General features: G+C 60.9%; 93 protein-coding genes, 2 tRNA genes, 15 pseudogenes and 1 other annotated feature (1 of these 111 running past the window's edge). Of the genes and pseudogenes, 46 read left to right on the top strand and 64 right to left on the bottom strand.

Annotation, left to right across the window (positions count from 1 at the left end):
* The 3 genes from C7441_RS13735 to C7441_RS13725 form a co-directional block, all read left to right on the top strand.
* A protein-coding gene (locus C7441_RS13735) for a phosphatidylserine decarboxylase (protein ID WP_109613345.1) crosses the window boundary here: on the top strand, positions 1-549 show its 3' portion. It extends 150 nt beyond the left edge of the window; the window shows 549 of its 699 coding nt (coding positions 151-699); the start codon falls outside the window, past its left edge; its stop codon occupies positions 547-549.
* Between the two features lie 122 nt (positions 550-671).
* On the top strand, positions 672-908 hold the full coding sequence (locus C7441_RS13730) for a thioredoxin domain-containing protein (RefSeq protein WP_109613344.1): 237 nt from the start codon (positions 672-674) through the stop codon (positions 906-908).
* 22 nt (positions 909-930) lie between these two features.
* Positions 931-1,635, top strand: a complete 705-nt coding sequence (locus tag C7441_RS13725) for a glutamine amidotransferase (RefSeq protein ID WP_109613343.1) — start codon at positions 931-933, stop codon at positions 1,633-1,635.
* A 63-nt stretch (positions 1,636-1,698) separates the two neighbouring features.
* Here C7441_RS13725 and C7441_RS13720 read toward each other — a convergent pair whose 3' ends face one another.
* The 5 genes from C7441_RS13720 to C7441_RS13700 form a co-directional block, all read right to left on the bottom strand.
* Complete coding sequence (locus C7441_RS13720; protein WP_210205651.1) at positions 1,699-2,424, bottom strand: GntR family transcriptional regulator; 726 nt, start codon at positions 2,422-2,424, stop codon at positions 1,699-1,701.
* Between the two features lie 241 nt (positions 2,425-2,665).
* The gene (locus C7441_RS13715; protein WP_109613341.1) at positions 2,666-3,535 is read right to left on the bottom strand and encodes an alpha/beta hydrolase; all 870 of its coding nucleotides are present in this window, start codon (positions 3,533-3,535) and stop codon (positions 2,666-2,668) included.
* 10 nt (positions 3,536-3,545) lie between these two features.
* Positions 3,546-5,201 carry an MFS transporter gene (locus C7441_RS13710; RefSeq protein ID WP_109613340.1) on the bottom strand — a complete coding sequence of 552 codons (1,656 nt, stop codon included), beginning with the start codon at positions 5,199-5,201 and terminating at the stop codon, positions 3,546-3,548.
* A 2-nt stretch (positions 5,202-5,203) separates the two neighbouring features.
* Positions 5,204-5,830, bottom strand: a complete 627-nt coding sequence (locus tag C7441_RS13705; protein ID WP_170125128.1) for a 2-hydroxychromene-2-carboxylate isomerase — start codon at positions 5,828-5,830, stop codon at positions 5,204-5,206.
* A 172-nt stretch (positions 5,831-6,002) separates the two neighbouring features.
* Positions 6,003-6,494: a cupin domain-containing protein gene (locus tag C7441_RS13700; RefSeq protein ID WP_109613338.1), complete on the bottom strand. Its 492-nt coding sequence runs from the start codon at positions 6,492-6,494 to the stop codon at positions 6,003-6,005.
* Between the two features lie 298 nt (positions 6,495-6,792).
* On the opposite strand from C7441_RS13700, the gene ahpC reads away from it, so the two are divergent.
* Genes ahpC through C7441_RS24500 form a run of 3 tightly spaced genes read left to right on the top strand, consistent with a single transcriptional unit; the run spans position 6,793 to position 9,007 of the window.
* A complete protein-coding gene (gene ahpC, locus C7441_RS13695; protein ID WP_109613337.1) occupies positions 6,793-7,356 on the top strand; it encodes an alkyl hydroperoxide reductase subunit C in 564 nt (187 codons plus the stop codon).
* 50 nt (positions 7,357-7,406) lie between these two features.
* Positions 7,407-8,792, top strand: a complete 1,386-nt coding sequence (gene ahpF, locus C7441_RS13690) for an alkyl hydroperoxide reductase subunit F (protein WP_280523573.1) — start codon at positions 7,407-7,409, stop codon at positions 8,790-8,792.
* Positions 8,759-9,007, top strand: coding sequence for an FAD-dependent oxidoreductase (locus tag C7441_RS24500; RefSeq protein ID WP_280523572.1), 249 nt, complete (start codon positions 8,759-8,761; stop codon positions 9,005-9,007). The genes ahpF and C7441_RS24500 overlap by 34 nt, the downstream gene beginning before the upstream one ends.
* A 156-nt stretch (positions 9,008-9,163) precedes the next feature.
* On the opposite strand, the pseudogene C7441_RS13685 reads toward C7441_RS24500, so the two are convergent.
* The 6 genes and pseudogenes from C7441_RS13685 to pdxR all read right to left on the bottom strand — a co-directional run.
* Positions 9,164-9,309, bottom strand: a pseudogene (locus C7441_RS13685) (transposase); the annotation flags it as partial.
* A gap of 49 nt (positions 9,310-9,358) precedes the next feature.
* Complete coding sequence (locus C7441_RS13680; RefSeq protein ID WP_109613336.1) at positions 9,359-10,564, bottom strand: MFS transporter; 1,206 nt, start codon at positions 10,562-10,564, stop codon at positions 9,359-9,361.
* Positions 10,565-10,649: 85 nt separating this feature from the next.
* Positions 10,650-11,807 carry a DegT/DnrJ/EryC1/StrS family aminotransferase gene (locus C7441_RS13675; protein WP_109613335.1) on the bottom strand — a complete coding sequence of 386 codons (1,158 nt, stop codon included), beginning with the start codon at positions 11,805-11,807 and terminating at the stop codon, positions 10,650-10,652.
* On the bottom strand, positions 11,804-12,622 hold the full coding sequence (locus C7441_RS13670; protein WP_109613334.1) for a YggS family pyridoxal phosphate-dependent enzyme: 819 nt from the start codon (positions 12,620-12,622) through the stop codon (positions 11,804-11,806). Before C7441_RS13670 ends, C7441_RS13675 begins: the two co-directional genes overlap by 4 nt.
* Positions 12,623-12,639: 17 nt before the next feature.
* Complete coding sequence (glyA, locus tag C7441_RS13665; protein WP_109613333.1) at positions 12,640-13,944, bottom strand: serine hydroxymethyltransferase; 1,305 nt, start codon at positions 13,942-13,944, stop codon at positions 12,640-12,642.
* Positions 13,945-14,163: 219 nt separating this feature from the next.
* Positions 14,164-15,666 carry a MocR-like pyridoxine biosynthesis transcription factor PdxR gene (gene pdxR, locus C7441_RS13660; RefSeq protein ID WP_109613332.1) on the bottom strand — a complete coding sequence of 501 codons (1,503 nt, stop codon included), beginning with the start codon at positions 15,664-15,666 and terminating at the stop codon, positions 14,164-14,166.
* A 110-nt stretch (positions 15,667-15,776) separates the two neighbouring features.
* Between pdxR and C7441_RS13655 the strand changes: the two genes are divergently transcribed.
* Genes C7441_RS13655 through C7441_RS24495 form a run of 4 tightly spaced genes read left to right on the top strand, consistent with a single transcriptional unit; the run spans position 15,777 to position 19,314 of the window.
* On the top strand, positions 15,777-17,021 hold the full coding sequence (locus tag C7441_RS13655; RefSeq protein WP_109613331.1) for a benzoate/H(+) symporter BenE family transporter: 1,245 nt from the start codon (positions 15,777-15,779) through the stop codon (positions 17,019-17,021).
* A gap of 5 nt (positions 17,022-17,026) precedes the next feature.
* A complete protein-coding gene (gene pdxY / locus C7441_RS13650; protein WP_244916152.1) occupies positions 17,027-17,869 on the top strand; it encodes a pyridoxal kinase in 843 nt (280 codons plus the stop codon).
* Positions 17,869-19,131 carry a 5-aminolevulinate synthase gene (gene hemA / locus C7441_RS13645; RefSeq protein WP_109613329.1) on the top strand — a complete coding sequence of 421 codons (1,263 nt, stop codon included), beginning with the start codon at positions 17,869-17,871 and terminating at the stop codon, positions 19,129-19,131. The genes pdxY and hemA overlap by 1 nt, the downstream gene beginning before the upstream one ends.
* Before the next feature lie 48 nt (positions 19,132-19,179).
* Entirely contained in the window at positions 19,180-19,314 is a 135-nt protein-coding gene (locus C7441_RS24495; protein WP_280523571.1) for a hypothetical protein, read from the top strand.
* A gap of 331 nt (positions 19,315-19,645) precedes the next feature.
* On the opposite strand, the gene C7441_RS13640 is transcribed toward C7441_RS24495, so the two are convergent.
* The 5 genes and pseudogenes from C7441_RS13640 to C7441_RS13620 form a co-directional block, all read right to left on the bottom strand.
* Positions 19,646-24,100 carry an autotransporter domain-containing protein gene (locus C7441_RS13640; RefSeq protein WP_170125127.1) on the bottom strand — a complete coding sequence of 1,485 codons (4,455 nt, stop codon included), beginning with the start codon at positions 24,098-24,100 and terminating at the stop codon, positions 19,646-19,648.
* Between the two features lie 437 nt (positions 24,101-24,537).
* Positions 24,538-25,914 carry a hypothetical protein gene (locus C7441_RS13635; protein WP_146201470.1) on the bottom strand — a complete coding sequence of 459 codons (1,377 nt, stop codon included), beginning with the start codon at positions 25,912-25,914 and terminating at the stop codon, positions 24,538-24,540.
* A gap of 283 nt (positions 25,915-26,197) precedes the next feature.
* Positions 26,198-27,806: pseudogene (tnpC, locus tag C7441_RS13630) on the bottom strand (IS66 family transposase).
* A 76-nt stretch (positions 27,807-27,882) separates the two neighbouring features.
* A complete protein-coding gene (tnpB, locus tag C7441_RS13625) occupies positions 27,883-28,227 on the bottom strand; it encodes an IS66 family insertion sequence element accessory protein TnpB (protein ID WP_109613326.1) in 345 nt (114 codons plus the stop codon).
* Between the two features lie 206 nt (positions 28,228-28,433).
* Positions 28,434-29,363, bottom strand: a pseudogene (locus C7441_RS13620) (IS110 family RNA-guided transposase); the annotation flags it as partial.
* 71 nt (positions 29,364-29,434) lie between these two features.
* Here C7441_RS13620 and C7441_RS13615 point away from each other — a divergent pair.
* A pseudogene (locus C7441_RS13615) lies at positions 29,435-29,704 on the top strand (integrase core domain-containing protein); the annotation flags it as partial.
* A gap of 123 nt (positions 29,705-29,827) precedes the next feature.
* Here C7441_RS13615 and C7441_RS13610 read toward each other — a convergent pair.
* The 4 genes from C7441_RS13610 to C7441_RS13600 form a co-directional block, all read right to left on the bottom strand.
* Positions 29,828-30,901, bottom strand: a complete 1,074-nt coding sequence (locus C7441_RS13610) for an AraC family transcriptional regulator (RefSeq protein ID WP_244916159.1) — start codon at positions 30,899-30,901, stop codon at positions 29,828-29,830.
* A gap of 512 nt (positions 30,902-31,413) precedes the next feature.
* A complete protein-coding gene (locus C7441_RS24270) occupies positions 31,414-31,545 on the bottom strand; it encodes a putative transporter small subunit (protein WP_210205648.1) in 132 nt (43 codons plus the stop codon).
* 11 nt (positions 31,546-31,556) lie between these two features.
* Positions 31,557-33,245, bottom strand: coding sequence for a sodium:solute symporter family protein (locus tag C7441_RS13605; RefSeq protein ID WP_019170029.1), 1,689 nt, complete (start codon positions 33,243-33,245; stop codon positions 31,557-31,559).
* Between the two features lie 167 nt (positions 33,246-33,412).
* Positions 33,413-35,785: a trimethylamine N-oxide demethylase gene (locus C7441_RS13600; protein ID WP_109613323.1), complete on the bottom strand. Its 2,373-nt coding sequence runs from the start codon at positions 35,783-35,785 to the stop codon at positions 33,413-33,415.
* 90 nt (positions 35,786-35,875) lie between these two features.
* Here C7441_RS13600 and C7441_RS13595 point away from each other — a divergent pair, with 90 nt between their 5' ends.
* Complete coding sequence (locus C7441_RS13595) at positions 35,876-36,787, top strand: LysR substrate-binding domain-containing protein (protein ID WP_109613322.1); 912 nt, start codon at positions 35,876-35,878, stop codon at positions 36,785-36,787.
* Between the two features lie 62 nt (positions 36,788-36,849).
* Here the strand turns inward: C7441_RS13595 and C7441_RS24610 are convergent.
* From C7441_RS24610 to C7441_RS13560, 7 genes and pseudogenes are all read right to left on the bottom strand, one after another.
* A pseudogene (locus tag C7441_RS24610) lies at positions 36,850-36,993 on the bottom strand (LysR family transcriptional regulator); the annotation flags it as partial.
* 345 nt (positions 36,994-37,338) lie between these two features.
* Positions 37,339-38,333 (bottom strand): annotated as a pseudogene (locus C7441_RS13585) (ribonucleotide-diphosphate reductase subunit beta); the annotation flags it as partial.
* A 246-nt stretch (positions 38,334-38,579) separates the two neighbouring features.
* Positions 38,580-39,815, bottom strand: a complete 1,236-nt coding sequence (locus C7441_RS13580) for an NAD(P)/FAD-dependent oxidoreductase (protein ID WP_146201469.1) — start codon at positions 39,813-39,815, stop codon at positions 38,580-38,582.
* Between the two features lie 35 nt (positions 39,816-39,850).
* Positions 39,851-40,645 carry an amino acid ABC transporter ATP-binding protein gene (locus C7441_RS13575; RefSeq protein WP_280523570.1) on the bottom strand — a complete coding sequence of 265 codons (795 nt, stop codon included), beginning with the start codon at positions 40,643-40,645 and terminating at the stop codon, positions 39,851-39,853.
* Positions 40,642-41,562 carry an amino acid ABC transporter permease gene (locus C7441_RS13570; RefSeq protein ID WP_109613320.1) on the bottom strand — a complete coding sequence of 307 codons (921 nt, stop codon included), beginning with the start codon at positions 41,560-41,562 and terminating at the stop codon, positions 40,642-40,644. The genes C7441_RS13575 and C7441_RS13570 overlap by 4 nt, the downstream gene beginning before the upstream one ends.
* Before the next feature lie 14 nt (positions 41,563-41,576).
* Positions 41,577-42,434: an ABC transporter substrate-binding protein gene (locus C7441_RS13565; RefSeq protein ID WP_109613319.1), complete on the bottom strand. Its 858-nt coding sequence runs from the start codon at positions 42,432-42,434 to the stop codon at positions 41,577-41,579.
* A gap of 39 nt (positions 42,435-42,473) precedes the next feature.
* Positions 42,474-42,851 carry a RidA family protein gene (locus tag C7441_RS13560; RefSeq protein WP_019170121.1) on the bottom strand — a complete coding sequence of 126 codons (378 nt, stop codon included), beginning with the start codon at positions 42,849-42,851 and terminating at the stop codon, positions 42,474-42,476.
* Between the two features lie 55 nt (positions 42,852-42,906).
* Between C7441_RS13560 and C7441_RS13555 the strand changes: the two genes are divergently transcribed.
* Entirely contained in the window at positions 42,907-44,013 is a 1,107-nt protein-coding gene (locus C7441_RS13555) for a LysR substrate-binding domain-containing protein (RefSeq protein ID WP_210205647.1), read from the top strand.
* 230 nt (positions 44,014-44,243) lie between these two features.
* On the top strand, positions 44,244-45,443 hold the full coding sequence (chrA, locus tag C7441_RS13550) for a chromate efflux transporter (RefSeq protein ID WP_109613317.1): 1,200 nt from the start codon (positions 44,244-44,246) through the stop codon (positions 45,441-45,443).
* A 110-nt stretch (positions 45,444-45,553) separates the two neighbouring features.
* Here the strand turns inward: chrA and C7441_RS13545 are convergent, their stop codons facing one another.
* Positions 45,554-46,156, bottom strand: coding sequence for an invasion associated locus B family protein (locus C7441_RS13545; protein WP_244916150.1), 603 nt, complete (start codon positions 46,154-46,156; stop codon positions 45,554-45,556).
* Positions 46,157-46,240: 84 nt separating this feature from the next.
* Positions 46,241-57,793 carry an autotransporter-associated beta strand repeat-containing protein gene (locus C7441_RS13540; RefSeq protein ID WP_210205646.1) on the bottom strand — a complete coding sequence of 3,851 codons (11,553 nt, stop codon included), beginning with the start codon at positions 57,791-57,793 and terminating at the stop codon, positions 46,241-46,243.
* A 517-nt stretch (positions 57,794-58,310) separates the two neighbouring features.
* Here C7441_RS13540 and C7441_RS13535 point away from each other — a divergent pair.
* The gene (locus C7441_RS13535; RefSeq protein WP_146201467.1) at positions 58,311-59,402 is read left to right on the top strand and encodes a helix-turn-helix transcriptional regulator; all 1,092 of its coding nucleotides are present in this window, start codon (positions 58,311-58,313) and stop codon (positions 59,400-59,402) included.
* 43 nt (positions 59,403-59,445) lie between these two features.
* Here C7441_RS13535 and C7441_RS13530 read toward each other — a convergent pair whose 3' ends face one another.
* The 3 genes from C7441_RS13530 to C7441_RS13520 all read right to left on the bottom strand — a co-directional run bounded on the left by C7441_RS13530 (position 59,446) and on the right by C7441_RS13520 (position 61,155).
* Positions 59,446-59,859, bottom strand: a complete 414-nt coding sequence (locus tag C7441_RS13530) for a VOC family protein (protein WP_109613313.1) — start codon at positions 59,857-59,859, stop codon at positions 59,446-59,448.
* A 23-nt stretch (positions 59,860-59,882) separates the two neighbouring features.
* Positions 59,883-60,758: an alpha/beta fold hydrolase gene (locus tag C7441_RS13525; protein WP_109613312.1), complete on the bottom strand. Its 876-nt coding sequence runs from the start codon at positions 60,756-60,758 to the stop codon at positions 59,883-59,885.
* A gap of 61 nt (positions 60,759-60,819) precedes the next feature.
* Positions 60,820-61,155, bottom strand: coding sequence for a cupin domain-containing protein (locus C7441_RS13520; protein WP_109613311.1), 336 nt, complete (start codon positions 61,153-61,155; stop codon positions 60,820-60,822).
* 158 nt (positions 61,156-61,313) lie between these two features.
* Here C7441_RS13520 and C7441_RS13515 point away from each other — a divergent pair, with 158 nt between their 5' ends.
* Positions 61,314-61,883, top strand: coding sequence for a MarR family winged helix-turn-helix transcriptional regulator (locus tag C7441_RS13515; protein WP_109613310.1), 570 nt, complete (start codon positions 61,314-61,316; stop codon positions 61,881-61,883).
* 92 nt (positions 61,884-61,975) lie between these two features.
* On the opposite strand, the gene C7441_RS13510 is transcribed toward C7441_RS13515, so the two are convergent.
* Together C7441_RS13510 and C7441_RS13505 are read right to left on the bottom strand one after the other, a co-directional pair.
* The gene (locus C7441_RS13510) at positions 61,976-62,452 is read right to left on the bottom strand and encodes an anthrone oxygenase family protein (protein WP_109613309.1); all 477 of its coding nucleotides are present in this window, start codon (positions 62,450-62,452) and stop codon (positions 61,976-61,978) included.
* A gap of 47 nt (positions 62,453-62,499) precedes the next feature.
* The gene (locus C7441_RS13505; protein WP_109613308.1) at positions 62,500-63,336 is read right to left on the bottom strand and encodes an NmrA family NAD(P)-binding protein; all 837 of its coding nucleotides are present in this window, start codon (positions 63,334-63,336) and stop codon (positions 62,500-62,502) included.
* Between the two features lie 100 nt (positions 63,337-63,436).
* On the opposite strand from C7441_RS13505, the gene C7441_RS13500 reads away from it, so the two are divergent.
* The 5 genes from C7441_RS13500 to C7441_RS13480 all read left to right on the top strand — a co-directional run bounded on the left by C7441_RS13500 (position 63,437) and on the right by C7441_RS13480 (position 66,344).
* Positions 63,437-64,087 (top strand): TetR/AcrR family transcriptional regulator, encoded by a 651-nt coding sequence (locus C7441_RS13500; RefSeq protein ID WP_109613307.1) that lies wholly within the window; start codon positions 63,437-63,439, stop codon positions 64,085-64,087.
* A gap of 289 nt (positions 64,088-64,376) precedes the next feature.
* The gene (locus C7441_RS13495) at positions 64,377-64,955 is read left to right on the top strand and encodes a TetR/AcrR family transcriptional regulator (protein WP_170125125.1); all 579 of its coding nucleotides are present in this window, start codon (positions 64,377-64,379) and stop codon (positions 64,953-64,955) included.
* A 41-nt stretch (positions 64,956-64,996) separates the two neighbouring features.
* Positions 64,997-65,497 carry a hypothetical protein gene (locus C7441_RS13490; RefSeq protein ID WP_244916149.1) on the top strand — a complete coding sequence of 167 codons (501 nt, stop codon included), beginning with the start codon at positions 64,997-64,999 and terminating at the stop codon, positions 65,495-65,497.
* On the top strand, positions 65,494-66,087 hold the full coding sequence (locus C7441_RS13485) for an OmpA family protein (RefSeq protein ID WP_244916148.1): 594 nt from the start codon (positions 65,494-65,496) through the stop codon (positions 66,085-66,087). Before C7441_RS13490 ends, C7441_RS13485 begins: the two co-directional genes overlap by 4 nt.
* 41 nt (positions 66,088-66,128) lie before the next feature.
* Positions 66,129-66,344 carry a DUF4287 domain-containing protein gene (locus C7441_RS13480; protein WP_109613439.1) on the top strand — a complete coding sequence of 72 codons (216 nt, stop codon included), beginning with the start codon at positions 66,129-66,131 and terminating at the stop codon, positions 66,342-66,344.
* 155 nt (positions 66,345-66,499) lie between these two features.
* Here C7441_RS13480 and C7441_RS13475 read toward each other — a convergent pair whose 3' ends face one another.
* Positions 66,500-67,981 carry a multicopper oxidase family protein gene (locus tag C7441_RS13475; protein ID WP_109613305.1) on the bottom strand — a complete coding sequence of 494 codons (1,482 nt, stop codon included), beginning with the start codon at positions 67,979-67,981 and terminating at the stop codon, positions 66,500-66,502.
* A gap of 638 nt (positions 67,982-68,619) precedes the next feature.
* Here C7441_RS13475 and C7441_RS13470 point away from each other — a divergent pair.
* The 4 genes from C7441_RS13470 to C7441_RS13455 all read left to right on the top strand — a co-directional run bounded on the left by C7441_RS13470 (position 68,620) and on the right by C7441_RS13455 (position 71,933).
* The gene (locus tag C7441_RS13470; RefSeq protein WP_109613304.1) at positions 68,620-69,012 is read left to right on the top strand and encodes a GFA family protein; all 393 of its coding nucleotides are present in this window, start codon (positions 68,620-68,622) and stop codon (positions 69,010-69,012) included.
* Positions 69,013-69,202: 190 nt separating this feature from the next.
* Positions 69,203-70,144 (top strand): nucleoside hydrolase, encoded by a 942-nt coding sequence (locus C7441_RS13465; RefSeq protein ID WP_109613303.1) that lies wholly within the window; start codon positions 69,203-69,205, stop codon positions 70,142-70,144.
* Between the two features lie 12 nt (positions 70,145-70,156).
* Complete coding sequence (locus C7441_RS13460; RefSeq protein ID WP_109613302.1) at positions 70,157-70,780, top strand: TetR/AcrR family transcriptional regulator; 624 nt, start codon at positions 70,157-70,159, stop codon at positions 70,778-70,780.
* 37 nt (positions 70,781-70,817) lie between these two features.
* Positions 70,818-71,933 (top strand): pyridoxal phosphate-dependent aminotransferase, encoded by a 1,116-nt coding sequence (locus C7441_RS13455; protein ID WP_109613301.1) that lies wholly within the window; start codon positions 70,818-70,820, stop codon positions 71,931-71,933.
* An 80-nt stretch (positions 71,934-72,013) separates the two neighbouring features.
* On the opposite strand, the gene C7441_RS13450 is transcribed toward C7441_RS13455, so the two are convergent.
* From C7441_RS13450 to C7441_RS13420, 7 genes are all read right to left on the bottom strand, one after another.
* The gene (locus C7441_RS13450) at positions 72,014-72,817 is read right to left on the bottom strand and encodes an amino acid ABC transporter ATP-binding protein (protein ID WP_109613300.1); all 804 of its coding nucleotides are present in this window, start codon (positions 72,815-72,817) and stop codon (positions 72,014-72,016) included.
* Positions 72,814-73,731: an amino acid ABC transporter permease gene (locus C7441_RS13445; protein ID WP_109613299.1), complete on the bottom strand. Its 918-nt coding sequence runs from the start codon at positions 73,729-73,731 to the stop codon at positions 72,814-72,816. Before C7441_RS13445 ends, C7441_RS13450 begins: the two co-directional genes overlap by 4 nt.
* Before the next feature lie 70 nt (positions 73,732-73,801).
* Complete coding sequence (locus C7441_RS13440) at positions 73,802-74,662, bottom strand: ABC transporter substrate-binding protein (protein WP_109613298.1); 861 nt, start codon at positions 74,660-74,662, stop codon at positions 73,802-73,804.
* Positions 74,663-74,880: 218 nt separating this feature from the next.
* Positions 74,881-75,693, bottom strand: a complete 813-nt coding sequence (locus C7441_RS13435) for an ABC transporter permease (RefSeq protein WP_109613297.1) — start codon at positions 75,691-75,693, stop codon at positions 74,881-74,883.
* The gene (locus C7441_RS13430; RefSeq protein WP_109613296.1) at positions 75,690-76,586 is read right to left on the bottom strand and encodes an ABC transporter permease; all 897 of its coding nucleotides are present in this window, start codon (positions 76,584-76,586) and stop codon (positions 75,690-75,692) included. Before C7441_RS13430 ends, C7441_RS13435 begins: the two co-directional genes overlap by 4 nt.
* Positions 76,583-77,665, bottom strand: a complete 1,083-nt coding sequence (locus tag C7441_RS13425; protein WP_109613295.1) for an ABC transporter ATP-binding protein — start codon at positions 77,663-77,665, stop codon at positions 76,583-76,585. The genes C7441_RS13430 and C7441_RS13425 overlap by 4 nt, the downstream gene beginning before the upstream one ends.
* A 66-nt stretch (positions 77,666-77,731) precedes the next feature.
* Positions 77,732-78,766 (bottom strand): extracellular solute-binding protein, encoded by a 1,035-nt coding sequence (locus C7441_RS13420; protein WP_109613294.1) that lies wholly within the window; start codon positions 78,764-78,766, stop codon positions 77,732-77,734.
* A gap of 159 nt (positions 78,767-78,925) precedes the next feature.
* Between C7441_RS13420 and C7441_RS13415 the strand changes: the two genes are divergently transcribed.
* Both C7441_RS13415 and C7441_RS13410 read left to right on the top strand, forming a co-directional pair.
* Positions 78,926-79,687 (top strand): FadR/GntR family transcriptional regulator, encoded by a 762-nt coding sequence (locus C7441_RS13415; protein WP_109613293.1) that lies wholly within the window; start codon positions 78,926-78,928, stop codon positions 79,685-79,687.
* Entirely contained in the window at positions 79,684-81,393 is a 1,710-nt protein-coding gene (locus C7441_RS13410) for an AMP-binding protein (RefSeq protein WP_146201466.1), read from the top strand. Before C7441_RS13415 ends, C7441_RS13410 begins: the two co-directional genes overlap by 4 nt.
* 12 nt (positions 81,394-81,405) lie before the next feature.
* On the opposite strand, the gene C7441_RS13405 is transcribed toward C7441_RS13410, so the two are convergent.
* The 3 genes from C7441_RS13405 to C7441_RS13395 are packed head-to-tail and all read right to left on the bottom strand — an operon-like array spanning position 81,406 to position 84,016.
* The gene (locus C7441_RS13405) at positions 81,406-82,212 is read right to left on the bottom strand and encodes an enoyl-CoA hydratase/isomerase family protein (RefSeq protein ID WP_210205645.1); all 807 of its coding nucleotides are present in this window, start codon (positions 82,210-82,212) and stop codon (positions 81,406-81,408) included.
* 15 nt (positions 82,213-82,227) lie between these two features.
* A complete protein-coding gene (locus tag C7441_RS13400) occupies positions 82,228-83,220 on the bottom strand; it encodes an MDR family oxidoreductase (RefSeq protein ID WP_109613290.1) in 993 nt (330 codons plus the stop codon).
* Between the two features lie 40 nt (positions 83,221-83,260).
* The gene (locus tag C7441_RS13395; protein WP_109613289.1) at positions 83,261-84,016 is read right to left on the bottom strand and encodes a FadR/GntR family transcriptional regulator; all 756 of its coding nucleotides are present in this window, start codon (positions 84,014-84,016) and stop codon (positions 83,261-83,263) included.
* Positions 84,017-84,181: 165 nt separating this feature from the next.
* On the opposite strand from C7441_RS13395, the gene C7441_RS24265 reads away from it, so the two are divergent.
* On the top strand, positions 84,182-84,319 hold the full coding sequence (locus C7441_RS24265; protein ID WP_210205644.1) for a hypothetical protein: 138 nt from the start codon (positions 84,182-84,184) through the stop codon (positions 84,317-84,319).
* Between the two features lie 25 nt (positions 84,320-84,344).
* On the top strand, positions 84,345-87,833 hold the full coding sequence (locus C7441_RS13390; protein WP_109613288.1) for an indolepyruvate ferredoxin oxidoreductase family protein: 3,489 nt from the start codon (positions 84,345-84,347) through the stop codon (positions 87,831-87,833).
* A gap of 210 nt (positions 87,834-88,043) precedes the next feature.
* Here C7441_RS13390 and C7441_RS13385 read toward each other — a convergent pair whose 3' ends face one another.
* The 7 genes and pseudogenes from C7441_RS13385 to C7441_RS13350 form a co-directional block, all read right to left on the bottom strand.
* Positions 88,044-89,363 (bottom strand): HlyD family type I secretion periplasmic adaptor subunit, encoded by a 1,320-nt coding sequence (locus tag C7441_RS13385; protein ID WP_109613287.1) that lies wholly within the window; start codon positions 89,361-89,363, stop codon positions 88,044-88,046.
* Complete coding sequence (locus C7441_RS13380) at positions 89,360-91,126, bottom strand: type I secretion system permease/ATPase (protein WP_109613286.1); 1,767 nt, start codon at positions 91,124-91,126, stop codon at positions 89,360-89,362. Before C7441_RS13380 ends, C7441_RS13385 begins: the two co-directional genes overlap by 4 nt.
* Positions 91,127-91,258: 132 nt before the next feature.
* Positions 91,259-92,683: an endo-1,3-1,4-beta-glycanase EglC gene (gene eglC, locus C7441_RS13375; RefSeq protein WP_109613285.1), complete on the bottom strand. Its 1,425-nt coding sequence runs from the start codon at positions 92,681-92,683 to the stop codon at positions 91,259-91,261.
* Between the two features lie 753 nt (positions 92,684-93,436).
* Positions 93,437-94,963, bottom strand: coding sequence for a SulP family inorganic anion transporter (locus C7441_RS13360; RefSeq protein ID WP_244916146.1), 1,527 nt, complete (start codon positions 94,961-94,963; stop codon positions 93,437-93,439).
* A 67-nt stretch (positions 94,964-95,030) separates the two neighbouring features.
* Positions 95,031-95,086 (bottom strand) — a sequence feature (sul1 is cis-regulatory element that is thought to sense ions involved in sulfur or methionine metabolism; They are found in Alphaproteobacteria).
* A gap of 226 nt (positions 95,087-95,312) precedes the next feature.
* Positions 95,313-95,709: pseudogene (locus tag C7441_RS24390) on the bottom strand (IS110 family transposase); the annotation flags it as partial.
* Positions 95,710-95,749: 40 nt separating this feature from the next.
* Positions 95,750-95,995 (bottom strand): annotated as a pseudogene (locus C7441_RS24605) (Gfo/Idh/MocA family protein); the annotation flags it as partial.
* A gap of 321 nt (positions 95,996-96,316) precedes the next feature.
* A complete protein-coding gene (locus C7441_RS13350) occupies positions 96,317-97,069 on the bottom strand; it encodes an IS110 family RNA-guided transposase (protein WP_244916156.1) in 753 nt (250 codons plus the stop codon).
* Positions 97,070-97,098: 29 nt separating this feature from the next.
* Here C7441_RS13350 and C7441_RS24385 point away from each other — a divergent pair.
* The 6 genes and pseudogenes from C7441_RS24385 to C7441_RS13315 all read left to right on the top strand — a co-directional run.
* Positions 97,099-97,354: pseudogene (locus C7441_RS24385) on the top strand (tyrosine-type recombinase/integrase); the annotation flags it as partial.
* Between the two features lie 149 nt (positions 97,355-97,503).
* Positions 97,504-98,607 carry a protein adenylyltransferase Fic gene (gene fic, locus C7441_RS13340; RefSeq protein WP_109613438.1) on the top strand — a complete coding sequence of 368 codons (1,104 nt, stop codon included), beginning with the start codon at positions 97,504-97,506 and terminating at the stop codon, positions 98,605-98,607.
* Positions 98,604-98,759, top strand: a pseudogene (locus tag C7441_RS13335) (recombinase family protein); the annotation flags it as partial. The gene fic and the pseudogene C7441_RS13335, both read left to right, overlap by 4 nt.
* Before the next feature lie 154 nt (positions 98,760-98,913).
* The gene (locus tag C7441_RS13330; RefSeq protein ID WP_109613281.1) at positions 98,914-99,117 is read left to right on the top strand and encodes a hypothetical protein; all 204 of its coding nucleotides are present in this window, start codon (positions 98,914-98,916) and stop codon (positions 99,115-99,117) included.
* Positions 99,095-99,168: transfer RNA gene (locus C7441_RS13325), tRNA-Arg, on the top strand. Before C7441_RS13330 ends, C7441_RS13325 begins: the two co-directional genes overlap by 23 nt.
* 302 nt (positions 99,169-99,470) lie before the next feature.
* Complete coding sequence (locus C7441_RS13315; protein ID WP_109613437.1) at positions 99,471-99,779, top strand: BrnA antitoxin family protein; 309 nt, start codon at positions 99,471-99,473, stop codon at positions 99,777-99,779.
* Positions 99,780-100,394: 615 nt separating this feature from the next.
* On the opposite strand, the gene C7441_RS13310 is transcribed toward C7441_RS13315, so the two are convergent.
* The 5 genes and pseudogenes from C7441_RS13310 to C7441_RS13295 all read right to left on the bottom strand — a co-directional run bounded on the left by C7441_RS13310 (position 100,395) and on the right by C7441_RS13295 (position 102,785).
* Positions 100,395-100,470, bottom strand: a tRNA-Met gene (locus C7441_RS13310).
* A gap of 10 nt (positions 100,471-100,480) precedes the next feature.
* Positions 100,481-101,281: a class I SAM-dependent methyltransferase gene (locus tag C7441_RS13305; protein ID WP_109613280.1), complete on the bottom strand. Its 801-nt coding sequence runs from the start codon at positions 101,279-101,281 to the stop codon at positions 100,481-100,483.
* A gap of 395 nt (positions 101,282-101,676) precedes the next feature.
* A complete protein-coding gene (locus tag C7441_RS24070) occupies positions 101,677-101,937 on the bottom strand; it encodes a hypothetical protein (RefSeq protein WP_170125121.1) in 261 nt (86 codons plus the stop codon).
* Positions 101,885-102,160: pseudogene (locus tag C7441_RS13300) on the bottom strand (ParB N-terminal domain-containing protein); the annotation flags it as partial. The gene C7441_RS24070 and the pseudogene C7441_RS13300, both read right to left, overlap by 53 nt.
* Before the next feature lie 88 nt (positions 102,161-102,248).
* Complete coding sequence (locus C7441_RS13295; protein ID WP_109613279.1) at positions 102,249-102,785, bottom strand: DsrE family protein; 537 nt, start codon at positions 102,783-102,785, stop codon at positions 102,249-102,251.
* A 519-nt stretch (positions 102,786-103,304) separates the two neighbouring features.
* Between C7441_RS13295 and C7441_RS13290 the strand changes: the two genes are divergently transcribed.
* The 4 genes from C7441_RS13290 (at position 103,305) to C7441_RS23775 (ending at position 106,113) form a co-directional block, all read left to right on the top strand.
* Positions 103,305-104,297 carry an SPFH domain-containing protein gene (locus C7441_RS13290; protein WP_109613278.1) on the top strand — a complete coding sequence of 331 codons (993 nt, stop codon included), beginning with the start codon at positions 103,305-103,307 and terminating at the stop codon, positions 104,295-104,297.
* Positions 104,298-104,348: 51 nt separating this feature from the next.
* The gene (locus C7441_RS13285; protein WP_109613277.1) at positions 104,349-104,993 is read left to right on the top strand and encodes a DUF3617 domain-containing protein; all 645 of its coding nucleotides are present in this window, start codon (positions 104,349-104,351) and stop codon (positions 104,991-104,993) included.
* Complete coding sequence (locus C7441_RS13280; RefSeq protein ID WP_109613276.1) at positions 104,990-105,634, top strand: DUF3617 family protein; 645 nt, start codon at positions 104,990-104,992, stop codon at positions 105,632-105,634. The genes C7441_RS13285 and C7441_RS13280 overlap by 4 nt, the downstream gene beginning before the upstream one ends.
* Before the next feature lie 248 nt (positions 105,635-105,882).
* Complete coding sequence (locus tag C7441_RS23775) at positions 105,883-106,113, top strand: hypothetical protein (protein WP_146201465.1); 231 nt, start codon at positions 105,883-105,885, stop codon at positions 106,111-106,113.
* A gap of 251 nt (positions 106,114-106,364) precedes the next feature.
* On the opposite strand, the gene C7441_RS13275 is transcribed toward C7441_RS23775, so the two are convergent.
* Positions 106,365-106,616 (bottom strand): hypothetical protein, encoded by a 252-nt coding sequence (locus tag C7441_RS13275; protein ID WP_146201464.1) that lies wholly within the window; start codon positions 106,614-106,616, stop codon positions 106,365-106,367.
* A 32-nt stretch (positions 106,617-106,648) separates the two neighbouring features.
* Here C7441_RS13275 and C7441_RS24255 point away from each other — a divergent pair, with 32 nt between their 5' ends.
* The 3 genes from C7441_RS24255 to C7441_RS13260 all read left to right on the top strand — a co-directional run bounded on the left by C7441_RS24255 (position 106,649) and on the right by C7441_RS13260 (position 108,001).
* Positions 106,649-106,954, top strand: a complete 306-nt coding sequence (locus tag C7441_RS24255; protein WP_210205642.1) for a hypothetical protein — start codon at positions 106,649-106,651, stop codon at positions 106,952-106,954.
* 528 nt (positions 106,955-107,482) lie between these two features.
* Positions 107,483-107,692: a cold-shock protein gene (locus C7441_RS13265; protein ID WP_109613274.1), complete on the top strand. Its 210-nt coding sequence runs from the start codon at positions 107,483-107,485 to the stop codon at positions 107,690-107,692.
* Positions 107,693-107,800: 108 nt separating this feature from the next.
* A complete protein-coding gene (locus C7441_RS13260) occupies positions 107,801-108,001 on the top strand; it encodes a hypothetical protein (protein ID WP_109613273.1) in 201 nt (66 codons plus the stop codon).
* A 326-nt stretch (positions 108,002-108,327) separates the two neighbouring features.
* Here C7441_RS13260 and C7441_RS23770 read toward each other — a convergent pair whose 3' ends face one another.
* A complete protein-coding gene (locus tag C7441_RS23770) occupies positions 108,328-108,591 on the bottom strand; it encodes a hypothetical protein (RefSeq protein ID WP_146201463.1) in 264 nt (87 codons plus the stop codon).
* A gap of 27 nt (positions 108,592-108,618) precedes the next feature.
* On the opposite strand from C7441_RS23770, the gene C7441_RS23765 reads away from it, so the two are divergent.
* The gene (locus tag C7441_RS23765) at positions 108,619-108,966 is read left to right on the top strand and encodes a hypothetical protein (RefSeq protein WP_146201462.1); all 348 of its coding nucleotides are present in this window, start codon (positions 108,619-108,621) and stop codon (positions 108,964-108,966) included.
* 84 nt (positions 108,967-109,050) lie between these two features.
* On the opposite strand, the gene C7441_RS13255 is transcribed toward C7441_RS23765, so the two are convergent.
* The 4 genes and pseudogenes from C7441_RS13255 to C7441_RS13245 form a co-directional block, all read right to left on the bottom strand.
* Positions 109,051-109,722 (bottom strand): DUF1236 domain-containing protein, encoded by a 672-nt coding sequence (locus tag C7441_RS13255; protein ID WP_109613272.1) that lies wholly within the window; start codon positions 109,720-109,722, stop codon positions 109,051-109,053.
* Between the two features lie 224 nt (positions 109,723-109,946).
* Entirely contained in the window at positions 109,947-110,168 is a 222-nt protein-coding gene (locus tag C7441_RS24380) for an autotransporter outer membrane beta-barrel domain-containing protein (RefSeq protein WP_244916144.1), read from the bottom strand.
* Positions 110,169-110,190: 22 nt separating this feature from the next.
* Positions 110,191-110,286: pseudogene (locus tag C7441_RS24375) on the bottom strand (hypothetical protein); the annotation flags it as partial.
* An 88-nt stretch (positions 110,287-110,374) separates the two neighbouring features.
* The gene (locus C7441_RS13245) at positions 110,375-111,616 is read right to left on the bottom strand and encodes an MFS transporter (RefSeq protein ID WP_170125123.1); all 1,242 of its coding nucleotides are present in this window, start codon (positions 111,614-111,616) and stop codon (positions 110,375-110,377) included.
* Positions 111,617-111,818: 202 nt separating this feature from the next.
* On the opposite strand from C7441_RS13245, the gene C7441_RS13240 reads away from it, so the two are divergent.
* The 3 genes and pseudogenes from C7441_RS13240 to C7441_RS13225 all read left to right on the top strand — a co-directional run bounded on the left by C7441_RS13240 (position 111,819) and on the right by C7441_RS13225 (position 114,968).
* Positions 111,819-112,265 (top strand): YtoQ family protein, encoded by a 447-nt coding sequence (locus tag C7441_RS13240; protein WP_109613270.1) that lies wholly within the window; start codon positions 111,819-111,821, stop codon positions 112,263-112,265.
* A gap of 977 nt (positions 112,266-113,242) precedes the next feature.
* Positions 113,243-113,868, top strand: a pseudogene (locus tag C7441_RS24600) (DUF938 domain-containing protein).
* Between the two features lie 52 nt (positions 113,869-113,920).
* A pseudogene (locus C7441_RS13225) lies at positions 113,921-114,968 on the top strand (NADP-dependent oxidoreductase).
* A 220-nt stretch (positions 114,969-115,188) separates the two neighbouring features.
* Here the strand turns inward: C7441_RS13225 and C7441_RS13215 are convergent.
* Positions 115,189-115,343 (bottom strand): annotated as a pseudogene (locus C7441_RS13215) (IS630 family transposase); the annotation flags it as partial.

Genomic DNA, 115,343 nt, shown 5'->3' with positions numbered 1-115,343 from the left:
TGCTACTTCTTCCGTGACCCGCCACGTACGACGCCCGTTCAAGACGGGCTCGTCGTGGCCCCCGCCGACGGACGGGTCAGCATGATCACTGAGATTTTGCCGCCGCCCGAGCTCGATATGCCGGCTGAGCGGATGTTACGGATCTCGATCTTCCTGAGTATCTTCGACTGCCACGTGAACCGCGCGCCGATCGCGGGCCGGATTGCGCGCATCGCCTATACACCCGGCCGATTCTTCAATGCGGATCTGGACAAGGCGAGTGAATACAATGAACGAAACGCCATCGCGCTCGACACAATTCACGGCCCCGTCGTCGTTGTGCAGATAGCAGGGTTTATCGCGCGTCGCATCGTACACTGGGTGGCCGAGGACCATCGCCTCGAGATGGGCCATAGATTCGGGCTTGTCCGCTTCGGTTCGCGTCTCGACGTCTACCTTCCGGTCGGGACACCCGTCCTCGTCGCAGTCGGCCAGATCGCAACGGCGGGCGAAACGGTCCTCGCCGATTTTCGCGGGCCAATGTCCGAACGGGGATACAGCACCACGTAAAGGTGCAGGAGCCGGCCCATTCGCATTGGGATATCCGGCACGTCACAGCACATCGTGATCTGACTACGCTTTCAACTGAGATCGGCGCAATGCCGCGCCGGTCTGGACTGGAGAAAATTGAAATGACAGAAAAAGCCATTTTCTATCATGCAGGCTGCTCCGTGTGTGTGGATGCCGAACAGCGTTTTGCCGGCGCCCTCGACAAGAGCCGGTTCGATGTCGAGATCGTCCATCTCGGCGAGCAGAAGGGGCGACTGGCCGAAGCCAAGGCGGCCGGTGTCAGGTCTGTGCCCGCCTTTGTCATCGGCGAGGACGTCTATCACATCAATCATGGTGCCGACATCTCGGCGGTTGGCTAAGAGCGCACGAGGGTCTACCGTTATGCTGAAGACGGCGGTCGTTATCAGGCATGTCGAATTCGAAGACCTGGGAACATTCGAGGCCGTTTTAACGGCCGCGGGCTACAGGATTCATTACTACGATCTCGGCATAAACGATCTGTGGACGCTCGATCCGCTACTTCCCAGCCTTCTCGTCGTCCTCGGCGGGCCAGTAGGCGTCTATGAAGACGACGCCTACCCCTTTCTCGCCGAGGAGCGGGGGCTCCTCGAGGCACGGCTGGCGGCGAACTTGCCGACCCTCGGAATATGCCTGGGCGCGCAGCAGATCGCGGCCACGCTCGGCGCCAGGGTCGCACCGACTGGTGTCAAGGAAATCGGGTTCTCCGAACTCACACTCACGGAGGACGGGTGCGGAAGCCCCTTGCGTCATCTCGACGGAGTATCGGTTCTGCATTGGCATGGCGATGCCTTCGAAATCCCCGAGGGGGCCGTCAATCTGGCGTCGACCTCGCTGTGTGGGACGCAGGGATTTGCGCTTGGACGCAACATCCTGGGGCTGCAGTTCCATCCGGAGGTCAACGCTTGTGCGGGCATGGAGCGATGGCTCGTCGGTCATGCAGTCGAACTGGCGGCCGCAGGCATCGACCCGTGCACCTTGCGTGCCGATGCTCGGCGCTTCGGACCGCCATTGCGTGCGGGCGCACGAAAGATGCTTACCGAGTGGCTGCAGGAACTGGCGGTCTGAATTCGAGCCTGACTTTCCGGTGTCGGGTGTGAGGCGTGGAACACAAACGCCGCAACCTACGTCCTATCCGGCTTCCATCCATCGTGTGACAATGTCAGTCGTCCGCAGGATATGGTTGCTCATAGCCGCGCGGGCTACCTTGCCATCCCGGCGTTCGAGCGCGGACAGGATTTCCTCGTGTTGCTTGATGTTCTCTTCCATCAAGCTGTGAGGCATCTGCGATGCATAGCCGAGTATCGGGCCGACCGCATCGTTCTGCATCTCGGAGATGAATTCCATCAGCCGTTCGTTGTGGCTGGCCGTGGCGATTATGGTGTGGAATGTCTCGTTGTATGACAGCCACTTGGAGGCCTTGCCCTCGGTCGTTTGCCGCCGCAGGGCATGGGCGTATCCATCCTGGCAGGTACGGAGATTTTTTAGATCCTTGTCAGTCAGCCAGTCTACCGCCAGTTCGGCCGCCAGCCCTTCGAGTTCCGCCCGGATCTGAAAGGCCTCGCGCACACCACGCAGGGTTGGCGTCGCCACCTCGGCCCGGCCGGAAGCCGTGAGGGAGATGACGCGTTTTGCTTCCAGAAAGCGAAGCGCCTCGCGGATCGGCGTCCTGCTGGTCGCAAATTCCGCAGCCAGTTCGTACTGGCTGAGGGTGTCACCGGGCGCATATTTTCCCGCCCTTATGCGCTTGAGTATCTCTTCCGAAATCTCGATCGAAGAACGGGCACCCGCTCCGGCTTTTGCAGACAATTGCTGACTCCTCTTTGTGTTTCCCGGTCTCTGCACCCAGTTTGCCACCCGCCATGCGAAATGAACGCTTGGCCGACAAACCACTTGATCACGGTGCGCAAACGCTAAGCCCAATATGGGAGGCTTCAAGGAAACCACCCATACTGACGACCATCGAAAACCGCACGTATCGATCTGCCCACAAGGTGGGGTCATGTAAGGAGCCGTCGCTTCCACTCCGCGCGTTTGCGGGCCCTTTGCCGGATACAGGCTGCAATCCCATCGTTGCAACTTGTATTTGACCTGCTCGCTAGAGATTAACCTGTAGCGGTGCCGACGGATAATTGGCCATATCGCTGCAATGGCGAAGAATGGCCTGAACCAGCGAGCCATTTTCCTTGAAGGCGTCACATGCTTCGAAGTGGTTCCGACCTTCCAGCGGCAGCAATGACGCGATGTATTCCGGCCAGGCGTCGGCCAGGTTTTGCGTTTGCCAGACAAAGGCTTCCGACTCGTTTGTGCCATAGGACAAATGAATGGGGATCTCGGGATTTGGCCGGCTCAGAATGGGCGAGTTTCTAACTGCGCTCTCACAATCAAGCCGCAGATCGCCCAGAAAGGGCAAGGTTACCAGCGGCCTTAGGTCATAAACCCCACTGGTCGCGAACACCGCGCTCGTCAAGGCCGACGGCAAGTCACCGCGATGGTGTTGCCCATAGGTCAGCGCCATCATGACCGCCAGATGAGCGCCGGCCGAATGACCCGCAGTGATGATGCGACGTCGGTCAATTCCCAATTCCTCTGCATTATCATGCAGCCAGATATGTGCTCGCACGACCTGATCATACATTTGCTCCAGGTAGTAGTCGGGCGCCAGACCGTAATCCAGCACAGCAACCGAGACGCCCTGTTCTACAAAGCGGCTTGCGACCCAGGCGAATTCGCTACGCTCACGCGATTTCCAGTAGCCTCCATGAATGAACACGAGCAGGGGAGCCTGATCTCTTCCGCATGAGAAGAAATCCAGCGTCTCCACCACGCAGTTTCCATATGATTTCCCTTGAAGTATCGGGGGATGCTTTGCCAGCGCGGCGGCAGACCAATCCTGCCAGTGCCGGATGTGGTCGGTAAAGTTCGGCACATGCAGATGAGTGTTATAGTTGAACACGGAATCCATCATTGTCTCTCCGTCAATTAATTTCGCTTCCACGCGTTTCCGGCATGAAAAACAGGGCTATCAGTGCGGTTCCGGAGGCAATGATGATCGGATACCATAGGCCTGCATAAATATCGCCGGTGTGCTGGGTGATCATGAAAGTGATGGTTGGCAGCAGGCCTCCAAACCATCCGTTTCCGATATTGAATGGTAGCGACAAGCCGGAATACCTGATTTTGGTCGGGAAAATTTCCACCAATTGCGCTCCCAACGGTCCCAAAGTCATCGCCCCCAGCGCAACAATCACCATCAGCAGGAATATGATCCGAGGCATGTTTGCTTTTGTCATATCCGCCTTGGCCGGATAGTTCTCCGCGTTCAGGTGGTCTTGTATTTCCTTTGCGAATTGCGTTCGCGCAACTTCGTCCTCCGGGGCGGCATCGGGAAATGGGACGGTGCGATCTCCGATTTGCACATGGGCCGGGCCATCCTCGGCTTCGATCATGCGAAACGCCACACCGCGACCGTTGAGCGTATTTTTCGCGACGTTACAGAGCCCGTCTCGATTGCCCGAGTTGAGGAAAGGCAACCCGCTCGCGCAATCTGCCTTCCCGGCCACGAGCGTTACGGGCGAATTTTCGTGAGCAAGAACCAGGGCCGGATTGGCGCTGATCGCAAGAGAGTTGAATATCGGGAAATACAGAAGCGCTGCGGCAACGCATCCCGTTATAATTACCGGCTTTCTTCCGATGAAGTCCGAAATCCAGGCGAAGAAAAGCAGAAATACCACCCCGGATACCATAAGGAGTATCATGAGGTTGTTCGTTGTCGAGGATTCAACGCCCAAGGTTTTGTTCATGAAGAACATTACGTAGAGCGTCGCGGTTTGCCACACGACCGCTTGCCCGGCAACGCCTCCCAGGAGGGCAATAACGGAAATGCGCAAGTTCGCCCGTGTCGCAAATGCTTCCTTGAGCGGAGACCGGGATTCGGTGCCTTCGGATTTCATCTGCAGGAACACGGGGGACTCTTCCATCTTGGTTCGAACCCAGATGGCGAGTATCAGGAATGGTCCCGCCAGCAGGAAAGGTATGCGCCAACCCCAATCGTTGAACGCCGCATCGCCCAAGCCGCCCTGCGTCAAGGAAATGACCCCAACGGACATAAGCAGGCCGATAGGGACGGTGATCTGAATGAAGCCGGTGAACAGTCCGCGCCGTTTGCGAGGCGCATGTTCCGCTACGTAGACGAGAGCGCCCCCATATTCGCCGCCGATCGCCAATCCTTGAATGACTCTCAGCATTACCAGCATGATCGGAGCGGCAAGTCCGACCTGCGCGTGGGTGGGCAGCAGTCCCACGGCCACCGTTGAGAGCCCCATCAGAACCAGCGTGATGAGGAAAGTGCGTTTTCTGCCGACCGTGTCCCCCAGGCGTCCGAAAACGAGCCCGCCGATGGGCCGGACCAAAAAGCCGATTGCGAATGTTATCAGCGCAAACAGAAAGCCCAGCGTTTCATTGACGCCGGAGAAAAATTTCACGGCGATGATTTGGGACAGATAGGCATAGAGGAAAAATTCGTACCACTCGATAATGGTCCCGAGGGAGGACGCGACAACAACCTTAATGCGCTCCCTGTTGAAATGCCTTGATGTGTGAATGGCTGGAGAGGATATGTCGGTGGCGCCCATGATCAACCCGCCGCCTTCTCGTAGCTGTTGACGATCTGCTCCTCGAGCATGTCGAGGCGATCCTGACCCCAGTATATTTCTCCGTCATAGATGTAAAAAGGCGAGCCGAAGACGCCGTTGTCCGCTGCCTCCTTTGTGAAGCCATCCAATATATTGGAGTGGTATTCGGACTTGGAATCCTCGAGCAGAACGCGGCCGTCCGGCGTACCCATTCCTTCCATGATCTGCAGCAAGGTGCTGTCCTGGGCAATGTCTCGCTCTTCCAGCCAAACTGCCCTGTGAATTCGGCGAACGAGCGTTCCCGTATCAAGCCCACGCTCCTGAAACAGCGCGATCAGCCTCGAGGCGGGCTTATCGTCTGTCGTGGAGTATTTGGGGAAATGGTTTACCGGAATGCCCAGCCGTTTGCTCCAGCGGCGCAACTCTGCGACGCGGTAGGCTTGTCGCTGAGGCGAGCGCTTGGAAAGCAAGATGCCGCCGGTGCTCGAATATAGGCGCTCCAAAATAAAGGGCCTGTAGGCCACATCCAAATTGTGCCGGTTAACCAACTGGGCAAATTGCGCGCCTCCCATATATGCCCAGTCGGAGATTACCGAAAAATAATATGTGACGCGTTGATTGGATTTCATTGAATATCTCCTCCTGCATGATGAATCCCGAGACGTGATCCAGGGTTTCGCTTGTTTCATCGCAGATTTTGCAAGGTTCCTGTCTTCGCCCAGCGCTGCGGTCGTGGGATCCTCGGCCCGCACGAAAAGGACTGCATCAGGCGCGGCCGTTGGACCGGGCCTGATGCGTCGATCAGTACGCGGTCGTTTCGTCTTCGAGCTTTTTGCGCTCGGTCACGTTGAAACGTCCGTCATATATTGGCCCCTGACGGGTGGTCGGTCCCATATATTGCACATAGAGGATGACGCCACCGGTTTGAGTCGTGAGCTCGTGTTCGAAATGCGGGTCGGGATGAAAGATCATGGTGTCGGGACCGTAGATCGCCCCGTCGATCAGGAATGTGCCCTCAAGGATATACCAGACCTGAGCGAAGTAGTGACTGTGCAGGGGATGCCCTGAACCTGCCTCATAGCGGACGAGACCCGCATTCGGAACGGTGGGATCATCCTTGGTGGGATGAAACATCATCTTCGCCGTTTGTCCGTCATAGCGCAGCATGCTCCATTCGATGTCATCCGGATGGCTGACACGCATTGCCTGATGCGCATCGGTCAGCGGCCGGGTCTTGTCGCTTGATACTTCCAGTTTTGTGATCGGATCGATCTTGGTCGCGCGAGCATTCATGAATTCACCTCATATAACAGTATCCCATTTTATAATAATGGGATCCCGTTTTTAGGATCACATCCAATCGCTGTCAAGATATCCGGGCTGCCGAGAAGTCTGGAACGATGAAAGGCTCGTGTAGCCGCCGATGGCCCCCATGGGATGGCCGGCGGGCTTTGGGATCGGGAAGAAACCGCTCGCGGTGAGAGCCGGGACCACCTCCACCGGCCCATCAGGCTAGTTGAAACCGGCCCTGCCTGGTCATCCGCATCGACCCTATTTCTGCGTGGTTTCTTCCCGAGACTGCGGAGTTATCATGGCAATCATCAATACAGCTATTAAGCCGTTCAGGGCCGAAGCCTACAAGAACGGCAAGTTCATTACCGTCACTGAAGCAGATTTGTCTGGCAAATGGGCGGTCTTCTTCTTTTACCCGGCAGATTTCACCTTTGTCTGCCCTACGGAACTGGAGGATATTGCAGACAATTACGATGAGTTCGTTCGGCTTGGCGTCGAGATCTTCGGCGTATCGACAGATACTCACTTTTCGCACAAGGCCTGGCATGACACCTCGCCGGCGATCGGCAAGATCCGGTACGCCCTGCTGGGCGATCCGACGGCGACTCTCTCGCGCAACTTCGACGTATTGCGCGTCGATGAAGGTCTGGCCGATCGCGCGACATTTCTCGTGGACCCCGACGGCGTGATCCAGTTTACCGAAGTGACGGCTGAAGGTGTCGGCCGCAATGCCCAGGAGCTTCTGCGCAAAATTCGCTCCGCCCAGTATGTTCGCGCACATCCTGGCGAGGTTTGCCCGGCGAAATGGGAGGAGGGTGAAATAACCCTGACACCGTCCCTCGATCTCGTCGGCAAGATCTGAGCCGCCACCGCAATGCCATTGCGAACACCAACCACGACAAGGCGTAAATCATGTTGGAAGCAAGCCTGAAATCGCAGCTTAAGGCCTATCTCGCGAATATCGTACACGTGGTGGAACTGGTGGCATCGCCTGGCACCGGACCAAAAGCGCATGAGATGATGGCTTTGCTGGCTGAGATCGCGGAAGTTTCTCGGGGCACGGTTGTAATAGGGCCGGACGAGGAGGATGTGCGCCAGCCCAGCTTCCTGATCCGGCGCAAGGGCACCGACATCGGCGTCCGCTTTGCGGGCATACCATTGGGACACGAATTCACGTCCCTGGTGCTTGCGCTGTTGCATGTTGGGGGCCATCCGTCCAAGGCGGCGCAGGAGGCGATCCAGCAGATCAAGGATCTCGACGGAGAGTTTTACTTTGAAACGTATTTTTCCCTGTCCTGCCAGAGCTGTCCGGAGGTCGTACAGGCGCTGAACCTTATGAGCGTGCTGAATCCACGTATCCAGCATGTCGCCATCGATGGCGCGCTCTTCCAGAAAGAGGTGGAGGCGCTGCAGGTTATGGCAGTGCCGGCGATATTCCTGAACGGGGAACATTTCGGCCAGGGCCGGATGGAACTCGAACAGATCATCGCCAAGCTCGATACAGGCTTGCAGGCACGCACCGCCGACAAGATCAGCGAGAAGGCCTCATTCGACGTGCTGGTGGTGGGCGGCGGCCCGGCAGGTGCCGCAGCCGCCATCTATACCGCGCGCAAGGGTATCCGCACCGGCATTGCCTCAGAGCGCTTCGGCGGTCAGGTCCTGGACACGATGGCGATCGAGAACTTCATCTCGATACCTCACACCGAGGGCCCGAAACTGGTCGCTCATCTCGACCAGCATGTCCGTGCCTATGAAGTGGATGTCATGAACCTGCAGAAGGCGTCTCGGCTGATCCCAGCCAGGACCGAAGGCGGGTTGCACGAAGTCGTTCTTGAGAATGGCGCAAGTCTGAGGGCGCGCACGGTCATCCTGTCGACTGGCGCCCGTTGGCGTCAAATGAACGTGCCGGGCGAGCAGGAATATCGGAATAAGGGCGTGGCCTATTGCCCGCACTGTGATGGCCCGCTGTTCAAATGCCGGCGGGTGGCCGTGATAGGCGGTGGCAACTCCGGCGTCGAGGCGGCGATTGACCTTGCTGGCATTGCAGCTCACGTCACGCTGATTGAATATGACAGCCAGCTGCGTGCCGACGCGGTGCTTCAACGCAAGCTCGCCAGCCTGTCGAACGTTCGGATTGTCACGTCAGCGCTGACGACCGAGGTGTTGGGCGACGGCGAGAAAGTGACGGGCCTGGTCTACAAGGACCGCAATGCCGACAGGGTGCATGAGATCCAGTTGGAGGGCGTGTTCGTTCAGATCGGCTGGTGCCGAACACCGAGTGGTTGCAGGGCGCCGTAGGTCTGACGCCTCGTGGCGAGATCGAGATCGATCACCGGGGTGAGACCTCGCAGTCCGGCATTTTTGCTGCAGGTGACGCGACCACCACGCCTTATAAACAGATCGTCGTTGCCATGGGCGAGGGGTCGAAGGCCGCCCTATCGGCGTTCGACTACATCATCCGCACCGAGCTCATGGGGGAAGCGGTGACGGGTCATCACGTTACGGGGGCGTGAGTTAAAGAGCCACTTTCCTGCTTTCAAATCAGAACCACGTTTGAAGGCGATGTCGGAACTGAGGTGGGCTGTTGTGCTGCGGTCTGATGTGTTCGTCGCCAAAGTGACCGCCCAACTCAAGCACATGGGTCCTGGCCATACGATCCCGGTCATCCGCCAAGCCTTCGGCAGATGGAGCGCCCGTCGATGAAGGCGTGGCCGTGGCGCGAGACATAGGACGCAAAGACGCCAATCTGACAATTGGTGATCTTGCCGGCCGAGCCCGTATATTGCCGCTCGACACCACAAGTAGCCTTGCCCTGTGCCGAAACTTACCAGACCATCGGCAATGCCGAGGGTTCAGCATGTATGCTATCGAGTAATTGGATGGGCGTCCTTGCGGGCCTTGGCTAGATATTCCTGTAGGGTCACGACCGATGCGGTGATGATCATGAAGCCCGCCGAAGCCCAGAGCACGGCGCTGGCAAGCCCCCTGTCGAGCAGAGCGCCACAGAGGATCGGGCCAATGACACCGCCGATATTGAAGCCGGTGGAGACAATGCCGAAGGTCCTACCTTCCTGCCCGATTGGTGAAATTGCGCGCACCAACATGTCGCGGGAGGGTGCAACGATCCCGGTCAGGAAACCAATGCCTCCCATCGTCAGGACCAGAAGTGTATCCGGTAGCTTTACCAATGCGATCGTCGCCACGAGCACAGCTGCGAGTGCGAACGCGGCAACTGCAACGGAACCGTGGCGTTTGGTGCGATCAGCCAGGATGCCACCAGTCAGAACACCGAATGCGCTGGCAAAAAGAAACGTCGTCAGTGCCATGTTCGCGGTCGACAAAGGAACACCGAACCCTTCGACGAGCGCAGCCACCGAAAAGCGTTCGATCGTGCCCGTACTCAGGCTGAGCATCATGAAAAGTACCGTAAGCATGATGATAGCCGACGTGGCGGCGTAGGTGGAGCGTACATGTTTTACATCGATCCGGCTGTCGGACGGTTCTGGCAGGGAGGCCAAGGGAGCGAAGCTTCGGCTGACGATTGCGGCCAGGACCAGGAAACCCGAAACGGCAGCGACGGCAAATGCCCATCTGATGTCTGACGCCAGTGCGGTGCTAACCATGATGGGTGGCGCTATCGCACCACCGAAAAAGCCAGCGAAGGTGTGGATCGAGAAGGCGCGTCCCATGCGGTTGGGAGCCATACCTTGCGATAACAAGGCGTAGTTGGCCGGGTGGTAGACACCGTTGGCGAGCCCAGCCATAGCCATTGCGACAAGCAGAACAGTGAAGCTGGGTATGGCCGCCACCAGTGCGAAGCTGGCGCTTCCAAGGGCAAGGCCGGCGATAAGCACACAGCGTGCACCATAACGGTCCACGGCATAACCCAGAGGGGCCTGGCAGAGTGCGGAGATGATATTGAATACGCCAAGTGCGATCCCGAGGTCGATGAAGTTCACATTCAGTATGTCGGGAAGCAGGGGAAGAAGTGCTGGCACCGTCATGATATGAAGATGACTGACCAGATGTGCCGCCGATATTTGCCCCAACAGTCCGGGTTGAGAGCGCATTTCAGTCAAATCTTCCTCGTCAAGACGATAAAGGCAGCAGGCCGCGGCCAGGATGACGAGGCCAAGGCGCTATGCTACCCCTTACTCAGCCATAAGATTTGACGGCTACCACGATTGCGTCCTGGGTAGCATCGTCGAGATAGGGACTCATGGGCAAGCTAATCACGCGACTGGCCTTGTTTTCCGTAACGGGCAATCCGCCCGGGCCAACAGGGTAGCAGTTGTAGGCAGGCTGTTGGTGTACAGGGATCGGGTAATAAACGGCGGTCGGAATGCCCTGTGATTTCAGGTGTGCGGCCAGACCGTCGCGGTCTTCGTGTTCGATCGTATATTGCGCCCAGGTGGGGACGGCTCCAACGATGATCTCGGGGACACGCGCGACGTGAGGCGCAAGCGCGTTGCTATAACGCGCGGCGATCTTGTTGCGTCGAGCAATTTCATCTTCAAAGATCGTGAGCTTTTCGATCAGGACCGCGGCCTGGATCGTGTCGAGGCGACCGTTCGAGCCCAGACGCATGTTGAGGTATTTCGGGTCGTGCTCGAACCCGCGAGCCGCGGCATCGCGCGGCGTGGCCTGTCCATGGACGCGGATCGAGCTGAGCACGTCATGGAGTTCATCGTCATCGGTCAGGATCGCACCACCATCGCCATAGGCGCCAAGCGGTTTCGCCGGAAAGAATGAAAGGCTTGAGGCATCGGCCCAGTGGAGAGGATGCTTGCCGTGCAGTCGGCAGCCGAAGCCTTGTGCGGTATCGGCAAGAAGCTTCAACCCGTGTGCATGGGCGACGGTGGCGAGAGCGGGATAGTCGGCGGGTTGCCCGAACAGATCGACGGCAATGATAACGCGTGGCGTGAATCTGCCCTCTCGCTTCGTCGCCTCGATGGTCGCCTCAAGGTGGACTGCGTCGATATTGTAGGTACTCGGGTCGATGTCGACGAAGACAGGTATCGCGCCGAGCAGCGCCACAACCTCGGCCGTCGCGGCAAAGGTGAATGATGGACAAAAGACGGCATCACCGGGGCCGACGCCCCATGCCATGAGAAGGAACATCAGGGAATCGGTGCCGTTCGAGCAGGACAGGGCATGGCGGGCGTTGCCGAATGCGGCAAGCTTGGCTTCGAACTCGTGGACTTGCGGCCCCATCACGAACTGACCGCTCCGAGTCACTTGGAGAATGGCTGCATCGATTGCGTCGCCGATGCGGCCGCGTTGAGCCTGGATATCAATGAAGGGGATTGTCATCTGGGGGTTTCTTCTCGTTCTTGAGATTGGGGATCCGGGATGAGGCCTGGCCAATAGAGTGCGTCTGCCCCCGGACGGGGGCCGAAGATGGCTTGACCGACCCGAACGACGTCAGCGCCTTCCTCGATCGCGATCTCGTAATCTCCCGACATGCCCATCGACAGTTTCGTCAGGCCGGGATCGATCGTGACGGCACGATCCCTCAGTTCGCGCAACAGCCGGAAACAGGCTCGTACGCGCTCTGCGTCGGCACTGAAGATCGCAAGCGTCATCAGTCCCCGCGGCTTCAGCCGGGGATAGTTGGGCAAACGTTCGATGAAGGGCATGAGATCGTTGGGGTGCAATCCGTATTTGCTCTCCTCGCCCGAAGTATTGACCTGCACGAACACGTCCAGGTCGCGGCCCAGGGCATCGAGACGACGGTTCAGCTCTTCCGCCAGCCGGAAGCTGTCAAGCGCGTGAAACTCCGAGGCGAAGCGGACGAGATACTTTACCTTGTTCGTTTGAAGATGGCCGATAATGCTCCAGCGAATGGACAGATCGTCGAGCATGGCCAGTTTGTCGCGCGCCTCCTGAAGTTTGTTTTCCCCGAAGTCGGTGATACCGGCGGCATAGGCATGGCGCAGCACATTGGCCGGGATCGTCTTGGTGACGGGAAGGAGGCGGACTTCATCGGGATGTCGCCCACAGCGATGGCAGATGGCTGCGATCCGCTCCTGAACGGCGATCATGTTTTGCGCGAAGGCGGCGGCCGGATCGTCGCCAAAGCGGACAATCTCTTCAGGGGACAGTTTGATTGCCGAAGACGTGTTCATGTCGATCCCTCTCCGCGTCAGTAGGGTAGCGGAAAGCGCGCGACGAGTTCGCGTACGCGGCCGTTGATCTGCTGCCGACGGGCATCGAGCGTTCCGCCATGAACCGCGTGAAGGGTGTCGAGGATGAGCGCGGCGATCTGGCGATATTCATCGATGCCGAAGCCGCGGGATGTTCCGGCTGCGCTGCCGAGGCGAATGCCGGAAGTCACCATCGGCTTTTCCGGATCATGCGGAATGGCGTTCTTGTTCAGCGTGATGCCGACTGATTCAAGAGCTTTCTCGGCGATGTTGCCTGTCACACCGAAGGGGCGCAGATCGACCACGGCCAGATGGCAATCCGTGCCGCCGGTCGTGATTTTCAGTCCGCCATCCGTGAGTGATTGGGCAAGCACGCGGCAGTTTTCGACGACGTTGTGCGCGTAGGTCTTGAAGGACGGCTCCAGGGCTTCGCCGAAAGCCACCGCCTTGGCCGCAATGACATGCATCAACGGTCCACCCTGAAGGCCGGGGAAGGTCGCCGAGTTGATCTTCTTCGCAATCTCCCGATCGTTGGTCAGAACGAAGCCGCCGCGTGGCCCGCGCAGTGTCTTGTGCGTGGTCGAGGTGACGACGTGGGCAAAGGGCACGGGTGACGGATAGGCCCCGCCAGCGACAAGGCCTGCAAAATGCGCCATGTCGACCAGCAATGTCGTGCCCACCTCGTCGGCGATCTGGCGGAAACGCGCAAAGTCCATGACGCGGGGATAGGCCGAGCCGCCGGCAATCAGCAGTTTGGGCCGGTGCCGGCGCGCAAGCGCGGCTACCTGGTCCATATCGATGAGCTGGGTTTCCGGATCCACACCATAACTGACGACGTTGAACCAACGGCCGGACATGTTGACAGTCGCTCCATGGGTAAGGTGCCCGCCAGCTTTGAGGTCAAGGCCAAGGATCGTGTCGCCGGGGTTGAGAAGCGCGAGAAAGACCGCCTGATTGGCCTGACTGCCCGAATGCGGCTGGACGTTGGCATGCGCGCTGCCGAAGATTTTTTTCACGCGTTCGAGTGCCAGATCCTCGACAACATCCACATTGGCGCAGCCGCCATAATAGCGGCGATGCGGATAGCCCTCTGCATATTTGTTGGTGAGCACCGACCCTTGCGCATCGAGCACCGCCTGACTGACGAAGTTTTCGGAGGCGATCAACTCGATGGAGTCACTTTGACGAAACTTCTCGTCAGCGATGGCAAGAGCGATGACGGCATCGGCGGTGGACAAACCGGCACCGCTCACGCCTGCGTTCGCTATATTCTGAGTTGCGTGCGGCGTGGCCGATGAACGCATCGCTGATCTCCTGCAAAGTGCTGACATAATTGGCTATCCGCTGCACAGAATTCGCGCAGCGGTGTCCGGCAGTACCTAGCATGCTCATGGTCTGCTATGTCCTTCCACTTTTTGAAAGCGGACCAGACCATTTGATTCAGCAGAAACAGTATTTTTGACGGCCTCCGCCGTCCGCGGCCAGACCGAGACGCACAATCCCCCCAAGCCGGATCAACGATATCAGGACCTGTTCGAAACCCGGTGAACGTCCTTGAGCGCATTCGCGAGTTTCTCGACCGCGATCGCAATCTCCACCGGCGTATAGGCGGCAAAGCCCATCAGGAATCCGGCTTTGGCACTGTCGGCCGCATGGAGTGCGGACAATCCAAAAAGCTCGATCCCGACACGGCGCGCCGCGTCGATTGCGGTACGCTCCGACAAGTCGGAGGTCAGCACGCACGGCATTTGCAGTCCGCCGACGGGGACGCGTGGCTCAACGAATTCCGACAGATGCTCTCTGACCTGAGTAACCAGGACCTTGAGCCGCTCGGCGTAGATGCCGCGCATAGTACGGACATGCGCGCCGAAATGTCCGCCTTCCATGAACCGCGCCAGCGTCAGTTGCGCGATGGAGGCGGTATGTCCGTCAAGCAACGTGCGCGCGACGGTCATCGGCTTCACGAGTTGGGGCGGCAGGACAACGTAGCCGATACGCAGGCCCGGAAAGAGCGATTTGGTAAAGGTGCCGATGTAGATGGTCCGCTCGTACGGATCGAGCCCTTGTACGCAGGCCGTGGGCTTGCCCATATAGTGGAACTCGCTGTCATAATCGTCCTCGATGATCCAGGCCTGATGCCGGGCGGCCCATTCGATCAGCGCCAGGCGGCGATCGAGCGCCAGTGTCGCGCCGGTCGGGAACTGATGGGAGGGCGTCAGGAAAACGCCTTTGGCTTTGCGCGGATCATCCATGATCTGCTCGACCAATATGCCCTGCTGATCCAGACGGATCGGGATACATTCGAGCCCCGCCGAATCGAACGCCTTGCGCGCGCCATAGTAGGCAGGGTTCTCGATGAAGATCCGCTCGCCCGGATCGAACAGCATATTCGCGCACAGCGTCATTGCCTGTTGCGAACTGGTCAGAACCAGCACGCGATCGGTCGTGGCGCGCGCGCCACGCTCAAGGTTCACATAATCGGCGATTGCGCGCCGCAGCGGCTCCGCACCTTGGGGGTTGCTAGGCAGGAGGGCGTGCATGCCGGCTTCTTTCAATATCTGCCGCTCCAGACGTTCCCATAGCTGGAGCGGAAAGGTACGGGTTTCCGGCACTCCATGCGCAAACGGTCGCGGTGCGAGCAATTCGCGCACGCCACCGCTGCGGAACATCGCGGCCCCGCGCTTGCTGAGGTTCGGGGCCTGGTTGCGCAACAGCGCATCGCGCTTCGAACGGCTGTGCCCGGTTGTGAACTCCGTCATTTCAGCCACGAAGCTGCCGCTGCCGACACGCCGCTCAATGAAACCTTCGGCGTGAAGCTGTGCATAGGCGGCTTCCACGGTATCGCGTGATACATCCAGAGATTTGGAAAGCGCCCGGGACGCCGGCAGCGGCTTGCCGGGGCCGAGCGCACCATCAAGGATCAATTGGCGGATGGCCCGTTGTATCCGCGCATGAAGCGGCATCCCCGCATGTGCGGGGTGGGCAAGCCAGGCCTTTACCGACTCCAATTGCGAATGCTTGAACAATGGTCTGACCCCGGAACGATAAATGGCGGGAACAAACAGTCCATTACGGAAGTAGATGTCAAGGCCCCACTTTGGCCATGCGCCGAGCTTTCAGGAGAACCATTGAAGCCATGTCGTCCAGTCCATCATCATCACCCGTTGGATGGAATGATCTTACCCATCCCATCGTTGCGGGTCTGATCTCCGTTATCGTCAACTACGGCGGTACATTTATTCTCGTGTTTCAGGCGGCGCGTGTCGCTGGTCTCAGCCCGGAACTCACGGCCTCCTGGGTGTGGTCCGTCTCGATCGGGGTCGGCGTGACCGGCCTGATCCTGAGCTGGCACTACCGCGAGCCGATCATAACGGCATGGTCGACGCCGGCGGCAGCATTCCTTGTCACAGCGCTCGCCACCACGCCTTATGCAGAGGCGGTAGGGGCGTATATCGTCTCGGCCGGGGCGTTCGTCCTGCTCGGGCTGTCTGGCTATTTCGACAAGGTCATCCGGCTGATCCCGCCCGGCATCGCCTCGGGCCTGCTTGCGGGCATCCTGCTGCAATTCGGCATCGGAGCCTTTGGCGGCGCCAGCGTCGATCCCGTGCTGGTCGGCCTTTTGATCGTCGCCTATGTCGTGCTCAAACGCATTTCCGCACGGTACGCCGTGGTCGGCATTCTGGTGATCGGACTTGCCTTCCTGCTCATGCAGGATCGCATCGACCTGTCCGGGCTGCAGCTGAAATTTGCCATGCCCATCTTCACCATGCCGGAATTTTCGCTGAACGCACTTCTGAGCGTCGCGCTGCCGCTGTTTCTCATCACGCTGACCGGGCAGTACATGCCGGGCATGCTGGTCCTGCGCAACGATGGCTTCAAGACCAGCGCCAACCCGATAGTGACGGTGACGGGGCTTGGCTCGCTCATCATGGCGCCGTTCGGTTCCCATGCTTTCAATGTCGCGGCGATCACGGCGGCAATCGCCACGGGTCGGGAAGCACATGAAGATCCGTCCAAGCGCTGGATTGGCGGGGTCGCGGCGGGTGTGTTCTATGTGGTGATCGGCATATTCGGCGTGACGCTTGCGGCTGTTTTCATGGCATTCCCCGCAACCTTCATCACCACATTGGCCGGTCTGGCGCTGCTCGGCACCATCGGCGGAAGCCTGGCTGGGGCCATGGCGGAGCCTGCATCGCGGGAAGCCGCGCTGATCACGTTTCTTGCTTCGGCCGCGAACATCAACATGCTCGGCATCGGCGGCGCTTTCTGGGGACTGGTGATCGGGATGATCGCCTACATCGTGCTGAACGGTCGCTTGCCGCGTCGCGACGCCGCCGAGAGCGTCGTTCCGGTGACAGTTGGTAAAGGTGCGGGTGACTGATGGTCATGCAAACCTCCATCATCTCGATCCAGAGCCAAGTTGTGCATGGGCATGTCGGCAACAGTGCCGCCGTTTTGCCTTTGCAATTGCGCGGCCTGAATGTGGCGGCCGTGCCGACGACCTTGCTGTCCAACCATCCCGGTTACCAGACATTGCGCGGGCGGGTGCTGGAGCCCGAACTCGTCGGGGACCTGCTGCGCGGTGTTGAAGAACGGGGGCTGATCGAGACGAGCCGGTATATCGTTTCCGGCTATCTCGGGTCCCGTGCCAATGGCGAAGTCGTGGCGGCTTTCGTCGAACGGGCCAAAAAGCTCAATCCCGATATCGTTTATATTTGCGATCCCGTTATGGGCGACACCAATCTCGGGGTGTTCGTGGCGGACCAGGTGGTCGAGTGCCTGCTCGACCACCTCGTGCCGCTGGCCGATCTCCTGACGCCCAACCAATTCGAGGCGGGCCTGATTACGCAAACCAAGGCTGCATCCTTTGAAGAACTCGACGCCGCGATCACCAGGCTGCAAGGATCAAGAAACGCGCGGCTGGTCGTCACCAGTTGCGCGTTTCCTGACACTCCGGATGGCTCGCTTGAGAACGTCGTCTTCGAGGGGATAACGAGAACACGACTGGTATCGCCACGGCTGTCTATCGTGCCGGTGGGCACGGGTGATCTCTTTACCGGTCTTCTCACCGCCAATCTCGCCTGCGGCTGCCATCTGAGCGATGCGGCGCGAAACGCCGCGGCGGTGGTGCTGGGGGTGCTTCAATGCACAATATCCGAAGGCGAGCATGAAATGCAGTTCGGCAGTTCGATCGACGCACTGACGCCAACACAGGAGAACAGAGTCTGATGAGCGAGTTCAATTATCAAGAATTTTTCGCGGAAAATCTGGCGCAACTGCACCGGGAAGGACGCTATCGCGTCTTCGCCGACCTCGAGCGCGAAACGCAAAGCGGTATTCGGGCATACGATCATCGCGCGGGACGGCGCATCACCATCTGGTGCTCCAACGATTATCTGTCGATGGGCGTTCATCCGGATGTGGTTAGTGCGGCCCGTGAAGCGTTGGAACAATATGGCGCCGGCGCAGGCGGAACACGCAACATTTCGGGGACAAGTCACGAACATGTGCTGCTCGAACGCGAACTGGCAGACCTGCATGGCAAGGAATCTGCTCTGCTGTTCACTTCCGGCTATGTTGCCAATGATGCAGCACTCACGTCGCTTGGCCGATTGCTGCCGGGGTGCGTGATTTTTTCCGATGCGCTGAACCATGCCTCGATGATAGAGGGCATCCGCCGCTCGGGTGCAGAGAAGAAGATCTTTGCTCACAATGACTGGCGCGATCTCGAACGCCAACTCACCAGCGTCTGCAAATATCGGCCGAAGCTGATTTGTTTCGAGAGCTGTTATTCCATGGATGGTGACTTCGCGCCGATGGAAGCGATCTGCGACGTCGCCGACAAGCACAACGCCTTCACCTATGTCGACGAGGTGCACGCGGTTGGTCTCTACGGCGCGCGTGGCGCGGGCATTGCCGAGCGCGACGGGCTCCTCGATCGCATCGACATGTTTCAGGGGACGCTCAGCAAAGGCTTCGGTGCCATTGGTGGCTACATTGCCGGGAGCACAAGCGCCGTTGATTTCGTCCGCAGCCATGCATCCGGTTTCATTTTCAGCACTGCTTTGCCGCCTTCGGTGGTAGCCGGCATCCGCGCGGCCCTGCATCACCTGAAGGAAGACAGTTCGGCCCGGCGCGTGCTTGCCAGACGGGCTGCGTCACTCAAGGCCAAGATGCTGGCGAACGGCATCCCGGTCTTGCCGAGTCCAAGCCATATCCTGCCGGTGATGATCGGGGATGCGTCTCTCGCCAAGGCAATAACCGACTGCCTCATGACCGAGCATGGAATTTACATTCAACCGATCAACTATCCGACGGTGCCACGCGGCACCGAGCGGCTGCGGATTACGCCGACACCGTTGCACACGGATGAAGACGAAGATGCCCTGATTGCCGCATTGGTCGCAACGCGCAATGCGTTCCCCAAGTGGCAAGAACTAACGGAGACCATTCGACTCGATGCCGCCGGGGTGCTGGAGGAGGCGGAATGACGGGCGCGTTACTCACGTTGCTCCAGTTGGCGCATAATCTCGGGCGAAATGCACCCCTTCGCGGGGCCAATCGTCAACCGAAAGGGCGAGGAAGTGGTGGCGGCAGGCGAGGTGCTGGCCGACAAGGACATCCATCGCATGGACTGGTTCGTGCGCGGCATCGACGGCGACCTGCCGAGCTGATCGGGTAGATGCACCCGGCAGGCAGCGCCCGAACTGCGCGCTGCCTCCCCCCCGAAGAAAACCGATGTCGCTCACACCCCGTCGATCAGGCGCTTTTTACGCAACCGATGGCTTCCCTGGAGATGCTGAGAGTAACGACCTTCGTCAGCCGAGACTCCCACCCTATAAAGTTCTGTCGCAACGTCGATTGTTGCGCTATTTCCGGGAGCGCCTTTATCAAACCATCCCGTGTCACAGCGAAAGCCTCATTCCGGCGTCGGCAATCGGGAATAGGACGTTTTCATAATGTGGGAGACAATGCCATATTCACCGATCCCCTTCCGGCTAGCATTCAGAAGCTCAGGCTCAGATCGGCCTTGAAGCCATGGTCCTGTGCGTCTGGCGCAATCTGCCCATGATAGGACAGGCCGAAGGTCGCGCCCGGCGTCAGGCTGAGCCATAGACCGCCTTCGATGATGGCACTGTTCCTGGCGATCGGCACGCCCGCGATGGTGAAAGCATCGCCGGCAGAGAAGGCCTGCGTGATCTCAGGTCTCGTATCACCGAAGGCATGCCGCCAGCCAATCATGCCGCGCAAGCTGGCGTTGACTGTGCCCAACATCACATTGTGTTCCGCCCGAAGCCCAAGCGTGGTGGAGGTCACGTCAGTCGTGCCGTTGCTGCCGGTGAGCACCGCCGCACCGCCCTGCTCGGTGAAGCCATCGGTATGCAGGCTCACATGGGCAAGGTTGGCGAAGGGCTCAAGACGGGTTTCGGTTCCAATGTCGAGGCCATAGCCCAGTTCTCCAAATGCCTGGAACATACCGGCCTTGTAATCGGCCGAGAGGCTGTCGGTGAGCCCCGGAATAGTGACGGAACGGTTGGTCTCGATGTTGTGCCAGCTATACGCCGCCCCGGTGCGAAAATCGAGATTGCCCCATTGTGTGCCACCATAAAGGCCGAGATGATAATTGCTGCTCGATCCCGATGAAGCTCGGTCGCTCGCATCGAAGTTCGAATGGCTGTAGCCGCCCAGAACGCCGACACGCCAATCTTCGACCAGCCCATCGGCACCGATCAGCAGACCGCCGACGCTGTGGTTGAGATTTGCCGCATTGCCGTCGCTGTCCGTCGTCCCCCAAGAGCCAAAGCCCTGCGACCAGAACACCGGCCCGGCATGATCGGCGGCGACCGGAACCGGCGTACTCCCCGGTCCATAGGCCAGTACCGGAGCTTGTGAAGCTCCCGTCGTCGCGAAAGCTGCGCGGATGCGATCGTTGGCAGCGTTGCGTACGAACCGGCTGTCCTCGATCAGCGCGGTTTGCGCGGATGCATGAATCTCGCCCGAAAGTGCATCGAAACTGGCGCGAATAAGGTCGTCATCATCGGCCAGTTGAGCAATCGCATCATATACCCCATGACCGGCACTAAGACCGATGCTCTCGACCCCTTCAGCTGTAGCGATCTGGTTCCGGGTGAGTGCGACAGATGCAAAATCCCGCTCATTGCGCGCCAACTCGAGACCCACCGTGCCGGCATCATAGTCATAGATCAGATGGGGATCGAGGAAGGCGAAGTCGGAGGTGACGTCCTCGAACTTGCCGTCCAGCTCCGCGGCCGACAGGATCGTATAGGAGGAACGCAGATCGTAATTGCCGTTGGCACCGATATGGGTGACGCCGCCGCCGTCGAGCGTGGCCGTCCCGGTCACTTCGACAAGATCGCTGTCGGTACCCGCGGGGTTAACCTCCACGGCAAAGCGCGAGCCGGCCTCAAAGACGAGATCCCCGTTCACGGTCAGCGTGCCAATGGAATTGCCCGGAGCCAGCGTGCCGCCGGACGCAACCGTGATCAGAGAACCGGACCCGGACCCGAACGCCCCGGAACCACCGAGTGTTGCGTCATCCAGAACGTCGAGGCTGCCGCCGAGCGCGCCGCTGCCGTCCGCATCTCCCAAAAGCAGCGTTCCGCCCACTATGGTCGTGGTTCCCGCAAAACCAGAACTGTCACCGGAAAGAAGCAGGACCCCGCTGCCATCCTTGGTGAAGCTGCCCGCACCTGACAGAACACCGGCATAGCGGGCGTTGTTTTTCTGATCGAAGGTGAAGGCGCCCTTCGTGCCGATCTCGACATTGCCGCCAAACCGGTCCGCCGCCGAGATTAGCCCGCCGGCTTCGATCGTCCAGTCGAGCGTCGAGTTTCCGTCAAGGGTCAGTTCACCGCCGCCGCGCTTGACCATTCGGCCGTTGGCGCCACCCAGCCCGCCGATGTCGCCGGCAAAACTGGCGTTGCCGTTCTGATCGAACAGGAGCGTCGCGGCGTTGCCGATATTGCCGCGGATCGAGGCCGCATTGCCGACGAGCGTGCCGGCCTCCACCAGCGTCTTGCCGCCATAGCTATTCGCCCCGGTCAGAACCAGTGTGCCGCCGCCCCGCTTGAGAAAGTCCCCCGTCCCTTCGATCACGCCTGTCAGGCCGAGCGTCGTGGCCGATGCCACATCGAAGCCACCCGTGCCGGAAAGCATCACCGAGCGGGCGCTGTCCATATCGGCAACCGTTGCAAGAGTGCCGCCATTGAAAGTGAGACCTCCACTCGCAGCGCCCAGATTGGCGTCCTCGGAGACCTGCACCGTTCCCCCGAGAATGGAGGTATCGCCCTGATAGGTGTTTTGGCCGGACAGGATCAGTGTCCCGGCCTGCGTTTTGGAGATGCCGCCGGTGCCGGTGATCTCGGTGGCGATTTCGGCGCTATCGGCCAGCACGCGGATTTCCGCATTGCCATCGTCGCTGTCTGAACCGTCCACGACAAGACGGCCATCACCTTCCAGCCGATACCCCTCATCGACAAACTGCAGACCCTTGAAGCTCTGATCGCCCTCGACCGCGATCGAGCCACCGTCGAAGCCGCCCGGTTGGTTCTTGAACACGGCATGATTGCCGGCCCAGGCGACCGGAGCCTCGCCACCCTGATTCAACCACTTCGTGTTTGTGCCATTCCAGATGCCATCGCCGCCCTGCCAATGTTGCAGAGCGTCATCACCGGCGGCAGCGATGAAGAGATCTACATTGCCGCCGCCCGCCTGAATTTCGTAGATACTGGGGTCGGCGAAAGTGGGGGTCGAGCCGATCGACAATCCATTGCCGGAAAGCGCACCGCCATAGGTCATCAGCCGATAATAGCCGAGGCCTGCTGTTCCATCCGTCGGGTCACTGCTCTGGGCGAGATCCAGCGTCCCGTTGAGATCAAGATCGCCGGTCACATCGATCCGGTCGCTGACGCCGGACAGCGGATCGCTGCCTGCCCGCCCCATCTCGTAGTCCATGATCGAGCCGGCTGAGAGTGTCAGGTTGCCATCGACGGTAAGCGTCCCGATGGAGCTACCTGGCGCAAGAATGCCGCCATCGGACACGATCGTTGTGCCCACGATGCCCGATCCCCCGAGCCTGGCTCCGGAATTGACCGTGACCAGCGATGACCTGGCGATCGAACCGTTAACGATCAACGCCCCCTCGGTCACGATTGTGGCGCCTTCATAGGTATTGTTGTTGGTTAGCGTCAGCGTTCCCGTGCCGGACTTGGTCAGCCCCAGGCCTCTGATCCCGGGTTCCGCCGTACCGTTGGAAATCACACCGCTCCAAACGCCATCATATCCATTGCTGTCGAAGGTCAGGGCAGGCCCGATGCCAACGCCGGTGATACGGTTGTTTATGGTCATGCCGTCTGCGGCCAGTTGCAGCGTCGCATTCCCTATGATGAACAGACTGCGCTCGCCGAGCGCTCGCTCGTGCCCCAGGCCGAGCAGCGCGTTCCCAACCTCGATCTGTCCTGCCCATGTGCCGGCGTCACCAAGAAAGGTATGGGCGCCACCGCGAAGGAACAAACGTCCTGCGCCTTCCAGCCGCCCTGCATAGCTGTGGCTGCCATCCCAGAGGTAGAGCTGTTCGTTCAGCACCGCCCGTGCCGTTGTATCCGTGCCCTCCAGGCCAGCGATATGTTGTCGGTTCTGGACGGTGAACATGCCGCCGCTAGCCAGCGTAATGATCGCCGCACGATCGAACTGGTTGCGGGCGTTGGCGTTGACGCTACCGCCATCAATCAGCACGGGACCCGAAATGGCGATCGTGTCGTCATCCTTGTCGAGATTGAGCACTGCGCCGGCACTCACGGTTGTCGTGCCGGTATAGGTGTTGGCGCCGTCACCGCGGAAGGTGACGGTGCCGCCGGCGATGTCGAAGTCACCGTCGTAGGCAAGGGCGCCAGTCAGCGTGGTGGCACCGGCATGGTGTTCAATGTCACCCGTGCCGGCAACGTCGGGGGCGAATATGTAAGCGCCGCCGTCATCGGTATGGTTGAATACGATCAGTCCTGTGGCGTTGCGCCCGCCGTCGTCACCCCACCCCATTTCGACCCGCGGCGTTACGACACGGCCTGGCGCAGCAGGGTTCGCGTCAGCGTCGGAGCCGATAACAAGCACACCATGGGAAGGACTTTGCATGGTCGTGGTGTAACCAAGGACCAAAGTGTCTCCGCCGATAAAGTTCAGCAGCCCGCCATCTGTCAGCCGGATCTTGCCCGCAGCAGTCCGTCCCACCCACGCCTCGCCCAGAACGTTCCACGCTGAGTCGGCGCCGGACACAACCAGTTCCGCCTGACGGTCGGAGCCTTGACCGACAAGGTGGTAGCTGCTGTTGCTGTTCAGAACACCACCGTTGACGATGCTTACGCGGCCTCCCCGGAAATGGAACGAATGGTCGTACGCCTGGCCGCCTTCGATGGTGATGTTAGAATCGGCCCGGTCGATTTCCACCCAGTCCGAAGAAGTTGGAACGCCCGAACACGGCCTGCCCGGTTCGTCGTCCCACTTGCTCGCATCAAACCAACTTCCCGTTCCGCCTGACCAGCGGCAGTCGGCCTGGGCGTTTGAGGAGGAAAAGAGCATGAACATCAATGTGAGGGACGAGCAGCCCGCCAACAATAAGCCGCGCCCCACGCTGGCGCGCGTAACCTTTCCCCGTGCTGGATCAAGATTTATGCAATCAGTCACTATCCGCATTGCCGCCGCCGCATGTCTTCATAGTAAGCTGCCATGATGTAATCGGTTTCTTGACATCAGCGGTAATCCGAGTGTCTCAGCGGGATTATCAATGCGTCTCACGACACGAAGATTGCGAGCACCTTCGTGTCGCTCGATGGCTGCACAACCAAACGGGAATTCAACGCGATTGGTCGAATATCCCGTTGCCTTCATCCGCTCTTCATCGCACGGATTCTGGCTTGCGTCCCCGGAATGATCGGTTCCTTCGTCGAGGCAATAACCGGCGAGAGAAAACGTGAGGAAGCTTTGTACTGATATGTGTCCATGACCGGGTCGTATTCGAGAATCTGGCAACGCACATCACCTTGGTAGGTGAAAGCAATCTCGCCCGGCGGAACCGAGAAATTGATCGTCTCGGTGGTGGATTTCGATGACTGCTCCGTGAACGAGAGCGTGAACCCGATCTCCAGCGATCCCTTGGCAAGCACAATCCCTGCCTCAAACTCCGATTTGATGCTGAATTGCTGCGTGCTGGAAAAAGTGAACCCCGTCGTCACGCTCTTCGCATAAGTCGCCGTCGCCTTGGACCCGCTGTTGTTGATACTTCCGATATTTTGCAGATCAGGGGTGAACATCACCATCACCCGCGCCTTTTCGGAATCGGAATCCAGAGGCAGGCTCTTGAGGAAAGTCGTCTCATTGGCCGGCGGACGCTTCTCATATATCTCGATGGCCGTGTCCTTGGCGGGAATACCCATCAGCGCCGCGCCTCGGCCTGCGAACGCACGGCCCTTGAAATGGGCTTTAGCAGCCAGAAGATCAGCCTTCATAGCTGCAAGATCCCCATAAAGAATCGAGCGTGCCTCGATCTTCAGTTCCGTGTCATGGGAAAGTTTCTTTTTCTCCTTGTAATCCTTGATCATCAGATGCCATTCGACTGCCAGTGCGCCGATACCTTCGGCTTCCCGCGAGGCTGGATCGTAGTTCTCAACAAGAAAAACGACACGGCTGTTCTTCTTGTCGTAGTCTCGCGCGTTCTTGTCATTGAGCGGCGCTATCGCATTCGAAAAAATCGATTCGATCGAATCCTTGTTCAAACCCTTGACGAGTGCAGCCGACGCCGTAGTCGCAAGCTCCTTGAATGCTTCCTTGATCGCATCAACTGAATCATATCGCTTCTTGTAGGCGTTGGCCTCTTCCGCACTCGGAAAGCCTGGGCGGTTATCTCTCAGCCAGTCGAAATGCTGCTTGAAGATGAGATAATGCAGATCCGGGCCATATCCCATTCCCGGTCCGTCAGGTTCCCAGTTTCCAAGCGATGATAGCTCCCAATCGTCGAGCGATGTGTCGAACCAGGCCGACAGCGTCTGCCGGCTTTCCTGCGGTTTGAAAATTGCGAAGGTTTCAGTCCGGCCTTTCGGAATCTCCTTCCTGACGTCATCGATATACCTTTTAAGGCGCTGTTCATCGGTGTGTTCGCAGGTGAGACCGATGTTGTGGAGCTGCTCGCGCAAACGCGCCGGTGTCAACTCCGTCGGAGTTGTCTGCTTCAAGACGATCGGAATCATTTTTCTCGGAATGCCCATCGTAGCGTCCTCTGGTCGTTGAAGAGTGTGAACCTGAAGGCGTGTCGTGGTGAGTCCGGCGCCAGCACGTTGGCCGGCAGCGGCCGGTGCTGATGACTATGCAAAAAGTTCCGGACGAACACCGGTTCACGCCTCTCGGCGGTAAAGTCTTATCGCCGGAGAACGGAAGCTGATAACCACATCGTATCAGGCCGATTGCCCTAACGTCTCACTGTGTTTATGGCTAACGGAACCTTACTGACTAAAGCTTCACGGAGTCAGGCAAGCCGAACAGCGTAAGCGGTCAGCCGATAACATCAGGCCTGAAGTTCCAGGGCATGAGCATTTCGATTTCGGCTGCCGACCAGCCCTGAGCGATACGGATCAAGGTCTGGGAGAGCCAGTCGAGCGGATCGACACTGTTCATTTTGCAGGTCTGGAGAAGAGTGGCCAGTGTCGCCCAGGTGCGTCCACCGCCGTCACTTCCGGCAAACAGGCTATTTTTTCTGGTGATTGTCTGGGGCCTGATCGCCCGTTCGACGATGTTGGAGTCGATCTCGATGCGGCCATCTGCTAGGAACCGCTCCAGTGCCTCGCGCCAGCGGATCGCCTCGGCGGTCTTGGATTTCCCGGAGATTTTGCGCAGTTCCTTCTCCCACAGGTCGAAGAGTGCGGCGACGATGGCCGCGGACTTTTCCTGACGTAGCGTCGCTCTGGTATCGGCATCCTTGCCGCGAACCTCATCCTCGACCTTCCACAGCGCGCTCATGGCGATAACCGTATTCGTCGCGGCCTGCGAGAGCCCGCTGATGTGCAGGTCGTAAAACTTGCGCCTCAGATGCGCCCAGCACCCGGCGAGCCGGATCGCTTCATTGCTTCCGGCTTTAACCCGCGCCTTGGCCAGGCTGGTATAGGCCGTGTATCCATCGACCTGCAGGATGCCGTTGAATCCGGCGAGATGGCGCGCCACGCATTCCGAGCTGCGGCTGTCTTCAAAACGATAGGCCACCATCGGCGGGCCGGTTCCGCCATAGGGCCGATCATCGCGTGCGTAGGCCCAGAGCCACGTTTTCATAGCCTTGCCCGAACCGGGCGCAAGGGTGGGCAAGGTCGTTTCGTCGGCGAAGACCCTGTCGCCCTCCTTGACCCGCTCGAGGATGTAATCGGCGAGCATCCGCAACTCGAAGCCCAGATGCCCCATCCACTGCGCCATCAAATTCCGGGCTGATCTCGACGCCGTCGCGCAGATAGATCGCCTCCTGCCGGTAAAGCGGAAGGCCGTCGGCGTATTTCGACACGGCGATATAGGCCAGCAGCCGTTCCGTCGGCAGGCCGCTTTCAATGATGTGTGCCGGCGCCAGGGCCTGGACCACGCCGTCACGACCCCGGAAAGCGTATTTGGGGCGGCGCGTCACGATGACCCGGAACTTCGGCGGTACGACGTCCAGTCGTTCGGAGCGGTCTTCGCCGATCAAAACCTTTTCCAGCCCCGCACAGTCGGCAGGGATTTCCGGCTCGACCACCTCCTTGATGCGTTCGAGGTGAGCGGCAAAACCCTTGCGCGGACGGGGAGCACGTTTCGGTTTGCCACCGGATGCGCGATCAAGCTCGCTCCGGATCGCCGCAAGACCGGTCTCGACCTCCTCGAAGGCAAAGGCGGCCTGCTCGTCGTTGACCGTCAGGCGCAGCCGCTCGGAACGCGTGCCCTGTTGTGTGCGCTGCAGAACCTTCAGGATCGTCGTGAGGTTGGCGATCCGCTCGTTGGCGCTTTTCTCGACTGTCTCCAGCCGGGCGATCTCGGCCGCCGCCGCTGCAAGACGAACTTCGTTTGCAGCACGCTCCTCGGCCATCGCGAGGATCAGCGCCTTCAGCGCATCAACATCGTCGGGAAGGGCGAGAGCCGATAAAGCCATGGCAAGCAGAAGAGCACAAAAACCGCCGCTTTCCCAAGCGTTACAGCCGCATGATTCATCTTGCCGCAGGCCGGTTTCAGCCCGTCATCAAAGGCCGCTGGATTTTGGCCGGACGGATCTTTTTCCAGTCCATTCCAGCAAGAAGCGCCATGAGCTGGGAGTGGTCGAGACGTAGCCGCGCCGTCGATACACCCGGCCAGCAGAAGCTGTCATCTTCCAGGGTTTTCGAATAGAGACAGACGCCGCTGCCGTCCCACCAGACGATGCGAACCCGGTCCGCCCGCTTCGACCGGAACACATGAAGCGCTCCGGAGAACGGATCGAGACCGCTATCCCTGACCAGGGCCATCAAGGATGCCGCTGCCTTGCGGAAGTCGACCGGTTGCGCCGATACGTAAACCACAACGCCCGACGCGATCATGCCTTGCGCACCGCGCTGATAAGCCCCGCCAACTGATCCGGATCGATAGCGCCGTTCACCCGCATGACGACGTCACCCAGCACGATCTCCACCGTCGTGCTGCCGCCGGCGTCAAAGCGCGTGAACTTCACCGGTTCGCTTACCGATCCAGACCGGCCGCCCAAGGGCACCGCCAAGGGCGTGATCGCTCCCGAGGAGAGTGCCTTCATTGGGCGGCGGCGTTCCAGCAAAGCTTCAATCCATGGACCATCTACACGAGAACGGGCTTTTGGATAGCGCACCACGGTCCGCGCTCCCAATACCAGCAGATGGCGGAGATACCGATCCCCTTGTTTGGTGATGCCACCGAGCCTGTGCTTGCCACCCGATGAGTTTTGGCGTGGCGTCAGGCCGAGCCAGGCCGCAAACTCACGCCCTGATCGAAACGTGGACGGATCCGGTACGGTGGCGGCGAATGCGGTCGCGGTGATCGGCCCGATTCCCGGTATGGTCGCAAGCAAGCGGCAAATCGCATTGGTCTTGTGAATCTCAGCCAGTCGGACATCGATTCGATCGATCTGCCGGTTCAGAGTATCAAGTTGTCCGACGAGAGCATCCAATGCGAAGGACGCATCATAAGGAAGGTCTGCTCGTATCTCATCCAGCTTCGCAATGAGGGCGTCAACCCGGTGTATGCCCTGCGCGACAATAATCCCATACTCGGCCAAGTGCGCCCGGAGCGCACACGCCGCCATGGTTCGCTGCCTAACCAGAAGGCCTCGGGCTCTGTGCAGCATCAGGAACGCCTGATCATCACGCGATTTGATCGGAACAAAGCGGATGTTGGGTCGGGTCACTGCCTCACAAATTGCCGCGGCGTCAGTGGCGTCATTCTTTGCGCCGCGACGCACGAAAGGTTTGACGTAACTTGGAGGAATCAGGCGCACGTCATGGCCGAGCCCTTGCAACTGACGGGCCCAATTGTGGGCAGTTGCACAGGCCTCAATACCGATCAGGCAAAGCGGCAACGCTTTGAAATAGGGAAGGAGATCACGGCGAGTGAGCCTTTTGCTATCAATCGTCCTGCCAGATGCATCGACGACATGGACGTGAAAAACATTCTTGGCGAGGTCGAGGCCTACGGTGGCTGGGTTCATCGGAATGCTCCTTTTTGCAGTGTGGGACCAATATACGGTCCCTTATCGGGAGCGGGGCCGTCTTCCCCATCAACGGCCGCCTACGCGACGAGTTGCTCAACGAAACGCTGTTCTCCTCGCTGGCTCAGGCCCGCGCGATGCTGAGCATCTGGCGGACGGACTACAATGGCTCGCGCCCGCACTCGAAGCTCGGCTGGAAGACGCCCGACGAGTTCGCTCTGACCTTCCACACGCGACGGGCCCTGGCGCTGCGCACTGCCAAAAGCTCCGCGCCAACGCCCGCTGCTTCACCCGCCCAGCAGGGCAAAGACAACGCCGGAAACGAACTCAAAACTGGATAAAACCTGGGGGCAACGTCAATTGCCCTAACGTCTCACTGGTGTTTATGGCTAACGGAAACTTACTGACTAAAGCTTCACGGAGTCAGGTAACCCGAACAGCAGGTTGGCTCTAGTTTGTTCTCTTCAGGAATCAGGCAGGCGATCGCGCGCCCTGTGACGCGCTTCGCTAGGGCTCATGCCAAAGCGGCGGCGGAACGCCCGATTGAAGTTTGGTGGATCCTCGAAACCACAACGCAGCGCAACATTGGCGATCAGCACGTGATTGTCTGTCACCTCCAGCATCCGACGAGCGTGCGTCAGCCGGATATTGCGTATGGCATCGACGACCGTCATCCCGTGGTCGGCAAAGGCACGGTAGAGCGTGGCCCGCGAGCAGCCGAGAGCCTGGACGAGCATGGCAACGCCGAACGCCGGATTTCCATAATGCGTTTCGATGATGCGTTGCGCGGCGGCGAACAAGGCGGCACGCTCCCGTTCGCCGACGCTCTTTGCCAGTCCGAGCCGGCCGATCGCGTAAAGCGCAAGCTCCGCTGTTTGGTGTAGCAAGAAGCCGCGCATGCCTGGATCGAGCCGATCCATATGTTTGGAAATAAGCGCGAACTGGCTCTTGAGCACCGGTGCCAGGCGTGATCGGCCAAGCGCATCCGCAATGCTCCCGCTCGATGGCATGGGACATCCGAGAGCGGCTTCAACAGCCTCGCGGCGCAAGGAGAGATGCATGCCGGAATGAGCATCCCAGGCAACGCGGCAGGGTCGAGCTTCATCAAAGACAAAGAATGCGCCCGGTCCGGCTTGGCCTGAACTATCGTCATCGAGGCGATAGCGGCGGTGACCGGAAAGGACGACCCCCAGTTCGACGTCTGTCCGTCCGTCTGCCTCGATATGTGTTTTCTCCCGACCACCGGATACAGCATCCGAGCGATAGCTATAGAACTCGGCTTCCCGGGTCAGGACCACGCGTCCGAGACCGCAAAAAGACGAGTGCTGCTCCTGACTGGGCCGATCGGCATCGAAATTGTAGAAAACCGCTTCGCGCCAGAAATCATAGGCTTCGTGCGCACTCACACCATCCGTCGAAACTTCGAGGAAGGTTGGGAACGGCGCAGGCCCGTGCGCAGGCGACCAGCGTTCATTGTCCGGCTCCCATGACCAAACGTCAGGTGTCCAATCGTATCGAACGCTGCTTGTGCCTCTCATGTTCGACAACATGGCTTCCCATGGCGGGACGCGCAACATTCAATCCTGCAATTAGGAAAGTTAAGAAAGCAATTCGCGGAAGTGCTGTATCTTTATCGCCTACGAACTCCCATAACTTCAGAATTCTCAACGGACCTTAGCGTTGTTCCATTGCGTTCCGGAGTTTCTGGTTGCGGAGCGCAATGAAAAGCAGCTTCATTTGATCATGCTCCCCTTCTGATAGCGCGAAAGCGAGCGCATGCCCTTTCAACATCTCCCTGAACAGCCGTCATGTCGGTGTGCTGTGTCGCAACACTACGAGCGCAATTGATTTCCAGCAGGGACAGGACAGGGGTGGCTGGAGTGATATTCCCGGTGTCACTATCACCGCCCGGCACGACACAGGGACGAAGAGAGTGCTGTACGCGACAATAGTGCCCCTCTCCGACTCGAGATCCTTCGCTGCGCTCAGGAAGACGTGCCGGAAGATGGGACGTTCGCACCCGATCACCCCGGTGCGAACGTCCCGGCCTCTACACCATGTCCCGACCAGCCTGACGTGCCGCACGCATATCCCGGAAGAAACCACGGACGATCACAAAAAGGACGACCGCTGAAATCGACGGCCAGATGAGAATGTAGAGAGTAAGCCACAGTGTCGTCATGATGCTTCCTCCTATTCGGCTGGGCTCGGTTGGGGTGCCGGGACGGCGCCGGTCTCATCCGGCTGCGCATCCGTTGCCTGGAAGCGCCGGACCCGCTGTGCGATGAGGTCGAAGTCGAAGTGCTCCTGGCTCATCAGGCTGAGAGCCACACAGATGATGGTGCTGGCGCCATAAGCGACGAGCGAGGCGAGCAACACGGTGTAGTCGCCGAGGAAGCCGGCGAAGTACCACGCACTGACGAGAGTGGCTATAAGGCCCACAGCCAGGCCGACAGTGCGACCGAAAAAGCCGAAGCTCATGAGACCAGCCACGACGCCGGCACCGACGGCCGCTATCATCTCGAAGCCGAAGCCGACGACGCCCACCATGGGCAGGAGCTCGAACCGGACAGTGGTGAAGAGCAGCATCCCGCCCAGAACTGCCCACGTGAAGGCGCGGTTCGTCACCCGCGGCCAATAGCAACTGGCAATGACCGGGAATACCACCGTGCCCCATAAGGCGCCCACGAAAACGAGCATGACGAGGATATCAAGCGCGAAGCTGGCGAGTATCAGACCGACCATCGTGGCCACGATCATGGTGAGACGCCCGATCAGGAGCATCTTCTGCGGGTCCGCTCGGCCTTTCACGATGTTCTTGGCGTAGACGTCGGTCATCATGATGGCCGACAGGGCGGTGAGATCGGCATCCGCGGTGGAGGACAGAGAAGCGACCACCAGGAGGAAGAACAGGCCGATCATGAAGGGCGGCAGGTACGTGGAGGCCATCTGGGGAATGATGTTGTTCAGATCGCCACCATCCGGCTGAACACCCAGCAGCAAGGCCATCAGCCCGATCATACCCAGTCCGATCACAACGGCACCGTAGCCAAGCGTCGCGGTCAGGAAGGTCGGTTTGATCAGGTCCTGCCGCACGGCGAAGAGCCGCTGGGCAATCGTCTGATTGCCGATGGCGTAGGCGAGCACCGCCACAAAGAAGGGCGCACCCTGTTCAAGGATCGCGGTGCGGGAGAAGAAGTCAGCCTGCTCGGCCGTCAAACGCTCCAGGCCCTGAACCATGACCTCAGGACCGCCCGCGCTGAACATGACCCAGGGGATGATGATGACGGCGACCCCCATCAAGGCGATGAGCTGAGCCACGTCAGTGAGGATAGAGGCGCGGAAGCCGGACCAGAAAGTATAGGCGAGCGTACCGATACCTGCGATCAGAACGCCATGCACGAAGGACAGTGGCGAGAGAATCGAGACGACGGCCCCGGCAGCGGTGAAGTTGACCATCAAACTGATGGAACTTCCCAGCACGTTGGACAAGGCGAGGATCAACTGGCTGGACGAGCCGTGGCGCGCATGCATCAGTTCGCCAAGCGTATGGGCATTCGGAGCGAGCTTCCGAAAGCGCTGACCGAAGGGATAGATGAAGAGAATCATCAAGGCGCCCCAGAAGCCGTAGTGCATGGCGCCCGACAGACCATAGGTATAGGCGGAACTGGCGGCAGCATAGAAGGAGGCGGCCCAGATCCAGGTCGCGGTCATGCTGGCGGCGGAAATACCGAAGCCAACCTGCCCGCTGGAGACCATGTAACCATCGACGTTTTCGTTCTTGTGTCGCACAAGAAGCGACATGAGAAACGTGCCGCCATAAAAAGCTAAAAGCAGCAACAGCGTCGTTGTCGTCGTAAACTGATAATATGGTTCTACCATATCCCTCACACTCCTCCCTTTTTCGGTATTGCTCTTATTATTGAACGACCGAAGCCGAACACCCCGCGCCGGAAGCAGGGCTGCTTCTGATTCGGGACCGCGATCCATCCTCACCGAGGCTGAAGACAACATCGCCCCAAGGCGGGCGAACCACCTTGGGGCGATGATCAGGCATAGTTGCCCTTGACCCGTTCCTTGGTCGGATCAAAGTGGGGCGATCTTACAACCACCGCCGGGATCCGTTTCTGGAACCCATCCAGCTGGCCGACCTCCACTTGGGTACCCTCTTCGGCGTGAGCGGCATCCATCCGGCACAGGGCAATGACCTTGCCGAGGATTGGGGATCGCACGGCCGATGTGATCTGTCCGACCTGAGCTCGCCCGATGCGCACGCAGTCGCCCTTGGAAGGCACCTCGTTACCCACGAGGTCCAGGCCGACAAGCTTGCGGGTCGGATGCGCATTGCGCTCCTGCAGCACTGTGCGGCCAATGAAGTCGTCCTCCTTGGATTTGAGAGGCACCGTGAAGCCGATTCCTGCTTCGAATGGATTGGTCTGGTCCGTAAACTCGTAGCCGGCGAAGACAAGCCCTGCTTCGATGCGAACCATGTCCAGGGCCGCAAGTCCAAAAGGCGTCAGACCGTAGGGCTGTCCCGCCTCCCAGATGGCCTCGAAGACGGCCTTGGCATCCTTTGGGTGGCAGAAGACCTCGTAGCCGAGTTCGCCCGTATAGCCCGTCCGCGACACGATCACGGCGGGGCCATGGAAGTCGCCGATGCGCCCTATGGTGAAGCGGAACACGCCGAGTTCATCGACCGTAGGACGCTCGGGCCTGGTCCAGATGATCTCACGCAGAATGTCACGACTGCGCGGCCCCTGAACGGCAACGTTGTGAAGCTGATCCGTTGACGGCCGGATCCAGGCGTTCATACCGTGCTTTTCCGCCTGTTCCCGCAGCCAGAGCCCCGAAGTGCCACAGCCTCCCACCCAGCGGAAGTTGTTCTGGTCAAGGCGGAAGACGGTCCCGTCGTCGACCATACCTCCGTGCTCATAGCACATGGCTGTGTAGACAACCTGTCCGACGCTCAGCTTCTTCATGTTGCGGGTGACGCTGAGCTGCATCAGCGCCTCTGCGTCGGGACCGGTGATCTCGTATTTGCGCAACGGGCTCAGGTCCATGATCACCGCCTTCTCGCGGCAAGCCCAGTACTCGGCGATCGTGCCGTGAGCGGTGAACTTGTTGGGAAGCCAGTACCCATTGTACTCGACGAAATCCCGCGTGTGCTGAGCGAAGCACTCGTGAAAAGCCGTCTTCTTGGTCGGCTGCAGATCTGCGTCAACGGTCATACGGAAACCTATGGATCTGGGAAACTCTTCATGATGGTCGTAGACCCGCACCTGGATATCGGTCGGATCCCATCCGTTGGCGGGATCGATGTCACAGGGGCAGGCAGTGGAGACGCAAAGCACATCGGTTAGGGCGCGCATCAGGACGTAGTCGCCCGGGCGCGACCAAGGATCATCCATGTTGATGGCGTTGGCGTCATCCAGCATGGTATTGAAGAAGAAGTTGATGGCTGGCCAGCCACCCTGGGTCGGCAACCCGTAGTGAGACAGTTCCCGATTGATATTGTCGGTACAGTTCACATGGCCGGGATAGCCCAGGTCCTCGTAGTAGCGAGCCGTGCAGGCCAGGCCGAAGGTATCGTGCCGGCCGCAGGTATCCTGCACGAGTTCCACCAGCGGCTGCATGTCTACCGAATAGTAGCGCGCGAACATGCCAGGCTTCGGGTAGAGTTCGCCGCTAAGGCTGCGGGTCGTCGTAGGGTCGATAGCCGCGATGCGCCCCTGTTCTACCGCGCGCATATCCAGGGCCTGGAAATCTGAACACTCCCGCCCCTGGACGTCCAGAACCTGGATGTACTGACCCTTCTTCACCTCGTAGACAAAAGCCTGCCCCGGCAGAATATTCTTGTCTATCAGGGGATCCGCCAGGGGATCGGGCGGCGGACGACGCTCCTTGCCGATCGCCGGTCTCGCCCGCCGGACATACAGCACCAGTTCGGTGGGTGCGTTCTGCCTGTCGACGGCCATTGCCTCGCCGGGAGCCGCCACGATCAACAGCCCCGGTCCCTCCGCCGTGAAACTGATGCTGTTGCCGGCCGGCGACCCCTCCCCAAACAGGCGGATGCAGCGGGCTGCAGCCAGGTCGAAGCCGGCCTTCTCAAGGGCATTTCGCACCCGGCGTGCCGATACTTCGTCAGAACCCAGAATGTTGCGTGTTCCTGTCGGCTCGTCCGAGGAGCCTGCGCCCAGCCGCGCCGGGTCGGAACGCCCCTCAGGATCGAAGAAGACGAGTTCACAGAGCTGGAGACCTGCCCGGTCCACAACCGTGATGACGTCACCTGCCTCGATCGCGACCGCACGCGATCCGCCTCCTGGCACCGGATGGCGTTCGACGCCCGGCGGGAGCACGGGCAGCCCCGGGATCAAGACGCCGCCGCGGACCATAGGTCTTTCGAACTGCTGGATAATGCCCATTGGCGCCCTCCCTTCGTTACGCACCAATTAGCTATTGACAGGGCGGTTACGTAAAGCAGCATTGTCTGAGGCTCAGGCCCAGGATTTTTAATGCGAAGACGTCGACAGCGATTACCTCCTCTGGACTATCTCATTGCCTTCGAAGCAGCGGCACGCCTAGGCGGATTTACAGCCGCGGCAGAACGGCTCAACCTGAGTCAGGCGGCCATCAGCCGGCAGGTGAAGCTTCTGGAAGAGCATCTCGGAGTGCGCCTTTTTCGCCGAGGGCACCGGTCGGTGCAGCTTACCGCCGAGGGGAAGAGCTTTCTGCGGCATGTGCGTGAGGCGCTGGACGCCGTAGAGAAGGGAGTTGAAGGCCTGCAGGAAGCAGCCCGGCGCCCACGGGTGTCGCTGGCCGCCACGCAATCGATTTCTACGCTCTGGCTCATGCCACGGTTGCCGCGGCTGCGGCGCGATCACCCGGACCTCGACATTCACCTGGTCTCCACGGACCTGGACCGCGAAGCCCTGGCCAGCGAACACGATCTGATCATTCTGCGGGGAGAAGGCCAATGGGAGAACTTTGAGGCAGAGCTACTGCTGGATGAAGAGATCTTTCCGGTGTGTGCGCCTGCTTACGCGGATCAGAAGGGCCTTCATCTGCTCGAAGCCCTGCGCCACTGCACCTTCATCGAGGTCGCCAGCCACCACACCGAGTGGATGGACTGGGCCCGCTGGCTGACCAGCAGCGGCCTCCCCGAAACCGAGGGCGCCGCCAGCCTGACCTTCAATACCTATGCACTCGCCATCCAGGCGGCAGTCGACAGCCTGGGGGTCGCGCTCGGCTGGCGTCATCTGGTGGACGGGCATCTCGCGGAAGGGACCTTGATCAGACCGCTGCCGAACAGCATTTGCACCACCTCCGGCTATTTCCTGCTCCAGCCGCAGGACAATCCGCTGAGCCCCGCCAGCCAGTCGGTCCGCGACTGGCTGTTCGCGGAAGCGCGCACGGCAGAATGCTGAAACTTGCCGTGATAACGGATGAGCAGCCCGGATGCCCCCGGTCTTTCAGTTTATGTTCATTTCTACCTGCGATGCCGCAGCGCATCGATGATGACCTTGAACGTTGCCAAATGCTGGCGGCGACTGGGATAATAGAGGAAATTGCCGTCGAAGAAGGGTGATCAATCGTCCAGAACCTGCACCGGAGAACCTGAAGTGATGTGCTTGCCGTTACTCACGTCGAACCCCATAAATCCGCCGATTTCATCGTCATAGGTGTTATGAGCATAGGGAAATTTATAGCTTTCGCGCATAGACTACCCCAACTTGAACTCGACCTTATCGGGATGGATAAGCATCCTCGCCCATTGCATCGTCAGATGAGATTTATGGCTGCAGGATCCTACCGGTAACTGCCATGCGGCAGCTTGTAGATGCGCTTGTCGAGGCGCAGGATTTCGGCTTCGGTAGCGTAGCGTCGGCAGTTTCCGGAAGCGCCATCACCCAGGACAGGAACACCTCCTCCGGCTGCGCAAGCGCGGACGGCCGCCACGCTCCCGGTGGTTGGACGCTCAGTCCCATGCCAATGCGCGGCCGTTCTGATACTCGATGACGCGTGTCTCGAAGAAATTCTTCTCCTTCTTCAGATCCATCGCTTCGGACATCCAGGGGAAAGGATTCTCCGCCTCGGCGAAAACCGGCGAAAGACCGAGCTGCGCGCAGCGACGGTTGGCGATGAAGTGCATGTACTGCTCGCACAGCGCCGCGTTGAGGCCGAGGAAACCGAGCGGCATCGTATCCCGGCCGTAGGCGGCCTCCAGCTCGGCGGCCTCCGCGATCATGCCGCGCACCTCGTCCTGGAACGCTCCGGTCCAGAGGTGTGGATTTTCCAGCTTGATCTGGTTGATAACGTCGATGCCGAAATTCAGATGAATGGACTCGTCGCGCAATATGTACTGGTACTGCTCCGCGATGCCGACCATCTTGTTGCGGCGGCCAAGCGACAGTATCTGCGCAAAGCCCGTGTAAAACCAAATACCCTCGAAGATGACGTAGAAGGCGACGAGGTCGCGCAGGAAAGCCTTGTCGGTCCCCGGTGTACCGGTTCGGAAATCGGGGTTGTCGAGGCTCTGCGTGTGCTTCAGCGCCCAGGCCGCCTTGTCGGTGATCGACGGCACCTCACGGTACATGTTGAACAGCTCACCCTCGTCCAGAGACAGGCTTTCCACGATGTACTGGAAGGTGTGTGTGTGGATCGCCTCCTCGAAGGCCTGACGCAACAGATACTGGCGGCATTCGGGGTTGGTGAGATGGCGGTAAATGGCGAGCACGACGTTGTTCGCCACCAAGCTTTCCGAGGCGGCGAAGAAGCCGAGATTGCGCTTGATCATCCGGCGTTCATCATCGGTCAGCCCATCCTTGGATTTCCACAGCGCAATGTCGGCCTGCATGGAAACTTCGGTCGGCATCCAGTGGTTGTTGCAGCCGGAAAGGTATTTTTCCCAGGCCCAACGGTATTTGAGCGGCAGAACTGGTTCACGTCGGCACGCGCATTGATCAGATTCTCTCAAAATCACGTTTGAACCGTGGACTTCCTTCAATGGAAAAGACGGTTCGACCAAACCAGACCTCTCCGATAAGAGGTTGCGCCGCCTTCCTGCCCGCGGATTCGCGTGACGGATATCCGTGGTCGGGTCCAGCTTGTCTCTTTGAGTGAGAGGAAGTACCAACCATCGTGATAATATGCGCGTGTCGATGAAGGATTCGCAGGCAACGATTTGGCCCGACCGGAGGACGAGATTATCCGGCGCGCCTAGAAACGCGTCGGGGCATAGGTGGCCGCGTCGATGAATGTCGGCTGACTGGTGATCAGCTCCGCAAGGAGACGCCCGCTCGGCGGCGCGCCTGTCATGCCATAGGCGCCATGGCCGAAACACAGCCACAGGCCGGGCCGGTTTGGCACCCCGCCCACTACGGGCAGGGTGTCCGGGGTGGCCGGGCGTTGTCCGGTCCACAGCGAGAGGGGCTTGCCCGTCAATCCGGGAAACAATTGCCGTGCGTGGTAAAGGGCCTGGTCGGCGCGCTTTTCATTGGGCACCCCGTCAACGCCGGAGAATTCGACGGTTCCGGCGACGCGCAGTCCTTCGAGCATAGGCGTCAGCCCGATCCCCCTGCCGCGATGGATGAAGGGAAGGCCGATCTCCACCTGATCGTTGGGCAGCATGACGTGATAGCCGCGCTGGCTCTCCAGAGGTATGTCGAGGGCCAGTGGCTTGAGAAGCTGGTTGGACCACACCCCGCAGGCGACCACCACATCGCGCGCCCGATGATTGCCCGTTGACGTGAGCACCAGCCACCGGTCGCCTTCCGGGATGAGCTTGAGCACGCGTTCGCGATGAAACGATCCGCCCTCGGCCACGATGTTTTCGGCGAGAGCGGCGTTCACCCCACCGGGGCTGACCGTGTGCGCGTTGCCGCGCTTGAGCAGGCCGAACCGGACGCAGTCGGATATTTCCGGGTACAGCCGCTCGATGTCGGCGCGGGAGAGAATGTCCACATCGAGGCCGAACCGGGCGGTCAGGCGCTGCTCGACCTCGAAGGCGGAGCCGGCAGGTTGCGTATCGCCGAGAATGACCTCTCCCTCCTCGCGTATATAGCGATGGTAGAGGTCAGGGCCGAGAAGCCGACGCCATTCGCGCAGCGCCGGCGCATGCAGGGCATGGATGCCGTGCGCCAGGCGCGTCATGCGATCCAGGCGCCCCTCCTTCAGCCACCGCATGAACCAGGGCAAGGCTCGCCACACATAGCCGGGGTCGATGGCCAGCGGGCCAAGCGGATCGCGCAGCCAGCCGGGTAGGCTGCGCAGCATGCCCGGCTGCGCGCCCGGCATGAAACTGTCGGGCGAGATGAAACCGCCATTGCCGAACGACGCTCCGCCCGGCGAGGGTAAGGGATCTATGATTGCAACGCGGCGGCCGACCAGTTGCAGGCTGCGGGCGACCGAGAGGCCGGCGACGCCGCCGCCCAGCACCAGAACGGTATCATCCATGGCCGGATCCTTTTGTCGTGACTTGATTGAGCCGATCACGCCAGGAGGCGTTCGAGGAAGGTGCGCGCCCGTTCGCTCCGGGGATTGGAGAATATGTCGGCGGGAGGGCCATCCTCGATGATGCGCCCGCCGTCCATGATCACCACCCGGTCGGCGACTTCGCGGGCGAAGCCCATCTCATGCGTGACGACCACCATCGTCATGCCGGAGGCCGCCAGGTCGCGCATGACCTTCAGAACCTCGCCGACGAGTTCGGGATCAAGCGCCGAGGTGGGTTCGTCGAACAGCATGATCTTGGGGTTCATGGTCAACGCGCGCGCGATGGCGACGCGTTGCTGCTGGCCTCCCGAAAGCTGGGAGGGATAGTAGCCGGCCCGGTCGGACAGACCGACCCGTTGCAGCATCTCCAGCGCCTCGCGCTCGACCTCGGCGCGGGCGCGCTTCAGCACGACGGTGGGTGCCAGGCAGAGGTTTTCCAGCGCCGTCATATGCGGAAACAACTCGAAATGCTGGAACACCATGCCGATGTCGCGCCGTCTCAGGCATACTTCCGAGGGTTTCAGCTCATAGAGCTTGTGTGCTTCCTGGCGGTATCCCACCAGTTCGCCATCCACATAGAGGCGTCCCGCATTCACATGCTCCAGATGGTTCATGCAGCGCAGCAGGGTGGATTTGCCCGATCCCGAAGGGCCGATGATGCACACGACCTCGCCCTGATGAACCTTGAGGTTGATGCCTTTCAGCACTTCGAGGGGTCCGTAGTGCTTGCAGACCTCCTGTGCCTCGACCATCACCTTGCGTGGCTGGCCATGTTGCGCGTGCACCGTCATCTGGCCCCCTTCACATTCTTCGCAGACTTGTTCAGCCGGCTTTCGATCTGGGACTGGGCAAGGGTGAGCACCGAGGTGATGATGCCGTACCAGATGACCGCGACCATCAGCATGGGAATCTGTTCGAAGGTGCGAGCGTAGATGACCTGGACCGTCGTCAGAAGTTCCATATAGGCGATCACGCTGACGAGCGAGGTCGCCTTGACCATGGAGATCACCTCATTTCCCAGCGGCGGCACGACGACGCGCATGGCCTGCGGGAAGACGATGTGGCGCATGGCCTGAAGCGGGGTCATGCCGAGGGCGAGGCCCGCGCGCGTCTGGCCGGGGGAAACCGAGAGGATGCCCGAGCGCACGATTTCGGAAACATAGGCGGCCTGCGCAAGCCCGAGCCCGACGACCGCCGCGAACAGCTGGGTGACGACCGTATTGGTCTTTACGATATCGATCGACGGCCCGAACGGAATGCCGATCGAAAGCACCGGCACGAGCGCGGAGAAGAAATAGATGAAGAGGATCATCACCAGAGGCGGTATGCCGCGGAAGATCCAGGTGAATGCCGCGCTCGACCAGGAAAGCAGCGGATTGTCCGACAGTCGCAATATCGCCAGCAGGATGCCGAAACTGATGCCCACGACTTCGGCCAGAACGGTGAGGATCAGCGTATAGGCAACCCCGATCAGTATCGGCTCGCTGAACAGATATTCCCAGACCTTGTTCCACTGCCAGCGCGGATTTGTGACCAGCAGATCGGCGATCGACAACAGCACGAACAGCATCACCGCCGCGCCGAACCATCGCCAGGGATGGCGCAGCGGCACGGTGACGAAGTTCTCGCCGGCCGGGTTGCTGGACCGCTTCCCGGCCGGCGCGATGGCCGACCGGGAAGCGGTGCCGGGAGCAGATCCGTCAGTCATGAACCGAAAGCGTCCTAAAGCCAGGCGTCATTGATGGTGATCTTGTCGACCATCGTGTCGCTTTGGCCCCATTTTTTGAAGATTTCCTTGTACTTGCCGCTGCTCTGGACAGCCTCGAGAGCCGCCTTGACGGCGTCCCGCAATTCGGTGTTCTCCTTGTTCACCGCATAGCCCAGCAGCGCGATGGCGCGCATTTTCCCGGCGAGTTCCAGGGCCCCGGAAGACTGGCTGACGGCATAGCCGACAGGCGCGCTGTCGCCCGACCAGGCGTCGGCCCGCTCGGAACGAAGCGCCATCACGGCCGCATTGGTGTCGGAGAAGGTCTGGACGTCCAGTTCGCTTCCGGAGGACTGGCACTTGGCCTTCTGTTCGGCGAGTTCCTTTTCCTGGAACGTGCCGCGCAGCACCGCGACCGTCTTGCCGCACAGGCTGTCCAGGTCGGTGATGCCCTTCGGGTTGCCCGTCGGCACGGCCATGCCGATGCCCGCCTTCACGTAGTCGATGAAATCGACATGTTCCTGGCGCGATTTCAGATCGCCGATCGAGCCAACGGCAATATCGGCACGATCCGCCGCGATCGACGGGATCAGGCTGTCGAAAGTGCCGTGAACGAATTCCAGCTTCACGCCAAGCGCATCGGCGACCGCCTGCGTAAGCTCGATTTCAAGCCCCTCGAGCGTCCGCGCATCAGTGCCTACGAAGATCATCGGCGGGCTGCTGCTCGATGAAGCAACCACCCGCAAGGTGCCGGCATCGCGGATCGACTGGGGCAGGAGTTTGGTAAGGTCGGTTTCCGCCCAGGCGGGAATGGCAACGACGCTGGACAATGCGAGTGCCAATGCAGAACCTGCAAATCTGGCAAGGGCGTTCATTCGGGAAATCTCCTCCGGGTCTGCGACGATGGATTGCGTCTAGCCCAAATGGGCATTGGCTACGATCTCGATGAGCATGCCATCGAGCATGAGTTCCTTGACGACGACGGTTGCGCGCGCCGGGAAAGGCGCCTTGAAGGTTTCGCTCCAAACCTTGTGCATCGCGGCCCAGTCGGCTGAATCGACGATATAGACCTGCACCAGCATCACATCGGCCAGCGAGCCGCCTGCGGCTTCCATCGCCTGCTTCAGATTGGCGAAGACCTGGCGCGACTGCGCCTCGATGCCGCCATCCACCAGCTTGCCAGTTTCCGGGCAGGTAGGGATCTGGACCGTCAGGACGAGATCGCCTTTTCTGACGACACCGGAGATCGGATTGCCGCTGGCTTTACGGCCGGTGTCTATGCATTCGAACATACAGGCTCCCCCACACATATTCTAAATTGAATAGGCTTTATACAGCTGAGCGGCATTGGCCCGCATTTCGTCAGGAAGGCTTTTGCCTCGACGCGACCATGGCGCAGTTCTTCAGCCCATTTTTATGACAAATTGCACAAGTCCAGGCTTCGCGGAACTGGATATTTCGTTATGGTGCTATTTCTTTTGTTATAGGTGGGCGATGAGGCGCGACGGGCTGCAGTTCAAACACATCGAGGTTTTTCGCGCGGTCATCGCAGGTGGGAGCGCATCGGAGGCAGCACGCCTGCTCGGCCTGTCTCAGCCCGCCGTCAGCAAGATCATCGCGCAGGCCGAACTGCATGCGGGGATCAGCCTGTTCGAGCGCCGGCAGGGGCGGCTTGTTCCGACCCCGCTGGCGCTGACCCTTTACAGCGAGACAAACGTCCTGTTCTCAACCCTCGAGAACATCGATCGCATCGTCGCGCGCGTGATCAAAAGCGAGATCCAGCCGATCGCCTTCGGCGCCGTACCCCTGCTGGCCACGACCCTGTTGCCAAGGGTATTGCCGGATTGGCGCGCCAGGAGCGGCAGGGTCTTGTCGCTCTACACCTACGATGCACCCAGCCTGCTCAGCTTGCTGGCCGCGCAACGCCTGGAGTTCGCCATCACGGTGGTGATGCAGCATATGCAGGGGCTGGCGAGCAGCCAGATCATCCGCAGTCCGGTATATTGCGCCCTCCCCCGCGATCACCGGCTCGCCGGCAAACCGGTGATCCATGCCTGCGACCTCGATGGTGAAAGCTATATCGGCCTGTCGAGGCACGAAGGAATCCAAAGCGGCATCGACCGCGTGTTCATTGCCGAGAATGTCCGCCCGGACGAGGTGATGCAGGTGCCGCTGATGGCCGCGGCCGTGCGCATGGCGGAAGAAGGCGCCGGCATCGCGCTGGTCGATCTTTTCGGCATGTATGTGGCGCGCAACGATCGGCTGGTTTTCCGGCGCTTCGAGCCTGCGGTCCATTTTGAATATTGCGCGGTCTGGCCCGAAAACCGGGACGCCGATTTCGACCGCACCCAACTTATCGCGATCCTGAGACGAAGCGCCAGACAAATGCTCGAGCAGGCCGAAGGCATGGTCGGCATCGCGCGCAACGAAACCGATCTGCAAACCGTCAGCTAGGGTCGGGCCACGCAGCACGCTCGAATTATCACCAGAGGGCGGAAGGTGAGCACAAAAGCGCGAAGCAAATCATGCACTGCCTTCCACGGCCGCCGCGTCTTTGGAACAGCGCGATCGCCGGCGCTTCCAACATGTCACCTTCCGCGCCATTGTGGACAGCCCGTCACAAGGCTGTCTCCAATGGCACGTAGTCAACGGCGGCAATGACCATGCATAAAGCGAATTCCCCAATGGATCACAGCCGGCAACAGACACAAGGCAGCGTCGCCGAGGTTTTCCGCGCCTTCCTGAAACTCGGAATCACGTCGTTCGGAGGCCCCATTGCCCATCTCGGCTATTTCCGGGACGAGCTGGTGATACGGCGCAAGTGGCTGAGCGACACGGCCTACGCAGATCTGGTGGCGCTGTGCCAGTTCCTGCCGGGGCCTGCCTCCAGTCAGGTCGGCTTCGCGCTTGGCCTGATGCGGGCCGGCTGGGGCGGCGCGCTCGCGGCATTTCTCGCCTTCACGCTGCCGTCGGCCCTGTTCCTGCTCGTTCTGGCCCTCACGGCGTCGCATCTCGAAAACCTGTGGAGCCTGGGTGTCCGGCATGGGCTGAAGATCGTCGCGGTCGCCATTGTGGCGCAGGCGGTCTGGGGTATGGCGCGCAATCTGTGCCCCGACAAGGAACGCGTGGCGATAGCGGTAGCCGCCGTGATCCTGCTGGCCGTCGCGCCCGGAGCCGGCGGGATGATGGGAGCCATCCTCCTCGGGGCCGCCGCAGGTCTGGGTCTGGGTCGGGGGCAAGCAAGGACCGGTGCCCAACTGGCTGTTCCGGTCTCGCGCGGAGCCGGCCTGGTCGCCCTGGCCGTATTCGTGGCGTTGCTGGCTGGTTTACCCGTTTTGGCCGGTCTGGGTCAGGGTTTCGCGCTTGCCGACAGTTTCTATCGCGCCGGCTCGCTGGTGTTCGGTGGCGGGCATGTGGTGCTGCCCCTGTTGCAGACCGAAACCGTCGCGCCGGGCTGGGTCAGCAACGACGCCTTTCTCGCGGGCTATGGTGCGGCGCAAGCGGTGCCGGGGCCGCTGTTTACATTCGCGGCATGGCTGGGTGCCGTCATGAAGCCGGAACCGAACGGCATCGCCGGAGCGGCTATCGCACTTCTGGCGCTTTTTCTGCCAGGGTTTCTGATCCTGATCGGCGCGCTGCCGTTCTGGGATCAGCTGCGGCACAGGGTATGGGCTCAATCGGCAATGCAGGGCGCCAATGCGGCGGTCGTAGGCATTCTGGGCATGGCGCTCTACACGCCCGTATTCACCAGCGCTATCGGGGGATTGCCCGATCTTGCCGTGGCGTTGATCTGCTTCGTGGCATTGGTGGCCTGGAAGACCCCGCCCTGGGTCGTCGTTCTGCTGGCGGCGGCAGGCGGGGTGGCTCTGCGCTGGATACCGTAGCGGCGACTGCCGGCAAACCTACGCCCCGATCAAGGGATCGCTGCCATGGCGGTCGTCGCTGACAGCAATCCCTCACGCGCCCGCAGAAGCGCCGAAACCCGGCACTATCCCTATTTTCCTGCGCTGGCCGAGAGATCCGTCAGCCGCTGGAACGCCGAGGCAAAGCCTTTGAGCGAGATATCGGTTTTCACCGGCTGGCCGGAATTGGCGGTCATCAGCACGCTGGCGACTTCGGCCGCCTCGAACTTCTGGAGCGTTTCGGCCGGCAGTTCGATCTCTGCCACGCAGCCGACCGGCAAACATGTGCGATAGGGCGCACGCATCACTTCGTCGTCGGCGATGTTGACACGCACGCCGTCCGCCAGAAGCAGGCCGAACGGCAAAACGAGCGTTGCCTTGGCGCCGCCGGTGTCGGTCATGCCGATTGCGAACGTCAGCACGCGCTGGCGCGTCTCCTGCTGCAGCAGTTCCTGAGACATCTGGCAAATGCGCAGCGTCCGGTCGCCTTGCTGCTGGTTGGCGCATTGCACTGTCCAGGCATCATAGGTTTCGGACAGTGATGTAGGAGATTGCATGTCAATTGTTCCTTGGGCTTGGGCTTGGGCTGTAGAGGTAAGGATCGGCAGAGCGCCGATCAGGGCAACCAGGAGCTGCCGTGCAATTCGTGATCCAGTCATGTCTTTCGTACTCGTTGTAAACAGGAGGGCGTCCATCGTGGCGGCCCTCGCCGGCAGGCCCGGCTGATGGGTTGAGAAGCGCCGCGGCGGTGGGAACGCGGCGCCGGTTCAGCGAACGGCCTACCAGCGCATGCGGAAGCCGACCGTGCCGCCGATCGAGTTGGTGTTGTGGGCGTCCTTCAGGCTCCCATCCAGCCGTGCTTCGCCGTAAAGCGAGTATTTGTCATCGGCCCAGTTGAGCGTACCGCCAAGGCCGATGCCTCCGCGCAGACGGTCGTTCCTGCTTGAGAACGCGACCCCCGCCACGTCCACCTCCGTGGCTCCCGCAAAGCCATAGTAGAGATTGGCGATGCCGTAGAGATGGCTCGCCACCCGGCGCCCCTGCGTGTCGCGCCATTCGGCTTCGTGGTTGACCGCAATGCCGAGGCGCCCGGTCACATCGTGTCCCTTCCGCAGCGAGACTTCTGCGTCGAAGACATCATGGAAGCTGTCGAAGCGAACATCCGAATAGCTGAGCTGTGCCTGTGGCGTCAGCGACCAGCCGCCGCCAAGCTCGATGCGCTGGCCGGCCTCGATGCTGAGGCCGTAGCCCATGCCGCCATTGCCGTCCACCAGCTTGCGGCCGGCGGTGGCCGAGCGAAGGTCACTGTCATACCAGGTGATCTGGGCCAGGGCGTCCACATAGAAGCCGCTCTCGCCATACCAGGTCAGCGTTGCGCCCAGGCTGTAACCGGTCGTGTCGATGCTGCCTGTGCCGTAAGGCGACCAGACACTGGATGAGGCGGTGCCGTACTGGACATAGAGGCCACCGATGAAGCGTCCCGCTTCGTTCTGCGCGAGGAGGCCATCGATGCCCGTCTGGAATTTCCAGGTGTTGGCATCGTAGTTTGCACCGCTGGTCGAAACCTCCGGATCGAACTTCGCATGGGCGGCCTCGATGCGGGCCCAGATGCCGTTGCTGTCGGCGATCCTGTCTCCCTTTGCATCCGCACGCGTTCCCCAGACACGATTGCCGATGCGTTGCTGCAGGGTGCCGGTCTGGTTGAGCTCCTGCATTGCCGCGGCATAGCTTTCGTAGAGCGCAACGCCGGGCTGATAGAGCGGCGCTTCAGGTTGCTGCGGATCGAGCAGGGCCGAACGCAGATACCAGTCGCCATCGTTGGGCGAGCTCACGCCGCCCTTATAGAGCCGGTAGCCATAAGCGCCGCCCACCACCGCCTGCTCGCCCTGGAACTCGTAGTCGCCATCAAGCGTGAAGGTGCCGCTGGACGCGCCGCCCACATCGATGATCTTGATGCCTTCCACCGTCTGCGCGCCGAGCCCGCCGCGATTGGTAACGCCGATCTGCGTCGTGCCGGCTGTGGCGCCGGCGATCACGAGGCGGCCGGTGTCCGAACTGTCGTCGCCGAGCACGGCGGAGATTTCGACGCGGCCGTCATGGCCGGTATAGTTGCCCTGGATGGTGAGCGTGCCGACACCGTCATGGCCCACCGCGATCGTGCCGCTGTTGCTCGTTGCTCCGACCTTCCCGGCACCTTCCAGCCTGCCCCCCACGGCGACTGCCATTTTGCCGCCGAGAACACCGCTCACGACGAGCGTGCCGTCATCGACGGTCGTCAGGCCGCCATAGGCGCTGCTGTCGGCGGTCAGGGCCAGCGTACCGCTCCCCGACTTCGTGAAGTCGCCATTGCCCGAAAGCACCCCGTTGAGCGTCAGGCTGGTTCCGTCGTCGGTCAGCACCGTGCCATCGCCAGCGAACACGAGCGAGCGGTTGCTGGTCATGACAGCCGTCGTGTGCAGCGTGCCGCCATTGAAGGAGAGCCCGCCGGCCTTGTCGCCAAGCGCCGTGTCCGCAGCCACCTGCAAGGTACCGCCGGTCATCGACGTGCCGCCCGTATAGCTGTTGTTGCCCGTCAGGACGAGCGTGCCGAGATCGGCCTTCACCAGTTCGCCCGAGCCGGAAAGCACCGCCGCGATCGTCGTCGTCATGCTGATGCCGAGGCTCGTGCCGTCGCCGACGCGGATCACCGACTGCGAACCGGTGAGCTTCAGTTCGTCGCCCTCGATCCGGTAGCCGTCCACGGCGAACTGCATGCCGGTTGCCTCGACCTGGCCAAGGCTGTTGTCAACCGTGACGGTTCCGGCAGCACCGGTGAAGATCGCATAGGAGCCGTTGGCGTAAGGCGCGTTGATGTCGCCCGCCGCGTCGGTCCAGTTGTCGTTGCCGGCCGTGCCCTGCCAGATGCCGTCGCCACCGGCAACCTGGCCGTCGAATTTCGGCCCGGCATCGCCGTCCCAGTAGTTGAGCGCCAGCCCGGCGCCGTTGACCAGATTGATCTGGCCCGCCACCGAGGTTTGCAGGAACACGTCGCTGCCGGCGGGCATGGCGCCCAGCGCAAGCCCATTGTTGGTGAGCGTGCCGCCGTAATTGATGACGCGGTAGATGCCGCCGCCGAAGATGCCGCCAGGCGAGACGGAAACGTCCAGCGTGCCGCCGAGCGTCAGGTTGCCGCCGACATGGATGAGATCGTTGAAGCCGCCGCCTTCGACATTGGCCTCGCCGAACTGCATGGCAAGCTTCGAGCCGCTGCCGAGCGACAGATCGCCCTTGACGGTGAGCGTGCTGGCTGCATCGAGCGAACTGCCCGGCTGAAGCGTCGCGCCGCCGGCGACCACGACGTTGCCGCCGATGATGCCCGCGCCACCGAGCGTCGCGCCACTGGCGACATTTGTCACCCCCGTGGCCAGCGACTGGTCGCCGTTGACGAGCAGCGCGCCCGCATTGACCGTGGTACCGCCCGTGTAGCCGTTGGCCCCAGTCAGGATGGTGGTGCCGCCGCCGTTCTGCGTGAACGCGCCGCTGCCGAAGATCTTCCCCTTGAGCGTCAGCTTGTCGGACCGGTCAATCGCCAGCAGGCCGTTATTGACGATGTTTCCGGTGACGCTGCCGCCCGTGCCGCCATCGCCGAGTTGCAGCGTGCCGGCTGCTATCGTCGTGCCGCCGGTGTGGGCCGCGTCGCTGGCCAGCAGCAGCGTGCCACCGCCGGCCTTGGTCAGCATCCCGGCGCCGGAGATCGGATTGTCCAGCGTCAACGTCGTGTTGGTGGCGGTAAGGAAGCTCCCCGCGCCGGTCAGCACGACATTGCGCGTGGTTGCGAAACTGGTCGTGGTGTGCAGCGTGCCGCCGTCGAAGGTGATGCCGCCGGATGCCGCGCCGAGACTGGCGTCGGACGCAATCTGCAGCGTGCCGCCCCTGATTGTCGTGCCGCCGGCATAGCTGTTGGAGCCGGCGAGGACCAGGGTGCCCATGTCGGATTTGACGAACCCGCTGCCGCCGGCAAGCTCGGCGGTGATCGTGGCGGTCGCTCCCGCGCCACCCGTGGTTCCGTCGCCGACGCGGATCACGGTGTCGCCCGCGCCCACGAGATTGATGGTGTCACCGTCGATGACGTAGCCGTCGGTGATGAACTGCATTCCCGAGACGTTGACCGCGCCCTTGCCGGAATCGACGGTGACCGTTCCGGCATCACCCATGAACACAGCAAAGGCTCCGTCCGCAAAGGGCGCGTTGATCGCGCCGTCTTCGGTCCAGTTGTCGTTGCCGTTGTCGGGCGCAACGCCAAAGGCCTGCCAGAGGCCGTTGCCACCGTTGACAGTGCCGTCGTTCTTGGGGCCCGCATCGCCATCCCAGTAACGCAGCGCCATGCCCGCCGTGTTGACCAGGTTGACCTGCCCGGGGATCGAGGTCTGGACATAGAAGTCCGGCGTCGGGGCGTTGAGCCCCAGCCCGGTGCCGCTCAGCGAACCGGCATAGTTGATGACCCGGTAGATGCCCGGATCGAAGCTGCCGCCGGCAGAGGCCTGCACATTGAGCGTGCCGTTGAGCGACAGGTCGCCGCCGACATTGATGAGGTCGTTGAGCGGCCCACCCGGAACATTGGCCTGGCCGAAGCTGAAATTGAGATTGGATCCGAACATCAGCGACAGATTGCCATTGATCGTCAGCGTTCCCGGCGCGCTTCCGAGATCGCCAGGATTTACCGAAGCGCTGACGACGACGACATCGCCGCCGATCGTGCCGGCACCGCCGAGCGTGCCTGCAGGGCCGACGGTGGTGGGTCCGGTCGCCGACGACTGGTCGCCATTGATGTAGAGGCTGCCGGCAATGACGGTGGTGGAACCGGTATAGCTGTTGTTCCCCGTCAGCACCGTGGCACCGGGGCCGTAGTGATTGAGCGCGCCCGCACCGGAAATGACGGCGTCGAACCGGTAGTCCGCAGTATCATGGTTGAAATTGATGCGGTTCGTGCCCGCTGCCATCGTCACCGAAGCCGCATCCAGCCTGCCGGCACGAGCGAACGGACCGCCTTCCACTCCGCCGATGTTGAGGGCCGCATCGCCCGGCCCCATCGCAAGCGTGCCGTTGCCGGCCTTGACCACGCCGGCGTCAGCGATGGTGATCGAGCCCCTGGCGCCGCCCGTGACGGCATTGGTGATCGTCAAGCTGCCCGCCGTCTCGAAGCGCGAACCGGCACCGGTGACCAGCAGGTCCGCAGTCGGGTTGGCGACACCCACACCGACAAAGCCGATAACGGACGATCCCGCAGTCACGACGCCACCATCGGCAATAGTGACCGAACCCCTGCGGAAATTGAGAGCATTGGCGATTTCCCAGCGCGAACCCGCGCCGGAAACCGTAACCATACCGGTGGCCCCGGTCGGAAACTGGCCGCCGACAAGCACATTCGTGCCGGACGAAACCATCCTGCCACCGCCAAGAATGTCGACGGTCGCGGTTCCACCCAATCCGAATATCGCTGTTCCGGTCTGCGTGACCTGAGAACCGGGCCCGTCCACTTTGATCGTAGCGACAGACCCTATCCCGCTGCCCGCGATCAAGCCCGCGAAGCCAGCCTGCGCGCCGTTGCGCACCGTCAGGGTGCCGTTGTTCTGGTAGCCGACATAGGAGGTGCCTGTCGCGGCCGTCGAAAGCCGCGCATTGGCGCCGTCGAGAATCATATCGGCGGCATGAGCCGTGGTGCTGGCCAATGTCAGCCCTGACGTCCCGACGATCCGGCCCGTCAGCACCAGCATACCATTGTCCACCAAAGTTCTGCCCGTGTAGCTGCTGTTTCCGCTCATCGTCAGCGTGCCCGCACCGTTCTGGTACAGGTCGCCGGTGCCGGAAATGGCGCCGGCATAGGCGAGCGCATCGGAGCGGTCGAATATCAGCGTGGCGTTGTTGACGATATCGCCCGCGATGGACCCGGTGGTGCTGCCAAAACCGACCTGCACGGTTCCGTCCATGATCGTCGTACCGCCGGCGTGGCCGGCGTGGCCCGCCAGCAAGAGAGTGCCCGCACCGCTCTTGGTGAGCGCCCCGCCGCCGTCGATGTCCCCAAGGAGTGCCAGGATTGTACCTGCATCGGTGAGCAGCGTTCCTGCACCAGCCAGTGTCAGCTTTTTGACGGTGCCCACATTTGCAGTCGTATGAAGCGTGCCACCGTTGAAGCTGATGTCGCCCGTACCAAGGCTGGAATCATCCGCTATGCGGAGCGTGCCGCCATTGATGGCGGTGCCGCCGCTATAGCTGTTGGCTCCCACCAGCACCAGCGTACCGGCGTCGGTCTTGACCAGCTTCGAGGTGCCGGCAAGTACCGAGGCGATCGTCGCCGTCATGCCCGCGCCCGCTGCCGTGCCGTCGCCGACGCGGATGGTCGCATCCGTCCCGAGAAGCGAGATCATGTCGCCGTCGACGACATAGCCGTTGGTGGCGAATTGCATGCCCCTGGCTGTGACCTGGCCGAGGCCGTTGTCGACGGTGACGGTGCCGGCGCTGCCGGCAAAGATGGCGAATGTGCCGTCGGCATAGGCGGCGTTCACATTGCCGGTCGATTCCGTCCAGTTGTCGTTGCCAAGGCCGTTTTGCCAGATGCCGTTGCCGCCATTGACGACGCCATTGTTCTTGGGGCCGGCGGCGCCGTCCCAGAAGCTGAAGTCGTCGCCGCCCGCAAGCAGGTTGACCTGCCCCGCCACCGCCGTCTGGATGACACCGGTGCCGCTCGGCAGCGTGCCGACATTGAGGCCGTTGTCGGTCAGGGTCCCGGTATAGCTGATGATGCGATAGACGCCGGGACCGAAACTGCCGCCGGCGGTCTCGGACACGTCAAGCGTACCATCGAGCGTCACGTTGCCATTGACATTGATCGCGTCGTTAAGGGCGCCACCGACGGTGCCGGCCTGTCCGAATTGCATGGCAAGGGTGGACGAGGAGTCGAGCGTGAGGCTGCCGTTGATGGTCAGCGTACCCGCACCGTTGCTTCCCGGCGCGATGGTGCCGCCGAGGACGGCAACGTCGCCGCCGATGGTGCCCGTGCCGCCGAGCGTGCCGCCCGCGCGAACCGTGGTGAGGCCGGTTGCGCCGGACTGGTTGCCGTTGATCAGCAGGGTGCCCTTGTTGACGTTGGTCGCGCCGAGATAGGTGTTGGCCCCGGTGAGGATCGTCGTGCCTGAACCGATCTGGTCGATACCGCCCGTGCTTCCTGCGTCGGCGCGTGAGATCAGGCCGCCATACCCATAGGTGTCGGCGCGATTGAAGGCGAGCGAGCCGCCGTCGATCACGACATTACTGCTGAGCGAGCCTGTGGTTCCGCCATTGCCCAGCACCAGCCTGCCGGCATTGACGACAGTGTTGCCGGTGAAAGTATTGCTGCCGGTCAGCACCCAGGTGCCGCCGTCGTTCTTTGCAAGCGTTGTCTTGCCGGTGCCGGCGTCACCGATCGAGCCGGCCAGCGTGTTGTTGCCGGTATTGCCGCCACCGAGCGCGATGGTGCGGTTCTGGTTGTTGCCGGCAAGTGTCACCGGACCGGTATCGGTGAAGACGATGGCGCCAGTGCCCGAGGATTCAATGAAGGTCACGCCCGCCGAAAGCGTAAACAGCCGGTTGGTGGTGTCGCCTGTGCCAGTGTAGCGCAGCGTCGAGCCATTGCCGATTATCAGGTTCGACGCTGCGGCCGACGACGCACCAAGGCTCGAGGCCTGCCCGCCATCTGCCAGCTTGTCGACGCCGAGCACGCCGCCGCTGATGGTGGTGACGCCCGTATAGGTGCTGGTCTCGTTGCTCAGGATCCAGGTACCGGTTCCGGTCTTGGTCAGTGAAGTGACACCGCTGCCGTTGTTGGTCAGCCTTGCCGCAAGCTTGTTGTCGGCGACGTTCGTTCCGGTCAGCGTCAGCGTTTGCGCCGTGTTGGCCGCCGCGAAAGTAACCGGCGCGTTGCTGGTGAAGTTGATCGCGCCCATGCCCGATGCGTCGAGCGCATTGCCGCCGCTGGCGCCCAGCGTGAACTGACGATTGGTACTGCCGCCGGTGCCGATATAGCGCAGCGTACCGCCATTGATGACGAGATTGCTGGCGTCGGCGCTGGAAAGGCCGATCGAACTGGCGACGCCGCCATCATTCAGACAGGAGACCGCGAGTACGCCACTGTTGATGGTGGTGCTGCCGGTATAGGTGCTGCCGCAGCCCCTCAATTCCTGGATGTAAGTGCCGCTCTTGACAAGAGAACCGGTGCCGTTGATGGCCCCATTGAAGGCACCAGTTCCGCTCCCGCCTGTAGAAAGAGACAGCGTCGCGCCGCCCAGCGCGACATTACCGCCGACCGAACCGCCACCCGACAGATAGGCAAGGCTGGTGTCGAAGCCGTTGAGATCGAGCAGCGCACCGGCGACATTCGAAAGGGTCATTGCAGCGGGACTGCCCAGGGCAGTGCTGGAGTTCACGCGCAACGTTCCGCCGCTGATGGATGTGGCCCCGGTATAGGTATTGGCGCCTGACAGGACCAGCGTGCCCGCGCCTTTCTTTTCGAGGCTGCCGCCACCGACCGCCTGGCCGCTGAATTCAAGGGTTGTCGTGGCTTCGACGACGTTGATGCCGCCCCAGCCGCTTTGCAGGGTAAAACCGCGATCGGTGGTGACATCGCCGCCGCGATAGGCAAGATCTCCGCCGTTCAGGACGAGATTGGCCGAGGCCGCGCTCGACGCGCCGATGCCGCTCGCGTCGCCGCCATCGGCCAGGCAGTCGACACTCAGGTTCCCGGATATCGTGGTCTTGCCGGTGTAGTCGTTCTGGCAGCCGCTGATCACCTGCGTCCAGGAACCGCTACGGGTAAAACCGCCGGTGCCGGTTATCTTGCCGGTGAAACTGTTGGCCGAGCCGCCGTGGGACGTCAGCGTCTTGTTGCCCAGGTCGACCGTACCGTCGCCGAGCAGGCCGGCCACAGTGATGTCGTACCCACCAAGATCCAGTGTCCCGCTGCCATTGACCGTCATGAAGCCGCCGCCGGGACCGAAGGCTTTGGCCGAGCCCGCGCGCAGTGTGCCGCCATCGACGAACGTGGAGCCCGTATAGGTGTTGGTGCCCGACAACACCAATGTGCCGTCGCCTTCCTTGGTGAGACCGCCCGCGCCGACTGCCGTGCCGCTGATGGTGAGCGTGGTGCCGGCAGCGGCAACGTCTATGCGGCCGCCAGCACCGTCCAGCGTGAAGCCACGGTCGACAACAACAGTACCGCCCGTATATTGCAGGCGCCCGCCCGCGCTCAGCACAAGATTGGCCGAGTCGCTCGATGCCGCGCCAATGCCGCTGGCGAAACCGCCATTAGCGAGAGTATTCACCGACAAGGTGCTGGCGTTCGGCCCGCTACCGCCAGTCACGGTGGTGACGCCGACATAGTCGTTGGCCGCATTGGAAAGTACCAAAGTGCCCAGGCCCGTCTTGATCAGGCCGGCACTGTCCAGGCTCGTCACCTGTCCGGAGAATTCGATCGTCCGGGAGCCATTGACTTCGATCGTCGGTGCCACAGCCCCGCCATCGACAAGCGTGAAGCCGCGGTTCGTTGCGGTGTCCGTAGCGCCAACGTAGGCGAGCGTACCGCTTTCGAGGACGAGGTTGGACGCGTCGGCTGAAGCCGCTCCGATGCTGCTCGCGGAACCGGCGTTTGCAAGGCTGGTGATTTCCAGCCTGCCCCCGCTCAGCGTCGTCGCGCCGGTATAGGTATTGGCGCCGCTCAGCCGGACCGCGCCGGTCCCCGACTTGGTGAAGCGGGTGGCACCGCTGTTGTCGACGATCGCCGAGGCGATGGTGAAGCTGCCGCCGCCATTCTGATAGACGCCCAGGGTGCCGCCGCCGGAGCCGCCGGTCAGCGAGCCGCCGACAATCGACTGGTTGTTATTGCCAACGGTATCGCCGACGATGATCGTGCCGTCGATGCCGAGCGTAGCAGCGGCACCGATCGTCACCGTCGATGCTGCCGCAGCGGTATATTTCAGGCCGCCAAGCTGCTGATCAGCGCTGACTGTGCCGAAGAAGGGCGAGTTAGCCGCGCCGCCGGCGTCACTGATCACGTCACCGGTCAGCCAGGTGCCCGCGTCGTCCTTGTCGGTGTAGTCGCTGGCATCGAACGCCTTGATGACGCCGCCATCCACCTTGGCGTAATCGGTGCCATTGATCGTCGCCCAGCCGCCGAGGCTGCCGCTGTCGGTGGTGTAGGTGACGGTTCCCGTCGAGGCGAAATCGACAATGCCGCCGGTACGGTTGATCAGGCCCAGATCGACCGTCACGCTGCCGCCCGCCCCGGAGGTCGTGGCGATGCGGTTGCTGCCGGCACCGATGTTGAGACCGTCGAAAGTCTGCCCGTTGGCGCCGGTGCCGCCCTGAATGGCGAGCGTGCCGCCGGCCATATTCAAGGTCGAACCGGCCGAGATGATGTTGCTGGCCGGGGCTCCTGGCGCCGAGAAATCGAGCGTAAGCGTGCCGCCGCCGAGCGTCGTGTCACCGCTGTAGGTGCTCTGCCCGCTCAGCGTCAGCCCCCCCGCGCCGGTTTTGGTCAGGCCGCCCGTGCCGGTGATCGCACCGGCAAACCTCGTGCTGGCAGTGGTATTAACGCTGAGATTGCCCGCTCCAAGCGCGATGGTGCCGCCGGTGCCCGAGAGGGTCGGTGTGAGCAGATCGTGGCCGCCCAGATCGAGCGTGCCAGCATTGACCGTCACGCCCGTGACCGTACCGAATGCCGTGGGGTTGGCGGCGCGCAAGGTGCCTCCCAGCACTTCGATGGCGCCTGTGCGCGCGGAATTGTCACCGCTCAGCACCCATGTGCCGGCACCGCTGCTGACCAGCTTGCCAGTGCCGGAAATATTACCGGACAAGGTGTTCGTGCCGGTGAAACTGCCGCCCAGCCCCAAGCCGTTGGCTGAGCCAGGAGCCAGGGTCACGTTGCCGCTTAAGCCCAGCGCTCCGGTGCCCTCGTTCTGAATGCTGCCATTCGAGGTAATCGTCCAGTTGCGGTTGCTACTCGAGGCGGCGCCCGTATAGCTCAGCACGCTGCCGGAATAGAGGGCGATGCCGCCGGCCGTACCTGTGCCAAACGAGCTGACGGTGCCGATGTTGGCCAGCGATCCGGCGCGCAGGGTGACGGCGCCGCCGGAACCGATGCTCGTTGTTCCGCTGTAAGTGTTCGCATTGCCCAGCGTGATGGTGCGCCCGACACCGCCACCACGGAAAGCCATACCGCGATTGCCGAGGCTGCTGATTTCGCCGAGCAGTTCCATGTCGGCGCTCTGGGCCACGAAGGACATGCCGGTGCTTACCGAGCCGATCGCGGCAATGTTACCGGTCAAGGTCAATGTGCCGGTGCCATCGTTGATGAAGACGTTACCTGATGTGCCGCCGCTGGTCGCAAACTCCCAGTCGCGGTTGGAACTGTTACCACCGCCGGTATAGTGCAGCCAATCCTGGTACTGGTTCTGCGCGGTGAAGCGTATCGTTTCGCCCGCACCCAGCGAACTGGCCTCGCCAACATCGCCGACCGACGTAAAATAGGCATGGCCGTTGACGAAAAAACTGGCCTGGCCGGTGAAATCGTTGGCGTCATTGCTGAGTGTGACGCCGTTGACGGCGGTCAGGCCGCCGGTGCCGGTGAAACGTGCAGAGCCGACCCCGGCTCCGCCGATGCTGGTGTTGCCGCTACCCAACTCAACAACTCGGTTGGCGTCCAACGCGCCGGAAGCGGTGAGTGTCGTGCCGTTTGTCGTCACGATGCGGTTCGCGGCCGCGCCGAGTGCCGCATTACCATTGACGCCGAGCGAACCGGCCAGCAGGCTGATATCGCCGGTGAAGGTGTTCACGCCGTTCAAAAGCAACTGGCCCGCGCCAGCCTTGGTCAAGCCGGAGGAACCCGCGATCACCGAATTGATGGTGCTCGTTCCAGTGCTGGTTATCGTTGGCGTCGTGCCGCCCAGCGTCAGGACGCCGCCGGTCAGCGTATAGCCGCCAACGGTAAAGGTGAGGCGGTTCGCGCTGATCGGCGAGCCGAGCGTCACCGTGCCGGCTGTGCCGCCGAAAATCGCATTGTCGGCGAGGTTATTACCCCAGGCGGTGTAGGGACCACTGACGCCGTCGCCGCTCGGACTCCAGAAACCTGATGTCAGGTTCCAGGTGCCTGTGCCGCCGCTGCCGATCAATGTGGCATTGGCGTCCCAATACCGGTCGGCGGCGGCCGCCGTACCTACCGCCAGGCCTGTCGCGAGAGACAGGGAAAGCGATCGTCTGGAAATCCAGCAGACGACTTCGGCGACGTTCGCCGCATAGCTGGCGACCTCACCCTTCCATTTGGTCATGCGTCCGCCGCGTAGCAACAGGGACCGGCCGGAACGGTTGCGCGAATCATTTGCCGACATATCGAATCGAGCCCGCCCCGCCAGAGAGGCAGCTTTCGCGATTTCCTGTTCCATGCCCCCGCATTCTCCTTAAATACAGCGCGCGAAATCGCCTGTCTGTTGCCCAGGGCGCGCATGGTAAAAAACGCCCCGATAAGGGGTCTGGATATCTAATGAATTGAAATCAAATAACTTTTTTACGAATACAATGCCGGCAATCGGCACGGCTCGCCGACGCAGGCAAGGGTAATAGGCGCATAAACCACATGGCTCCGCGCACCGATCTCCCGCAAGATCGTGCCATCTGTCGTGTATTCAACGTTGCCTCCGTGAACCTGTCCGCCGCGCAAGTTCAAGGGATTCCCGACAGAACCCCCCAAGTCCAGTTTATGCACGAAAGATAGCGGCCTGACTTCACCCCATGGGGTGAAGCTCTGGACTTCCAGGTGGGATAGGTCTCAATCCCGCACGCAATGACGTGATTCTGAGCGACCTCGTACAAGTGAATGCAACAACCGACGATCTGAACGATCTGGTCTACGCAGCCTTGCTGGGCGAGGTGACCTGGAAACACTTTCTCGATCAGCTGGCGGGCACGCTGCCAGGCGGCAAGGCGGCGCTCGTTATTCATGATAATTCCAACGGCGAAGGCTATACGCTTGGCGGATGCCAGGACGGAAAAGTCGTCGAACAATATAACAGCTACTATGGCAGGCTGAATCCTCTCCAGCCGCCTCTCTCATCCTGGACGATCGGCATTGCCGGATATGATGAGGAGCTGTTGCCACGCGAGGAACTGGTAAAGACGGAATTCTACAATGATTTCCTCGTGCCGCATGGATTGACCCATACGTCCGGCGTAAGGCTGGCCAGGTCGGGAAGTCAGTCGTTCAGCCTTGTCGTCGCCTATGACGGCGCGCAGGCGGTCCAGCGTTCCATAAGAACTCTCAACTCCCTCGCTCCGCATCTCAAGCGCGCCTTCGCATTTTATCACCGGAAGGGGCAACAGCCGGGCACGGCGAATGTTGCTTTGGACACGCTCGGCATCGGCGCAATCTTCACCGATGGAGAAAGGCGGGTCGTCGGGATCTCGAAGGCGGCGCAAACCATGCTTGCCGCTCCTTTCCCCATCCATGTTTCCATCGATGGCCGGCTCCGTTTCCGTAAGGAGAAAGCCGAGGCCGCGTACGAACAGATGCTGAAACGACATTATAACGGTCCCAGGTCGCTGGATTTTTTCTTCCAGAAAACCAAAGTCACCCTGGTTCGCGTGGATAAGGAATCCGAACCGCTCTATTTCGAAGGGGGCAACGTCGTTATTATCCTGGAACGCTTCGGCGCGGGGTCGGCTTCTCCCGATCTCCGGATGTTTTCCCATGTTTATAGACTTTCGAAGGGTGAAATGCGCGCTTTGTCGGGAATTTTTTCAGGCAAATCGCTCGATCAGATCGCCCTGGAAGCCGCGCTTTCGAAAGAAACCATCCGCTCGCAGTCCAAGAGCCTTTATGCAAAGACGGGAACCACCGGCGCGGCCGATATATTGAGGCTCCTGCACCGGTATTCGTCATAGTCTTGCACGGCCGGTCATGATCAGGACTGAGACCGTTTGCCGGCTACTTATGGGCTGATGCGGCACTCATATCCACCCAGACCGCTTCGAACACATGGCCATCGGGGTCCTCGAAGGCGCGGTTGTACAGCCAGCCCAGGTCCATGCGCTCGCGCATGTCGGCCTTGCCGCCAGTTGCGGCCGCCGCCCCGACAATGGCGTCGACCTCCGCGCGACTGTCGCGGGACATGGCAAGCAGCACCTCGCTTGTCGCATGGGCATCGGCGATCGCCTTCGGCGTGAAGGTTGCGAAATAGTCGCGTGTCAACAGATGGAAGGTGATGGTGTCGGACCAGACCATGCTCGACGACTGATGGTCGCTGAACTGCTCGTTCTTCTCGCATCCGATCGCCTCGTAGAAACGGGTCGCGGCAGCCAGGTTGGTAACCGGCAGATTGATGAAGATCATCTTCGACATTGCGGTTCTCCCTTGGGTACTGGTTATTTCGCTTGCGGCTCGAACCAGCCCTTCGGCGTCTCGCCGTCGAGGAAAGGTTCGATCAGGGCGCGCAGCAACTCGGTCTGGCCCATGATGGCGGTGTGCGAGGTTCCCGGCAGAATGGCGAGGCGCGAGTCCGGCAAGGGCCTGCCCTGGTCCCCCATCACTCCGCCGCCGAGCAACCGGAACATTGCCAGGCTATGTTCATGGTCGACGATGTCAGCGTCTCCCTGAATGATGAGGATCGGCGTTTTCAGCGCAGCCACGTCTGCCTCCCAGGCCATCGGCTGGTGCTCTAGGGCGATAAGCTTGTCCACGAGCGCGGGAAAACCTTCCGGGTCGGCCGCCAGTTCGCGATAGGCGTCTTCCATTGGCGTCCCCAAAAACATCTCAGGGGCGATCTGCGGCACGAAGGCCCGGTAATCGGGATGCCAGCCCTTGAAATCGTAGGCGATGGAAGCCAGGGCCGCCCGGTCGACCTTCTCCGGATGCCGAATTGCCATCTGAAGGCCGACAGCCGCGCCCATCGAATAGCCGAAGACGTCCGCCTTCTCCACGCCGATGGCATCCATGAAAGCGGCGACGTCGTCGGCGAGTTTGGGATAGGTTATGGGCCTGTCGATATCGGTCGTGCGGCCATGGCCCTGCATTTCGACGGCGATGACCTGCCGGGACCGGGCGAGAACGGAAATGATCTCGCCCATCGTGCGAATGTTCATGTAGGCGCCGTGCAGGACGATGAGCGGATCGCCCTCGCCCGAGGTCTCGTAATACATTCGCATGCCGTTGACTTCGACGCGCGCGCCAACCGGGTCGGACTGTGCGATCGCCGGGCTGCTTGCAAACAGAGCGGCGGCAAGGAGTGCAGTGCGCAACATTGGTGCTTTCCTCGTTATTGTGCGGCAGAACCCAGCTTCGACGGAACCGAGGACAGGCAGCTCAAACCAATGTCTGGAGGATCCTGTCGCTGGGATGGATGCAGACGAGTTCGAGCCTGTCTTCTCCGACATTGGTGAAGCGATGCGGCACGCCGGCCGGTGCAATGACGATGTCTCCGGGCGCGGCGCGCGCCGTTTCATCTCCAACGATGAACTCGGCCTCGCCGCGCTTTACCACCCAGGTCTCGGGATAGGGATGCACATGCAGGCCCGCTCCTTGTCCCGGCGCGGCATCGACGAGGAACAGTGAAACCGGACCGCCGGTCTCGCGCCCTTCGTAACGCATCGTGCGGCTCTCACCGGGCTTCGGCTCGCGATGACGCAAGATCGTCACCATGCCGGTTTTCCTCCTCGCAACCTGTCAGCGCAAATATCTTGACGAGAAGACATATGTCGAGCTTGTCTTCGCATCAAGACAAAATATCTTCTTGTCGAGACATTCCGCCCATGGCACATGGTGTCTGTGTGACGGATATTCGGGCCAAGGGGCAGGAAATGACGGCAGGAGCCAGGACACGAGAAGGGGCGGCGGTAGGCGACCATGTCGATCGCCTGCGCGGCCAGTGGGCGCGCGAACTGCCTGATCTCGATACCGAGCCGATGGGAATTCTGGGGCGGGCGTCGCGCCTGACAAATCTGTTCCGCCCCGGCATGGAGGCGACATTTGCGAAGTTTGGCCTCGATCGTGGCGAGTTCGACGTGATCGCTACGCTGCGCCGTTCGGGGCCGCCCTATCGCCTGACTCCGACGCAGATATACACGTCGCTGATGATTTCCTCGGGCGGTCTTACCCACCGGCTGGACCGGCTCGAAAAGGCCGGGCTGGTGCAACGGGAAAAGTCGCAGGAGGATGGACGCAGCATGCTTGTGGCCTTGACCGAGGCCGGCATCTCGCGCGTTGAGGAAGCCTGTCGCGCGCATGTGGCGAACGAATCCGCGTTCCTTCAGGCCTTGAATGCGAAGGAGCGCGGCGCGCTTGCCGACCTGCTGAGAAAACTGCTTGTCGGCATTGAAAATGATACCCAGGGCCAGGTCTTGGCGACGAAGTCCAGGACCGACCGGTAGGCACGCAAAGATCGTTCCGGGCATTGCGTCGCTCCAATGAAAGAACTGCGGCACTAAGCGATTTTGCGCGGCGTTTTCCCGGTTCGCCCCTGCTAGCTGGTCGCCATGGCGAAGGCTGCCAGCGCTCCGGTGCAAGCCACTGCCCGCACATGGTTCCAGAACACCCAGCGGTCGAGAAACGTCGCCCAGATCGCCGCGCTGCCTGATGCGTCCGAGCCGGCGGCGGCCAGAGCGTCGTTCATCGGCACGTTGATAGCGAAGGTGACGGCGATGTTGCCGACGAGGTAGAGCAGCGCACCTGTCAGTATCCAGGCGGGCCTGGCCGTCCCGCCCAGCAGCGCGGCGACGACCAGCAGCAGGGCAAGCACCGCCGTGCCCGTGAAGATCGACAGGAAGAACGGATTCTGAATAACCACATTGATGTGGTTCATCGCCGTCATGCCTTGCGGGCCTGGCATCTTCGCCAGCGCCGGCATCACCGAATTCGAATAGGCGAAGAACAGGCCCGCCATCAGCCCGCTGCCCAGCAGGGCCAACAAGGTGATCGCGGGAACGAGCTTCGGGAGCATGGGTTGCCTCCATCGGGATTGACGAAACGAGGGGCGCGTCACGCGGGCTACGCCGGATTCCAGATGCCGCTTGCCGCCGCCTCGCGCACATAGGCGGAGAAGTCGCGCGCAGGGCGACCAAGCGCGCGCTGGACGCCGTCGGCAAGATATTCGTTGCGGCCGTCGAGGACGTGGGTGAACAATTCGTCGAGCAGCAGGACGAGGTTCTCCGGCAGGCCGGCCGCGGCGAGGCCGGCGCGGAACTCCTCCGACGAGATCCGCACGTACTGCACCGGACGTCCCGTGGTGGCCGCGATTTCGCCGGCTGCTTCAGCGAAGGTGAGCAGACGTGGACCGGTCACCTCGTAGAGCTGGCCGATATGGCGGTCGTCGGTCAACGCGGCCGCTGCGACGTCTGCTATGTCGTTGGCATCAACGAATGGCTCGCGCACCTCGCCCACCGGCAGCGCCATCTCGCCTGCAAGGATGGGGTCGAGCAGCGCAGCTTCGGAGAAGTTCTGCATGAACCAGCTCGAGCGGATGATCGTCAGCTCCGCGCCGATGGCCTTCAGCGCTTCCTCCGTTTCCTGGGCAGCCTCTTCGCCGCGGCCCGACAAGAAGACGAGCCGGCGAATGCCCATATCGAGCGCAAGCTTCGCCAATGTTTCGATGACATCCTTCGCGCCGGGCACCGTGAGATCGGGATAATAGCTGATATAGACGGCCCGCACGCCATCCAGCGCGGCCGGCCACGAGGACCGGTCGCCCCAATCGAAAGCCGGCTTTGCCGATCGCGAGCCGATGCGTACGGGCTGGCCGCGTGCGGCCAGCCGCTCCACGATGCGCCGTCCGGTCTTGCCGGTGCCGCCGAGAACGAGAATTGGCTTCCTGGGGTCTTGCGTCATTGTCTCTCCCCCTAAATATGAGGAACTCTCATATTGCAGAATGTGATAGATCGTCATATTCTGCCTGTCAAGAAAAATGTGAGAGATATTCATATTTCGCATGGCAGCGCCGTACACGACCCGTAAAGAACCCACGCAGCAGCGCAGCCGCGAGCGCGTCGAGCGCATGCTGACGGCAGCACGCGGCCTGATCGCCGAGCGCGGCAGCGACGCAATGAAGATGGGAGAGGTGGCCGAACGCGCCGGCGTGTCGATCGGCTCGCTGTATCAGTTCTTTCCCGATAAGAGCGCCATCATCCGCGCCCTGGCCGAGCGCTTCACGGCCGACAACCGCGCCTGCATCGATGCCGAGCTCGCCAGGGTTCGCGACGAACCAGGCTTCCTCACGGCCTTTGCCGGACTTGTCGACACCTATTATTCGATTTGCCTGGCGGAGCCGGTGATGCGCGACATCTGGTCGGGCACGCAGGTCGACACGACGTTGCGGGAACTCGAGCTTGCCGACAGCCGCGCCTGCGCTGACGCCGTTGCGACTGTCTGGCGACGCTTCCGTCCGGAGGCGAAGCCGGACGAACTCGCCTCGACGGCGTTTCTTATCTGGCAGTTGGGCGAGGCGACGATGCGGTTGGCTATATCCGTCGATCGCGCCGAAGGCGACCGCCTCGTCGAGATCTACAAGCGCATGGCATTGCGGGAGCTGGCGGGCAATTCGGCATCGCAGCTGCATAATATCCCAGCCACGCTCGATTGAGGGCGGGGCCGCGTTCCTGAAGCTCATGACCTGTCGCAGAAGCGATCAGCGCACGGCGTGACGGGGTGCAGGCGCAACTCATGCACAGCGATGCCTCCCCGCTTTTCCCACCCTTCTTCGATGGCTTTGCTTCATTCAAAACCGCTTGCAACATAAAACATCATGATTATGATGTTTTATGTGAACGTCGGGAACGCATATGCACAAAACCCCACAGCAGTTGCGCGCGCGGCGCCGTACGCAACAGGAGCGGCGCGAGGAAACGAGAAAAGCCCTGCTCGAAGGGATGATGTCCGCGCTGATCGAGCTTGGTTATGCGCGCACCACTACGAACGAGATCACACGCAGGGCGGGCCTGACGTCCGGCGCGCTGCAGCACCATTTTGCGTCGCGCGAAGAGCTCGTCCTGGCGCTGGCCGACTACCAGTTCGAGGAAGTTCGAACCCAGCTCGAGGCGTTCGCGAATGACGCAGATGCCAAGGCGGACTGGCAGACATTCATCGAGCTGCTGCGCGAGATCTATTCCGGCCCTCGCTACATGGCGATATGGGAAATCGTGATGGGGACGCGCGCGGACGCGCATTTGCATGCACTGGTCATGCAGCACCGCATCCAGTCGCAGGCTATTCTGGAACGGCTCTGGAGCAATGTCTTCGGTCAGCGCATTCCCGATCCAAGCAAGCGCGCCGACCTCATGCATTTCACCCTCGCCACCCTGCGCGGCTATGTATTCTACAACGTGATCGCGCCCGACAAACGCTTCCTGGAGCGACAAAAGGAGATGCTTTCTTCCTTTCTGGAAGCGGAAATGCATCCTTCGGAAGGAAGGGCCTCCGTAACGCCGGGCGCGATCCCGCCTCACCCATAGCCCCATCCACATCATGATATTTCAACAGGAGAGAACCGCGAATGTGTTCAAACAGATCCAATTTGCGTATCGCCGCCTGTCTCGCCCTGGCGATCGGTAGCGCTACCGGCGTCACTGCAGCTCGATCCCAGGCATTGGCCACCTCCAAGCCGCCATTGGCAACCGGGATAACCAATAGCGGTGCGGCGGAAGCGCAAGTCATCGAGGCAACCCGCAAGGGAGATATCCTCACGATCAAGATTCGATTTGCACCCCTCGTACCGGACAAGATGGAATCGATCTATGCCCAGATCACCGAGAAGGATTACGAAAACAGCTTCTACGTGCTTGCAGGTGACAAAAAATACCTTCTGCTGAGAGACAGCCAGGACACGCCACTGGCAAGCCCGCAGCTTTCCATTCGCAACACCAGGGACTCAACGGTGTCGGGCACCTGGTATGGAAGATTTCCCGCACCGCCCAAGGACATTACGGAAGTCTCCCTGACCATCCACGGTGTCGAGACGATCGATGCCATTCCGATTGCCGACAAACAGCCATGAGCAAGTTCGCGAGAATGGCGGCTCTTGCGGTCTTGTTTTCGACAGGCCATGCGAGCGCCGAAGCGTCGGAATACAAATGCGAGGTCAGGGACCTCAAGGCAACAATCCTGAACTTGAAAGGTCTTCCGCAAGATCTGGATTCCACGGTTTCGGCGCTGTCTGCCCGCATCGAGGACCTTGCCTCCAATCGGAGCGATCTGACGGTGCATCAGGAAGATAACGTCGTCAGGGTCTCGATGACGGGTGATGTGCTGTTCGATTTCGACAAGGCGGACATTCGAACAGCCGCGGAACCGACACTCAAGGAGATCGCTCGCCTCATCGCATCGATCCCCGTCGGCAAAACGGTCATCGAGGGCCACACCGATTCCAGGGGTTCGGATAGCTACAACCGGACCCTTTCCCTGCGCCGGGCGAAAGCTGTCGCCACATGGCTCGTGGCGCATGGCGCCGACAGGGAAAAGCTGAGGGTCGTCGGCTTGGGCAGCAGCCGGCCGGTTGCGCCGAACGAGAGTAACAGCGGATCGGACAACCCGGAAGGACGCGCATTGAACCGGCGCGTCGAGTTCGTACTGCCCAGGACCCAATGAAGGCGGCCAGCCTTTTCAGAGAGACCCATGGAGGAGCGACCATGTCGCAAGGCAATGCAATCAAAGGCCCAAAGTCGTACTTTCCCTCCATCGAGAAAAAGTACGGCAAGCCGATAAGCCATTGGCTGGATATCCTCGAAGCATTGAATAGCAAAAAGCACATGGAAATGGTCCAGCTTCTCAAGGAGGAGCACGGCCTGGGCCACGGACACGCCAACGCTCTGGTTGCCCATCATCGGGCGCAAAGCGCACCCTAGAGCCCGCTGCTTCGGTTCATTCCATAGCTGCAAGGAAGCGATGAATGGCTGCGCGCATCGCCTTCACCCGAATCCCGTCTCGCATCAATGCGCAACTGCTTGGCCATGTATCTCTGGACACGCCCCGGCAGTGTCAGCCACCGGGGCGTATCGCGTCAGGCCTGGTAGGCCATCGACGTCATCATACCTCCGGCCATGTGGTAAAGGTGGTGACAGTGAAGCGCCCATCTGCCGAAATTGTCGGCGTCGAAGGCGATGGTCACCCTGCCCATATGGGCAGGCACCAGCACGGTGTCGCGCATGGCTCCGGCAAAGCGCCGGCCGTTGATTGCCACCACCTGAAAGTGGTGGCCGTGCAGATGCATCGGGTGCGACATGGTGGTGTGGTTCATGAAGGTCAGTTCGAAGCGATCGCCGCTCTTCACGGCCAGCGGCGTGTCGGAGCCGTGCAACACGCCGTCGAGCGTCCAGGCATAGTTTGGCCCCTCACCCAGCATCATGGTGTGCTCGCGCGTGGCCGCTTTCTCCGTAAGCGGCTCGGTCGCACGCAGCTTCTGCTCGAGTTCGATGCCGACGGTCGGGAAGTCCTCGCTGGCCATGCCGTCGTGCTTGCCGACCGCGGCCCCCTTGGCCGCAAGCACGACACCGGTACGCATGCGCCCGCCCTCCTGCACAGCGAAGACGGGCCATGCCGAAGTCTCCTTCGGCAGTTCGAGCAGAATGTCGAGGCGCTGGGCGACGGCGAATTCGAAGCGCGATCCCACGAGCGGCTCGACCGGCAAACCGTCGACGGCGATCAGTTTGCCCGGCAGTTGGCCAAGGTCTACCCACATATTGGTGCTGGCCGCACCGTTGATCAGCCGCAGACGGACACGACCGCCGGGCTCGACCGCAAAGACCTCCGGGTCGTCGAGCGTGCGGTCATTGGCAAGCAGGGCGTCATATTGCACGTCCTGCAGATGGACCATGCCGCCCATCTGCATTCCGCCCATGTCCATACCGCCATGGCCCATGCTGCCATGGTCCATCTGGCCGGCGCCCATCGACATGCCGGACATTTGCATTGCCTGCATGTCGTGGCCGCCGTCCTTGAGTTCGGCCAGGATTTCGGCGGGATCGCGGAAGGTGAAGTCGTGGAACAGCACCACGATTTCCTGCACGTCGCTGCCGGCATCTGCCGGATCATGGACGATCAGCGGGGCGGCAAGCAGATGCTGCTCCTGCAGGCCGAAATGCGAATGCATCCAGAAGGTGCCGGGACGGGCGACCGGAAAGTCGTAGTCGTAGCTGTCACCGTCGGGGATCGGCTCTTGCGAGATGCCGTCAACGCCGTCCTGCTGCCAGGGTGGGGTCAGGCCGTGCCAGTGGATAACTGTCGGCTCGCCGATCCGGTTGTCGAGCCGGACACGGAAATTGTCCCCCGCCGTCATGACGAGGCCGGAACTTCCGTCCGCCTGGGTGAGGCCGAAGACATTGGCAGCACGGCCCTTGACCTCGATGACACGTTTGCCAGCGGTGATGACCTTGTGACCGGCCGCGCGGGCGGGGCGGGCAGGAAGCAGAAGCGAAGGAACCGCAGCAGCGGATAGTGTTGCGGCGGATGCCGCGAGGAAGCCGCGGCGCGAAAAAGTGTTCATTGCAGAGTCTCCAAAACTGATGGTTTCCCGGTGCATGGCAGCCGGGGTGGTCGCGCTGGTGCGAGTCTTCAGTTCAGGAGCATGATGGCGGTCGGGGACAGGGCGAAGCCGCCGTTCCTCGAAGGGGGGCCGTGGTCGTTGGAAATGACGATTTTCCCACCGTTTCGGGGAAAGCCGCCGGCTGGGGCAGCGGCGCACAAAAATTGCAGGAAGCCAGGCATTGGACGAGACAAGCGTTGTCTCGCCCGTCCTGGGAGAGACCGCCGCAACAGGCGGCATTCGCCTTGCTGTGATGCGCCATCGCCTGGGGGGCATGCGGGCTGATGGCCGGATGGGCAGACGCTGCCTGCCCCAGAGCAATAAGAACCAGCAGCAACGGCAGCATGAGCCGCAGGAGCCCGCTTGTGGCAGACCATGCTTCCGACAGCGCCGCACGCACGCGTGGCGCAGGAACCCTGCGCTGGCGTGCCGTTGCGGAAAGGTGCTGTGTCGAATCCATGCTCATGCCATATGGGCGCCCATGCCCCGGCGGTCAAGCAACCTCCCCTGTCGCCTTTCCACAATGCGCGCCGCGCGATTGCAATGGCGGTGCCGTTCGTTGTAGCCATTGCAACTGCGGGGTCTGGAGGAGACGCAGCATGGACCGTTTCACTGGCGGCTGCCTGTGCGGCAACGTGCGAATTGTGGCGTCGGGACAGCCATACCGGGTCGGCCTTTGTCACTGTCTCGACTGCCGCAAACATCATGGCGCCCTTTTTCACGCTTCCGCGGTGTTCCCTCGGGAAGCGGTGACGATCGAAGGCGAAACACGCGACTATGCCGGGCGATTTTTCTGTCCCCGCTGCGGCTCGCCCGTTTTCGGACGCACCGGAGACGAGGTCGAAGTGAATCTGGGATCCCTGGACGCGCCCGACCAACTGACGCCGACCTATGAGCTCTGGACCGTCCGTCGCGAGGCATGGTTGCCGCCATTCCCGCTCGCGAGACGGTATGAGCGCGATCGTGACGCCACGAGCCGCTTTGAGGAATAGGTCGCGCGACCGCTGCTGAGCCGCCGCTTCCGGTGGCGCGGGACGCGCCCTGCGCGGGTTCTTAGATCATCCTTGTCATGGCCTACCGGCTTTTCCGGAATCGAATCCGGCTGTGCCATTCGATGCTCCTATGTCTTGAAAATACAGTACAGTCCTGTATGTTTTCGCGACTGCCAGGGAGGAGACCGAAATGGCGCCGCGCAAGATCATCATCGACACCGATCCCGGCCAGGACGATGCCTTTGCAATTCTTTTCGCGCTCGGGTCGCCCGAACTCGAGGTGCTTGCACTCACCACGGTGGGCGGCAACGTGCCGCTCGCGCTCACCTCGCGCAACGCCCTGCAGATCGCCGAGCTTGCCGGCCGCTCCGACGTGCCGGTCTATGCCGGCTGCGCCCGCCCGATGGTCAAGCAGCTCAAGACTGCCGAATATGTCCACGGCCCGACCGGCATCGACGGCTGCGTGCTGCCTGAACCGTCGGTTTCGCTGCAGGACAAGCATGCCGTCAATTTTCTCGTCGAAACGCTGATGGCCGCTCCCGAGGGCGAGATCACCGTCTGCACGCTGGGGCCGATGACCAATCTCGGCATGGCCATGGTGATGGAGCCACGCATCATTCCCCGCATCCGCGAAGTGGTGCTGATGGGCGGCGGCTTCTTCGAAGGCGGCAATGCAACGCCGGCGGCGGAGTTCAACATCTGGGTCGATCCGCACGCCGCAAGTGTCGTGTTCGAATCCGGCGTGCCCGTCACCATGGCCGGCATCGACTGCACCTACACCGCACAGATGACGCCAGAGTGGCTGCAGAATCTGCGCGCACTGGGCAGCCGTTCGGCCGTCGAGGCAGCCAATATGGCCGACTTCTACCGGCAGTACGGTTCGCACAAATTCCCCACCGAGGCCCGCCCGATCCATGACGCCTGCGTCACCGGCTATCTGCTCGCACCGCATCTCTACGAACAGAAGCAGTGCAACGTCACCATCGAACTGATGTCGCCCGAGACCATCGGCATGACGGTGGTGGACTGGTGGCACGTCACCGGCCGCCGCAAGAACTGCAATGTCTTGCGCCGCATCGACGCCGACGGCTTCTTCGCGCTGATGCTGGAGCGCTTCGGCAACCTGCCGTAAGCGGGTGAAGCCATGAGCCCGAAAGCCGACCCTCCCGCACCGAAGCCGAAAAGGCCGGGCGCGGCCGTGCCGGAAGCGCGCAAGACGCTGTCGCGCGAAGCATGGATAGCCGCCGCCATCGGGGTTCTCGAAAAGAAGGGCATCGCCAACGTCAAGGTCGATCGCCTGTCGCGACAGCTCAAGGTCACGCGCGGCAGCTTCTATTTCCACTTCCGGAACCTGAAGGATCTGCTCGACAGCCTTCGGGAGGAATGGCGCCAGCGCAATTGCCGACCTTTCCAGGACCTTCTCGATGTCGAGTTCAGCGATGGGCTGGCATGCTTCGATGCCGTCACCGGTGTCTGGATCAGGGAGGACCCTTTCAGCCCGCGGCTCGATCTTGCCATTCGCGACTGGGCGCGCAGCTCCGCCGCCATTGCCGCCGAGGTGACGAGGCAAGACGATTTTCGCATGTCGCTGCTCGTCGATGCATTCATGGCCATGGGCTACGACGCCGACGAGAGCCTGATCCGCGCCCGCATCACCTATTTCCAGCAGATCGGCTACTACGCCACCTATTTCAAGGAACCGCCGGCCGAGCGAAAACGCTTCCGGCCGCTCTACACCAGAATTCTGGTCGGCAAGGCCGGCCACTGAAGATACCAGATCGTCACGAACCGGGTTCGAGGAAAACATGTCACTGCCAGTTCCCTACCTAGCCTCCCGCACGCTGACCGTCGTGAAGCCCATCGATACGTCGGGCGCCAGGCGCGTCGTCAATCTCGGGCTCAACGAAAGCTGGCTCGGCACGCCGCCCGGCGCGATCGAGGCGATCCGCGCCACCGCAGAAAGCGTGCACCGCTATTCCGACCCTGGCTGCAAGGCCATGCGCGCGGCGATCGGCAGCACGTTTTCACTGGACCCTGCCCGCATCGTCTGCGGCAACGGCTCGGAGGAGCTTCTCGACGCCATCGGCCGCGTCTATGCGCGTGCGGGCGACGAGATTCTGTTTCCGGCCTATTCCTTCCTGCAATTTGCCATCGTCGCCTACCGCATCGGCGCAAGGGCCGTCGAAGTGCCGCTGGCCGCGAATTTTGCGGTGGACGTGGATGCAATTCTGGCGGCTGTCACACCGGCAACGCGCGTGGTCTTTCTCGCCAACCCCAACAACCCCACCGGCGTTGCCGTGCCGATGGCGGATGTGGCGCGGCTTGCCCGCGAGTTGCCTTCGCATATCGTGCTCGTGCTGGACGCGGCTTATGCCGAATATGTCGATCCGGCCGAAGCGATGAAGAATTACGAGATCACCGACAGGCATCCCAATGTGGTGGTGACGCGCACCTTCTCCAAGGCCTATGGGCTGGCGGCCGCGCGCGCCGGCTGGGCCTATGCCCATCCGGACATGGCAACCGCGCTCAACAATGTGCGCGGCATCGGCAACGTGAACGGCATGGCGCAGGCGGCCGCGGCAGTCGCCATTGCCGCGCAGGATTTTGTCAGGGAAGTCCGTGAGCGCACCGCCGAGGGGCGTGAATACCTGCATGGCCGGCTGCGCTCACTCGGCTTCGAGCTTTCGCCCAGTGTCGCCAATTTTGCCTTTGCCCGCCTGCCCGGCGCGCCGGCCGGATGGGCGCAGGAAACCGTCGCGCGGCTGGCCAGACAGGGCTTCGTCTTCCGCTCGAACGAGGATTACGGCCTGCCGGACTGGCTGCGCGTCACAGTCGCGGACAAGGCCGATCTCGACGAGATGCTGGATCTGCTGGCAGTCGAGGTGGATGCGGCGGACACGAAGCTCGCCGTCGAAGGATAAGCGGCCCACAGACCTTGCTCAAGCAAACGGACAAGGCCCGGCACAACCGGGCCTTGTCCGTTTTGATCATCGACGCCCGTTTACAGGACCCGCGACAGAAATTCCCGTGTGCGTGGCGACTGTGGATTGGCGATCATGTCGCGTGGCGCACCGCGTTCTTCCACCACGCCGCGATCCATGAAGATCAGCTGGTCGCCGACCTCGCGCGCGAAGCCGATCTCGTGCGTCACCACCACCATGGTCATGCCGCTTTCTGCAAGATCGCGCATGACCAACAGCACCTCTCCGACCAGTTCCGGGTCGAGCGCCGAGGTTGGCTCGTCGAACAGGAGCACCTTGGGGTTCATCGCCAGCGCCCGCGCAATCGCCACGCGCTGCTGCTGGCCGCCGGAAAGTTGTCGCGGGTAGCAGGTGGCCTTGTCGGCCAGCCCTACGCGTTCCAACAGCGCATGGGCCTTGTCCCTTGCTTCGCCACGCGGCATGCCCTTCACCATGATCGGTGCTTCGATCAGGTTTTCCAGAACCGTCATATGCGAGAACAGGTTGAAGGACTGGAATACCATGCCGATATCGGCACGGCGCTTGCACAGAAGATCGTTCCTGACCTCATAGAGCTTGCCATTGCGCAGGTCGTAGCCAACGAACTCGCCATCGACCAGAAGCACGCCGCCGCTCACCTCCTCGAGATGGTTGATGCAGCGCAGGAAGGTGCTCTTGCCCGAGCCGGAGGGGCCGATGATGCATGCCACCGAACCGGACGGCACATTGAGGTCGATGCCCTTCAGGACTTCGAGGGTTCCGAACGACTTGCGTACACCCTGCGCAAAGACCATCGAGTCCTGCGGGACACCGAAACGGGACTGGTTTTCTGCTCTCGATGTCATGCCGGCTGGGCCACCCGTCCGATTTTGAAGGCGCGATGCAGGATACCGCGCGCCGCGCCTGCCTGCTGGTCGCTCCTGCCGTAATATTGCTCGATATAGTGCTGGCAGATTGACAGGATGGTGACGACGAACAGGTACCAGAAGGCGACCACGATCAGCAGCGGTATGGTCTCGAAGGTGCGCGCATAAATGCTTTGCGCGGCATAGAGGAGATCGTTCACCGCGATCATGGTGACCAGGGACGTCGTCTTGAGCAGGTTGATCGTCTCGTTGCCCGTCGGCGGCACGATGAAGCGCATCGCCTGCGGCAGGGTGATGCGCCGCAGGATCAGTCGATGGTTCATACCCAGGCTACCGGCGGCTTCCGTCTGGCCGCCGGGAACGGACTTGATGCCTGCGCGCACGATCTCGGCCATATAGCCGGCTTCATGCAGCGACAGTGCAACGACCGCCGCCACGAAAGGCGTCATGACGTCATTGGTCTTGACGGTGAAGATCGTGCCGATGAAGGGCAGCGTCAGCGAGATTTCGCGCACGATGAGCGACAGGTTGAACCAGAAAATGAGCTGTATCAGCGCCGGAGCCCCGCGGAAGAACCAGATATAGGCGCTGGCGAATGCGTTGAGGATACGGCTTGGCGACAGCCGCATGATGGCAACGACGGTGCCGATGATGATCGCCAGCACCATGATCGTCACCGTCAGCAGCAGCGTCTGGGCAAGGCCGCGCATGATGGAGGCGTGGAAAAGATATTTGCCGACGGTCGGCCAGTCGAAAGCCGGATTCGTGGCCAGTGCCTTCACGATCAGGGCCAGAATCGCAAGAGCCGCAGCAGTGCCGATCCATAGACCGTAATGGCGCAGAGGAACGACGACCAGGTCCTCGGCGATCGCGCGCGTTTCGACTTTCGACATTCAGCCGTCCTCCCGACAGGGAAACAATGCAAAACCGGCGCCGCGGGCGAGCGACGCCGGGTTCGAGCGGTTACTGACGAATCTTGTCGGCGGCGTCGACGACGTAGGCTTCCTCGATCATGGCGCTGGTCATGCCGTACTTGGCCATGATCGTCTTGTAAGTGCCGTTCTGGATGAGCTCCTGCAGCGCAGCACGCAGCATTTCGGCGGTTTCCTTGTCGCCCTTGGGCACGGCGATGCCGAGCGGCGCGACATCGTAAAGGCCGGGCACAACCACCATCTGGCCCTTACTGGTCACTTCGAAATAACCCGAAGCGGTGGCGTCATCGAGCCGCGCGTCGACGCGGTCGGAAAGTGCTGCCTGGATAATGTCCTTGCCTTCGGGGAAGATGCTCTTTGCGATCTCCGGCAAGCCTTTTTCCTTGCATTCGGCACTCAGCCGGTCGGCGATAAAATCGGAAACTGCGCCACCGATGACGCCGACGCGCTTGCCGCACAGATTGTTCTCGCCCTGGAACTGGGCCGCCTTGTCGGCCGTGGTGGAGGCGACGATGCCGGACTTGATGAACATGACGAAATCGACCTGCTTCAACCGGTCGTCGGTGGCGGCAAAAGTCTCCCAGGCAACCTTGAAACGCCCCGCAGCCAACCCCGGCACCATGGACGGGAACGGCATGCGCGTGACGTCGAGCTCGGCGCCGAGCAGCCTGGCTGTTTCCTCGGCCAGCTCGATATTGATGCCGACCTGCTTGCCGTTCTCGTCGATGAATTCGAACGGGGCGTACTCAAGCGTGTTGGCGATCGCCAGCTTGCCGGTTTCGGCCACCTCGGGCGACTTCGGCAACTCGGCGGCACCCAATGTTCCCATCGCGCCAAAAAAGGCGGCGGCGGCAAGCGCCCCGACACGCAGGGACGAAAGATAACGTTGCATGTGAACCCTCCTCATTGTGCTGACGGCGCCGACGGCCCTTGCCGTGGTACGGTCACCGTGACTGCGTTCCCCTGATCCGCGTTTCGCGGTATTGTTGTCGTTTGCGGTCCTGTCAGATTTTTATTCTGATATTGAAATGTATTTTTAGGCTCTCGCCTTTGTCAAGCAAGCGGGCGCAACCGCCATGACTATTTCCATCGGACCTGCCGCCGACCTCCTCAGAACCTCAGCGACCGCAAGCCCACCGTGCGATCGATGATCAGAATCGCGGCAAAGGTCAGGAAGATGCTGAGCGAAGCGATGGCCGCGGCGGTCGGGTCGAAATTGAAGCGCAGATAGTCGAACAGTTCCAGCGGCAAGGTGTTGCGGCCGAGCGATTTTAGCAGCAGCGAGATGTTGAAGATGTCGAAGGAGATGACGAAGGCGAACAGGCAGCCGGTGATGATGCCGGGCTTGATCGCCGGCAACGTCACGCGGCGGAACGTCATCCAGCCCCCGGCGCCCAGGCTGCGCGCAGCTTCCTCCTGCGAACGGTCGAAATTGAACAGCGCCGACGACACGTTGAGGAAGACATAGGGGAAGGTGACGACGATGTGGCCGATCTGGATTCCGATGGAATAGTCGGTGCCGATGCCGATCTCGTAGAAATAGAACAACAACGCGATCGCCGTCAGGATTTCCGGCACCAGCAGCGGGCTGGTCATAACCAGCCTGATGCGGTCACGATTGTTTCCGGCGTGGCGGGCAACGTAGATTGCGGCCAGCGTGCCGATGACGCCGTTGACGATCATGGAGATCGCGGCGATCCGCAGCGAGTAGGACGTGGCTTCCAGAAAACGCGTGTTGGAAAACAGCGCCTCGAACCAGCGCAGCGAAAAGCCTTCCAGCGGGAAGGCGAGGAACTCGCCGGAATTGAAGGAAAGCAGCACCACCAGCACGATCGGGAACATCAGGAAGATGTAGATCGCGGCGACCAGCACGAGGAACAGCCGGTCCCAGATTGTCTTTTCGACGCCGCCTGCGCCTCTCATGGCAGCCTCCGCATGGCGCGCGCCGTCAGCTTGAGATACAGGCCGACGACGATCAGGGCCACGATTGCCATGATGATGGCGAGTGCCGCGCCAGCCGGCCATCGGAAATTGTCGACCAGATATTGCACCACCAGCACCGACATGGTGCGCCCGCCCGTGCCGCCCAGCATTGCGGGCGTGACATAGGCGCTGATGGACAGGACGAAGACCAGGATGCTTCCGGCCTGGATGCCGGGCAGGCTGAGCGGCAACGTGACCTTCAAAAAGGTGCGCATGCGCGAATTGCCGAGCGATCGCGAGGCCATGGCGAGGTCGGGGCTGATCGCCTGCAGGTTGCCAAGCAGCGGCAGGATGACGAAGGGCAGGAACACATGGGTCAGCGCTATCGTTACGCCCAGCGAGTTGTTCATGAGCTGGAGCGGAAAATCGACCAGCCCCATGGCCATCAGCGCCTTGTTGGCGACGCCGTTGTTGGACAGGATGATCATCCAGGCAAAGGTGCGCACGACGAGGCCGACCAGCAGCGGCGATAGCACAAAGATATAGAGCAGGCTCGTCCAGCGCGACCGCGAATTGGCAAGATGATAGGCAACCGGGTAACCGAGCAACAGCGTGATCACGGTGACGATTGCGCCCATCAGCAAGGTGCGGCCAAGGATGCGCCATATAAAAGGATCGCCGAGCGCGGTCGCATAATGCGCCAGCGTGAAACCTTCGCCATAGACGGCGCGGGTCGAGGCTTCGCGCAGGCTCATGGTGATGATGCTGAGATAGGGCAGCACGAAGAAACCAATCAGCAGCACCAGCGCCGGCACCAGCATCCAGACGGGACCGATCCTTCCGACGCCGATCGTCGGTGTTTCGACGCGCGGGGCGGCTTCGGTCGCGCTCATGACGCCAGCAGCCACGCGTTGCGCGACGAAAACCGCAGCGTCACCTGGTCGCCCACCGCAAGTGAATCGCGACCGCTGACGTCTACGACCATCCCGTCCCCGCTGGCCATCCGCACCTGCAACTGCGTGGCGTTGCCCTGATAGGTGGCGCTCACGACGGAACCGCCCAGTATGTTCTCATCGGAGGCGGGCGCATCGGCGGCCTCTCCATGCCGGCCGGTGCGGATGTTCTCGGGACGGATCATGACGCGCACATCGGCGCCCCTGGCCAGCCCTGAAGGACCATGCGTGCCGATGGTTCCGCAGGACGTCTCGACCTTGTAGCTGTCGGCGCCCAGCGTTTCGGTTATCGTCCCGGCAATGGTGTTGGAGCGGCCGATGAAGCCCGCAACGGTCTGCGAGGCCGGGCGCTCATAGATGTCCCGCGGCGAGCCGAATTGCGAGATGACGCCCCCGTTCATGACCACGATCTTGTCCGACATGACCATGGCTTCGGACTGGTCGTGCGTGACGTAGATGCTGGTGATGCCGACGCGCTGCTGCAGGTCGCGGATGAAGAAGCGCATTTCATCGCGCAGCGTCGCATCGAGATTGGCCAACGGCTCGTCGAGCAGCAAGACCGAAGGCTCGATGACAAGTGCGCGCGCCAGCGCCACGCGCTGCTGCTGGCCACCGGAAAGCTCGCGGGGAAAACGCGCTTCATAGCCTTGCAGCCGCACCATCGACAGCACCTCGGCAATGCGCCGCTTGCGCTCGGCGGGCGCCACCTTGCGGGCCTCCAGCCCAAAGGCCAGGTTTTCGGCAACGGTCATATGCGGGAACAGCGCATAGGATTGGAACACCATGCCGATGTCGCGATGTTCTGGCAGGGCGCGGGTCACGTCCCTGTCGCCGAACAGGATGCGGCCGCTGTCGGGACGCTCGAAGCCGGCGATGCAGCGCAGCGTCGTGGTCTTGCCGCAGCCGCTCGGGCCCAGCAGCGAGATGAACTCGCCTTTGCCGATCGGAACGGAAATATCCTTCAGGATGTGCAGGTCGCCATATCGCTTGTTGATACGGTCGATGGTCAGCGCGGTCATCCGGTCCCCTTACGATTCCCCCTCGCCCGCCGGGCCTGCCCGCGGGGCAAACTGCTACCGTGCGGCTCAGGCCATTTCGCGGTTCCAGCGGTCGGCGATGTCGGCCGCCTTGTCCACATAGCTGTCCCAGTCATAGCTGCGTATCTCGGCCATGCGATCGCCGACGATGGGCGTGCGCTTCTGCATCCCGGCATCGACGGGCGACTCCTTGTTGCAGGGCGAGGTATAGAAGGCCGCTGCCATATCGTGCTGCACCTTGGCGTCCAGCACATAGTTGAGATAGGCGTGGGCGGCGTCCTTTTCGGCACCGGTCTTGACCAGATTGAAGGACTGCTCGAAGGCAAGCACGCCTTCCTTCGGCGCAACGATGGCGATCGGCGCACCCTTGTCCTGCAGCACCATCGCCTCGGTCCAGTCCAGCGGCGCGATCACGCAGTCGCCACGGACCAGCGCTGTCGAAAGCTCGCCGCTCCACGAAGCCTGCGTAAAGGGCAAAAGCTCCTTGATCTTGGCGAATGCGGTGTCGAAATCGTCCGGACCCGAGCCGAACAGCTCGCCCACCAGGCGCAGGAACACAACGGCGCCGGTATTTCCGATCTGATAAAGGCCGGTCCGGCCCTTGAATTCCGCATTCTCCCAAAGATCATGCCAGGAGGTCGGTGCCGTCTTGACCATGTCGGTGCGGTAGGCAAGCCCGATGGGCGAGACGATGGCGCGGATGCCGTTGGCATCCTTGTTGACGAACTGGGGAAAGGCATTCTGCGCATTGGGCAGCTTGGCCAGGTCGAACGGCTCGAAAAAGCCTTCGGCGCGCAGCACGGCGGCAATGTTCTCGTTGCCCATGAATATGCTGTAGGGGGAGCGGTCGCCGCCAGCGCGGATCTTGGACACGAAATCCTTGCCCAGCCCGACATCGATCTGCGGCTGCACGCCGGTGGCGGCGCTGAAGCCGGGCAGAAGCTGATCTTCCCAGAACTTGGCCCAAAGCCCGCCATAGGTGGGCACCACGAGGGACGACTGCGCGGACGCCAGCCGCGGCATACCCATAGAGGCAAAGGCAGCCGTCGCGACGGCAGTGAATTCACGCCTGGTCAGCTTCATCGAACAGTCTCCCATGTTCCCACTGCGATTTCTTGTTGTTAGGCTGCCGGAAGCAGGCGCAGCCCTCCCTTACGAGAACGCTTGCATCTTTTATCATGGCGGTCAACAATTTCGACATTGTAATATTTAAATAAGAATTGAAAACCCGAGGAGGAAAGCGTGGAGGAGGCCAGACCTGAAATTCGGGCGACAAAGAGCCTGGCGCACCAGATCGCAACGACGCTGCAGCAGGAAATCGTGCAGGGCGAACTGAGCGTGGCGGAGCGACTGCCTTCGGAAGCCGAAATGGCGAAGCGATTCGGCGTTTCGCAGCCGACGGTGCGTGAAGCCTTGAAGATCCTTGCGGCCAAGAAGCTGGTGCGCTCCAAGCGCGGCCCCAATGGCGGCGTCTTCGTCAACGCCCCGTCGCTGACGGCGGCAAGCCAGATGCTGCAGGAGATGACGACGTGGTTCGTGGGGCTCGGCGTTTTCGGGCTCAGCGAAATCGTCGAGGCGCGGCTGCTGCTGGGGCGCACCTGCGTGCAGCTTGCCGCCGAGCGCGCTGCCGAGGAAGACCTCGCCACCATTGAATCGACCCTGGAAGCCTTTGAACGCAGCGACATATCGGACGAGGAATTCTGCCGCCTCGATGTCGCCTTCCACCACGCCATCGCGCAGGCGACCGGCAACAATGAGCTGCGCTTCATCATGCTGGTGGTGAATGATTCGCTGATACCTGCCACCAACATGATCTCCTTCCGCTTTCGCGAGCGCGGCCGTGTCGTGGCGCTGCATTCCGACATTCTGGACGCGCTGCGCGCCCGCGACGGCGCGGCGGCGATCGCCGCTTTCGAGGAGCTCATCGCCTACCAGTCGAGCGTCTATGAAAAGGCCCTGGCGGCGCGGCAGGGCGAAGCCCCGCAGAAGCAGGGCAGCCTGTGACTGGATTGTTCGCCGACATGCCGGCAATGCCGGAAGAGCGGGCTGGCGCTGGCCGCATCGTCTATCGCAACGCACTTGCGCTTCCCCACGACCGCCCCGACATTTTTCAGCGCCTGAGCCATTGGGCGCACAGGCAACCGGACCGGGTGCTGCTGTCCGAACCTGCGGACGACGAAAGACGCTCCATTTCCTACGGTCAGGCGCTTGCGCGCGCCCATGCGCTTCGCAAGCGGCTGGTTTCGCGCCATGGCTTGCGCAAGGGAGATTGCGTGGCCATGCTCGCGCCGGCCGGCATCGATGCGCTGGTGCTCAAGCTTGCCTGCCTTGCCGGCGGCTTCGTTCATACCGCCCTGCCCCCGTTCCCCTTTCGCGCCGGCGTGCATGATGACGCGACGCGGCCGTTTTTGCGCGCCGCTAATCCCAGGCTGATCGTCGCGCCCGACAATCATCCGGCCATTGCCGGCATGGGTGCCGTTTCCGTTGCCGGTCTCACGGCGGCATTGGATTGCACAGCCGGTGGCAATGCCGAAGAACTCGACGCATCGCCCGATGATTGGGCGGCAATCTTCTTCACCTCCGGCAGCACCGGGGCGCCGAAGGGCGTGCCGATCACGCGCGGCATGATCTCCTCCAACCAGACAGCGATCGCGACCATGTGGCCGTTCCTGACCGTTCAACCACCCGTGCTGGTCGACTGGTTGCCCTGGCATCACGTTTTCGGCGGCCTGGACAACATCTTCAAGATGATCTGGAACGGCGGCACGCTGCATGTCGATGCAACCCCGAGCGCCGCGACCATGGACGCGACGGTGCGGCTGATCGGGGAGGTTTCCCCCACCATGCACATCGCCGTTCCGCTGGGACTGCGCCTGCTGCTCGACCGTCTGGAGAATGACGCGGCCGCCGCGAACGCCTTCACGCGAACGCTGCGCGCGATCTTCTTCGCCGGTGCGGGTATAGACGCCGAACTGTGGCGCCGGCTTGCGGCGTTTCGCGACGCCCATGGCGATTTCCGCATTCTCTCAGGCTATGGGGCGACGGAAGCGGCATCCACGATCTGCCTCTCGCCCGCGCCGCTCGAGCAACCCGGCGAATTGGGGCACCCCCTGCCCGGTCACCGTATCGCCCTGGTGGATGTCGATGGCCGCAGCGAACTGCGTGTCGCCGGTCCCAATGTTGCACCTTGCTATCTCATCGATGGAGAACGCGTCGACCTGCCGCTCGACGAACAAGGTTTCTACTGCACCGGGGACGCGGCCTTGCTGCGTACGCGCTCGGACGGTGTGAGCATATTCGCCTTCGACGGCCGTCTTGCCGAGGATTTCAAGCTGTCGAGCGGCGTCAAGGTCCGCACCGGCCCGCTGCGCGCAGGGCTGCTGGCGCATTGCGCGCCGCTTCTCGACGACATCGTGATTTCCGGAGAGAACCGGGAGCGGCTCGTGGCGCTGGCCTTTCCCTCGGTCGCCGGAAGGGCCGAGCCAAATCTGGCGGCGGTGCTTGCCGCCCGAATCGATCGCTGGAACAGGCAAAACGGCGGCAGTTCCACCGCCGTCGCGCGCTTTGCGCTGGCCGACGCCCCGGCCGATCGCACCCGAGGCGAACTCTCCGACAAGGGCCAGATCGTGCAATCGCGCTATCTGCGCAACCATGCGGAGATTTTCGAGGCACTGCAGGCGGGAAGCGGCCAGGCGCCATCAAGCGCCTGACCTGATTTCTGCTCAGTCGAGATCGCGGAACGGCTTTTCGCGGATCGCCAGAAAATCCTTCAGTGAATGCTCCTTCAGGAGCCGCATCCAGTAGCGCCCTTCCTCCGACGCATGCAGGATCGCGGTCGTCTCGCGGTTATAGGTCCACGAGCTGTCCAGTCCGGCGGTCTGCTGCTGATGGTTGAGGGCGGCCTTGGCGAATTTGATCGCCGCACCGGGCATGCGCGCGCATTTGCGGGCAAGCTTTTCAGCCTCCGCCTTCAACTGGTCTCGCGGCACCGCCTTGTTGACCAGATGGATGCGTTCGGCCTCACGCCCGTCGATCAGGTCGCCGGTATACATGAGGTGGCGCGCATGGATCATCGGCACGGTCCAGGGCAGCATCAGCGTCGGCGGGGCCGACACGTGGCGCACCTCCGGCTCGCCCAGCATCGCGTCCTCGGCCGCGATGGTCATGTCGCAGCACATCATCAGTTCCAGCCCGCCAGCCAGCGCATAGCCGTTGACGGCCGCGATGATCGGGATCGGCGCTTCGCGGATCATCTGCATGCGGCGCATATTGGCGCCAATGTCCTCACGCCAGGCCTCGGCATCCATCTCGAAGTCTTCGCCGCCGAGGTCGAAGCCGGCGGTGAACGCCCGGCCCGCGCCGGTGATGATCACGGCGCGGATTTCAGGATCCTTCACCGCGCGCCCGATCGCATCCTCCAGCGCGTCGCCAAGCTCCTGGTTCATGGCGTTCATCTTGTCGGGACGATTCAGCGTCAGGGTGACGAAGGCATCCTGCGCGTCTTTTTCCCAAAGTACGGTGTCGCTCATGATACTGTTTCCGTCCTATGCGATTTCGATGACGATGCGGCCGCGCACAGCGCCGGCGAGGATCTTGCCGGCAAGATCCGGCAGTTCGCTCATCTTGTGCACCTCGGTCATGGCTGCGAGCTTCTCGCGGTCGAGATGGTCGGCCAGCGTCTGCCAGGCGCGATCGCGCCTGGCCTGCGGGGCATGAACGGAATCGACGCCGATCAGCGCCACACTGCGCAGGATGTGCGGCATCACCGTGCCGGGCAGGTCGGCGCCACCGGCAAGACCACAGGCCGCCACCGCACCGCCATAGACGGTTTGCGCCAGCACATTGGCGAGTGTGGTCGAGCCGACCGAATCCACCGCGCCGCTCCAACGCTCCTTTTGCAAGGGGCGCACATCGCCGGCCAGTTCGGCACGGTCGAGGAAGGAAGAAGCGCCAAGTCCGCGCAGATAGTCATGCGTTTCGGCGCGCCCCGTCGAGGCCACCACCGTATAGCCCTTCGCCGAAAGCAGGCTGACGGCGGTAGAGCCGACGCCACCGGCAGCACCCGTCACCAGCACCTCGCCCTTGCCCGGCTGGATGGTGCCCCAGTCTTCCAGCGCGTTCACGCACAGTGCTGCGGTATAGCCGGCCGTGCCGATGGCCATTGCCTGTTCCATGGAGAAGGCGTCGGGCAGGCGCGTCAGCCATTCCGGCTTCAACCGCTGGAAGCGGGCATAGCCGCCCCATTCCGTCTCCGACAGCCCCCAGCCATTGACGATCACCTTGTCGCCGGGCTTCCAGGCGGCCGAGCGCGATTCCACCACCGTGCCCGCCAGATCGATGCCGGCCACCATGGGCAGGCGGCGCGCGATGCGGCCCTTGCCGGAAACCGCCAGGCCATCCTTGTAGTTGAGGCTCGAATGGCTGATTTCGACCAGCACGTCATGATCGGGCAGATCGGACCTGGAAATCTGCCGGAAGCCGGCCTTGGGCTTGCCGTCAACGTCCTCCAGCATCATTGCGGTGAAAGTTTCACTCATTCTTGAAGTCTCCAAATCGAATCTGAATGATGATGATGGGTCAGCCGCGCTGCTGCGCGGCTTCCCGCTCTGCCCGCCGTTTCAGGCTGCCGGCATAGCTTTCGCGGACATAAGCCAGCAGTTCGGACAGCGCGGCCGTGGCCGCGACCGAATCGCGCGCCTCGATGCTGTCGGCCAGCCGCTGGTGGAAGGTGGCCACCCGGTTGCGCTCGCGCACCCGAAACACGATCATGTTGGTGATAGGCATGAAAGCCTCGACCACCGTGTACATCATCAGGCTGAGCGGCCCGTTGCCCGCGGCCGTCACCAGCGCGCGATGGAAGCGCACGTCGGAAGCGCAAAAATCCTCGTCGCTCAGCGAAGCCGAGCGCTGAAGCGCGATCTCGGCGCGCATCCCCGCAAGGTCGTTCTCGCTACGGCGCTCGCAGGCCAGCCGGCAGCAGATGGCCTCCGTCTCCAGCCGCGCTCCGATGATCTCGTCGATGTCGAAGGCGCCGACTCCGACCAGAAGCGTGGCAGCACCTGTGATGGCGGAGGAAAGCCCCTCCGGGTCCGGGCGCTTGACGAAGGTGCCGCCAGTCGGGCCGCGTTGAGAGCGGATGAGGTTTTGTGCCGCCAGCCGCTTCAGCGCTTCACGCACCGTGGGGCGCGAGATGCCGAAGCTCCTGGCCAGTTCCTCTTCGGTCGGCAGGCGCTCGTCGATCTTCAGGCGGCCATCCAGTATAGCCACGCGAATCTTGTCCGCCACCTGCTTGGCGACGCCTGTGCGGACCACGTCCTCATATTCGATCGGCATACTTCCTCCGTCGGCTCGATCCTCGCATGAATTGCCCGGATCGTCTCCCTCCCGATGAACGACAGCCAGTGCTGACATCTAAACAATATAAGTTTGACAAATAGTGCAAGCGAAATAAGCTGCGGGCATTCCACCAGGAGAGGCGCCGCAGGCGCAGAGCAGAACATGATGGCTGCCCCGATCGACCAGCTTGTCCCCAACCGACGCGTCGACAGCGGGACGGCGGGCCTGCGCTTGGCCGGCGTGGGCTCCGGCCGTGGCAATGTCGATGGTGTCGGCCGCAGGGCCGACATACCGGCCTGAGAAAGCCCTAGGGATGAGGGGGATTATGACCGCAGCACAACTCCGGGAGACGAAGGGCACACCCGCGCTGCCCGTCACGATGCCCTCGGCGCTGGACGAGCGCTACGCCCTGGAACGCGGGCGTATCCTGGTGTCGGGCACGCAGGCGCTGGTGCGGCTGATGATGGTGCAGCGCCAGCGCGACCTTGCCGCCGGGCTCAATACGGCGGGTTATGTGTCCGGCTATCGCGGTTCGCCGCTGGCCGGGTTCGACCGCGAGGCGGAGCGTGCCAGAAAATACCTGAAGGCCAGCCATATCGTCTTCCAGCCGGGCCTTAACGAAGACATGGCCGCGACCGCGGTGTGGGGCACGCAGCAGGCCGGCATGTTTCCCGGTTCGCGCTACGACGGCGTATTTTCCATGTGGTACGGCAAGGGGCCGGGCGTTGACCGCAGCATGGATGTCATCCGCCACGCCAATGCGGTGGGCACCGGCAGGCATGGCGGCGTACTGCTGCTGGTGGGCGACGATCACGGCGCAGTGTCGTCCACCCTGCCGCACCAGAGCGAGCACAATCTGATCTCGGCCATGGTACCGCTTTTGTCGCCTGCCGGTGTGGGCGAATATATCGACTACGGCCTGCTCGGCTGGGCGCTCAGCCGCTATTCCGGTGCATGGACAGGCTTCAAGTGCCAGACCGAAATCGTCGAATGCTCGGCCACGGTCGATCTCGATCCCGAGCGGCTGACCATCGTGACGCCCGATCTCACCCTGCCGGCCGATGGCCTGTCCATGCGCTGGCCGGATATTTCTCATGCAATGGAGCGGCGGCTGGAAGTGAAGATGCAGGCCGTTCTGGCCTTCGCCCGCGCCAACCGTCTCGACCGCGAAGTGTGGGCCGCGCCCTCCGCCCGCCTCGGCATCGTCTCCACCGGCAAGTCGTGGCTCGACCTGATGGGCGCGCTATCCCTGCTCGGCATTGATGAGGCGCGCGCGAAAAAGCTCGGCATAAAACTCTACAAGGTCGGCATGGTGTGGCCGCTGGAGCCGGAAGGCCTGCGCGACTTCGCCGAAGGGCTGGAAGAGCTTCTGGTTGTGGAGGAAAAGCGACCGGTCATCGAGGAGCAGATCAAGTCGCATCTCTTCAACATGCCGGCCGACCATCGCCCGCTGGTGAGCGGCAAGACCGACACGCGCGGCGCGCCGCTCCTGTCTTCGCTCGGCGAGACCGGCCCACTTGCCATGGCGCGCGCCATCCTGGCCTGGCTGGGCGAGAGGACGCCGGACCTCGCCGCGAGAGCAGAACACATTTCAAAGCTCGCCGCGCCGGTTCCCTCTGAGCCCGGCCTCCTGACGCGCGAGCCCTATTTCTGCTCGGGCTGCCCGCACTCGACCTCCACCGTGCTGCCCAAGGGCAGCCGCGCTTCCACCGGCATCGGCTGCCACATGATGGTGGTGGGCATGGAGCGCGACACTGCGACCTTCACCCAGATGGGCGGCGAGGGCGGATCGTGGATCGGGCTTTCGCCCTTCACCGACGAGAAGCACATCTTCGTCAATATGGGCGACGGCACCTATTTCCATTCGGGTGTGCTCGCCATCCGCGCGGCAATCGCCGCCAAGGTCAATGCCACCTACAAGATCCTCTTCAACGACGCCGTCGCCATGACCGGTGGCCAGCGTCACGATGGCGAATTGTCGGTGCCGCTCATCGTGGGGCAGGTGCTGGCCGAAGGCGCGCGACGCGTCGTGGTCGTGTCGGAGCGCCCGGAGCTTCTGGCAGGGCAGCTTCCACGCGAGGTACAACTCCATCATCGCGACGAGCTCGACGCCGTCCAGCGCGAGCTACGCGAGGTCGAGGGTGTCAGCGTCCTGATCTACGATCAGGTTTGCGCCGCCGAAAAGCGCCGTCGCCGCAAGCGCGGAAGCTACCCGGTCTCGCCGAAACGCGCTTTCATCAACGAGCTGGTCTGCGAAGGCTGCGGCGATTGCTCGGCCGTGTCCAACTGCATCTCGGTCGAGCCGCGCGAGACCGAATTCGGCCGCAAGCGCGCCATCAACCAGTCGAGCTGCAACACCGATCTTTCCTGCACCAAGGGCTTTTGCCCAAGCTTCCTGACCATCGAGGGCGGCGCCTTGCGCAAGCCGAAAGCCCGGGCGGCAGCCGGCGCGGATGCCGGTCTCGACGAGCCGACGCTGCCGGAGCTTGGCGAGCGTCCCTACAGCATGCTGCTCACCGGCATCGGCGGCACCGGCGTCGTCACGGTCAGCGCGGTGCTGTCACAGGCCGCGCATCTCGACGGCCTGTCGCTGGTCACGCTCGACCAGACGGGTCTTGCCCAGAAGAACGGGGCGGTGGTTTCGCATATTCGCCTCGCGCGGGCGCCGAACCACATCAATGCGGCGCGCATCGGCCCCGGCGAAGCCGATCTCGTTCTCGGCTTCGACCTGGTGGTCGCGGCCTCGCAATCGGCGATCGCCACCTTCGCAAAGGGCCGCACCAGCGCGGTGGTCGACGACCATTTCGCGCCGACCGCTTCCTTCGTGAAGGACACCACCATCGATTTTCGCGAGAGCGCGACGCTGCGGCGGCTGCACAATGCGGGGGCGGACGGTGCCGTTACCACGCTACCGGCCATGAAGCTCGCCACCGCGCTTTTCGGCGACAGCATTGCGGCCAATATGTTCCTGCTCGGGCATGCCTGGCAGAAAGGTCTTGTCCCCATACGTCGCGCGGCAATCGAAAAGGCCATCGACCTGAACGGAGCGGGCGTCGCCATGAACCGCGCGGCCTTTGCCTGGGGCCGCCTTTCGGCCGTCGATCCCCAAGCCGTGAGCAGGCAGGCTGGACTGATCGAGGCGACGAAAGAGGAAAAGACGTTCGACGAGATCGTCGCGCATCGCTCGCAATTCCTGACCGCATATCAGGACGCGGCCTATGCGGCGCGCTACCGCGTATTGGTGGAGAAGGCGCGGCAGGCCGAGGCGCGCATTTCGCCGGGGCAGGAAGTTTTTGCCACGGAGGTCGCCAAGGCGGCATTCAAGCTCATGGCCTACAAGGACGAATACGAGGTGGCCCGGCTCCATCTCGATCCCGCCATTCGCCGTCGGCTCGCCGAACAGTTCGAGGGCGGCTACAAGGTGAAGTACAATCTCGCCCCGCCCATGCTGACCCGCATCGACCCGCGCACCGGCCATCCCGCCAAGATCGCGCTCGGCCGCTGGGTCGAGCCAGCCTTCTGGCTGCTGACGAAGCTGAAGGGGCTGCGCGGCACGCGTTTCGACCCGTTTGGCCATACGGAGGAGCGGAAGATGGAACGCCGTCTGATCGACGATTATTTCGGCCTTGTCGAACGGCTGGTGGGAGGATTGACGACACAGACCCTTACGATCTCCATCGAGCTTGCCCGCCTGCCTGAAGAAATCCGCGGCTACGGCCATGTGAAGCTGGCCGCCCTTGAGCGCTTCCAAAGACGTCAGGCAGACCTGCTGAAGATGTTGGAAAGTGCCGCGTCCGACAAGCATGCGGCGTAACGCACTTCGGGAAGACACCGGGTGTACTGGTTCGAGGCGTGAATTGACTGCTCAGTTCAAAGCCAACGATGTCTTGTCTGCGAGCCATTGAACGGTACCGAAAGCTTTCGGCATCCAGCGATATCGTGGAGCAACTGCTCATAAGGTCCATTTGATGGCAGCCGTTGCATTTGCATGCCTATTTCATGCAGGACGCAATATCATCAAGGATTATCGCTCCGCGAAAGCACGCGCAAAGGAATCGACCAACGGCCGCACGATATATTCGAAGAAAGTTCGATCGCCTGTATTGATGAACACCTCGGTCGGCATTCCTGGGTAGAGTTGCTCGGGTTTGATAGCAGGCGGGAGATCGTCGGTGATTTTCAGCCTGGCGCGAAAATACGGCTCCTGAGTGGCTTCATCGATCAGCCGGTCCGCGGAAACCTGTGTGACAGTTCCTAAAACCTCGGGACTGAGCCGCGTGTTGAGGGCAGACAGCCGCAGTTTCGCCGGTTGGCCGACGCGCACCATATCGATGTCCTGTGGTCGCAGCCGCGCGTCGATGACAAGGCCTGAGCCAGTCGGCAGGATCTCCATGATCTTTTCTCCCGGCGCTATCACGCTGCCCCTGGAGTTGTAGGTGGAAAGCACCACAATACCCGCTGCCGGTGCCGTTATCGTCGTGCGTTTCAACACGGCAGTGGCCGCGACGATCTGTTCTTCTATATCGGCCAGGGAGGTATTGACCGCGTTCAGTTCCGTCATCGCCTCCTCTACACGTCGCGTGGTCAGGCGCTCGATCTGCTCTCTGGCTTCCATGGCCTGGCTGTTTGCCACCGCTATCTGGGCCTCCATCTCTCCTGAACGGCCTACAAGATCGGCTTCGCTGCGCAGGAGTTGGGAATATTCGCTGCGGTTGGCAAGACCCTTGTCCAGCAGGGTTGCCTTGATGCGCAGTTCCTCCTTTACCACTTCGACCTGCTGACGAATGGCCAGTTTCTGGGCCTGAAGCCCCGCAACCGTTTCCCTATGCATGGCAACGCGTTGACGCAGAATGGACTGTTCCGAACGGAAGCGGTCCAACCTGGCCCTGAACTCCCTTTGTTGTTCACGAACCAATGCCTCGAAGTCTTTTTCAAAGGGCAGGCCAGCGCCCATGGTGATCGACCCAAGCCCGGTCGTTCCATCTCGTTCGGCCGCAAGCCGCGCGGCACTTGCCCTGAGTCTGATCGACCGCTTCTTCAACCGGTTAAGCTCTGCCTGTGCGGCGGTCCGATCCAGGATAATCAGGTCTTCGCCACGCTTCACCTTGTCGCCTTCCCACACCCGAAGCTCCTGGATGATACCGCCTTCGGGATGCTGAATGAGGATATTTCCACCTGTCGCGGAGATCGTGCCCTGAGTGACGACTGCTCCGGACAAAGGCGCACTTACGGCCCAGTACCCGAAACAGCCGATCAATATCGCCAACGCCGCATATCCGGCTATGGCCACGCGCCCAATATCGGAGCGTCTATCGCTCTCCCAGCGCAGACCCTGACCCGTCATCTGCTGCGATCCAGGCTGATCGAGTGGGAGATGCTGTGGATGGCCAAGCCAACAGGTTCCGTCGTCACCGAGTTCTGCCGCTGCGGATGCGTCAGGTCCTTGCCGGCAGCGGAATGCCCCAGCACCTCGCCGCTTGGGCCGAAGGCTTTAATCAGCCCATCGCGCAAGACCATCACCCGGTCGCAGGCGGCGGCTGTCGAGGGGCGATGCGTGACCACAACAACGGTGGCCCCTGTCTTTCGCGCAGATGCAAGCATGTCTTCGAGCGCCGCCTCGTCCCTGCCGTCGAGATGGGCGTTGGGCTCGTCGAGAACCAGGAGCCTCGGATTTCCATAGAAGGCGCGTGCAAGCGCTATTTTCTGGCGCTCGCCACCGGAGAGCGCACAGCCCGGCAAGCCCAGTCGGGTCTGATAACCGTCATGCTGCGCCAATATCAGTCCGTGTGCGCGAGCACGCTTTGCAGCTTCGATGATCCCGGCTTCATCTGCGTCGGGTTCGAGGCGGGCGACGTTTTCGGCAATCGTCCCGGGCAGCAGCTCGATCTCCTGCGCGAGGTAGCCGATCTGTTTGCCGAGTTGATTTTCATCCCATAGCCTGAGATCGGCACCATCGATCTTGACGGAGCCGCTGGTTGGCTGCAGGGCACCGACGAGCAATCTCGCAAGCGTCGATTTACCAGCACCGCTCGGTCCGACTATCGCCACCGCTTCCCCGGCACGGATGTCGAAATTCAATCTCTTGATGATGGGTTCGGAGCCTGCAGCTGCGTTGGACGCGATGAAAATCAGGTCCTTCACCGAAACGGAACCCGATGGAGCCGGCAATTTCAGCTTCCGCATCGGTGCCGGCGACGCCGCAAGCGCGCTTGCCAACCGCTTCCATGACCGTCTGGCGTCGGTAATCTGCCGCCAGTGTCCGATCAGCTGATCAAGCGGTTGCAGCGCGCGCGACGAGACGAGTGAGGATGCGAAGATCATCCCTGCGGTCATCTCACCGCGCAGGACGAGCCATGCTCCCACGCCCAATATGGCAAGCTGCAGTGTCATGCGCGCGGTGCGCGACATGCCGCTGAAAATCGCATTCGCGGTCGACGAACGGGCGTGAAAACTCAGTGCTTGCGAAAAGTGGCGCCCCCAGGCTTCCGTGGCATTTCGAGCCATGCCCATGGTACGGAGCGTTTCCGCGTTCCGGGCGAAGAGCTGTTCACAATGCCTGACAGCGGCCGAACGTTCTGCAGCCAAGGCATCATTTCTGCCAACGGCAAGCTGGTTTGCGGCCACCAGTCCAATCAACAGCGCAGCGCCCGCCAGCGTCAACCAGAACAGAGCCGGGTGGATCAGATACAGCAGGGCGACAAAGAAGGGAGCGAATGGCAGATCGAACAGGGCCGTTCCCCCGCGAGATCTGATAAAGGCGCATACCGATTCAAGATCGTCCAGCGGCGATGCGTTCCCGGCATGGCGGCTGCTGGCTAGCGAGACTGCGAACGCTCGCGAACCCAACTCCATGTGGAGAATTGCGGCGACACGTTGTGCGTAGATCGAACGGATCGCATCCAGAGCGCCGAGAAAGCCAAGCGCGGTGATTGCGATAGCCGAGAGGAAGAGAAGCGTATCGATGCTTGAGGAGGGCAGAACGCGGTCATACACCTGCAGCAGGTAGAGCGGGATCACAAGCAGCAGGATATTGATCAGAGAAGAAAAAACACCAACGTCAACGATGCCCCGTATCAACACCAACCGCAGGTTTGACCGATCAGTCATCCACGCATTCCCGCGTTTGGAGCATGATCTCAGATGCCGGCTCAAGAAGTTCATACCCAAACAAAAGACGCATCCTGGAACCAGCTCTGCCGGATATCAGTGCGGCGGATACCCTTCCGCGCGCGGAGTCATTCAGACCGACCAGTCGTGTTCCGCGTTCAGCGCATCATTGTGCACATCATCCAGTGTATAGGCGCGAATATAGTCGATATGCATTTCGGCGGGCGTCGCCAAACCGTCGGCAGGTGCTCCTGCGGTGCCGCCGACTGCGAGATTGACCAGCATGTACATGGGATCGTGCATGTCGGCCGGGGTATCCGCGCGAGCGACCGCTACATCATCGTAGTACCAGACGATTTCGTCTTCCGTCCAAAGCACCCCGTAGGTGTGGAAGCCCTCGGTATCCGAAACATTAACTGTCGACGAAACCGTCGTATGCTCTCCGCTCGCATTTGAATGCGCTGTCATGAAGAGCCTGTTCGGTTCCTGGCCACGTATCTCCACGACGTCGAGCTCCGGCGGCCACGAACCGTCTTCCGGAAGAAGCCAGAATGCGGGCCAGGTTCCTCCAATTTCGGGCAGGTCGGCCCGCATTTCGAAGTAGCCATAGGTCTGGGAAAAGGATTTGTGGGTCGTCAGCAAGCCCGACGTGTATTCATAATCATTGATGAACGGCTTGATATCGTCCGTAGCCCTTGCTGCGGTGATCGTGAGGATTCCATTTTCCACGCTGAACGGATTGACCTTCTTTGTCGGGCCATAATCGCTATCGATGTACCACTGCAGTTCGCTATTGCTGCTCAAAGTGCTCCCGTTGGGCTGCCCCCACCAGAAGTTGGAATCCCAGATGCCGCTTTCGCCATTCCAGTGGCTGAGCGTATCGAAATTGTCGATAAAGGACAGCTGCATGCCGGACTTGTCCAGCGGCAGTTCGAACTGGCCGGGCGTGAACTGGTCCAGAGCCGTGTCTTTGAAGACGAGAACCTCGTCGGACCCAAGATCGAGCTTCACATCCGATTGCACCTGGGTCATGCGTGCCTGGACGGCTTCGAACGACGTCAAGCCATAGCCATTGAGACGCACCGTATCGGCCGCTTCGAAGTCGACAATCAGATCGCTGCCATTGCCCTTGGATATGATGAACGTGTCCGGGCCACCGCCGCCGATCAGGACATCGTCGCCCGGACCACCATCCAGCGTCTGATGCCCGGCTCCACCCTGAATGATGTTGTCGAGCGCGTTGCCAAATGCATACCGATCGGTGTCGGTCACGATCAGGTTTTCGACGTTGTCCGGGAGCGTTGAGCTCATCCATGTGACGATCGTATCGATACCTTCTCCGGGTTCTTCGATGACCCTATTGATAGGCGAATACAAATGGTAGATGTCGTCGCCGATGCCGCCATGCATGGTGACCCTGACATTGCTGTCACCCCAGAAAGTGCCATTCGCGGAAGTGCCGTAGAGCTTGAGACCGGAACCGGTTGCGGAAATGTGGTTGGTGGAAGTTCCGCTGTAGAAAAGAGGAACACCCTTGGCGTTCACGACGGCGTCCATCACACACTCCCCGACTCGCGATACCTTCAACAACCAGGCTAGCATCCACGCCGCACGCCTGCGATCAGCTTGCATTAACGTTATAATACAAGCAGTTATATTTTGACCCGGGCGCCCTCTTCAGGTAGCGACTGCTGCAAGGTGCGATTCCGGCATGACCAACGTGCATGAGCTTACTGGCACGAAGGGGCGCAGATGCGAATACGGCGATGAGCTTCACGAGCCGCTCCGCCATTCGCAGCCGGGCCTCTCCGGCCTTGCAGCCCGATCTCAGGATCTTGTAGAAGATTTCGATCTTCCAGCGCATGGCGTATCAGCTGAGCTTGTCGACGGCATCGTCGTGAGTGCACGGGCAGATCGGTGACCAGCCTCCAATCGATCCCTGGCCGCTCGGGGGCGTAGCGTTCCTGGACGTACAGCACTGTGAGGTCGAGCACAGAGTAGCGCTTCTGCTTGCCAATCGGGGGCAGAACATGGATGCGGCGGTATTTGGTCTCGACAGCGACAGGTTCAGGCTTGCCCGTAGCATCACGGACCTCCAGCAGCCTGTTGATGCGATTGGCCCAATCTTCTCGCGCGACAAATCGTCTTCGGGCTGCGCCGTCAAAGCAAGATGCGATGTCCCTCACGGTTGAATTGATCGGCGAACATGAGAGCGACCTGGTCAAAGAGATCAGAACGCGACCTTTCGGAACAGTAGTCAACCGAATCTGGAGGGCGGGCAAGAACGCACGCCCTAAGTCACCAGCGTCTTCACCCGCGCGCAGGCGCCTGGACGGCAGAAGCCGGGGGCATCGAGTGCCCCAGCACTTTTTCCATGGCATCGGGGCGGTCATGCATGGCTAGCTTGTCCATGATGGTGGCACTGGCTTCGTTGAGGCCGACGACCTCGACACCGACGCCGGACTTGCGAAATTTGAGCACGGCCTTGTCGATGGCGTTGACACCGGTGAGATCCCAGATGTGGGCGTGGCTGACATCTATGGTGACTGCGTCAAGCGGTTCGGCAAAATCGAAGGCGTCGAGGAAGTCCTCGGCGGAGGCGAAGAATATCTGGCCTTCGATGCGGTAGCTGCGATTCCTGCCGCCGTCTGAAAGCGTCGAGGTGACGCGGAAGATCTGCGCGACCTTCCAGGCAAAGAAAATCCCCGAGAGCAGCACGCCGATACCAACGCCGAGTGCCAGATTTTTCGTGGCGACGACGGTAGAGACAGTGGCCAGCATGACGAGGCTGGAGCGGCGTGGGTGGTGACCCAGATCGTTCAGCGAAGACCAACTGAAGGTGCCGATCGACACCATGATCATGATGGCGACGAGGGCGGGCATCGGGATGAGGCCGACCAGATCGCCCAGTACCATCAGCAGGAACAGCAGAAAAGCGCCGGCGGTGAAGGTCGAGAGCCGGGTGCGGCCGCCCGACTTCACATTGATCACCGACTGGCCAATCATGGCGCAACCCGCCATGCCGCCGAAAAATCCGCTGGCGATATTGGCGATGCCCTGCCCGATGCTCTCGCGGTTCCTGTCGCTGCGCGTATCGGTCATCTGATCGACGATCGAGGCCGTCAGCAGGCTTTCGAGCAGGCCGACGGCGGCGACAGCCATCGAGGTCGGCAGGACGATTATCAAGGTTTCGAGGTTGAGCGGCACATCGGGCAGCAGCAGGATCGGTAGCGCGTCGGGCAATTCGCCCAGATCCGCCACGGTGCGGATGTCGATGCCGAGCGCGAGGGCGAGACCAGTCAGAACGAGAATGCAGATCAGCGGCGAAGGCACGGCTGTTGTCAGCCTCGGGAACAGGTAGATGATGGCGAGACCGACGGCGATAAGCAGATAGGTTTCCCAGGTGACGCCGATCAGTTCCGGCAATTGCGCCATGAAGATCAGGATGGCGAGCGCGTTGACAAATCCCGTCATTACCGAGCGTGAGACAAAGCGCATGATATAACCAATGCGCAGCCAGCCAGCGGCGATCTGGATGACGCCGGCGAGAATGGTGGCCGCGAGCAGATAATGAAGCCCGTGCTCGCGCACCAGCGTGCCGAACAGCACCGCAGTGGCCGCTGTGGCAGCCGAGATCATGGCGGGGCGGCCACCTGCGAAGGAAATGACGATGGCGATGATCACCGAAGCGTAGAGTCCAACGCGCGGGTCGACGCCGGCAATGATGGAAAACCCGATGGCCTCGGGGATCAGGGCAAGGGCGACGACGATGCCCGCAAGCACATCGACACGGATATTGGAAAACCAGTCATGGTGGATTTTTTCAGGCGAGAACAACAAGACACAATGCAGCTGCCGATCGGCTCGCGGAGCGAGACAGACGATTGACGATGAGCTTTTTCTTGAGGGTCCGGCGGATCGGCGGCCGGAAGAGCCACCCGGAATTCCACCGGGTCCAGGATGAGTGCTGGTGGTCTTTGCCACAATAATCGTTCGCTGACAAGCCGAGAGCCATCCTCGACCTCGTCAGCGGGCGGTCGTCCCGCATCAGTTCTGGCTGCCCAAGGGCAAATGCGAACTGAGCTATCCCACCGCGAATACAGCGCTCCCACGTAGGAAGAGCGCTGTTCAGGTGGAAGGCGGAAACCCAGTGGGACGCCGGCCGCACCGCTGCCTACGCCGGATGCTTACGGACAATCTGATTGCGCCGGGTCACCTGTCGGCGCAAGGCTGGGGTCGGCTCGTCCGGAATCCAAACCTCTGGCAGAAAGTCGCTGGCATACCGTTGCGCCAAGACGCCGGCATCGATCGTGTCCGTCTTGATCTTGGCGTAGGCGATGACACGCACCTGCTTCGGGTTGGCGATCACCGCTTTCTTCACATGCGGAGCGACAATTGCCGCCATCGAGCTTGCGTTGCTGGTGGCCTTCGATCACCACGACGTCATCAGGCGACAACCTCCTGGCAAACGCTTCCAGCAAATCGCGTCGCATGTCGACACGACGCAACCGCCGGAGCTTGCCCTTCTCCCACTCCACCGCCTCGGCGAAGGCGCGATGAATATCCAGTCCGATGAGACGCATGCTGTTCCCTCCTTCCTGGCTCGTTGATCTCCCCCAGTAGATTGGTCCCGCGCGACGTGCCGCCGCGATAGTGGATCGAGACCGCCGCGCCGCCTTCCAGCACACCCTGTACAAGGATCTGGTCGTGAGTGGTGAAGGGGAGCGTCTCTCCCGTGTCCGTGACATCCAAGGTCTTGCGGCGGTTGATCATGCGCGCAGACAGATCGCCGAAGCCTCCCAGGACGTCGCCCATGCCGGCTAGCGTGTGTCCCAGCGGAATGCTGAGCAGTGTCGCACCATTGCTTTTGTCATAGAGATAGGCTCAGGCCTTCGGTAACGAGGCCGTCCCAGTCAAGCGATTTTAGGCGAGCGTAATCGTCCGCCTGCTGGCGGACGATGCGGAGACTGATGTTGAGCGGCGCAGTATGTGCTTAAAGCCGCAGCCTTCGTTCGAGATCACCCGGGTGCATGCTTCGGTCCGTGGTCAGCGCACGCGCTGCCAACATGATGCTGGTTCGATGCAGTTTCCTATGTGCCCATCTCATTGGCGTGCTCGATGAAGATCGGCAACAGTCCTGACCTCGGCATCATAGGAACCGCGTCCCTGGGGGACCTCGAAGGCCTGCGGTCAAGCAGGCAACTGTGCGAGGTTCGGTTCGTTAAACCCCTTGCGGTTGATCGGTGCCTCTGCCTGGAAGGTGGTACCATCGCCCCAAATTCGGTGAAGGATCACTCCTATGCGCCGAGCAAGCGCCACCATGGCGCGCTTTCGACCGCGGCGGCGTGCTATCTGTGCTGCCCAGGTTCTGAGCCATGTCGAGCGCCCCCGGTTCATCATGACGGTCGCGGCCTGACAAAGCGCGCGACGCAGGTTGACATCTCCAGCCTTTGTGATGCCGCCCGATACATCACGTTCGCCAGACTGATTGCGTGAGGGTGTCAGGCCGACCCAGGGGCCAACCTTTTTCGATGACGTGAACCGGGCAGGATCATCTACGGCAGAGCGGAAGGTCAGTGCCACGACGGCGCCGATCCCGGGCATAGACATTAATCGATGACGTACCGGGTCGTCCTGAGCGAGCTGGCGGACGCGTCGTTCCAGCTCCGCCAGCTCGCGCCGCAGAGAGGCCCGCGCTCGCAGCATCGGTTCCGTCGCGGCTTCGAGCATGAGATTGCCGACCGTCAGTTCGCGGATGCGATGCTCGAACTGGCCGCGCGCGATGGCACCGACCTTCAGCCCGAAGTTCCGCAGGAGCCCACGCAGGGACATCTCCAGTGCGATCATACCCTGCTGGACCGCTTTCCGAGCTCCGAGCACGGCACGGACCTCCTGCGCCGAAACGGATTTACAGTGAACCGGGCGGAACCAGCCGAGATGCAGCAGGCGTGCAATCCCCTCTGCGTCGCGTCGGTCATCTCAAGCGCACGGCGCTGACGCCGCAGGCCGTCAACCTGATACTGAAGTGGCGGGCCGTCCAGGCCGGGCTCGATCCGGCGGCGCTCCGCCCATGGCCTGCGCTCCGGCTATCTCACCGAGACCGCCCGGCGCGGCATTCCCCTGCCCGAGGCAATGCAGCAATCGCAGCACAAGTCGATCGCCCTGGCCTCACGCTACTATAACGACGCGGAGCGGCAGCCGGGACGGGCTGCGCGGCTGATCATCTGATCGGTTGTCGACAATCTCCGTGTTTGTACGACCGGCTTGCGGTATAGAAGATATGTCGATATATTCCCGTTTCATCGACATAAATTGATGATCTGTCGATGCCAACGACATATCCGCCAGACATGTCGACCGCACAAGGATCGACCGACATGCCGTTCAAACCGGACCGCCCTTACAATGACCTCCCTCCTTTGCCTCCGCGCGAGGACGTGGAGACGAAGGCCGTATTGAAAGCCTGCATCGAGGCTCGCGCGGCGCTGGCGGAGTTGCGCGTGTCCGGCCAACTTATTCCAAACCAGTCCGTGCTGATCAATTCGATACCCCTGCTCGAAGCCCAGGCGAGTTCGGAGATCGAGAACATCGTCACCACGACCGACAGACTGTTCCGCTTTGCCAACGAGGCTGGCAACCAAGCCGACCCGGCGACGAAGGAAGCGCTGCGTTATCGCACGGCCCTCAGCGAAGGCTTCCAGACGCTCAAACAGCGTCCCGTGTCGACCTCGACGGCTATCGCCGTCTGCCGGACCATCAAGGGCGTCGAACTGGATATTCGAGCGACGCCCGGCACCGCTTTGATGAATGAAGCCACGGGCGCGGTCATTTATACCCCGCCCGAAGGACAGGCTCTGCTTCGCGACAAACTCGCTAACTGGGAAAGCTACATCCACGAGGCAGAGAATATCGACCCGCTGATCCGGCTGGCCGTGATGCACTACCAGTTCGAGGCGATCCATCCCTTCATCGATGGCAATGGACGCACAGGGCGGGTGCTGAACCTGCTCTACCTCGTGGACAAGGGCCTGCTGGATATCCCGGTGCTCTATCTCAGCCGCTATATCATCGGAAACAAGCGTGCCTATTACGACCGCCTTCTGGCCGTCACCACCGAAGAGGCGTGGGTGGATTGGATCCTCTACATGCTGGAAGCAGTGCGGGAGACAGCCAATTGGTCGACAGCGCGCATTCGCGCCATCCGCGATCTGCTTGACCAAACCGCGGAACGCATCAGACGTGATCTGCCCAAGATCTATTCGCGCGAGTTGGCCGAGGTGATTTTCGTGCACCCGTATTGCCGTATCGGCGACCTGGTGTCGGCCGGCATCGCAAAGCGACAGTCAGCCTCGGTCTATTTGAAGGCTCTCGCGGAGTTGAGCCTGCTGCAGGAAATGAAGGCCGGTCGCGAAAATCTCTACGTCAATCCAGCGCTGCTCGCGCTTCTCAGCGACCGGCCGCCGACGAAGCCCAACCAATGAAACGCTCGAACACCAGGCAGCGTCTTATCGGCTACGCCCGTGTATCGACGGACGAACAGACGACCGACGCGCAAGAGATTGAGCGCGGGGCGGCCGGCTGCGATCTCATCACCCAGGAGCACGGGTCCGGCGCTTCGCGTGCATGCCCTGCTCGGCGGAACGGCACGAACATCACCATTGGCGGCGCCGATCCGAAGGCAATGTCCCCCAAGGCGCTTTTCCATGCCATCTATCGCGAGAAAATCTACATGGAGACGCTGTCGATGTGGCAGGATCTCATTTCAGTGGTCACCGCACGATGAGCGTATGGCCCTGAAATTCCGCGAATTCTCCAACGGCGACATCCTGTTCGCCGATGATACTGGCGGATTCTTCAAGTCGGACGAAAGGTTTTTCGAACGGTATGTGTGCGACCGGCTGACTGAAACAGACGAGGGATTCCTTCAGGAAAACGGACAGGCGTTCGACACGACGCTGGATCTGCCATGCGCTCGTAGCTCAAATGGATAGAGCACCGGGCTTCGATCCCGTAGGTTGCAGGTTCGAGCCCTGCCGAGCGCACTATTATTCGTACACTTTTATTCTTGTAGCTTGTTGAATTTTTCGTGTACGAATAATCACGTGAAGATCATATGGGACGAACCGAAGCGCCGACAGAATCTTGCCAGGCACGCATGGATTTCGCTGATCTGACGCTGGAGTTCTTCGAGGATGCCACCATCCCTGCCCGCCAAGGCCGGTAGGTTCATGGCCATCAACGTCCTGATCGATGGCATTGTGACCGTGGTGTTTGCACGTTTGGGTCGTGAAGGCCTCCCGATCATTTCCATGCGGCCCGCCAGCAACAAGGAAAGGAGCTTGTGATGGCTATCAAGTTCAAGAACCTTCCGCCTCTCACCGACGAGGAAGAAGCTGAAATCCAGCGCCAGATCGCCAGTGATCCCGACGCGCCGGAAGCGACCGACGAACAGCTTGCACAAGCCAAGCCGTTCAAGGAGGTGTTTCCGGATCTCTACGAGAGCATCCAGCGTTCGCGTGGCCGTCCTCGCGTGGACAAGCCCAAGGAAGCCGTGACGCTGCGTGTCGATCCGGATACATTGGCTCGCTTCAAAGCCACCGGTAAAGACTGGCGCGCGAAGATGGCCGAAGCGCTTGACGCGGCGAAGCCCTGATTAAACAAACGCGCGAAAACTATAATCCGGCATAGCTGGACTATAGCCAGGTATGAAGGCAGCTACCCGCCACCGGATGGCTGCGGCCTTCCGTCCCTTGGTTAATCTGCGGGGACCCGGTATGGCCTCATCATCAACCCAGCTACTGACAGGAGATGCCAAGTGACTGAGCCTGACAAGGATCACCGCACACCCGAACAGAAAAAGGCCGAGCTTCGGTCCTCGATCATCACATGGGCCATGTTCATCGGGAATTAGCCCTCGCTTTTGCCGCCGTGGACTTTTTCCTGATGTCGGAATGAGGCGGGACGGGACGACTCTACCCGCGCCGTCTCCAAAGGTAGAGAGGCCACAGAAGAACGTACCGTGCCCTCTCTTCAAAACCACGCGGCGCCAATATCGAAGCGACATAGACGCCCGCGACCAGCCAAAGCAAAATCAACACCGCAAAAGGCATATCTCACCAGGAAAGAGAAATCTGTCGGATCAGACATAGAACCGATACTCAAGCTTCCGTGAATTGCCAGACTTAAGCGGTGAAATGAGAAATCGCCGGTCAACGCCGTTTTCCGCTTCCTCTGCTGCATTCGACGCTTGGCGTCATATGAAGCCATCTGGTTGCAGGGATCGGATTTGAACCGATGACCTTGCGGGTATGAACCGCATGCCTGCCGGGCTGCGCTATCCTGCTGCGTATCGGCTCAAGGCACGATGCCTTTGCATGCCCAGGCGACATTTGCGAAAGACCTCGGCCCATTGGGTCGCCCGGCTTCATAGGCATTGCGCACCGCTGCGTCAGTACGGACCCGCTCCACTTCATCGAGCGCAGCAACGTATTTGCCGAGCGGTCCTTCGCCGGCGGCAATGGGTGCCCAATAGTCGTCGAAATTCTGATAATCCATACGGATCATCAGTTCGGTTTCGACAACCTCGACGAGACCGTGCTCGACAAAAGTCCGCTTCATCTCGCTGGGCTGCATCATCGGCTGGAAGCAGTAGCGACTGCGCAGTTGACGCCCATCTTCGCTGAGAGCTGCCACTGTGTCGACCATCATGCGCATACCGGGCATGCCACCAAGATGATCCCACACGACAGCGCCGACGGTGCCACCTGATCGCACGACGCGGCGCATTTCAGCAACTGCCTTTCCAGCATCCGGTACGAAATGGAGAACGAGCAACGCAAACGCACGATCGAATGTGTCGTCGTCAAATGGCAGATCGCAAGCGTCGGCTTGCAGGACTGAAATGCGAGGATCGACGTTGCGGCGGGTTGCGGCTTCAACAAACACGGGTGAAAAGTCGATAGCAGTAATTTGTCCGACTGCTGCCGCTTCGGCTAGCGCAAAGGTCAAGCTGCCGGTGCCACAGCCTACATCCAGAACCTTCTCGCCATCTGCAAGGCCGCAAAAATCGATGAACAGCGGCGCGAGCCTTTTACTCCAGCGGCCCATGAGCCGCTCATAACCAGCCGCGTTGTGGACATTGAAGCTCGATGTCATCGAACTCTCCACTTGCCCGCGCCGCACTTCGATAGTGTGCCTGTCTCGGTAAAAGGGCAACTACTTTCAGATGAGACGACCGAGGTGGTGCCGCACCCCGGTTCGTCGGGCGGGTTGCGTATCTGCAGGCGTGCGAACCAGCCACTCATGCCGGAAGCCTCAAAAATCCCTTTGCGTCAACGGCGATTTTAGAACCGTGAACGTCGAAATGCTAAGAAAATCAATGAGTGAACGGCGATACTTAAGCGACATCATTTACTTCTTGGCGTCCCGGTCCTCCGGAAAATAGTTTGACGAAGATGGAGAAATGATCTGCTCGGGGGCAGGATGCGCGGGGAAATCCGTACGAATTCACGAATCAATTCGGTTTGCTCGGAAAGCCTGCCCCGGGGTGCTTATCTGGTGTGCAGATATGCTGACCTCATCGAATTCCCTTTCGGCACGAGCGATGCACCACCAATCGCATAGAGACCGATTATGGGCATCGACGCCAAAATGCTTTTCACGCCGACCGATATAAATGCCCTCAGCCACGGCTCGGTCCGCTTGCGCGCCGTAGCGATGAATTTGTCGAGTTCGTCATCGCCTGCGGGGAGGTCATTCCTAGACTCGGAATGGCTCCCGACGCGATAAACATGCTTGTCGTCGAGGTGCATGTTCCCCTCCGGTTATTGAGACCGGGAATGCCTTGTATTCATCCAGTTCGTTGTTGGGCAAACGGGCGAACTTTTCGGCCAACGATGCCGCATCGTCGCCGTCCTCCATGATCGCACACCGTACGGGGTTGCTGATGCCCTCGGTGGCAAGGGCTTTGAGGGCGTTGAACCTGCGCTGTCCTGCCACGATTTCAAAGCCTTCGCAGTTCGGGCGAACCAAGAGGGGCTGATAATGCCGATGGCGCGAATGGACGGAGACCTTGCGAGATCAGGGAGCATAGGCGGCACAGATAAAAGTGCCGCCCAGCCAATCAGTCCATGTCGACTTCAGGATACTGAGCCACGATATCTTCGCGCGTGACCTTTGCGAACTGGGCCGGATAGATATAGCCGTAACCTTCACCCGCGTATCTGGCGATATCGATGACGGCGGCAGGCACAACGGTCATCACATCATAGAAGCCATCCGGATCGTAACCGCGGCTTTTCGCGGCGTTCCTGCAGATATGGATTTCGACTCCCTGGTCAGTCAGTTCCTTGAAGGTGGCATAGGCCTCGGGGAAAGCCGCCTTGTTCACGCGCGAGAAAGCATGCAACTCGTTGCCATGGGCGACGATAACGATACGAGATTTCTCGAAATCACCAAATTCCTTCAGCGCCTTGATGTGGTTCCTGATAAAACCGAGCGCGCCCAGCCCTTCCTGTGGAGTGCCGAAGTTGAAGTCGTAGACGAATTTCTGGGCTCCATATTGGACGGCCTCGAATTTCGACGGATCATCGGGCCCAGCGTGGGCAAAGCTCGTCCCCAGGACCATGCAGCCTGCGGCTAGTATTGTCTTGAAATTCATATCTCGCTCCCGAGTCGTTACCGGCAGTGCCGATGGTTGGCACTGCCGGTATGGAAAACATATTTGTTTTCAACGTACAAGCCAAGCTCGAGCCCTGTTGGGGATTTCACGCGAAATAGCGATCAAAGGGATTGTATTGCAAATTTCCTTCAGGGTGAGAAAAGGTGGCTTATACGACATCAGTTCATCGGCGGCCCCCTTACATCATTTCCGCCGTTTACGCCCTCTGCAGACTCGTCAGGGCGATCCCGAAACGCCGGGCATAAGATACAGCCTTTCTGACGCGGCCTTCGCACTGCCAACCGTGCTGGTTCTTCTCGCCCCTCGCGGAAGACTGGTGAAGCCGGCCATGCACGAGACGAAGTGGGTTTACCACGCATTCTCAGGAAAGGCCCGTGTCGGGCCGTTACAGCCGGCAACCAACTGTCAATCGCAGGCTCGGCTCGACAGGTGATATGCTGGCGCGGCAGCGTGGCTGCAAAGATAGTCAGCCAAGATAATTGTGAGATATTGATTTAGATGTACAGCTTCCTGGGGCTTCCCATCCCAATTGATTCCGTTGCCAACATCATCAGCGTGATTGCGGGCTTTCTGTGGATCAGGACGATTTTCGTCATCACACCACAACAGCATGCCAGGGTTCTGGAGACGTTCGGGCGCTATAGCGGGTATCGGTCCGCCGGCCTGTCGCTGAAATTGCCCTGGCCACTTCAGAAGGCTCGCGGGCCCTTTTCGCTGCAGACGAAGCAGATTGCGCTTCAGTTGGGTGTAAAGTCGAGGGATAATGCCTTCGTCACCATGCCTATCAGCTTGCAGTACCGCGTAATCGCGAGCGCGGTTAAAGCTGCATTCTATGAGCTGCATAATCCTGAGGGGCAGATCGAATCCTATGTCGCGACCGAGGCACGAGCCGTGGCAGCCACGAAGACGTTCGACCAGCTCTACACTGATCGGGATGAGTTCACCCGGACGGTACGCGAATCGCTTGACGAAGCCATGAACGGTTACGGCTACGAGATTCGCGCTGTCCTGATCGACGACCCGCGACCGACGGAGGAAATGATCTCGGCGTTCAACGAAGTGCTTGCCTCGCAACGTCGATTGGAGGCCGCACAGAATGACGGCGAAGCCGAGAAGATCAAGCGGACGAAAAGTGCGGAAGCATCGGCAGCGGCAATGACGATTACGGCACGCGGGATAGCGGAGAGCCGCAGCATCATTGCCGAGGGCAATGCAAAGGCGCTGGCGGCTTTTCGTGCGGATACAACCCTGACGGATTCGGACGCTATGGCATTCATGATGGAGATCAAGCGCCTGGAGGCGCTGCGAGATGCCTCCACCCATGGGGGGCGCACCGTACTAGTGACTGGCGATGGGTCCGGTAGCAATCTTGGAACGAAAGCCCTTCTCGCTTCGCTGGTGAAGGACGTAAGTGATCCGAAAGGATTGCCGGCCACGCACAGCCCAAGGCCGCAGGAACCATTCGGACAGGATCAGGGCGACAAGGCCTGAACGTATGCGTGCCCCCTCCCCCCAACAACCCGTTTTTTGAATGAGGCTGTCTTGAAAATTGTCACAAAGCCGATTGCCGGCATAAGCCTGCTTTTCTCCAGTTCAATTCCAGCCGCCGCCTATGATCTTCCGGCAAACCTTCCGGCACGCAAACCGGGCTTGTGGGAGATGCGAACGACCGGCACCGTCGGCCCGAACCAGCTCAAGGATATAAAAAGATACTGCCTGGACGCGAAAGCGGATCGCGCACTTCAGGAACTCAAGATTCTGCGTAAGGAGCAGCAGGTGGTTTTCCACGATATCAGTTGCCAGGCGCCGAAATTCTCGCTGGCCGGAGAGGTCCTGGCCGGCGAGATGGCCTGCAGAACAAACTCCCAGGATGACGATGATGCGGCTGGCAATGATTTCCGCTGGACGACAACGTTCAGGAGCGAAAGTGAGGTCGTGGAGGTGGAGCACAGTGGTCCCAACGACGTGCCCCTCCTGCTCGAAATCGATCTGGTCGAAGAGCAGCGCTGGATCGGTGAATGTCCAGCCGGCCAGACACCCGGCGACGGAATCGACGTCGGCTTCACCTATAATAGCGATGCATGGCCGGATGAAGCACAGCCCGTCAACATTTATGAGTCTTTGGCCGTATCGGACAAGCTGCTGAAGGAGGGGGTCGAGATCAACAAGCGGTTGGGAGCAATATGAAACATCCCATGCGTCCCTTCCCGATTTTGCTCGCCGCTTGTCTCGTTCTTGGCGTCTCGCATGCTGCGCCGGCCTTCGAGCTTCCGGTCGATTTGCCGTCGCGCAGCGAAGGTTTATGGACGGTCGACCAATCCAGTACACTCAGTGAGAGCACGACCTCATTCGATATCCGGAAGATCTGGAAGGTCTGTCTCGACGCCGGAGCCGATCGCGCTCTTCATGAGCTTGAGGCTCGCGAACAGCAATCAAACATCGCCAGCCTCAAGGAAATCTGCGAAGAACCGCAGGCTTCAGTGTCCGGGAATGTGCTCTCGTGGAGCATGCACTGCTCCGGCCCGTCGCCATCCGCAGACAAGACGGGGACGTCTGATGTCAGGCATAAAACCACGTTTGTCTCCAACGAGGAGACTCGCGCCGAAACCGCCGTTGTTAATCAAGACAAACGCAGTCGCAGCCATGGCCAGTTCTTCACCCATATGAAGCATGTCGGCTCCTGCGAGGGAGGTTTGAGGCCGGGTGATATGATGCTGACGAACTTGCTGGTCAATGGCGAGGAAACCTTGAAGGCTCGCCAGTTGCGAAACATCTACCGAGAAATCGAAGACCAGAAGCTGTTTACAGCCTCCCGGTTATCTCGCTGACGCAAAGGCAGCATCGTAACCTTTCCCGACTCGGCCGTTCGCTCGGGGACGTTTCGTGTGTGGCCGACTAGAAGAGCCGTAGCACGGCGTGCGCACGGCAGCGTCATGCGGCGGGTCCTTCCATGGTCACAACCTGACCAAGAGGCTGGCGCCGGGGTCGGTGTCGTCGCAGGCTTCGTCGGCTCCTGGGACAGGTTCGGAGTAGAGACAGTCGGCACGGACTGGGTTCGACCAGGCCTGATGTTCGCGTGTTTCTGAATCTCGATCCCGCTTCTTGTCGGCAGCAGCCTAATACCTTCGATGTGGACGGCAGTTCGCCGCCGGGCGTGGTGGCATGGGCGGCGGTGCCGGTCTACTTCGTCGCGATCATCATCGAAGCCGTACGCCGTCATGTGCGCTCGGTTTCCCGGCTGCGTGATGAGGTCGAACGCAGCCGGGAGACTGAGCGGGATTGTGACGCGCTAAGAGCAAGTCGGTGAACTATCAGCCCGTCATCCGTGTAACGGTGCGGCTCACCGACACCAACGGACAGCCCCCCAGGCGCGCCACCGTATCGGGAAACATCAACAAGGGCGGCGTATCTGAAGGTTCGCTACCTGTCCGGTGATCTGGACCGCAACGCAGCCATTGTCGTGTGCCATCGATAATGAGACAAATCCGCATTGGCATGCGGTGCTCCAGGCTGCAGTGAGATTGCTCCATTCTATCGGGCCGCCGAGCGGATCGGCGATCATCTCTTCGTCCGGTATTCCCAGTGGATGGCTATTGCCGGAATCAGGAAGAAGACGACGTTCAGAACCTTCCAGAACCCGATAATATCGGCCATGTACATGCGTGTTTGATCGACGCTGAAGCCAAAAAATGCTGACATCAAAACTGTAGTGACGCCGCTGAGCGACATCAGCCAGGCAAAAATAATGACCAGCAGATTGATGATGAATGCCTTGAACAGGACGTTTCTGATTCTAAGCGGCGTTTCCATGTAAGATTCCTTCATCGCGAATAAACGCGACCTTGTCGGCTCGGCACAGGATTTCTGATTATAGCACCAAGGAAGCCGCCAAAAGCAGCAAGCGGGGCTATGAGGCATCTGAAGCATGTGCCCCGGAAATCCACGACATCAAGCACCGGCTGCATGGTCTGGAGAAGACGGTGGATGCGATCAGGCCGACTACGGCCGAGTATGCGCAGGTCCGTGATCGCGTGGTGTTTTCCGGCTGTATGGGACGCTGGCTGTGGGGGGTTGGCAAGGCGCTGATCTCGGCCGCCGTCGGTGCTACCGCGTGTCGGTACGCGATGACGGAACGACCGCCGCCATGACCATATTCCCGACGCCAACAAAATGATTCAGCCCGCTCCGGTTCGCCGGACGGGCTTTTTTGCGTATGGTGTGCGACGATTAATGGAACAAGTCGCCGGCAAATCAGTTGCCGCTAATGTGGGTGGTTTGGAGCAGAACGGAGCCCGCCGGATTGCCGTTCCGGTGGGCCTCTTCTCAGCAGGGGCAGCTTCTTGCATTTAGGGTGAGAGAGCGTCCATATAAGTCTGAAACCCCTCGGGCCGTCGTCGCTTTCCTCTTTTGGCGCGGCAGATTTCTCTCTTTGCGTTTCCGAATTTGACAGAACGACAGCAACGTCGACAAGCATCCCAAGACTCGCAGAAAAGAACGGTTTTTCTAACTTCCTTGTAATGAGGGTGAATAGCAGATAGAATTTTCAAATCGATTTTGCTGAAGAACTTTGTTTCTGCGCTTCGGCGCCCTACCGATCTTCCTCTCAATTTCGACGACTACGACGTTTGGCATTCGGTCAAGCGGCGAATTTCTATGTCGATTGAAAGGAAATCGTCATGGCAATAGGCACCGTAAAGTTTTTCAACTCCACCAAGGGTTTCGGCTTCATTCAGCCGGAAGATGGTTCCACTGACGTATTCGTTCACATCTCGGCCGTCGAACGGGCAGGCATGAGCACCATCGTTGAAGGCCAGAAGCTCTCCTTCGACGCTGTCCGCGACAGCCGCAGTGGCAAGACCGCCGCAGAAAACCTGCAGGCAGTGTAAGAACATTGCGTCCGGCCTTTGACCACGGATGTACTGGCACTGGCCGTTGAGGCAGTCAGGAGAAGGTCGGGATGTTCCCGGCCTTTTTCGTTTTGGGAAGGATGATAGATGAAAAGTGTTCCCGACGGCGTCTTCAAGCCCAGACCCACAGCGAGCGAGACCAAGGGTGATGCAACCACGAGGGCGGCGCGAGAAATCATCGAAAGCGAGAGAGCGGCCCGCGATAAGAAGAGCGAGCGATTGCGGCTGGCCAGATTGGCGCAGGAACAGGATGAAGTCACTGATCACCCAGTTGATGACAAAGGCTGACCCGATAACTGGACCCGTTCTGGCTGTGAAGCGAAAATCTCAATCCTCTTGCTTTATGTATCCCGAACGTCCATATGAGGGACATCGGCTGCCAACCGGCTGGGAATGCTCGTCGAGATACGATGTTGGGTTTCCCTGAGAGGTAGCTGTATTTGCCCTGATTGATGGTGCGCCGACCACGAATGTACCGGCGGCTCACAAATCTCAGGAATGAAGGGGAAGCGGGCATCACGGCCCGCTTTTTTCATATCCAGCTTCACTTCATATCCGGCACCTTATAGCCTGTCGTCTTGTGAAGCGGCGGACCGATTTGCGACGGCGATGGATCAATCGCCCCGATAGGAGCGATCACCACATATGGTTACTTCGCGCGTGACCATGTGGCCATGTCGCCATTCGCGGGTCATCTTGGTGCGGCAATCTTCGTTCCTATGATGGCGGCGGTACCATCCTTCGCGATCGTGGTGTCTATTACTCTGAACACGCACCCCATTCTGATCGAGGGTGATCCCGCCATAACCACCTTGGGCAAAGGCGGGTATCGACAAGGACATGACTGTGGCAACTGCGGCCAGGATTAGGGTTTTCATCTTAGTCTCTCCTTTCCTGGAGGATGGATGAAAACCGACGTTCGAACCGCAAGTTCCGTCGATTGCTCCATCGTTGGATCAATCTTTCGTTTGCGGCCGAACATTCATCAGCCTTTTGCTGCCTGCTTCGTTGCAGGGCATGGTCGCTTTCCCAAACTCCGGCGGGCTTCTTTATGGCAGCACTCTGGCGCTCTGCTCCACCCCGTAAATCACCAGCCCGCCGATCACGCTCAGAATGATAATCGCTGCGAGAAGCAGGCCAACGAACAGGAGTATCAGCAGGTTCTCACCTTGAAAGCTCGCCATATTACCGCCCCCAATGTAATGGCAGAAGACCCGGCCAGAGCATCGGCCGGGTCTTCTTCTGACAGATAAGCAACTGGCAGCCACTCATCGTGACAGATACGCAGATAATCTCAAGTCGGAAGAAATCCGCTATCGGTCAGAACGCCCAATCTGCTAGCGCATCACATAGACGATCCGACGTGACTGCGGCTCCACAAATACCAATTGGCCATTCACGTTCACATATCGGTATTCGTAGTCGGGAACCTCACGCAGGCGCACCGTTTCTGGAAGGGTCGCACCAGTTACAACTTCCCCTTGAAGGTAAACAGGGGCGTCCTGATGAGCGGCCACATAGGTGCGCACCTGTTCTGGCGGATCGATCACGGTTCCGGTCACACCGCCAGCAGTGGCACCAACCGCGCCGCCGACGGCAGCACCGACCGGCCCGCCAATAATGGCACCTGCAATCGCGCCCGTGGCACCGCCAGTGACCATTCCAGCGCCACCGCCACCTTCGTCAGGAGCCGCGACTATCGCTACACCTGAATTGGCTGGGCGCTGGGTAAGAATGACTTGAGAACCACCGAATTCCGCGGTCACGTAGTCCGAATACACCCAACCTTGACCCTGGGCCTCGGCTATCGTGCACCACTTGCTGTTTTCAAGACAGCCATTGAGGGTTGCCCGTTGACCGGCGGCCAAAAGCCCGATGATTGGATATTGCGGTCCTGGACCTGCGCGAACATTGAGATCGGTAACGGCTGATACCGCTGTGTCGGCAAGCGCCGTCCCTGTCAGGGCAAACAGCGCACCAACTGCTGCTATTGGAAGAAACGTTTTCATCGTTCTCTCCTTTCAAGCACGATTACGATTAAAACGAATGGCCGCGCACGCTGTTCCCCCTCGAATTGTGGTCATTCTGGGTCGGCTCTTGCGGGATATCCGGCACTACGCCTCGCATGAGCAATGCCACCGGCTCGCCGTACCAGCGAAGGATTGGCCTCTCCCGATCAGGCGCCCATGCCGGCTGGCACCGGCGCGGGCGATGCCTTGTTGGTCTGATCTCCTCAGAACCTGACGTTCAGGTCGACCCTGAAGCCGTTGTCGCTGGTCCGGCCGGCGAGCTGGCCGCGATAGGACAGGCCGAGCGTCGCCGAAGGCGCCATGGCGACGTCGAGCCCGGCCTCGATGACGGCGGCATTGCGGGCGATCGGCATGCCGGCGATGGTGGACGCATCGCCACCGGCAAAGGCCAGCCCCGGCCTCGGGCGTGACGTCGCCGAAGGCATGACGCCAGCCCAGCATGGCGCGCGCCGTTGCCGGCACGGCGCCGAGCGCGACATCGGCCTGCGCCCGGATGCCGAGCGTGGTGAAGGTCGCATCCGTCGTCTGGCTGGCGGCGTGCAGTTCCGCCGCACCGCCGTCCTCGCCGAAGGCGGCGGTGCGCCATTGCCGGTAGGCCTGTTATTGTCCGATGCGGATTCGTCGGCGCCGTTTAGTCGACGATTTCTTTCTCCTCCGGCGTCAGCGCCACCATCGTCGGCGCGGTTGTCGCAAGATTGAATTCACTGCGCTCCTCTCTCGGCACCGGAGCGCTTGTCCGGATCCGCCAGCTAACAAAAGACGCCAGCAGGAGATGTGCGCCCGCCGTCGCTAAGAACAGTCCGCCCGGGCCGGCGGGGCCCATCAGGGAAGCGGCCGCAACCGGGCCCGCGATTGCGCCCAGCCCGTTGGCCAATAGCAGGCCGGATGACGTTTCGACGGTGTCTTCAGCATTAATGTGGTCGAAGGCGTGAGCTGCGCTGATCGCATAGAGCGGCAAAGCGGATGCGCCGAAAGCCGCGACCAGAACCGAAATCGCCACGCGGTCCTCGATGTTGATCAGCGCCAGTGTCAGCGCCGCCAGCACACCCACTCCACAAAGCCCGAGCACGACGATCCGGCGGTCGCATCTGTCCGAGAGCCGACCGAGCGGCCATTGGACCAGGGCACCGCCCAGAACCGCGATCGACATGAAGATCGCAACCTCCGCGGTGTCCGCGCCGAATGCGATCACATATGCAGGGCCAAGCGACCAGAATGCGCCGGTCGCGACGCCCGCAAGCAGTACACCAACGACGCCGACCGGCGACCTCGAATAGAGTTTGACAGGCCGCAGCCGGGATTGAAGCAGGCGCGCAGGAGGACGGGAAGCCGTCAGCGCGACCGGAACCGCGGCGAGCGAAATCAGGATCGACGCCAACGCAAACAGCAGGAAATCCGCCGGATTTCCCAGGGCCAGCATCATCTGCCCGACGATCGTCACCGACAGGTTGATCATGGTATAAATTCCCATGACCATGCCGCGATTGTCGTTGGACGCACGTTCGTTCAGCCAGCTCTCGATGACGAGGTACAGGCCGGCGAAACAGAAGCCGGTGACCGCCCGCAGCCCCCACCAGACCGCGGGACTGCTCGTGAGTGCGTGGATCATGACGACGGTCGAGGCAACCGCCGTGAGCGCGGTGAATGCACGAATATGGCCGACACGCTGGATGACGTGGCCGCCAAGGAGGCATCCGAGCGCAAAACCGAGATAATAGGAGGAGCCGAGCAGCCCGATCTCGAGTGGATCGAATAGTTCGAGGCTTGCCCTGACCGGTATCAGTGTCCATTGAAGCCCATTCCCCGTGATGAGAATAGCGACCGAAAACAGCAGGGCGGACACAGTAGGAAGTAATGCTTTCACGGCGGGCATTCGACCTTTTCCGGATGGTGCATGCAACCGAATTCTCATGGCGACAACGCCTGCCGCATATCGAGCCATAAAGCGGCCCGTGTCCGCTCGCTGACCGGCCGGGCCACGCAGAAACGCGCGTTGCTTCCCCGCCGCGGTGGGAAACGGTATTGATGCTGACGAGCATCGCGAGGGACGCAACTGAACAGGAAAGGAAGTTGTCATGACGCTGAAGGTCTATTTGTCCGGGGAGATTCACACCGATTGGCGCGATCAGATCATCGAAGGCGCCCGCGATTTGGACGTCAGATTCGACGGTCCGGTGACCGACCATGAGGCAAGCGACGATTGCGGTGTGGCGATCCTGGGACGCGAGGACGACAAGTTCTGGCATGACCACAAGGGCGCCAAACTCAACGCGATCCGCACAAGGCGCGGCATTGGCCAGGCCGATATCGTGGTCGTCCGCTTCGGGGAGCAATATCGACAGTGGAATGCGGCCTTCGACGCAGGTATTGCCTCAGCTCTGGGGAAATCTCTGATCATTCTGCATGGGCCAGACCATCAGCACGCCCTGAAGGAGATCGATGCTGCCGCCCTTGCAGTCGCGGAACATCCCGAACAGGTCGCCCAGATCCTGCGTTATGTCCTGACCGGCAAGCTGCCCTGATCGCATCTCCTGTCTGGAGGAGACTGCCGGACCGCTTGTCCGTCTTGTACTGAAATCGACCCGGCAACAGGACGCCTTTAGTGACATTCTGCCAACCTCGGCGGTGATCAACTTGAACCTTCTGGCCAGCTCGCGGTTGAAAAGCAGCGGCTTCAGCAACTGGCTGCTGACGCAACAGAGGTCGCAGTTCAACGTCCAGAACACTGGTCGTGTTGTTATCGCACCCAGAATGCCGGGAGCACTCGCGCGAGGTGAAGCGCCCACTGGCCACGAAACCATTGATTTCCCATGAATAATTCTTATTTGTATAATTCAATATGGATAATTACTTTCATAAGAAAGTATTCTTAGAGAATGTTAAAATAAATATGCCCGTTCATGTAGTAATTTTTGGTAATATGTTAGCAGTTAAGACATATTTATTGATCAGAAACCTGCCATCTTGCGTGGAATGCGTATCAAGATGGAAAGCTTAGCCGCGTAAATATGGCGGAATCAACCCATTGAAGGGCGCGCCCAGTTTCGGGCATGCCTCGTCGCAAATCAGAAAGGGGCTCTATGATTATTGGATACGAAGATCTGGATTTCCCAGTGGTTGCCGGCCAATACGAGTATAATGATATCCTCGTTGACGTCGGGTCGTCGCAAATTTCGGCATGGGACAGCGACCCGCTTATTCGATTTATGCTGGTCCACGCATATGACAACCGCTATTCGATGGGCCAGATGGTGGCAGGAGGTACACCGTCTGCCGGTATGCTCCTGTAGTCAGCAGTGCGAGTTGAAAACCTGCGTAGCGTTGACACTGCGGCTCCCGGAAATTGACCGTCCTGGTGCGAAAAACGAACGAGTCCGAAGTCGACCATCTACAGGAGGAACGATGCGTATCCGCGTGAAGGCGAAGTCTTCAGCAAAGACAGGCAAGCCTTCGTAATTTCGGTAAATATTCGGGTATCGACAGAGGGAGTGAGATAAAAATGCGGAACGAAACGCTCGGCGTTTCTGCGGACAATCGCCTTGTCAGCCCCTCGGCGGAGCGCAACAAAGAGCCCATTGCAGACATTTTGAAGCGGACCTTGCCCGATCACGGTACGGTGCTCGAAATCAGCAGCGGAACCGGGCAACATATCGTTCATTTCGCACGTGAGATGCCGAGCCTGCTATGGCAGCCCAGCGAACGTGACGCGCCGTCCCTTCAATCGATCGAACAATGGATGGCGGCAGAGACCGCCCAAACATTCTGGCCCCGTTGCGTATCGACGTGACCGACCTGCCATGGCCGGCAGGGAAAGCGACAGCGATCGTCTGCCTCAACATGATCCACATCGCGCCCTGGTCGGCCGCCGAGGGGCTCATTCAGGGGGCGGAAAGCATCCTTGGCCAGGGTGGCGTTCTGTTCCTTTACGGCCCGTATCGGCGGAAGGGTCAGCCAACGGCATCGAGCAACGAAACGTTCGATGAACAATTGCGTTCGCGCAATAGGGACTGGGGCTTACGGAATGTGGAGGATGTCACCCGCTATGCTAAGCTGCATGGCTTCGGTCTACCAGAGATCCATGAGATGCCGGCGAACAATTTGTCGCTTGTATTTCGCAGGCAATGACCGCGAATGAGGCCTCGAGTACCCGCGACCTGTATTTTAAAAAGCAAAGATCATGACACAGACCGACAAGACAAATCGCCAGGTTATATTGGCCGAGCGTCCGAAGGGCGCGCCCGATGCGAACACGTTGCGGTTGATCGAAAGTCCCCTGCCCGTGCCTACCTCCGGTCAGATGCTGCTGCGCACCGAATACCTCTCGCTTGATCCCTACATGCGGGGCCGGATGAGCGACGCGCCGTCCTATGCTGCCCCGGTAGAAATCGGCGGCGTGATGGTCGGCGGGACGGTCGCACGGGTTGCCACCTCGAATGTCGAGGGTTTTGAGTCAGGTGATTGGGCGCTCAGCTACAATGGCTGGCAGGACTACGCTGTTTCCGACGGCAAGGGTGTGACCAATCTTGGCCAGTCACCGGCACATCCGTCCTTGGCGCTTGGCATTCTGGGCATGCCTGGCTTCACGGCCTGGGCCGGGTTGAAACAGATCGGCGCGCCGAGGTCCGGCGAGACAATCGCCGTGGCTGCGGCGACAGGGCCGGTTGGCGCGACAGTGGGGCAGATCGGCAAGCTGGTGGGCTGCCGCGTGGTCGGCATTGCCGGCGGTCCCGACAAATGTGCCTATGCGGTCAGCGAACTGGGTTTCGATGCATGCATTGACCACAAGGCCCCCGACTTTGCAGAACATCTCGCCAGGGCCAGCCCCCAACGGCATCGATATCTATTTCGAGAATGTCGGCGGCAAGGTGCTGGATGCGGTCATTCCGCTTCTGAACCCGCACGCACGCATACCTGTGTGCGGCCTGATATCGCAATACAACGCGACCGAACCGCCCGCAGGACCGGATCGGATAAACTGGTTGATGGGCCAGATCCTGCGCAAGAAGATCAGGATGCAGGGCTTCATCATCTTCGACACTTTCGGCCATCTCTACCCAGAATTCGCCAGGGAGATGGGCGATTGGGTCGCAAGCGGCAAGATCAAATACCGCGAAGAGATCATAGACGGTCTGGAAAACGCCCTGGAAGCATTTATCGGCCTTCTCGCCGGCAAAAACTTCGGTAAACGCGTCATCCGCGTCGGTCGCGGCTCAGAGGGTGTTTGAGATTTAAGGTTTTGCACGCCGATTAAGCACGAAGCGAGTGGTTGCGGCGTCGATCATCGTCTCGGATGTTTGGACACGATAGTCATAATCCTTGACGAGCTGCCGATTGCACCCGAGCCAGGCAAAGCTGCGCTCCACGATCCAGATCAAGCCGGCAATCTTGATGGCGCGCAGGTGCCGCTTGACGATGTGCTGTCGCCAACCTTGCGGCTAGAGTCCTTCACGTTTTGACGGAAGCGTATCCTGCGTTTGCGAGATAGTTTTGGCATTCGTCAGCTTCGATGGTTGTTACGAGGTGTCCGACCTGGCGCCAGGTGTCCTCGATAGTTCGCTTCTGGGCCATTCGCATCCAATGCTTGATTTTAGCGAAGGCCT

Source organism: Pseudaminobacter salicylatoxidans (assembly GCF_003148475.1).
GTDB lineage: Bacteria > Pseudomonadota > Alphaproteobacteria > Rhizobiales > Rhizobiaceae > Pseudaminobacter > Pseudaminobacter salicylatoxidans.
The sequence above is the reverse complement of the archived record's forward strand: the minus strand, read 5'-3'. Positions and strand labels throughout refer to the sequence as shown.

Excerpts from the sequence above, each read along its gene's own strand:
- C7441_RS13570 (WP_109613320.1), bottom strand. The coding sequence starts at position 41,562 with ATGACTGACGGATCTGCTCCCGGCACCGCTTCCCGGTCGGCCATCGCG.
- C7441_RS13245 (WP_170125123.1), bottom strand. The coding sequence starts at position 111,616 with ATGCCCGCCGTGAAAGCATTACTTCCTACTGTGTCCGCCCTGCTGTTT.
- C7441_RS13495 (WP_170125125.1), top strand. The coding sequence starts at position 64,377 with ATGTCCGCGCTGATCGAGCTTGGTTATGCGCGCACCACTACGAACGAG.
- tnpB (WP_109613326.1), bottom strand. The coding sequence starts at position 28,227 with ATGATCGCGTCGGGCGTTGTGGTTTACGTATCGGCGCAACCGGTCGAC.
- C7441_RS13400 (WP_109613290.1), bottom strand. The coding sequence starts at position 83,220 with ATGAGTGAAACTTTCACCGCAATGATGCTGGAGGACGTTGACGGCAAG.
- C7441_RS13525 (WP_109613312.1), bottom strand. The coding sequence starts at position 60,758 with ATGTTGCGCACTGCACTCCTTGCCGCCGCTCTGTTTGCAAGCAGCCCG.
- C7441_RS13295 (WP_109613279.1), bottom strand. The coding sequence starts at position 102,785 with ATGAATTTCAAGACAATACTAGCCGCAGGCTGCATGGTCCTGGGGACG.
- C7441_RS13475 (WP_109613305.1), bottom strand. The coding sequence starts at position 67,981 with ATGAACACTTTTTCGCGCCGCGGCTTCCTCGCGGCATCCGCCGCAACA.
- C7441_RS13530 (WP_109613313.1), bottom strand. The coding sequence starts at position 59,859 with ATGTCGAAGATGATCTTCATCAATCTGCCGGTTACCAACCTGGCTGCC.
- C7441_RS13540 (WP_210205646.1), bottom strand. The coding sequence starts at position 57,793 with ATGACCAAATGGAAGGGTGAGGTCGCCAGCTATGCGGCGAACGTCGCC.
- C7441_RS13280 (WP_109613276.1), top strand. The coding sequence starts at position 104,990 with ATGAAACATCCCATGCGTCCCTTCCCGATTTTGCTCGCCGCTTGTCTC.
- C7441_RS13515 (WP_109613310.1), top strand. The coding sequence starts at position 61,314 with ATGACGGCAGGAGCCAGGACACGAGAAGGGGCGGCGGTAGGCGACCAT.
- C7441_RS13445 (WP_109613299.1), bottom strand. The coding sequence starts at position 73,731 with ATGTCGAAAGTCGAAACGCGCGCGATCGCCGAGGACCTGGTCGTCGTT.
- C7441_RS13420 (WP_109613294.1), bottom strand. The coding sequence starts at position 78,766 with ATGAAGCTGACCAGGCGTGAATTCACTGCCGTCGCGACGGCTGCCTTT.
- C7441_RS13700 (WP_109613338.1), bottom strand. The coding sequence starts at position 6,494 with ATGAATGCTCGCGCGACCAAGATCGATCCGATCACAAAACTGGAAGTA.
- C7441_RS13710 (WP_109613340.1), bottom strand. The coding sequence starts at position 5,201 with ATGGGCGCCACCGACATATCCTCTCCAGCCATTCACACATCAAGGCAT.
- C7441_RS13595 (WP_109613322.1), top strand. The coding sequence starts at position 35,876 with ATGCGAAGACGTCGACAGCGATTACCTCCTCTGGACTATCTCATTGCC.
- C7441_RS24070 (WP_170125121.1), bottom strand. The coding sequence starts at position 101,937 with ATGCACCTCGACGACAAGCATGTTTATCGCGTCGGGAGCCATTCCGAG.
- C7441_RS13240 (WP_109613270.1), top strand. The coding sequence starts at position 111,819 with ATGACGCTGAAGGTCTATTTGTCCGGGGAGATTCACACCGATTGGCGC.
- C7441_RS13715 (WP_109613341.1), bottom strand. The coding sequence starts at position 3,535 with ATGATGGATTCCGTGTTCAACTATAACACTCATCTGCATGTGCCGAAC.
- pdxY (WP_244916152.1), top strand. The coding sequence starts at position 17,027 with ATGCAAACCTCCATCATCTCGATCCAGAGCCAAGTTGTGCATGGGCAT.
- C7441_RS13575 (WP_280523570.1), bottom strand. The coding sequence starts at position 40,645 with ATGACGGTGCACGCGCAACATGGCCAGCCACGCAAGGTGATGGTCGAG.
- C7441_RS13290 (WP_109613278.1), top strand. The coding sequence starts at position 103,305 with ATGTACAGCTTCCTGGGGCTTCCCATCCCAATTGATTCCGTTGCCAAC.
- C7441_RS13450 (WP_109613300.1), bottom strand. The coding sequence starts at position 72,817 with ATGACATCGAGAGCAGAAAACCAGTCCCGTTTCGGTGTCCCGCAGGAC.
- C7441_RS13405 (WP_210205645.1), bottom strand. The coding sequence starts at position 82,212 with ATGAGCGACACCGTACTTTGGGAAAAAGACGCGCAGGATGCCTTCGTC.
- C7441_RS13455 (WP_109613301.1), top strand. The coding sequence starts at position 70,818 with ATGTCACTGCCAGTTCCCTACCTAGCCTCCCGCACGCTGACCGTCGTG.
- C7441_RS13580 (WP_146201469.1), bottom strand. The coding sequence starts at position 39,815 with ATGGATGATACCGTTCTGGTGCTGGGCGGCGGCGTCGCCGGCCTCTCG.
- fic (WP_109613438.1), top strand. The coding sequence starts at position 97,504 with ATGCCGTTCAAACCGGACCGCCCTTACAATGACCTCCCTCCTTTGCCT.
- C7441_RS13435 (WP_109613297.1), bottom strand. The coding sequence starts at position 75,693 with ATGAGAGGCGCAGGCGGCGTCGAAAAGACAATCTGGGACCGGCTGTTC.
- C7441_RS13465 (WP_109613303.1), top strand. The coding sequence starts at position 69,203 with ATGGCGCCGCGCAAGATCATCATCGACACCGATCCCGGCCAGGACGAT.
- C7441_RS13255 (WP_109613272.1), bottom strand. The coding sequence starts at position 109,722 with ATGAAAACGTTTCTTCCAATAGCAGCAGTTGGTGCGCTGTTTGCCCTG.
- C7441_RS13680 (WP_109613336.1), bottom strand. The coding sequence starts at position 10,564 with ATGCGCTCTCAACCCGGACTGTTGGGGCAAATATCGGCGGCACATCTG.
- ahpC (WP_109613337.1), top strand. The coding sequence starts at position 6,793 with ATGGCAATCATCAATACAGCTATTAAGCCGTTCAGGGCCGAAGCCTAC.
- hemA (WP_109613329.1), top strand. The coding sequence starts at position 17,869 with ATGAGCGAGTTCAATTATCAAGAATTTTTCGCGGAAAATCTGGCGCAA.
- C7441_RS13390 (WP_109613288.1), top strand. The coding sequence starts at position 84,345 with ATGACCGCAGCACAACTCCGGGAGACGAAGGGCACACCCGCGCTGCCC.
- C7441_RS13395 (WP_109613289.1), bottom strand. The coding sequence starts at position 84,016 with ATGCCGATCGAATATGAGGACGTGGTCCGCACAGGCGTCGCCAAGCAG.
- C7441_RS13600 (WP_109613323.1), bottom strand. The coding sequence starts at position 35,785 with ATGGGCATTATCCAGCAGTTCGAAAGACCTATGGTCCGCGGCGGCGTC.
- C7441_RS13545 (WP_244916150.1), bottom strand. The coding sequence starts at position 46,156 with ATGGACGCCCTCCTGTTTACAACGAGTACGAAAGACATGACTGGATCA.
- C7441_RS13485 (WP_244916148.1), top strand. The coding sequence starts at position 65,494 with ATGAGCAAGTTCGCGAGAATGGCGGCTCTTGCGGTCTTGTTTTCGACA.
- C7441_RS13380 (WP_109613286.1), bottom strand. The coding sequence starts at position 91,126 with ATGACTGATCGGTCAAACCTGCGGTTGGTGTTGATACGGGGCATCGTT.
- C7441_RS13425 (WP_109613295.1), bottom strand. The coding sequence starts at position 77,665 with ATGACCGCGCTGACCATCGACCGTATCAACAAGCGATATGGCGACCTG.
- C7441_RS13610 (WP_244916159.1), bottom strand. The coding sequence starts at position 30,901 with ATGAGAGGCACAAGCAGCGTTCGATACGATTGGACACCTGACGTTTGG.
- C7441_RS13275 (WP_146201464.1), bottom strand. The coding sequence starts at position 106,616 with ATGGAAACGCCGCTTAGAATCAGAAACGTCCTGTTCAAGGCATTCATC.
- C7441_RS13635 (WP_146201470.1), bottom strand. The coding sequence starts at position 25,914 with ATGGGCATTCCGAGAAAAATGATTCCGATCGTCTTGAAGCAGACAACT.
- C7441_RS13440 (WP_109613298.1), bottom strand. The coding sequence starts at position 74,662 with ATGCAACGTTATCTTTCGTCCCTGCGTGTCGGGGCGCTTGCCGCCGCC.
- C7441_RS13560 (WP_019170121.1), bottom strand. The coding sequence starts at position 42,851 with ATGTTCGAATGCATAGACACCGGCCGTAAAGCCAGCGGCAATCCGATC.
- eglC (WP_109613285.1), bottom strand. The coding sequence starts at position 92,683 with ATGGACGCCGTCGTGAACGCCAAGGGTGTTCCTCTTTTCTACAGCGGA.
- C7441_RS24495 (WP_280523571.1), top strand. The coding sequence starts at position 19,180 with ATGCACCCCTTCGCGGGGCCAATCGTCAACCGAAAGGGCGAGGAAGTG.
- C7441_RS23770 (WP_146201463.1), bottom strand. The coding sequence starts at position 108,591 with ATGAAAACCCTAATCCTGGCCGCAGTTGCCACAGTCATGTCCTTGTCG.
- C7441_RS13480 (WP_109613439.1), top strand. The coding sequence starts at position 66,129 with ATGTCGCAAGGCAATGCAATCAAAGGCCCAAAGTCGTACTTTCCCTCC.
- C7441_RS13315 (WP_109613437.1), top strand. The coding sequence starts at position 99,471 with ATGGCTATCAAGTTCAAGAACCTTCCGCCTCTCACCGACGAGGAAGAA.
- C7441_RS13305 (WP_109613280.1), bottom strand. The coding sequence starts at position 101,281 with ATGACATCGAGCTTCAATGTCCACAACGCGGCTGGTTATGAGCGGCTC.
- chrA (WP_109613317.1), top strand. The coding sequence starts at position 44,244 with ATGGATCACAGCCGGCAACAGACACAAGGCAGCGTCGCCGAGGTTTTC.
- C7441_RS13265 (WP_109613274.1), top strand. The coding sequence starts at position 107,483 with ATGGCAATAGGCACCGTAAAGTTTTTCAACTCCACCAAGGGTTTCGGC.
- C7441_RS24380 (WP_244916144.1), bottom strand. The coding sequence starts at position 110,168 with ATGCCTTCGGCGACGTCACGCCCGAGGCCGGGGCTGGCCTTTGCCGGT.
- C7441_RS13705 (WP_170125128.1), bottom strand. The coding sequence starts at position 5,830 with ATGAAATCCAATCAACGCGTCACATATTATTTTTCGGTAATCTCCGAC.
- glyA (WP_109613333.1), bottom strand. The coding sequence starts at position 13,944 with ATGCGTTCATCGGCCACGCCGCACGCAACTCAGAATATAGCGAACGCA.
- C7441_RS13385 (WP_109613287.1), bottom strand. The coding sequence starts at position 89,363 with ATGACGGGTCAGGGTCTGCGCTGGGAGAGCGATAGACGCTCCGATATT.
- C7441_RS13725 (WP_109613343.1), top strand. The coding sequence starts at position 931 with ATGCTGAAGACGGCGGTCGTTATCAGGCATGTCGAATTCGAAGACCTG.
- C7441_RS13670 (WP_109613334.1), bottom strand. The coding sequence starts at position 12,622 with ATGAACACGTCTTCGGCAATCAAACTGTCCCCTGAAGAGATTGTCCGC.
- C7441_RS13430 (WP_109613296.1), bottom strand. The coding sequence starts at position 76,586 with ATGAGCGCGACCGAAGCCGCCCCGCGCGTCGAAACACCGACGATCGGC.
- C7441_RS13565 (WP_109613319.1), bottom strand. The coding sequence starts at position 42,434 with ATGAACGCCCTTGCCAGATTTGCAGGTTCTGCATTGGCACTCGCATTG.
- C7441_RS23765 (WP_146201462.1), top strand. The coding sequence starts at position 108,619 with ATGAAAACCGACGTTCGAACCGCAAGTTCCGTCGATTGCTCCATCGTT.
- C7441_RS13500 (WP_109613307.1), top strand. The coding sequence starts at position 63,437 with ATGGCAGCGCCGTACACGACCCGTAAAGAACCCACGCAGCAGCGCAGC.
- C7441_RS13655 (WP_109613331.1), top strand. The coding sequence starts at position 15,777 with ATGTCGTCCAGTCCATCATCATCACCCGTTGGATGGAATGATCTTACC.
- C7441_RS13505 (WP_109613308.1), bottom strand. The coding sequence starts at position 63,336 with ATGACGCAAGACCCCAGGAAGCCAATTCTCGTTCTCGGCGGCACCGGC.
- C7441_RS13490 (WP_244916149.1), top strand. The coding sequence starts at position 64,997 with ATGTGTTCAAACAGATCCAATTTGCGTATCGCCGCCTGTCTCGCCCTG.
- C7441_RS13730 (WP_109613344.1), top strand. The coding sequence starts at position 672 with ATGACAGAAAAAGCCATTTTCTATCATGCAGGCTGCTCCGTGTGTGTG.
- C7441_RS24265 (WP_210205644.1), top strand. The coding sequence starts at position 84,182 with ATGATGGCTGCCCCGATCGACCAGCTTGTCCCCAACCGACGCGTCGAC.
- C7441_RS13510 (WP_109613309.1), bottom strand. The coding sequence starts at position 62,452 with ATGCTCCCGAAGCTCGTTCCCGCGATCACCTTGTTGGCCCTGCTGGGC.
- C7441_RS13675 (WP_109613335.1), bottom strand. The coding sequence starts at position 11,807 with ATGACAATCCCCTTCATTGATATCCAGGCTCAACGCGGCCGCATCGGC.
- C7441_RS13330 (WP_109613281.1), top strand. The coding sequence starts at position 98,914 with ATGGCCCTGAAATTCCGCGAATTCTCCAACGGCGACATCCTGTTCGCC.
- C7441_RS13460 (WP_109613302.1), top strand. The coding sequence starts at position 70,157 with ATGAGCCCGAAAGCCGACCCTCCCGCACCGAAGCCGAAAAGGCCGGGC.
- C7441_RS24270 (WP_210205648.1), bottom strand. The coding sequence starts at position 31,545 with ATGACGACACTGTGGCTTACTCTCTACATTCTCATCTGGCCGTCGATT.
- C7441_RS13260 (WP_109613273.1), top strand. The coding sequence starts at position 107,801 with ATGAAAAGTGTTCCCGACGGCGTCTTCAAGCCCAGACCCACAGCGAGC.
- C7441_RS13520 (WP_109613311.1), bottom strand. The coding sequence starts at position 61,155 with ATGGTGACGATCTTGCGTCATCGCGAGCCGAAGCCCGGTGAGAGCCGC.
- ahpF (WP_280523573.1), top strand. The coding sequence starts at position 7,407 with ATGTTGGAAGCAAGCCTGAAATCGCAGCTTAAGGCCTATCTCGCGAAT.
- C7441_RS13605 (WP_019170029.1), bottom strand. The coding sequence starts at position 33,245 with ATGGTAGAACCATATTATCAGTTTACGACGACAACGACGCTGTTGCTG.
- C7441_RS13470 (WP_109613304.1), top strand. The coding sequence starts at position 68,620 with ATGGACCGTTTCACTGGCGGCTGCCTGTGCGGCAACGTGCGAATTGTG.